Here is a 115,343-nt window from a genome sequence, read left to right on the forward strand (position 1 = left end):
ATTAAACAAGTGGCAGCAGAACATGGTATCAATCAACCGATTTTTGTAGACAGTGACCATAAGTTAACAGAAGCGTTCGAAAATCAATATGTCCCTGCTTATTATGTCTTTGACCGTGAAGGTAAGCTTCGTCATTTCCAAGCAGGCGGAAGCGGCATGAAAATGCTCGAAAAACGTGTAAACCGTGTATTGGATGAATTGGAAAAAACAGAATAATAAACATTGAAAAGCTTCCCGTTGTGAATCAACGGGAAGCTTTTTTTATTTGACTGTAACCTTGCAGCCTATTAATCGTCGGTATTTATAAGTATGCATTTATATAGGCCATAACAATAAGAACAAAAGGGGTGTCTGAAGATGAAAAATTTAAAACGAAGGCTACCAATCCTATTTATTATCTTATTAGTTTGGATTGCTGGTTGCAGTGCTAGCGGCAGTGAAGAAAAAAGTGAAAAAATGTCTCAAAGTAATGATGTGGCTTTGGATAACGCTTCATCTGGAAGAAGTGCCGAGCAAGCAAACTTTTATGCAGGTGAATTGGGAAAGGCGGAAAAAACAACTGAACCTAATAAAATAAAAGTTCAAAATCAAATGGTCATTTATCAAGCGGATCTCGAAATCCGTGTAAAAAAATTTGATAAAACGGTCCAGATTCTTGAAGAAAAAGTAATCAAATATGGTGGCTATATTACTGAGTCCAATGTGTCCAAAGAGGGGAAGGAGCAGGTGAGTGGCAGCATTAGAATAAGAATACCACAAAAAAACTTTCAATCCTTTTTACATGATGCAGAAAGCCAAGCTGCTGAGGTTCTGAATAGAAACATTACGGGGCAGGATGTAACAGAGGAGTATGTTGATCTTGAGTCAAGATTAAAATCAAAAAGGGTAGTGGAAGAACGGTTAACAACATTCATGAAAAGTGCTGTAAAAACAGAAGATTTATTGAAAATTTCGGCTGATCTAGCAGTTGTTCAAGAGGAAATCGAGGCCATTGAAGGAAAGATGAAATTCTTAGAAAATCAAACATCCCTTTCGACGGTTAACATCACTTTATATGAAAAAAGCGTAGTTATTCCAACTATTGATAAAGACAAGTTAAATACTTGGGAAAAAACAAAAAAACAATTTATGAAAAGTATCAATATGTTATTAGTTGGCTTATCAGGTTTAGTTGTTTTCATCATTGGTAATATTCCCGTCTTAGCTATTTTATTTTTACTAGGATTCCTTTCTGTTTTCTTTTATAGAAAGAAGAAAAACAGACCTGAGTAAATAGATGTACCATACTATATATCTTTAATGAAGAATGCTAAAATGATTCCATAGTAGACAATGTTTGAAGCAGAGGGGTTATTCTATGAAAATGAGCTTTGCAGTCATTGGGCTGGGCCGATTCGGTGGAAGTATTTGTCGTACGCTTACCGATGAGGGGATGGAAGTACTGGCAATTGATAAAAATGAGGAACGTGTCAATGAATATGCAATGATTGCTTCCCATGCGGTTGTAGGTGATACAACAGACGAAGCTGTTTTAAAAAGCTTAGGGATCCGTAACTTTGATCATGTAATCGTAGCTATTGGCGAGGATATTCAATCAAGCATACTAACAACCCTTATTCTCAAAGAATTGGGTGTCGTTCGTATTACCGCAAAGGCTCAAAATGATTACCATGAAAAAGTTCTTCGTAAAATTGGAGCAGACAGTGTTGTCCATCCAGAAAGAGATATGGGAAAACGTATAGCAAACAACATGGCCTCTAGCAACGTTGTTGACTATCTTGAACTTTCAGATGAACACAGTATTGTAGAGATTGTTGCGAATGGAAAACTTAGTGGTCATACAATTATGGATTTAGATATTCGGAAGAAATATGGTTTGAATATTGTTGCTATCAAAAGGGGGGAAGAGATTATTGTTTCTCCGCAAGCGAAAGAAACCTTCCACGCTAATGATGTGCTAATTGTAATCGGTACAGACCAAGACATTGATCGGTTCGAGAAAAAAGTATTGGAATAACGAAAAGCTCCAGCGCCTAGGCGCTGGAGCTTTTCTTAAGAGTTACACTTCCATAATGATTGGTAAAATCATTGGTCTGCGTTTTGTTTTTTCGTATAGGAAAGGAGCTAATGTATCCGTAATTTCGTTTTTAATTTCCGACCATTGGCTTGTCTTTCTTTCCATTACCCTATTCAAGTGTTTAGTGATTAGGTTCTGTGCATCATTGATTAAATCACCAGATTCTCGCATATAAACAAATCCTCGCGAAATTAAATCTGGTCCTGATGCGATTTTGAATTCCTTCATATTAATACTTACCACTACAACCACTAAACCTTCTTCTGAGAGGATTCTACGGTCCCGTAAGACGATATTTCCGATGTCGCCTACTCCGCTGCCATCAATATAAACGGAACCAGATGGAATCTTTCCTGCAACCTGTGCAGTATCCTCGGAAAGTGCTAATACCTCACCATTATCCATAATAAAACAGTTTTCTTCTTGTACACCACAATCAACTGCAATCTTGGCATGCATTCTTTGCATACGATATTCACCATGAATTGGCATAAAGAACTTCGGTCTGATTAAGCGAAGCATAAGCTTTTGTTCTTCCTGTCCACCGTGACCAGAGGTATGAATATTGCTAAGTTTTCCGTGAATGACTTCAGCACCTGCTCTGTAGAGCATATTAATGGTTCTGCTCACGCTGATTGTGTTCCCGGGAATAGGTGATGATGAAAATACAACAGTATCTCCAGGAATGATTTGAATTTGTCTATGTGTACCATTTGCAATTCTTGATAGGGCAGCCATCGCTTCGCCCTGACTTCCAGTACAAAGGATGGTAACTTTATCTGCAGGCAATCGATTAATTTGATTTGCTTCAATAAAGGTTTCTTTAGGTGCATTAATATACCCTAACTCAAGTCCAATATTAATGGCAGCCTCCATGCTGCGTCCAAAAACTGCTACTTTCCTTCCATATACCACGGCTGCCTCAACTACTTGCTGCAATCGGTGAATATTTGATGCAAATGTTGCAAATATGATTCGGCCATCCACTTTACGGAAAATATCGTTAATACTGTCGCCAACCCGGCGTTCTGACATCGTAAATTCAGGTATTTCACTATTCGTACTGTCTGATAGTAAACAAAGTACTCCTTCCTTCCCGATTTCGGCCATTTTAGTTAAATTGGCTGGTTCACCGACAGGAGTAAAATCGAATTTAAAATCACCAGTATGGACAATTTGTCCTGGCGGTGTTTTAACAACAATTCCATAAGAATCAGGAATACTATGAGTGGTGCGGAAAAAAGTAACCGATGTTTTGCGGAATTTTATGACATCGTCTTCTTTTATATCAATCAGCTTAGCATTTCTTAATAAGCCGTGTTCTTCAAGTTTATTTTTAATTAACCCAAGAGCCAATTTGCCTCCATAAATCGGAACATTGACTTCACGCAATAAATAGGGAATACCCCCAATGTGATCTTCATGTCCATGAGTAACAAATAAACCTTTTATTTTTTCCTGATTTTTAACCAAATAGGTATAATCCGGAATAACATAATCAATGCCTAATAGCTCGTCCTCTGGAAATTTTATGCCGGCATCGATTAAAATTATTTCATCCTGGAACTGAACTGCATATGTGTTTTTGCCAATTTCGCCTAATCCACCCAGGGCAAAAACTGCAGTTTGATCATTCTTAACAAATTTCATAAATTATCATTTCTCCAATACGTTATAGTCTTCATTTTGTTGTTCATAACTAAGGTGTGCTCCCTTAACTTCTTGAACGGATTCAACATTATAGCCACGGTCAGCAATTTTAGTACGGACGTCTCTTACTGATTCACCTTCAATAAAAAGGGTTTTTGTATTTTCTCTGACAGGTACTTCTCTGATGCTTTCTTGATAATATACTTTAAATATCATTACAATATCGCTCCTAACTTGGGACATAGCTTTTTCTATTATATAAAACATTTTCATCTTTTTCATTTATTTTCTTTGGAAAACATTAGTCTTGTATGAAAAGTATGTAAAAAAGAATCGTTGTTTTTACAATTTACAATAACGAAGGAGCCCTTCGCAAGTTTGAAGGGCCCTAAATAAATTTAGGCAATGGATTTATGCAATAGATTTTTTTCGTAGTAAATCATTCCACTGTTTTAAGAGCTTCTTTCTCAGCTTCTTTAACATAGTGGATCATCTCCTTATCTCTTATTTTATACGAACCTTGTCCAATGTAAAGTAAGCCATGGCAGATTATTGAAGTTTTTTTAAAATAAGAGTATTTTTACTTTATTATATGAAGAAAATGCTAATTCAATCATGGTTAAACATGGAATTACATTGACAAAATAAAATATAGCTAAAAAAGAACCGACCCAGGGGTCAGTTCTTTTATTTTTTTGCAACTTCAATTAGGGCGATTTACCGTTCGATTGCAATGGCACCTTCGATTGGTCTCAATGGATCTTCATGATTAATATAATCATAAAACATAATCCCATTTAAATGATCAATTTCGTGTTGAAAACAAATAGCAGGAAGTCCTTTTAAACGAAGTTTCACTTCTTCACCGTTTAGAGTTGTACCCTTTACTGTGATTCTTGCATATCTTGGGACATAGCCGGGTATCGCTCTATCAACGGACAGGCAGCCTTCTCCTGCGTTCAAATAGGATTTTTCAACAGAATGGCTAATAATTTTTGGGTTAAATAAGGCATAACTATAAAGAGTTCCTGTCTCATCCATAAGATGGACAGCAATCATTCGTTTTAACACATTGATTTGTGGGGCGGCTAAACCGATTCCAGGGCGCAGGCCGTATTGAACAGATATTTCAGGATTTTGGCTATTAATGACATATTCTAATAAATTGCTTAGTATTTGTTTATCCTCTTCAGAGGGCGGCATGGATACTTCTGCAGCCACTTTTCTAAGGGAAGGATGGCCATCTCGTATGATATCTCCCATCGTTAACATGAAACACTCACTCCTGTACTCTAACTAAATTATTAATAATAATTAGTCTATCAGACAATTAATAAAAAGTTAACAATTGATTAATGCCCTCCAAATGCATCCCTTTTATAAACTCGTTATTGTCAAACAAACCAAGTGTCGATATAGTAGAATATGGAATAAGCAGGAGGTTTAAAACATGTCATTTATAAAAAATTCTGGTTTTATTTTATTTATATTGGTTTTGACAGTTATTTTTGCAGGATGTACAAAAGAAAAAACACCTGAAGAAAAAATGTATACCGTGTTAGAAAAAGTCGTAAAGGCGGAAAAGGTATTCGAGGAACAACAGAATCCACTTGTTGAGCTTGAAAAAAAGGAAAAAGGGATATATGACCAAATTATTGAACTTGGCATGAAAGAATATGATCAAATCTTTAAGCTTTCAGATGAAGCCCTTTTATTAGTAAATCAAAGAAAAGAACTTATGGATAAGGAAACAAACAGTATCAAGCTCTCGGAAAAAGAATTTTCAAAATCTGCAAATATAAAGGATAAATTTGAAAATCCAAAGCTAACGAAATTAGCTAATGATCTGTATGAGACAATGATGAAAAGATATGAAGCGCATGATGAGTTATTCACCGAATATAATGAGGCACTTAAAAATGATAAAGCATTATATGAAATGTTTAAAAATAAAAACCTTCCGCTAGATGATCTAGAAGCCCAAGTAAATAAGCTCAATGAAACATATAAAAGGATTTCAAATGCAAATGAAAAATTTAATATGCTAACAGAACAATACAATGATAAAAAGTTGTCATTTTATAAGCAGGCGGGGCTTAATTCGGGTAACTAAATACTATTTGATAAAAATAATCGGCAGATAATGCCGATTTTTTTATATTATAACAACTCGAATAAAATGAAATAAATATATAACAGAAATTGAAATTAAGTGATACAGAAAAAAATAAATGCGTATTTTTAGCAACATGATTGTAGTGGAAAATATAAATATATAGTATTTGACGTGTAAAAACTAATGAGGTAAACTTGTAAATGAGTTCATTAATTGTATCAATGATGTTACATAAAATAGTGGTACAGAATAAAATGATGGTGAGGTAAAAGGAATTTGTTTTATCTTATCTTTTCTGTGAAAAACTATTTATTAGTATGTTTAAGAACTAAGCTAACCAAAATTCTATGTAATATCACGGGTTTACCCAATACAAAGTTAAAATGGATAGGACTGATTATCTGCTTTTATTCTTTAGGTTTTGGGTAATCTAACTTAGTGGATAATATTTTCAAAAATTTAGCTCCTGAATTGAAAGGAAGAGGTGACCTAAATGGTTTCTAAAACTCAAAACGCTAAGCTTGATGCGAAGAAAACACTAGAAGTTGTTGAGGAACAATTTCAAACACTTCAAATTTTAAATGAAGCTGGTGAAGTCGTAAACGAAGCAGCAATGCCTGACCTTACTGATGAACAGCTCCAAGAATTAATGCGTCGCATGGTTTACACGCGAATTCTTGACCAGCGTTCTATTTCTTTAAATCGTCAAGGGAGATTAGGTTTCTATGCTCCAACTGCGGGACAAGAAGCTTCTCAATTAGCTTCACAATTCGCACTTGAAAAAGAAGATTTTATTTTACCTGGATATCGTGATGTTCCGCAAATTGTTTGGCATGGCTTACCATTATCCCAAGCATTTTTATGGTCAAGAGGACATTTTCAAGGTATGCAAATTCCGGACGGAGTAAATGTTCTTCATCCTCAAATTATCATCGGTGCCCAGTATGTACAAACTGCGGGTATTGCTCTTGCTTTTAAAAAGCGTGGAACAAAGGCAGTAGCTATTACTTATACCGGTGATGGAGGAACATCACAAGGGGATTTCTATGAAGGAATGAACTTTGCCGGCGCCTATAAAGCTCCAGCCATCTTCATTGCTCAAAATAACCGATTCGCTATATCAACTCCTGTTGAAAAGCAATCAGCTGCCAAAACTCTCGCTCAAAAAGCTGTTGCAGCTGGAATTCCAGGAATTCAAGTTGATGGTATGGATCCACTTGCTGTTTATGCTGCTGTACGTGAAGCACGCGAACGAGCAATTAATGGTGAAGGTCCAACATTCATTGAAACTTTAACATACAGATATGGTCCACATACTATGGCGGGTGATGATCCAACTCGTTATCGTACAGCAGACCTTGACAATGAATGGGAAAAGAAAGATCCATTAGTTCGTTTCCGTAAATTCCTTGAAAACAAAGGTCTTTGGTCAGAAGAAAAAGAAAATGAAGTAATCGAACAAGCGAAAGAAGACATTAAAGAAGCAATTAAATTAGCTGATGCTGCACCTAAACAAAAGGTAACTGATTTAATGTCTATTATGTATGAAGAAATGCCTCAAAACTTAAAAGAACAATATGAAATATATAAAGAAAAGGAGTCGAAGTAAGCCATGGCTCAAATGACAATGATTCAAGCAATTACAGATGCTTTACGTTCGGAATTACGCAACGATCCAAATGTGTTAGTATTCGGTGAGGACGTTGGTGTAAACGGTGGTGTATTCCGTGCAACCGAAGGGTTGCAACAGGAATTTGGCGAAGATCGTGTATTTGACACTCCACTCGCTGAATCTGGAATCGGCGGCTTAGCAGTAGGTCTAAGTTTGCAAGGATTCCGCCCAGTTCCAGAAATTCAATTTTTTGGTTTCGTATTTGAGGTCATGGATTCCATTGCTGGTCAGTTAGCCCGCCAACGTTATCGTTCAGGTGGAAAGTTTAGTGCGCCTGTAACGTTTCGCTCGCCATTTGGTGGAGGGGTACATACTCCTGATATGCACGCTGACAGTTTAGAAGGACTTATGGCTCAGACACCTGGAGTTAAGGTTGTTATTCCGTCCACTCCTTATGACGCTAAGGGGCTGCTCATTTCATCTATCCGTGACAATGATACAGTTGTTTTCCTTGAGCATATGAAGTTATACCGTTCTTTCCGTCAAGAAGTTCCTGAAGAGTCATATACAATTCCACTAGGAAAAGCGGAAGTAAAACGTGAAGGTACAGACGTTTCAATTGTTACCTACGGCGCAATGGTACATGAGTCATTAAAAGCTGCAGAAGAATTAGAAAAAGAAGGCTTTTCTGCGGAAGTAATTGATTTACGGACTGTAAGCCCGATTGATATTGAGACAATTATTGCATCTGTTGAAAAAACAGGTCGTGCAATTGTTGTTCAAGAAGCACAAAAACAAGCTGGTATTGCAGCACATGTTGTTGCTGAAATAAATGATCGTGCAATTTTAAGCCTAGAAGCACCAGTCTTACGTGTGGCTGCACCAGATACCGTTTTTCCATTCCCACAAGCAGAAGCTGTTTGGCTTCCGAATTATAAAGATGTAATTGCAACAGCTAAAAAGGTTTTAACCTTTTAAATAACTTATTTAATTGTACGCTATTATTTATATAGTTACATTGCTCAAAAAAACATGTAATTTAGGAGGATGAATCCTAGTGTCATTTCAATTTAAAATGCCTGACATCGGTGAAGGTATACATGAAGGCGAAATTGTTAAATGGTTCGTAAAACCAGGTGACAAAGTTCAAGAAGATGATGTACTTTGCGAGATTCAAAATGATAAAGCTGTAGTAGAAATCCCTTCCCCTGTTGAAGGAACAGTAGTTGATGTATTAGTTGGCGAAGGTACTGTCGCAACAGTTGGACAAGTTTTGGTAACCTTTGATGCCCCTGGTTACGAAAACCTTCAATTTAAAGGTGATGAACATGCTGATGAACCAAAACAAGAAGAAAAACCAGCAGTAACAGCTCCTGCACCAGAGGTTAAACAAGATGCAGCACCTCAACCAGCGGCTGTTGCAGTGGCACCGCAAGCTGATGTTGATCCAAATCGTCGCATTGTTGCTATGCCATCTGTTCGTAAGTATGCTCGTGAGAAGGGAATTAATATCCAATTAGTTCCTGGAACAGGAAATCTTGGACGCATTCTTAAGAGTGATATCGATTCCTTTGTAAGCGGTGGAACAGCACCTGCACCACAAGCTGCAACTGATGCTGCAGCAGCAACGGAAACTGCTAAAGTGGAGGCACCACAAGCGGCTGCGGCAGCTATTCCTCAAGGAGAATATCCTGAAACTCGCGAGAAAATGAGTGGTATTCGGAAGGCGATTGCTAAAGCTATGGTAAATTCCAAGCATACAGCACCGCATGTAACACTTATGGACGAAATAGATGTAACTAAACTTGTGACACACCGTAAGAAATTTAAAGAAGTAGCGGCTGCCAAAGGCATTAAGCTAACATTCTTACCATATATCGTTAAAGCGTTGACAAGCGCATTACGTGAATTCCCAGCCTTAAACACATCTCTAGATGATGCAACAAGTGAAATTATTCATAAACATTATTATAATATTGGAATTGCAGCTGACACGGAAAAAGGCTTGCTTGTCCCAGTTGTAAAAGATGCAGATCGTAAGTCAGTTTTCTCAATTTCTAATGAGATTAATGAATTAGCAGTAAAAGCGCGTGACGGAAAGCTTGCTCCTAACGAAATGAAGGGTGCTTCATGTACGATTTCCAATATTGGTTCAGCTGGCGGTCAATGGTTTACTCCAGTAATTAATCACCCAGAAGTTGCCATCTTGGGTATTGGCCGAATTGCAGAAAAGCCAATCGTTAGAAATGGTGAAATTGTTGCCGCACCAGTATTAGCTTTATCTTTAAGCTTTGACCATCGCATGATTGATGGAGCAACAGCACAAAATGCATTAAATCATATTAAACGTTTATTGAACGATCCAGAACTATTGTTAATGGAGGCGTAATATCATGGTCGTTGGAGATTTCCCAATTGAAACAGATACTATAGTCATCGGAGCAGGCCCAGGGGGATATGTTGCCGCAATTCGTGCAGCACAATTGGGACAAAAGGTGACAATTGTTGAAAAAGAATATGTAGGCGGCGTTTGTTTAAATGTCGGTTGTATTCCTTCGAAAGCGTTGATTTCGGCAGGACACCGTTACGAAACAGCCATGCATTCAGATACTTTTGGAATTACCGCAGAAAATGTAAAAGTGGATTTTACAAAAGTTCAAGAATTTAAGGCAGGCATCGTTAAAAAGTTAACAGGTGGTGTCGAAGGTTTATTAAAAGGTAATAAAGTAAACATTGCTCGTGGTGAGGCCTATTTTGTCGATGCCAATACATTGCGTGTTATAAATGAAGATTCAGCACAGACTTATACCTTTAAAAATGCAATTATTGCAACTGGCTCTCGTCCAATCGAGCTACCAGCCTTTAAATATTCAAAACGTGTTCTGAATTCTACAGGGGCACTTAACTTAAATGAAATCCCTGAAAAAATCGTTGTTATCGGCGGTGGAGTAATCGGGATTGAACTAGGTGGTGCTTATGCAAACTTTGGCAGCCAGGTTACCATTTTAGAAGGTGCGGAAGAAATACTTGGTCTTGGCGTTTTTGATAAGCAAATGGCTGCTCTTGTAAAGAAGAGCATGAAGAAAAAAGGTGCAGAATTCTTTACAAAGGCATTTGCTAAGGGTGTTGAAGAAACTGAAAACGGCGTTGTCGTAACGTTCGAAACAAAAGGCGAAGAAAAGAAAATCGAAGCAGATTATGTCTTTGTAATGGTTGGAAGACGCCCTAACACTGATGAAATGGGATTAGAACAAGTGGGTGTTAAGTTATCTGACCGCGGATTGATTGAAATTGACAAACAATGCCGCACGAACCTAAGCAATATCTATGCTATTGGTGATGTTGTTGCTGGTCCTCAATTGGCACATAAAGCATCATATGAAGCGAAAATTGCTGCTGAGGCAATTGCTGGACACACGTCTGAAATTGATTATTTAGGTATTCCTGCTGTTGTCTTCTCTGACCCTGAATTAGCATCAGTTGGCTATACAGAAACACAAGCAAAAGAAGAAGGAATTGCTGTGAATGCAGCTAAATTCCCATTTGCTGCTAATGGTCGTGCGCTATCATTAGACAGTGGTGATGGATTCTTGAAACTAATTACTCGGAAAGAAGATGGACTTGTAATTGGGGCACAGATTGCCGGAACAAGCGCGTCAGATATGATCGCAGAATTAGGCCTAGCAATTGAAGCGGGAATGACTGCAGAAGATCTTGCTATGACTATTCATGCACATCCAACACTTGGAGAAATAACAATGGAAGCGGCGGAAGTTGCATTAGGAAGCCCAATCCACATTATGAAATAAATTAGAAAGAATAAAAGTCCTTTTCGCAAATTAGCGGAAAGGACTTTTTTCATTTATAATGGATCGTTTTAAAAAAGAAGCGTAAAAATATCCCTGTTATCATAAAAACAAAATATAACTCTCGTTTTTAGAACATATACTTAAAAGAACTAACATTCTAATATCAATTTTGAATGTATTAAGAGTGGTGATAAATATGAGGGTCTATGTTGCAGTGATACTACAATTTATCATTTGGAGCGGTTATACATTTATTGAATGGTTGTCAAAGCATGACCAGCTTATATATAAAGTCATCATGTTTTTTGTGTTTTTTTATCTAGCCTTTTTAATTGGAAATCATGTAACCAAATCAGCGCGTAAAACGCTTTTTATCACTACTTTAAGCCTTGTAATATACACTTCGATTCATTATACCATGGAAATGTTTACGCACTAAAAAAAGCCCCTCAAGGAGCTTTTTTTTATTTTCGTGGATAATAATACATGATTCGCTCATTGAATAGATGGAGTTCCCCTTGCAGTTTTTTCGCAAGGTATTTACAAAATTCATTGGCTTTTCCTTTATCACCGTAAGTAGATTGATCAGGTAAAGTGACTTGTATGTATGTTTGTTCTAGTTCCTGACCCTCCTCAGTACGAATCGTTTCCTGATCAACTCCAACTAAAATGGCGTAGTAGCGTTCATCATTTGAGTGTAAATAGAACCATTTACCTTTGGCCTCTGTTGTTTCTTTCATTTCATATGGGAAGGCTGACTCTCCGTATTCCCATCCTATTTGGTTGCCTGTTTTTGTCGTATTTTTTTTATACTCGTGAAATAATTCCTTTACTTCCTCTATTGTTACCTTTTGTTTAGCAGATGAAGGCACTAGTTTAATGTATGCGTTACCAGCCATCATCATTCCCCCCCATTAGTACGTTAGTATTAACCCTCTCTATTCTAGCACTGAATAAAATCTTATGACAACTGCCGCATTAAATAAATGTACAAGTTTCTTGTTTCTTATTTAAATTTGAATTATAATAATATTCTAAAGATTCATTCTTATAAAAAGGAGGAACTTATGGGAATTTTTGAGAAGCTCTATGATGAGCATGAAAATGCAAAAGTTAGGTTTATTGGATTTACCACGGAAAGTACACGTTATGATTTCGGGATTATTTATACCAGCATGTTTTTTGGAAAGCCGTTAGTTGTCTGCATGCAAACAGGCCGCTCCACTCTCCTTGACCCCAAAGATATTGAAGATATTGATTACCTTCAAACCATATTCCGTATACCAGACCAACAGCAGGCAGCAGATTTAGCTGACTTCTTCAGAGAAACACTACCTTCCATCCCTTTTGTCACCCAATATGAGTAATGATTCAAAAAAGAAGGCCTATATAGGCCTTCTTTTTTATGAATATTTTTTAATTGTGACATACAATTTAGGCTTGAAATTTTTAATGTGATATATTATTATCTAATTAAGGATAAATAAATACTTGTTTTGGGGTCATTCAATAATGAAAAGGGGATTGAGCAAATGGGTACTTTAGTATGCCAAACATGTAATTCTACTATCGATCATTTTGAAGATGAAAAAGTAACGGTGCTTTATTCTAAGGGCAATTGTTGCGAAGATCATCATACAGAGGAAGATTTATAATAGCTAAATATAAATAAAAACAGGATTCCTAAATGGAATCCTGTATTTTTGTTCTATTTTATTGCTTTATACTCTTTGATTACGAGAAGGGATTTGAGTTCATCATCCTCCGGTCCTTGTACAGGGAGCCCCGCTTCAAGGTTTTTCTGGATGTAATGGAGGTTTTCCTTTGTAATAATTTCACCAGGGATAAAAATTGGGATACCCGGTGGATAAACCATCACAAATTCTGCAATGATTCTTCCTTCTGATTCTTCAAAAGGAATAACTTCTGTTTCCGCATAAAACGCATCTCTAGGTGTTAATGCAAGCACTGGGATTTCAGGAAGTAGAACTTCTACAGGCTCAATTCTATCGGTACTGTGCTGGCATAGGTCCGCTAATTCCTTGAGAGCATTTACTAGTAAGTCAGCTTCGGTTTCTGTGTCTCCAAGTGTGATAATACAAAGAATGTTATATAAATCGGAAAGTTCCACTTCAATATTATGTTTTTCTCTTAGCCACTTTTCTACATCATACCCAGTTAATCCTAATTCTTTCACAGAAATAATTAATTTAGTTGGATCGTAATCAAAGGTAGCTTTTGACCCTAAGATTTCTTCACCAATACAATGGAGATTTTCGATCTCATTAACACTTTTTCGAATCGATTGTGCTACTTTAATGGTATTATCAATTAATTCCCTTCCCTTAGTAGCTAATTGCTTACGTGCGACATCAAGTGAAGCAAGCAATAAATACGAAGTAGAGGTGGTAGTTAGCATACTTAATATGGATTGGACATGTTTGGCAGAAACAAGGCCTTCCTTCACATTTAGAATCGAACTTTGGGTCATCGAACCGCCTAGCTTATGAACGCTAGTAGCTGCCATATCTGCACCAGCCTGCATCGCTGAGAGTGGAAGTTCTTCATGAAAATGAATATGAACACCATGGGCTTCATCAACAAGGACAGGAATTTCATATGAGTGTGCAATTTCAACAATCTTTTTTAAATCTCCGGAAATACCAAAATAAGTTGGGTTGATAACTAATACCGCTTTCGCATCTGGATGCTGTTTAAGAGCTCTTGCCACGGCATCAGGGGTGATTCCATGAGATATACCTAGTTCCTTATCAATTTCGGGTTGGATAAACACTGGAATAGCTCCAGAGAAAACAATGGCAGACATGATTGATTTATGGACATTCCTCGGAACGATAATTTTATCATCAGGTCCACAAACAGCCATGATCATCGCAATAATTGCTCCGCTTGTGCCTTGCACAGAAAAAAATGTTCGGTCCGCACCAAAGGCTTCTGCTGCTAAATCTTGCGCTTGCTTGATAATCCCTTTTGGCTGATGCAAGTCGTCTAGCGGCCCGATATTTATTAGGTCAATAGACAGGGCATTATCCCCGATAAAGTTACGAAATTCAGGGTCAATCCCAGCCCCTTTTTTATGACCTGGAATATGGAATTGTATTGGGTTCTTTTTTGCATGTTCTAATAAACCGCTAAATAACGGTGTTTGATTTTGAGACAATTTATAACCACACCTCTTTGTAAAAAATACTCTAATTATGTCGAATTTCAATAATAAACAAAAGGAATTATAGCATTATTCCCATTCATTGCAAAGAAATATATGTTATTACTTACTCGGTTTACGATAGTTTCCCTTTAATACAGGAAAATTACCCTGAAGTAACGAAATAACAAGTAGAAAGTTTTTAGGAGGATTTCTAATGGAATGGAAAACACGAGTTACTCAATTATTAAACATACGATATCCGATTATTCAGGGGGGGCTAGCTTATTTAGCCTATTCTGAGTTAGCGGCAGCCGTTTCAAACGCGGGTGGTCTTGGGCAGATTACAGCCATGTCCTTAGCTGAGCCTGAACAGCTTCGAGAGGAAATACGTAAAGTAAAACAGCTAACAAACAATCCTTTTGGGGTTAACTTTGCAATTGGGCAGCATGGCAGACCATTTTCCGATTTTCTCCAAGTGGCTATTGATGAAAAGGTCCCGGTTGTTTCAATGACAGGAGGAAATCCTGCTCCCATATTTGAACAAATAAAAGGCACACAGATAAAAACACTTGTCCTTGTTGCGGCCAGAAGACAGGCAGTGAAAGCAGAAGAACTTGGCGCAGACGCTGTTATGGTTGTGGGGCAGGAAGGAGGGGGTCATCTTGGCCGTGATGATGTAGGAACAATGGTTCTGGTGCCTCAAGTTGTAGATGCTGTTTCTATACCAGTTATTGCTTCGGGTGGAATAGGTGATGGCCGAGGACTAATGGCAGCCCTTAGTTTAGGTGCAGAGGGAATTGAAATGGGTACAAGATTCATTGCAACAAAGGAGTGTGTTCATGCCAACGAACTATATAAGAAGACCTTAGTGGAAGGCAATGAATCTGGAACAGTGGTGATTAAAAGAACACTCGGTGCTCCAGCAAGGGCCCTTGCAAACAGTTGGACAGAAAAAATTCTGGACATTGAAAAAAACAATGGGGGGTACGATGAATTAAAAGATTACATTAGTGGAAAAGCAAACCAACGCTATATTTACGATGGTGTACCTGATGATGGCTTTGCATGGGCAGGTCAAGTGATGGGTTTAATTAAAGATGTCCCTACAGTTGAAGCATTGTTTAATCGAATGATTCATGATGCTGAACAAATTCGTGCAAAATGGGGAAAATAAGTATATGATTCTGTTTAGTTGAAATTAGTTAGAAGGTGAAATTATGGAATACCAATATCCTATTGATCATCATTGGAGTACAGAGGAAATTGTGGATGTGATTGCATTTTTTGAAACAATTGAAAAGGCTTATGAACAGGGAATTGACCGCGATGAAGTATTGAAGGCGTATCGCCGCTTTAAAGAAATCGTTCCCAGCAAAGCCGAAGAAAAGACAATTTGTAATGAATTTGAAGAAATGAGTGGCTACTCGTCTTATCGAACCATAAAAAAAGTAAAAGATGCAGCCTCCGGTGATAGGATAAAAATGAAATAATATGAACAGGCTCCTGGACTCTTTGTGCAGGAGCTGTTTTTCTTCTTACTTTCTATTTTGTGAAATTCGATATAGAGTGGCTACTTTCTCAAAAACACCCTCAATTTGTTGAATTAACTGATCGGAACCTAATTGAATGACTCGCTCTCTGTCAATTGTAAAACCACATAATAATTCCGCTTTTTTTACGTTTTGAAGGCGGTCAAAAAGCGATCGAAGTTCTTCCTTGGATAAATGACTGTGTGCAATGGTTTCTGGTTTTGTATGATCCACAGACCAAACAAAGTCCTTTGGTGTATCTTTATAAATTTTTGCTAATTTTTTTGAAAATCTTTCAGCAATTAATTCTTTTTGAGGTGCTTCATAAATAACGGCAAACCATATAAACAGATGGGTGTTCCACATGCCGATTTGAAAATGAGGAAGCATTTTATAACCTCGAGGATTATTTGAAAATGCGACCCACGTATCTTTAGGTGGATTAATGGTCCTTCTTGCATGTTTAGCTACATGTACGAACATTTCATCATCTGTTAGTGAAGAAATGAATGGGGAAAAGTGACTTCCTAATTCTTCTAATTTGGGACGGACTGTTTCCTTCAGTGCTTCCATTCTTGCCTCTAAACCATCTATTAAAAAAACATCAAAATCTTCGTTAGTAAATCCTTTAAAACCCATAAATTTAAACCTCCAACTAAACATTTGTCCTTTATTGTAGCATACCAATTAGCTGACAAGTAGTTAGATGCTTTCTGGGTTAGAGCACATATTTGTTGCAACATATCTCCCTGACTCATATTATACAGTAAAAAAATAATCTGAAAAATTAGTTAAATCCAGGAAGGGGAGGAGAAACGTGAAACAATTAATGAATACCTCACTTAAAAAAGCAAGCGAAAAGGAAAGGACAGCAGTTTTAAGATTGGAAATGGATTATGAATTAGCTACATTATTCGAAGCGATTGAAGAAAAGAATGAGAAAAAAATGAAAGACTGCAAACAAAAATTAGAAAAAATCCGCCAAGAATTATTACGATTAAAAGCACTTTGATAAATTAATGATGTTTTTTATCCAAGGAGAAATAAAGCAGGATGGAGAGAAATAGAATATATTCTGAGCTTATCTAAAACGAACTCCAGCAAAAATGAAGGGGGTTCGTTTATTATTGTCCTTTTTGATGTGGTACGTGTACCTCTTAAAAGTTGATGTGTTCCAACAATTTGATTAAGCTAAAGGTACATTATTTAATTTATCATGCATCATACTACATACATTGAAAACTTGACAGGAATTTAGATTTATTTGGAGGAGTGTTATGAACTGGGATCAAATTTATTCTCATGCAAAGGAATGGGTTAATGAAGCAGGAGCTAGAATTAGATTATCTTTTGATGAAACGTTGAATATTCAAACGAAGTCAAATGCTAATGATTTGGTAACGAATATGGATAAAGAAATTGAACAATTTTTTATAAGTAAAATCAGAGCGGTTTATCCCAATCATAAAATATTGGGCGAAGAAGGGTTTGGAGATACACTCGAAAGTCTTGACGGTGTGGTTTGGATGATTGATCCAATCGATGGAACGATGAATTTTATTCATCAACAAAGAAATTTTGCTATTTCTCTTGGTATTTATGAGAATGGGATTGGTAAAATTGGGCTCATTTACGATGTGGTCCATGACGAACTGTATCATGCCAAAAGGGGAAATGGAGCCTATTTAAATGAAAAGCCTCTCGTTCCTCTAAAGGATACAACTGTTAAGGAATCCATCATTGCTCTAAATGCAACATGGGTAATGGAAAATCACCGTATTGATCATAATTTAATGATTCCTCTAGTGAGAGATGCACGGGGAACAAGATCATATGGTTCAGCAGCCCTTGAAATGGTGTTTGTTGCGACAGGAAGGGTTGACGCGTACCTCTCGATGCGCTTATCACCTTGGGATGTTGCGGCAGGAGCAATAATTATAGAAGAACTTGGCGGGTTGGTTACAAATCTAAGGGGAGAAAAACTGAATTTCCTTGTACAGGATTCATTATTTACAGCAAATCGAGGATTACACCAATCAATCTTAAAGGACTACTTAAAAGAGGGAAGATGGTAAAAAGAAGAAGCCGTTGTAGGCTTCTTCTTTTATAATTCTCCATTTTCCCGCATTTTTCTTTTTGTTTTAAAGCCCATCCCCATAATTACGATAATTGCAATGATACAACCCATTGCACCTATTATGCTTTTTTCGCTAATTGCAATGCCAATCCCCATTATACTTGCGGCTGCAAGGATAGCATAAACGAGTAATGAACACTTCACGTTTTTCATTTTTTGATACCCCTTTTTTCAGTTCAAAAATTGAGTGCTTTTGTATATTTTTTATTCTACAATAAAATGGTTAGGGGTTTCCACTTTATTTGTGGTATAATGTTTTAGTTGTGAATGGGAAACTATAAATAGACTTATTTTTAGAATATAGGAGTGGAATTTTTTGAATATAAGAAATGATATACGTAATATTGCTATCATTGCCCACGTTGACCACGGGAAAACAACGTTGGTGGATCAATTGTTGAAACAATCTGGAACATTTCGTTCTAACGAGCATGTTGAAGAACGTGCCATGGATTCTAATGATTTAGAAAGAGAGCGTGGAATCACCATCCTCGCGAAGAACACGGCTATTCAATACAAAGATACTCGTATCAATATTTTGGATACTCCAGGACACGCTGATTTTGGCGGAGAAGTTGAACGAATCATGAAAATGGTTGATGGTGTATTGCTTGTAGTTGATGCCTATGAAGGTTGTATGCCACAAACACGTTTTGTTCTAAAAAAAGCATTAGAGCAGAAGTTAACTCCAATTGTTGTTGTGAATAAAATTGACCGTGACTTTGCGCGACCTGCAGAAGTAATTGATGAAGTAATCGATTTGTTTATCGAACTAGAAGCAACTGAAGACCAGTTGGAATTCCCGGTTATTTACGCTTCAGCGATAAATGGTACAGCAAGTACTAATCCAGAGAAGCAAGATGAAAATATGCAATCCTTGTATGATGCAATCGTAGAATATATACCTGCCCCAGTTGACAATCGAGAAGAACCATTGCAATTCCAAGTTGCTCTTCTTGATTATAATGATTATGTCGGCAGAATCGGAATCGGGCGTGTTTTCCGCGGTACGATGCAGGTTGGTCAACAAGTAGCATTAATGAAGTTAGATGGTTCTGTTAAGCAATTCCGTGTAACGAAGATTTTTGGTTTCTTTGGATTAAAACGTCAAGAAATTCAGGAAGCAGTAGCTGGTGACTTGATTGCTGTATCAGGAATGGAAGATATCAATGTTGGTGAAACGGTATGTCCTGTAGAACATCAGGAAGCACTTCCAATCCTTCGAATTGATGAGCCTACATTACAAATGACGTTTGTTGTAAATAACAGTCCATTCGCCGGAAGAGAAGGAAAGTATTTAACTTCAAGAAAGATTGAAGAAAGATTGCGCGCTCAATTGCAAACAGACGTAAGTTTACGTGTTGATAACACAGATTCACCAGATGCTTGGATTGTTTCAGGTCGTGGTGAACTTCATTTATCAATTCTTATTGAAAACATGCGTCGTGAAGGTTATGAACTTCAAGTTTCAAAACCTGAAGTTATCGTTAAAGAAATTGATGGTGTTCGCTGTGAACCAGTTGAAAGAGTTCAAATTGATGTACCAGAAGAGCATACGGGTTCAGTTATGGAATCAATTGGTGCCCGTAAAGGCGAAATGATAGATATGATTAACAATGGTTCAGGTCAAGTACGCTTAATCTTTAACGTACCGGCACGTGGATTAATTGGTTACACAACCGAGTTCTTAACAATGACTCGCGGGTATGGAATTATTAATCATACCTTTGACAGCTATCAGCCAATGTTACCTGGTCAAGTCGGCGGAAGACATCAAGGTGTACTTGTGTCAATGGAATCAGGAAAAGCATCGACATATGGTATCATGCAAGTAGAGGACCGTGGAACTATTTTCGTGGAGCCAGGTACGGAAATCTACGAAGGCATGATTGTCGGCGAAAACACACGTGAAAATGACATCACGGTTAATATAACAAAAATGAAACAGGCGACAAATGTTCGTTCAGCGAACAAAGATCAAACTTCTGTTATTAAAAAACCGCGTATCATGACATTAGAAGAGTCATTAGAATATTTAAATGAAGATGAATATTGTGAGGTTACTCCAGAATCAATTCGTCTTCGTAAGAAAATTCTTGATAAAAATGAACGTGAAAGAGCTGCTAAAAAGAAAAAATATGCTGAACAGAGTTAAGTAAAAGGAGTGCAAGAAGATGGAAGGATTCTCTCCTAGTCTTAGATTTTTCATTGAACTAACAGATGTAAAAACCGCTGTGTGGTTACAGTATATATATATTGTAATTTTAGCGGCCATTGTCTATAAGTTAGGCTTTGCAAAAAAATTGCCTCTTTTGAAAAACATCGTGATTTATACATGCTTGTTAATTGGATGCTTTGTTATGCTGATTTTTTCATACGCATTGCCTATTGCGGAGGGACTCGCAGGTGCGGCTGTGTTATTAATTATGTATAAAATACGCTTACATCAAACGAAAAAGCATCAGGCTGAAGCGAAATAACGGGGGTTTAGTTAAATGAAATCCGTTCAGGATACACTATATAATTGGCTTACAATTAAGGTTGTATGTGACGCACGGCCTGATGACACAGCAGCTCGAGATACATTACATCTTTTTGAAGAAATGTTAGTTGATCTTAACCTCTCCAATATAGAGGTAACAACAGATGTTGTCATGTATTATGTTTCCTATCAACAAGGGGATGAAACGAAAAAAATTCGTTTTCCACGGGAATTGATTGAGGTCATGCTGCAACAGATTAATCAAGAACCAGAAAAGTATGAGAACTACCCATTTGAAGAATAAATAAAAAACCATCATGCTCATTCCACTATGGAATGTCTTGATGGTTTTTTTGTAATATTTTACACAAGCTTTTCCGTTTTTTTTCACCAGTCGTCTTCCTCCGATTTCGTACGATATAAACGGAAATTTCCTGTTTCAAATCTGGCATTTGTTTTTTTAGTGATTCTTGTATTACATTCATTACACATATATGTATGGATGGGACGATTACGAAGTCGTTTGGCTACAAACGATTCATCCTCAATTGCTTCAATTTTATCACAAATTACACATTTAACTCTCATAAGACACCTCTTTAACTATTTCTAATAACCGATGATTCTCCTCTAGTATATCATGGCAGAAAGATTGTAAGTAATCAATTGGTTAAATTTGATGAAAGAATGGGATAGTAGTAATATGAGGATATCTGTTTTTTTTATAACAGGGCAAAGGACAAATTTAAGGGGATGCAGAAAAATGGCAAATCAAGTAGAACCAATGCTAATTAAGCCTTTATATGATGAGCTTCAAAAAGAGCGATTCGTGACATTGGCAACAGTTGATTATGAAACAGGGGGTCCTAATGTTAGCTCTATTTCCTGGGTGCTTGCAAAGGATGAAAGCACCATCTATTTTGCAGTAGATAATCGCTCTAGGATCATCGAAAATATTCATAAAAACAATCAAGTGGTTATTAATTTGATTGCGAACGAATCTACATATGCTATTCACGGGGACGCTCAGGTAAAAGAGGAAAGACTGCAGGATGTTCCACTAAAACTTGCTCTAATCCAGGTGAAAATTACTGCTGTAAGGGATGTAATGTTTTATGGTTCTAAAATAGTCACAGAGGTTCAATATGATAAAACCTATGATAAAAATGCTGCCCAGAAGTTAGACAATCAAGTGATGGATGCAATAAGAAAAGCTTAGGAATTACCCTAAGCTTTTTTTTATTTATAATGATTAGATTGGTCTTCTTGTTCTTTTTCCAGCTTCTTTTGATCGTTAGAGTTTAGCTTCTTATCTGGTTTTTCAGGAGCATTTTTAGGGCTTGGAGTAATTATGTCTCCAGGTATCTCCGGCATTAATCGACCGGCTACATCGGCAAGTTCCTCCATAATCCCTTGGATTGGCCTGCCCTTATTTATATCTTCTTGAATCTCTCGCAAACGCTGTGTCGTATCGGCATCGGCTACGACTACTGACTTGGCACCATACGGATCCTTTTTTAAACTTTCAGCCACGGAATACTTAATGGACCCTACTTGTGAACGGTCAATTTTTGCGTTTACATCAATACCGACAATTGCATATCTTCCTAAAACGACAGCAGTTGCATCTTTAACATTTGGAATGCTTGTTGCAAGTTTTACCAATCGTTTCGAGATTTCTTGCCCTGTTTTTCGATCAACATTTTCAATATAGCTGTTTTTTACTTTAACGGCTGAATCGTTCACATTGTTTGAGAGCTCCTTATTTGTACTGCAGCCAGCAATGATGAGCAAGAACGCAGTTATGATTAAGGTTTTCTTCATTTCTTATTCCACCTCCGCAATGCTTTATAAATAATTGAGATTAAGTCATAATCACTCATCTGAATTGAATGTCTCACTAACATTTATTGTGCGGAAATCCTTCTATCTTTATTCCAATAAACATATATTTTACCAAAGTCCAATCTAGCAGAAGGGTTGTTTGCAAGTTGCAATCCAAACAACAAGTAAAGCAGGAGGCGTTGCTTTGAGTAAGATATACGTGTTAGATACGAATGTCTTGTTACAAGACCCGTATTCCCTCTTCTCCTTTGAAGATAATGAAGTTGTAATTCCTGCAGTGGTTCTTGAAGAAGTGGACTCAAAGAAAAGGTACATGGATGAAGTAGGGAGAAATGCAAGACAAGTATCAAGACTAATTGATGGCTTTAGGGCTTCAGGAAAACTGCATGAAAAAATTCCTCTTGAAAACGGAGGGACAATCAGAATTGAGCTGAATCACCGTACCTTCCATGAGCTTCAGGATATATTTGTTGAAAAAACAAATGATAATCGAATTCTAGCTGTGGCTAAAAATTTATTTTTAGAAGAAAAAACCAAAGAAAATGGAAAGCCAGTTATTCTAGTTAGTAAGGATGCTCTTGTCAGGGTTAAAGCAGATGCAATTGGATTAGATGCCGAAGATTTTTTAAATGATCGAGTAGTTGAAATCGATCATATCTACACTGGCTTTTTTGAAGTGTTTCTTCCCATCGAATTATTGGGTCGATTTTATGAAAAAGGTGAACTGAATCTCTCTGAGATAGCGAATCACCCATTTTATCCGAATCAATTCTTAGTAATGAAAGATGCATTGGGCAGTTCTGCATCTGCCATAGGAATGGTAGATAAAACCAGTAAAAAGGTAAAAAAATTAGCTTTAAACCAAGAGCATGTTTGGGGCATCCATTCTAGGAATGTTCAGCAGACAATGGCAATTGAATTGTTATTACGAAAAGATATTCATTTAGTTACATTAACTGGGAAAGCAGGAACAGGGAAAACGCTGTTAGCACTAGCTTCTGGTTTAATGCAAACGGAAGATTTCCGGGAATATAAAAAACTTTTAGTGGCAAGACCAATTGTCCCGGTAGGTAAGGACTTAGGGTTTTTACCGGGTGAAAAACAAGAGAAGCTTCGACCATGGATGCAGCCAATTTTTGATAATCTAGAATTTCTATTCAACACCAAAAAGCCAGGTGAACTTGATGCCATTTTAGCGGGACTAGGATCAATTGAGGTGGAGGCATTAACGTATATTCGTGGCAGAAGTTTACCGAAGCAATTCATCATCATAGATGAAGCACAAAATTTAACGAAGCATGAAGTGAAAACGATCCTTACGCGTGTTGGAGAAGGAAGTAAAATTGTGTTAATGGGAGACCCTGAACAGATTGATCATCCCTATCTTGATGCATATAACAACGGATTAACTTATGTTGTAGAAAAATTTAAGGATCAGTCTATTTCAGGACATGTTAAATTAATGAAAGGGGAAAGGTCGGGATTAGCTCTTTTGGCTGCAGATTTACTCTAAATTTATTTAAAAAGTAAAACGGGCGCCAAAGGCACCCGTCTTATTTTATGGTAAAACTCTTGACGTTTTTAATTGGACTTGTGAGATTTGAGCCATCGCCAAAATAGACATGGATTGGACCGTCTGCTGTAAGTGGCTTTCCATTATTGGAAAATCCCAAGATAAAATCATTGGCCGTTTCAAGAGGGTATTCATATTCACTGTCAATACAATGTATAACAAATGTATGTGCATCACTAGCAGGTTCTGAATTTTGTAGAAAGGGTTTTAATGGTATACCAAAGGTCCCCGTCAATACCTTTTCTTTTTCAAATTTCTTTTCAGTTTTCAATGTAGGCGGGTAAATCGCACCCTCAACAATTTCACGGTCCCAATGTTTGGATATGGCTTTCGTATACTCTTCCAATGATTTAGAATTCTCTAGTTTTGTTGTAAAATAGGTGGTTAAATCAACTCGTCGGTCGTCAAAAATCCACACACCTGGATCAAGTGTGATTGTATACTTCACGTTTCCTGAAATGATAATGATATTTTCCATCGTTTATTCCCCCTAAACCTTTGCATAATTAGTATAACTTGTTTTTTGCAAAATGTCATAATAGTACAATCAGGTTTCGCGACAAGATAAATCATCTTTGAAGAACAATAGTCTCAACTTGCTACTTTATTTAATCTACTTCATAGTTCTTGCAATTTTCCGTTGTAAACGGTAAAATTTATAGATAAGTTGAATTATCGCTCTGAAATGGGGGGATTTATGTTGGCCTCTGAAATGATCGTGAATCACCAAGAAAAAGCATTTGCCTTACTACAGGCTGACGCTGAAAAAATATTAAGGCTAATCAAAGTGCAAATGGACAATCTCACAATGCCTCAATGCCCTCTTTATGAAGAGGTGCTGGATACACAAATGTTTGGCCTATCAAGAGAGATAGATTTTGCTGTTCGATTAGGTTTAATAGATAGTAAAGATGGTAAAGCAATCCTCGATACATTAGAAAAAGAGCTATCAGTGCTTCATGATGCTTCGTTAAGGAAATAGTTGCATAGGAACTCAAACAATTACTGTTCATTGTTTGGGTTTTTTTGTTAATTATGAGCAGATGATTTCATTTATTTTTGGGACTATTCCAATATTAATTTGTTGTAACAAATTAACTTTTCCTCAAGAAATAATGTTTATTTTCTATTATAATAAAATGATATAAATCAATATTGAAAATGAGGACCAATAAATGCTAAAAAAAATATTGAAATCATATGACTATACGTTAATTATTGCTACTTTCCTTTTGTGCGCCTTTGGACTTGTTATGATATACAGTGCCAGTATGGCTTCCGCAGTTCAAAGGTATGGTTATCCACCTGATTACTTTTATCAAAAACAAAAAGTATGGCTGATGATTTTTACTCTAATCTTCCTTTTCGCAGCAATTCTTCCATATAAGATCATGATGTTCAAAAAAGTTCTGGTATTAATTGTGCTAGCTTCTCTTTTATCTCTGTTAGGTTTATTTGTATTTGGGGTAGAAAAAAATAATGCGCAAAGCTGGTACCCAATTGGGAGTTTCTTATTTCAACCATCGGAGTTTGTTAAGTTAGCAGCTATCATTTATTTGGCAGCCGTCTATGCGAAAAAGCAAGCCTATATCAATCAATTTAACAAAGGTGTTCTCCCACCTTTAGTTTATCTTTTTATTATATGTGCACTTATTATCTTTCAACCTGACTTTGGTACTGCAGCGATTATTATAGCCATCGCAAGTACGATGATTTTTTGTTCCGGGTTGAGTTTTAAAAGTATCGGCAAATTAGTTATTATAGTGCTAATAGTTCTTCTGCCGCTTGTTTTGGTCTCCTGGGGGAAGTTTTTTTCTGACGAACAACAAAGTCGTTTTGCTGTATTAGATAATCCATTTGATGATAAGTACGTAAATAATGAAGGTTTTCACTTAGCTAACTCCTATATAGCAATTGGTTCGGGCGGGATTAATGGATTAGGCCTAGGGAAGAGTATTCAAAAACTTGGCTATCTTCCAGAATCCCATACAGATTTCATCATGGCGGTAATTGCCGAAGAATTAGGGATTTGGGGTGTAGGGTTCGTTATTATTCTCCTCTTTTATATTGTATTGAGAGGGATATATGTCGGATTACAATGTAAAGACCCTTTTGGAAGTCTCCTTGCTTTTGGTATTTCCAGCATGATTGGGATCCAGACGTTTATCAATCTAGCTGGAGTATCTGGGCTAATTCCTCTAACTGGTGTACCACTGCCATTTATAAGCTATGGGGGATCCTCTCTCTTAATGCTTGCAGCGGCAACAGGAATACTTGTTAATGTTGCTATGTTCAATAAATATGAAAAGAAATATAAAAATAACCAGGAACAAATGGATAATCGGGTTAAACAAAAAGATGGTAAGGTTTCTTATATTTAGTCAAAACGCGAAGAACATTTTTGCTCTTCGCGTTTTTAAAAATACATAGAATAGAAGGTGCTTTTTGTGACTAGACAAATTAATAAAGTATTGGTCGCCAACCGAGGAGAAATTGCTATAAGGGTTTTTCGTGCATGTACAGAACTGAATATTCGAACTGTTGCAATTTATTCTAAAGAGGATTCCGGAGCCTACCATCGTTACAAAGCTGATGAGGCTTATCTCGTAGGGGAAGGAAAAAAACCAATTGATGCTTATTTAGACATTGATGGCATCATTGCAATCGCCAAAAAAAGCGGTGCGAATGCCATTCATCCAGGGTATGGTTTTTTGTCTGAAAATATTCATTTTGCTAAGCGTTGTGAAGAAGAAGGAATTATCTTTATTGGACCTCAGATAACACAATTAGATATGTTCGGGGATAAGGTCAAAGCAAGGCATCAGGCAGAGCTTGCTGGAATACCAGTCATTCCAGGAAGCCCAGGTCCGGTTAAAGATGTATCTGAGGTAGAAGATTTTGTGGAAGAACACAAGCTGCCAATTATCATTAAGGCCTCTCTTGGCGGAGGCGGACGCGGAATGAGAATTGTAAAACACTTAGATGAAATCCGTGAAGCATTTGAAAGAGCAAAGTCAGAAGCAAAAGCTGCTTTTGGTAATGACGAAGTATATCTTGAAAAATTAATTGAAAATCCAAAGCATATAGAAGTTCAAATTATTGGTGATAAGCAGGGGAATATAGTTCACCTTTTTGACCGCGATTGTTCCGTCCAAAGGCGCCATCAAAAGGTTGTTGAGGTTGCTCCTAGCGTATCCATATCAAATGAGTTAAGAAAAAGAATATGCGACGCTGCCGTAAAATTGATGAAAAATATCAATTACTTGAATGCAGGTACCGTAGAGTTTCTAGTTTCAGGAAATGATTTTTATTTTATTGAAGTAAATCCGAGGGTTCAAGTAGAACATACAGTCACAGAAATGGTAACGGGTGTAGATATCGTCCAAACGCAAATATTGATTGCGGAGGGTCATGAAATACATGGTCCGATAGTCGGTATACCATTACAAGAAAAAATCCAAATTAACGGATTTGCGATTCAGTCAAGGGTAACAACTGAAGACCCGCTAAATAATTTCATGCCTGATACAGGAAAAATAATGGCCTATCGTTCAGGCGGGGGGTTTGGGGTACGTCTAGATGCAGGAAATGGCTTTCAAGGTGCTGTCATTACACCATATTATGACTCTTTATTAGTAAAACTATCAACTTGGGCGTTGACCTTCGAGCAAGCAGCCTCAAAAATGGTTCGCAATTTGCAGGAATTCAGGATTAGAGGGATAAAAACAAATATCCCGTTCTTAGAAAATGTCGTGAAGCATGAAAAGTTTAGGAATGGCGAATATGATACCTCATTTATTGATACGACTCCGGAATTGTTTATTTTCCCGTTTCGTAAAGACCGTGGGACAAAAATGTTATCTTACATTGGCACAGTCACTGTAAATGGTTTCCCGGGTATTGAGAAGAAGAAAAGACCAGTATTTTCGAAGCCAAGAATTCCTCATTTACCTTATGATTTGTCTTATCAAGAGGGAACTAAGCAAATCCTTGACAAGTTCGGTGCAGAGGGCCTTGTCGAGTGGGTAAAGAATCAAAAAGAAGTCTTATTAACGGATACAACCTTTCGTGATGCACATCAGTCACTTTTAGCTACCCGTATGCGTACGACTGATATTCTTCATATCGCTGAGCCTTCTGCAAAACTCTTGCCAGATTTATTTTCTTTTGAAATGTGGGGCGGCGCAACTTTTGATGTGGCATACCGCTTCTTAAAAGAAGATCCATGGGACCGATTAGTATCACTTCGTAAGAAAATTCCCAATGTATTATTCCAAATGTTGATACGTGGAGCGAACGCAGTAGGATACAAAAATTATCCTGATAATCTGATCCGTGAATTTGTGGATCAATCTGCTTCAGGTGGAATTGATGTTTTTCGAATTTTCGATAGTTTAAACTGGGTAAAGGGAATGGAAGTTGCCATCGATGCGGTTCGTCAAACTGGTAAAATTGCTGAAGCATCAATTTGTTATACAGGGGACATTTTAGATCAGACAAGGACGAAATACAATCTTCAATATTATAAACACTTGGCAAAAGAGTTGGAACTTCAAGGGGCCCATATACTAGGAATTAAGGATATGGCTGGATTATTAAAGCCTGAGGCAGCGTACAGACTTATTTCTGAGCTAAAAGAAACAGTTGATATTCCTATCCATCTTCATACCCATGATACGAGCGGAAATGGTCTTTATACGTATGCCCGGGCAATAGAGGGAGGAGTCGATATTGTTGATACGGCATTAGGAACAATGGCAGGCCTAACATCGCAGCCTAGTGCTAATTCATTATTTTATGCTCTTGAAGGGACATCAAGGAAACCAAAAGTAAACATCAATGCAATGGAAAAATTGTCTTACTATTGGGAGGATGTTCGAAAATATTATCAAGATTTTGAAAGTGGAATGATCTCCCCTCATACTGAAATATATCAACATGAGATGCCGGGGGGGCAATATAGTAACCTCCAACAACAAGCCAGAGCGGTTAGCCTCGGTGACCGTTGGGATGAAGTAAAAGAAATGTATTCACGCGTAAATCATATGTTTGGGGATATTGTCAAAGTGACCCCTTCATCAAAGGTCGTTGGCGATATGGCATTATTTATGGTTCAAAATGATTTAACGGAGGAAGATGTGCTAATAAAGGGAGATTCGCTGGATTTCCCAGATTCAGTTGTTGAACTATTTGAAGGATCGCTTGGTCAGCCATATGGTGGTTTTCCAGAAGGGTTGCAACAAGTAATCTTAAAAGGAAAAAAACCATTGGAAGCTCGCCCAGGTGAATTGCTTAATTCAGTGGACTTAAAGAAAATTAAGGAGAAATTGTTTAAAGAATTAGGAAGACAAGTGACGGATTTTGAGATTATTTCTTATGCTTTATATCCTAAGGTATTTATGGATTACATGAAAATAGATGAACAATATGGCAATATCTCAGTACTTGATACCCCGACATTCCTATATGGAATGCGACTGGGTGAAGAAATTGAAGTAGAAATTGAAACAGGGAAAACACTGATTGTTAAACTCGTCTCTATCGGTCATCCTCAAGCAGATGGTACGAGGGTAGTTTACTTTGAATTAAATGGTCAGCCGCGTGAAGTATCCATAAAGGATGAAAGTATTAAATCTACGGTAGTTTCTAGGTTAAAGGCTGATCCGAAAAATGAAAATCAAATAGCTGCGACAATGCCGGGAACCGTGGTTAAGGTGATTGTCGAAAAAGGTGAAAAAGTAGAACGCGGTGATCATTTAATGATTACCGAAGCGATGAAAATGGAAACAACAGTTCAAGCACCGTTTTCAGGATTTGTTAAGGATATTTATGTTTCAAGCGGTGATGCAATATTAACGGGTGACCTTTTACTTGACTTAACGAAAAACTAAAAAAAGTTGCTAGGGACCTTATTCCCTAGCAACTTTTTTTAATGAAAATTTCTCTTTGACCTAGAATATAACAAAAGGAAATAACTTAAAACCCCAAACAAGCAGGTAATAAAGAATGCATGCAAAAGGGCAATATAGAGATTTAAACTAGTGAAAATAATCAAAGCCCCAGCAATTACTTGTAAGGTAACAAGGATGAAGGAAATAATCCATCCCCAATAAAGAACTCTTTGCTCTTTATAATTACGGACTGTCAAAATAAGGATATAGGTAATCCAGATAAAGATCAAACCAGCTGCTGCCCGGTGACCCATTTGCACCCATTCGTACAAGTTAGAGGGGAAAGCTGGGGAGTCATTTAAACATAAAGGCCAGTCTCGACAAACAAGGCTAGACTTAGTATGACGCACAAGTGCACCAGTGTAGATAACAAGATAACTATAAATGGAAACACCGACAATATGAAACCCCATTCGCTTATCAATATAAAGCTTTTCCGCATTAAATTTCTTATCAACTTCAAAAATTAAAAGTGTTAACAACAACACCGATGAAAAGGAGATAAGAGAAATACCGAAATGTAAGGCTAGGACAAAACTTGATTGTCCCCATTTTACTGCAGCTGCCCCGATTAATGCTTGTAAAAGTAAAAAGAAAAAGGAAAGGAATGAAAGAAATTTTGTTTCTCTTATATGCCCTATCGCCTTCCATGACCAAACCGATAGAATGAGAACCATAATTCCACCTACTCCAGAAACAAGCCTGTGGGCAAGTTCAATAGCTAATTCTGGTGTTATTGCCAACGGAAGGAATTTGCCATGACAAAGTGGCCAAGATCTCCCGCAGCCCATTCCAGAACCGGTCTTTGTCACTAATGCACCGCCAATTAGAATAAAAATCATTCCGATGGTAGTGGCAACCGCTAACCACTTCAAAGATAGTCGCAAAAAAGTCACCTCTTAAAAAGTTCAATAATTTGTCATTGGATAAACCTGACAGTATAATAAATGGAAAAGGACAAGATTTTTAAATTCCCTATTAATAATACCGAATAATGTCGAAAATGAACAGAAATTAAGTAGAGATTATTAAATAACTTTTATTAATAAAAAAGGTCCTGAATAATAAATGATTAACACTATTATTATAGTGGAAACAGTTGAAACTTTACTTTTAGTCTGTTAGTAATAGGTAAGGGTATATAATATAGAATGTTTATTTTGTAAAAATAAGAGGTTTTAACCGTAAAATTCATACTTCAGTCATTAAATAATGAATCCTGTCATAATTTTGTATTAAATTATTCAAAAAAAGTTCACAAAAATATCGGAAAGTGTGATTTAATATACAGAGAAAGTGTTTTAAAAATCACTATTCTTTTTTGATAATTATTATTCAAGTCGAAAAAAATTAATTGATTTTTTCTGCTGAGCATTCCTGTTTATTACAAATGAGGGCATAAATAATGAAGTATCAATATTACGTGCTTAAATGATGAATGTTTTGTTATTTAGGTTTAGGAGGAGAAACAAATGTCTAACTCTAAGGCTTACGGAGATGCTGCTATTGATAATGGCGCTGCGGGCCTGAATACCAATTTACAAACCTCAGCTTGGAAAGACCTTATGGCCCTTATAAAAATAGGGATTGTAAATTCCAACCTTATTACTACTTTTACAGGTTTATGGTTAGCACTACATTTTACAGGGCAAAGTTTTCTAAATAATTTAGATATTATCTTTTTTACAGTAGTGGGTTCTTCTTTAATTATTGCTGGGTCCTGTGCAATCAATAATTATGTTGATCGCGATATTGATCATTTAATGGAAAGAACGAAAGCGCGACCAACTGTAACGGGGAAAATAGGGCCGGTAAAAGTTCTTTCATTAGGTATTTTACTCATTGGACTGGGAACACTGTCTTTATTCTTTACTACGATGACTGCAACAGTAATTGGACTGCTTGGAGTTTTTAGCTATGTTTTCCTCTATACCCTGTGGTCGAAGAGGCAATTGGTGTCCAATACAATTATCGGGAGCATTTCAGGAGCCGTACCTCCGCTTATTGGGTGGGCAGCGGTTGATGCAAATCTTGATATTATGGCATGGTCATTGTTTGTATTAATGTTTGTTTGGCAGCCACCGCATTTTTATGCATTGGCGATGAGAAGAGTTAAAGAATATAAAGCTGCTGGTATCCCAATGCTACCGGTAGTGAAGGGGTTTAAAACCACCAAAATTCACATCGTACTCTGGGTTGCTGCACTTCAACCAATTCCGTTTTTTCTAACCAAGTTAGGAATCCCATTTCTAGTACTTGCTATCCTATTAAATATCGGATGGCTCGCATTAGGGATTTATGGATATAGAATCAAAGATGACATAAAGTGGGCAAAACTAATGTTTGTTTACTCTTTGCAATACTTAACTATTATTTTTGTAGCAATGGTTATCGTTACATTGATTTAGTTTTGAAATTGATTGTTTCTGGATGAAATTGAAGGGAACAGTCATCCTACATACTTCTTTGATCCACCAAATGTTTTATAATTTATTAGTGAAAGAGGGGTTTGATTAAGCTATGAAAAGGCTTGCAAAATGGCGTTTGATTTCGTTATTTTCGATTTTAGCGCTTGTACTCTCCGGATGTGGCGAACCGTACCTTTCCACGTTAAAGCCTGCCGGTGAAGTTGCGAAAACGCAATATGATTTAATGAAGTTAAGTACTTTAATCATGGTTGGGGTTATTATTATTGTTGCGATCATTTTCATTTTGATCTTGGTTCGTTTTAAACGAAAGGATGACAGAATCCCAAAACAAGTAGAAGGAAGTCACAAATTAGAAATTATTTGGACTGTTGTGCCGATTCTTTTACTATTGATTCTTGCCGTTCCGACTGTAGCTGCAACCTTTAAACTTGCAGATGTATCACCAATGGACAAGAAAAATACAAAAGCGCTTGTTATTAATGTGCGCTCTCATTTATACTGGTGGGATTTCGAATATCCTGGACAGAAGATTGTAACAAGTCAGGATTTAGTTGTACCTACGAATGAAAAAGTGTACTTTAATTTAAAGTCTACCGATGTTAAACATTCATTTTGGATTCCAGCTGTTGGTGGAAAACTTGATACCAACACTGAAAATATCAATAAATTTTGGTTAGAGTTTGATGATAAACAAGCAAACGAAGCCGGAAATCTTTTCTATGGGAAATGTGCAGAACTTTGTGGACCATCCCATGCATTGATGGACTTTAAAGTAAAAGCAATCAGCAGAGACAAATTTGATGCTTGGGTTGCTTCCATGCAAAATGTTAAGGCACCACAAAAAGCTCAAAGTGCTGTTGCTGCAGAAGGTCAAGAAATTTTTAATAAAAGCTGTATCGGCTGTCATGCCGTAACACCATCAAATAAAATGCCTGAGACTGCACGTCTTGCACCGAATTTATCAGATTTTGGTAATCGTACTCGTGTAGCAGGTGTTTTAGATCATAATAAAGAAGAGTTGAAAAATTGGATCCGTAACCCGGAAACATACAAACCAGGTAACATGATGACAGGAAAATACCCTGAAATGTCTGAAGAACAGCTTGATTCGTTAGCAGAATATTTAATGGGCTTAAAGGTTCAGTAATAAAAGGGGAATTGGTTGAAAGGGAGGTAAAATTGTGAGTACCTATGCTCAAAAAAAGGGATTTGGGGCAACTTTATGGGACTTTTTAACAACAGTTGACCATAAAAAAATCGCTATCCTATATCTCATTGCAGGTGGATTTTTCTTCTTAGTGGGCGGACTTGAGGCAATATTTATCCGCATCCAACTTGCAGTGCCGAATAATGACTTTGTTAGTGCCGGATTATTTAATGAAATTATAACAATGCATGGAACAACAATGATTTTCCTTGCTGCAATGCCGCTTGTATTTGCATTTATGAATGCGGTAATGCCATTACAAATTGGAGCACGCGACGTTGCGTTTCCATTTGTAAATGCTTTAGGATTTTGGTTATTCTTCTTTGGAGGAATATTTCTAAACCTTTCATGGTTCTTAGGTGGAGCTCCTGATGCAGGTTGGACATCTTATGCGTCACTTGCACTTCACTCAAAAGGTCATGGTGTAGACTTTTATATCTTAGGTTTACAGATATCTGGTATTGGAACCTTGATTGGTGGTATTAACTTCCTTGTTACCATCATTAACATGCGTGCTCCAGGTATGACATATATGAGAATGCCTTTGTTTACTTGGACTACATTTGTTACTTCTGCACTGATTTTGTTCGCATTTCCTCCATTAACAGTTGGTTTAGTTCTAATGATGTTTGACCGATTGTTTGGTGCGAATTTCTTTGATGTTACATTAGGTGGAAATACCGTAATTTGGGAACATCTATTCTGGATATTCGGTCACCCAGAAGTATATATATTAATACTTCCGGCATTCGGGATTTTTTCGGAGATTTTCCCAATTTTCTCAAGAAAGCGTTTATTCGGATACTCTTCCATGGTTTTTGCAACTGTATTAATTGGTTTCCTAGGCTTCATGGTATGGGCTCACCATATGTTTACAACTGGTTTAGGACCTGTAGCTAATGCCATTTTCGCAGTAGCTACTATGGCAATTGGTGTACCGACAGGAATTAAAATATTTAACTGGCTTTTAACAATGTGGGGAGGAAGTGTAAAATTTACCACTCCTATGCATTGGGCGATGGCGTTTATTCCATCATTTCTTGCTGGTGGGGTAACAGGGGTAATGCTTGCCTCCGCAGCAGCAGACTATCAATACCATGATACCTATTTCGTTGTTGCGCACTTCCATTACGTTATTGTTGGTGGTGTAGTATTTGCAGTCTTTGCAGGCACACATCTTTATTGGCCAAAAATGTTTGGAACAATGTTGAGTGAAGCTTTAGGTAAAATTACTTTCTGGTTGTTCTTTATCGGGTTCCATTTAACATTCTTTATTCAACATTTCTTAGGTTTATGGGGAATGCCGCGACGCGTATTCACATACCTTCCTGGTCAAGGATTTGACAGTGCCAATATGGTTAGTTCTATAGGAGCTGCGTTTATGGGCTTAGGTGTTATTGTAATGTTATATAACATCATCATAACATCTGTGAAAAATGTTAAAGTTGGTAATGATCCATGGGGAGATGGAAGAACACTAGAATGGGCAATCCCTTCACCACCACCGTTCTATAATTTTAAGCAACTTCCACTTGTTCGTGGGTTGGATGCGTATTGGTTAGAAAAAATGGATGGTAAAAAAGGAATGACTCCTGCTGAGCCGCTTGGTGACATTCATATGCCTAATTCATCTTTCTTACCGTTTATGATGGCTTTAGGATTATTCATTGCTGCTTTTGGTGCAATGTATCATGTTAATGATAAGGCTTGGGCTTTACCAGTAATGATTATTGGATTATTAGTAACGTTTGGTTCCATGTTCTTACGTTCAGTAAAAGATGATCATGGATTCCATATTCACAAAGAGGACTTAATGGATGACGATGATAAGGGGGTTAAGGCATAATGCACGCTGATGAAAAATTTACTTATGAAACATGGCCTGCTGCGCCGGAAAAATCAACCCTTGAATCAAAAAATAAATTTTTAGGTTTTTGGTTTTTCCTAGGGGGAGAGACAGTTCTTTTTGCCTCCCTCTTTGCCACATACCTTGCATTAAAGGATAAAGTTCCAAGTTCAAGTCATCCTTTAGCAAAGGATCTATTTGAATTACCGTTAACATTTGTTGCGACAATGCTCCTCTTAACCAGCTCATTAACAAGTGTATACGCAATGTATCATATGAAGAACTTTGCCTTCAAAAAAATGATGGTCTGGCTTGGTCTTACTGCTCTGTTAGGTGCAGGGTTCTTAGGACTAGAGGTTTACGAATTTACCCATTATGTCCATGAAGGGCATACATTTACAAGCAGTGCTTTCGGATCTGCCTTCTATACACTAGTTGGTTTCCACGGGGGCCACGTTGCTTTTGGTTTACTTTGGTGTTTAACATTGATGTTTAGAAATTCTAAACGTGGCTTAGACCTCTACAACGCTCCAAAATTCTATGTGTTTAGTTTATACTGGCATTTTATCGATGTTGTTTGGGTATTTATCTTTACAGTAGTATATTTAATGGGAATGGTGGGATAAACTGATGGCTAATCAACAATTAAATTCAGGTAACCCAAGAGTAGACATTGAATATCGTCGCAGGAAAAATGCAGAAGAAATGAGATATCAGTTAGTTTCTTTTGCCTTAATGATTTTCTTAACATTAATTGCTTTTGCAGCTGTATATATTAAAGGGTTTACTTCGTGGTTTACTGTACCGTTTATTATTCTATTAGCAGTTGTTCAAGTTATTTTCCAACTATATTATTTCATGCATATGAGCCATAAAGGGCATGAAGCTCCATCACTCTTTTTATACTCAGGTGTGTTGGTTGGAGCTATAACTATACTTGCCTTTTCTACAATTATTTGGTGGTAATATGTTCAAAAAAAGAAAATCGGCTAATAGCCGATTTTCTTTTTTAAGAGCAAAATTATGGAAGGTTACATTTCTTTGCTTATCGTTTTGACCAAGGGTATAATAGAGTCAATAATTCTTTTAATTCAAAAAGAGGTGATTTGGGTGCTTACTTTAGATATATTTGGTTTTAAAGCACTTTGGAGCCCGTACTTTTTACTAATCTTAATCGTAGTTACTGCAGGATATTTTGTACTTACAACAAAATATAGAAACTGGTTTCCAGATAGTGAGCCCTTAACGAAAACACAAGGTAGTTTGTTTCTATTATCAATCATCCTACTTTATGCCATTAAGGGATCACCAATCGATTTATTAGCTCACCTTATGTTTTGGGTTCATATGATTCAAATGGCTGCTTTAGTATTGGTGGTACCACCTATATTAATTATAAGTATTCCAAATTGGGTGTGGAGGAAATTTTTTAGCATTAGCATAGTCAATTCTGTCTTTAGGGTTTTAACAAAGCCACTAATTGCATTGATCGTTTTTAATGGCTTATTTTCCTTTTATCACGTACCAATTATTTTCGACCATGTCATGCAAAATGGTTGGCTGCATGCTATTTATTCTATCCTATTATTTGTTGTTGCAACTTTCATGTGGTGGCCTTTACTTAATCAATTGCCAGAGCATGAGACATTAAGTGGACTAAAAAAGGTTGGTTATATTTTTGCAGATGGTATACTGTTAACACCTGCTTGTGCCTTAATTATCTTTGCAGATACACCAATGTATGCGACCTATTCTGATCCTCAAGTTTGGGGGCAAGTAATGAGTTTATGTGTCGGTTCTGCGAACTTTGATAGCTTGAATTTAAGTGGTCCCGAGCTTTTTAGTTCGATGTCATTACTTCATGATCAGCAGCTTGGCGGCGTATTAATGAAAATTATTCAAGAAATCATATATGGAGTCATTCTTGGCCATGTTTTCTTTGAATGGTATCGTAAAGATCAAGCTGATACCGAACAAGAAACGAAGCAGCAGCTAAATCCTTTGCTCATAAAATAATCTCCCATACTCTTGGGAGATTTTTTATTAATGAGAGGATATTTTTATGTTAATCCGTTGAATTGTTAGGGGAGTTGAACTACTATTATTGTAGAATAAAAGAAAAGAGAGGGCATGGAATGAACTCCTTACCGATTTTACCTACTATCAGTACTACATTTATTGTATTAAGTGCTATTACCGTTGCCATTGGTTGGTGGCAAATAGCACAAAGGAAGATTGAATCTCACAAAAAAACTATGTTGTTGGCTGCTATTTTTGCTGTGATATTTTTTATCATTTATGCTTCACGGACAATCTTTATTGGGAACACGTCGTTCGGTGGGCCAGAAAATATTAAAATTTATTACACCATATTTTTAATCTTTCATATAACACTTGCGACAACAGGAGCTGGGTTCGGTATTGCCTCAATCTTGACCGGATACAAAAACAAGCTTTCTATCCATCGTAAACTCGGCCCGATTACTAGTCTCATTTGGTTTTTCACTGCGATCACAGGAGTTGCCGTATACCTACTGCTTTATGTATTTTATCAAGGCGGAGAGACAACTTCGATGATTAAAGCAATCCTAGGACTGTAAAATAAGGTCCTTGCAACTTCAAAATAAAAAAGACGCATGACTCCCATGCGTCTTTTTTACTTTTATTTTATAGAGCAAATTTACTTACTTCGGCTTTAACAGCATCAAGAATTTTTTTACATTGATTTACAAGTGAGGTAGGGAAATTTTCACCTTCACCATACTCCACACCATGCGGATAATAATGTTTACCTAAAAGCGGGGTCATTAATTGAATAGTTGCTTTATCAGCACCAATATCACCTTCTATCGCATGTCCGCGAACGCGCAGGTAAAATACCCCTTCTTTTAATTCAAACTTGCGGTCATATGTAACACGTTCGTAGTCCCATTGCCCCTCGCGCACTAAACCGTGATCTAACATGACTTCATCTAGTCGGTTTAAGTCAGCCTTTAACTTTTCAATCTCAGTATTCTCGAATTTCATAAATTATCCCTCCTAAAAACGATACCATTACCCCAATGTTTCTTTTATCAGTAAAGCATTTATAATTCAATTTTAATAATAGTTGAAAATCAAGCAACTTGCAATGAATAGATTCGAGCGAATAAAACATTATTGGTTGGAAAACCTAGAATAATGATAAGAGGTAATAATTATATCATGGGGGTAAGAAAATGGAAAATATCAGGGATATTATGTCGGAAGACGTTGAAAGTTGTACATTATTGGATAATGTATATGAAGTCGCTTTAAAAATGAAAGAGTTAAATGTAGGTGCTATCCCGATTCTTGACCAGGACAAGCTTGTGGGTATGATAACAGACCGTGATATTGTCGTAAGAGGTGTTGCAGAAAAACATCCTGGGTCTACAAAGGTAGAAGATATTATGAGTAATCAACTGATTACCGTCACACCTGATTCTACAAGCAAGGAAGCAGCAAAATTAATGGCAGAACATCAAATCCGCCGATTGCCTGTGGTAGAAGGAGATAAATTAGTTGGAATTGTTTCACTAGGTGATTTCGCCATCCGAGAATTAACTGATGATCAGGCAAAAGTGGCCTTAACCGAAATATCTGAACAAAACTTTAATAGTGCACAACACTAAGAATTATTATTTGAAAAAAATAGTCTAATCATAATTAAACAGGTACTCATTGTACCTGTTTTCTTTTAATCAGTTCATATATCTGATATTTATGATAATGACTATTATTATTCAAGTCATAAATGATATAATAATTTTATCTATACATATAATGATAGAAAAAGTTCCAGAGAGGGTGAAAGCCTCTGCGTATATTGTCAAAAATTTTAATCATTTCAGCGGTTTTCTTAACCATCGGTTTTTATGTTAGTATAAACGAAAATAATGAAAGTACAATTTTAATTAAAGAAAATAATACTTCAGAAATAAAAGAACAAAACATAACACAAAGCCCAGTGAATAAACCTAGTAAAAAAATTATCTCAGAAAAACCAAATGAAGGTTTGGCTTTATTAATTGGGAAAAATGAAGAGGATTTGGAAAAGGACCTCGGTAGACCTTCACGGATTGATGAATCAATGTATGGTTATCAGTGGTATATTTATAATCAAAACCCTAAAGGCTATTTACAAGTGGGTGTAGAAAATAAGCGTATTGTTTCGATTTTTGCCATTGGTCAGAATTTAGATGTAGCACCATTTGAAATCGGACAACCAGTCGAGGAAATTTTTAATACTCACTATATTGATACGAATATTAATCTCGAATTCAACGGAAATTCTTATCGCTTTGAACTAAATGATACGGATCTAAATCTTCGGCCGATGGTGCAATTGGGTGATATTTTTGTTCAACTATATATTGATAAGTTTACCGGAAATCTCTCAAGTGTTCGTTTCTTAGATGCACCTACACTAATCAAACAGCGTCCCTATGAACTTGTTTATAATGGTGTCCTAATTCAGGCACCTGAGCCTAGCGAGGAAATGCAGCGTGAAATTGAAGAAGACACCGAACAAGAGATATTTGACATAACCAATGTTTTAAGAGCAAGAAATAAATTAAAGATTTTAGAGTGGGACGAAAATACGGCTAATGCAGCGTTTCAACACAGTAAGGACATGTCAGAAAACAATGACTTCTCGCATACCTCTAAGAAATTTGGAGACCTTGCCAAGAGATTAAAAACAGCTGAAGTAGTGTATAAGTCTGCTGGTGAGAATATCGCGGCAAATTATACCGATGGTCCTGCTGTGGTGGAAGGTTGGCTCAATAGTAAAGGTCATCGTGAGGCACTTTTAAATAAGGACTATTCACATCTTGGAGTCGGAGTATTTGAAAAATACTATACACAAAATTTTATTCAAAAAACTGAACAATAAAAAAGGTGACGACAAGGTCACCTTTTTTCGCTTATATATTCGTTAAATAAAAATTTGTTATGCTCCCACTTACCATATACTCTTATGACTTCTCCTACTTTAAAGGAAACTTTCTGAAAGTCTTTTGTGAGGGGCGTAATCTTTTGGACTGTAATTAATTTTGTTTCTGTTTGCAGTCTTAATGACTGAACATGAATGTAACGGTGATAATAAAACCGTTGCTTCTCCTCTATGATGCTTTTAATTTCTCCAGTTAAGATTGCTTCATGCTGGACGTTACCAGCATTAGCCCACTTAGAATCATTCTCCTTCATCTCTTTTTTTGTAAGCCAATAAAAGTAAAGGCAAATAATTGGAATAACAATGGCGGTGACCATTATGAATCCAACTCCTCCGGTCATTATTTGCTAATGATAAAGAATGTACCGGTTGCATAGGCCATTTTTTTGCCGTCACTCCGGTAGGCTTCCCCTGAAATAACCATTGTTTTGCTGCCCTTATGGACTATTTCCGCTTTACAACGAAGTGTTTCTCCAATACCAGGCGCTATGTAATGGATATTTAATTGATTGGTAACAGCCCCAAATCCTTTTGGCAAATAATAATTAGCCAAACTACCCATCGCAGTGTCAAGAACGGTAGCGGTTATCCCTCCATGGATGATATCTAAATTATTATTAAGAAAAGGGTGAATGGGAATGGTAATTTCGCAAGTATTCTCTTCGAATTTCCTGTCCATTTGAAGAATCCCGTCAATATAGGTACTGCGGTTTTGATTAATTTTTTGTTTAAGTCCATTTAAAAGGTAGGTAAGTGAACTGAGATCTGCTTCTGAACCATTTTCGATACATGTTTCTAATAATTGTCGTAATTCATCTTTCATTTGAGATACCTCTTTCAATTCTTATTCTTCTGACATCTTATCATTTACAGAAAAAATATTAAATATATTTATCCTGCGAGGTTCTTTCACATTTTGAATGAACTTTCATATTGTATTATTGGCAGTAATATGGGTTGAGGTGAGAAAAATGACACAAAAACAATTACACCCTACCGTTATACAATTTAAAGAATTTGTTAAAAACAATCCTAAACTTGTCCAGGAAGTACGGAGGGGGAAGGCAACCTGGCAGGAGTTATATGAAGAGTGGTATTTGTTAGGGGAAGAGGATACTCGCTGGGAAACGATTGGATCTAGTGATGAATCTGCTGCTGAAGAAGTAAGCTCAGAATCAAAAAGTGATTGGATGTCGACAATTATGGGGATGGTTAAGAAAATGGATCCGAATCAGATGCAACACCATATCAATAACTTAAGTCAGGCCCTCGGAGCGGTCCAAGGTGTACTTTCACAATTTCAAGGAAACAATGCAGCGGGAGGGCCAGCAAAACCACAAGAAGGACCAAAACATCCCTTTTTGTTTAGAAAAGACTGATAGGAAGGGGCTTTAATTCATGCGAAGAGATGTCCTTGAATATATTGAAAGTCAGAAGGATTTAAAGCAGTTTATCCGCGAACAACCCATTTGGTATCGAAAGCTATCAAGAAATCCATATGATTTACAAGCACTTGAAATTGAGTCGTTACACTATTATAAAAAGACCATTCCGGACCAAGTGAACAAATTTACAAATAGTGTGCAGATGGCGTCCATGATGTATCATATGTTTCAAGCTATGAAAAATCAAAATTAACCAAAATCCACATGTTTTATTTGTGGATTTTTTGTTTGTATTTTCGGATTAAGACTAAAAAATGAAATGGAGGCGAACAATACAAGCAAAAGAAGGAGTGGATCAAATTGAAAAAGCAGTTACCGCGCGTAGTACTTATTATCTTATTGATTGGAATTCTTTCTGGATTTAATAATGTCATACCAAGAGCTGAAATGCCATCGCTATATGTGAACCACCAAGTCAAAGGGGAAACAGTATTAATTAATTGTATTGTTTCAGGAATTAGTTTTCGAGAAACTGACCATTCAAAGAAAAAGTTGGGTAAGCTCGTTATTTGGATTGATGGTAAGAAAAAATCAGAAGTTAATGCGGCAGCATTTATCATTAAAGGGCTATCCCCGGGCAGCCATAGGGTTAAACTTGAAGTTGTCGATTTAAACAATCAACCGTATGGAATGGAAAAAGAATTTATGGTAAATATCACTAGATAAACTGTATTTTTCGCATTACTAACACTTTCATGTTAAAATATCTGTGGAGGTGGGCGTAATCGTGCTTGCTACATTAGAAAGAGTCGAATTATTGGAACAAGCTGAGCAACTAGCAAAAATGGTTTTAGAATCTGAAATAGCAGAACAATATCAAATTTGTTTATATAAATTGCAAAACAATAGGGAATCACAGCGTAAAATAAATCGTTTTGTTAGTCTAAAGGAATTATATGATGAGGTTCAACGCTTTGGAAAATACCATCCTGATTATAAAAAGGTAATGACCCAAATCCGCGAAAGTAAAAGAGAAATGGATTTGGATCCACTAGTAGCGGAATTTAAATTGGCAGAAAATGACCTACAAGATCTTCTAGATGCAATAAGCATCATCGTAGGAGGCGCTGTCTCAGAACATATAAAAGTCCCAACTGGCAACCAGTTTTTCGAAACAAATTCCAACCATAGCAGCGGTTGTGGCGGTGGAGGAAGTTGTGGGTGTGGATGAGAAAATCAGCTAATGTTAGCTGGTTTTTTTCGTTAGATTACAGTGAATATTTTTTTACTTCCATTTAATATTGATAAGAATTAAAGTTTGAATTGAAATGAAGCGTTTTAATATGCTAGACTTAGTTAAAATGATGGTTCTGTTGAAGGGGAAATAGTATGTTTGTTCAAAGACAAGGATTGGTGGTTTGGCTTTACTCTTTAAAACAAGCTAAAATGCTTAGACGCTTCGGAAATGTACATTATGTTTCAAAAAAGCTGAAATATGTTGTACTGTATTGTAATCAACAAGAAGTAGATGAGATTATGGAAAAGTTGAATTCTTTTTCGTTTGTAAAAAAAGTAGAACCTTCATATAAACCATTCTTAAGAATGGAGTATGAAAATTCAGCTCCAGATAAAGCAAAAGAATATGATTATAAAATGGGTATTTAAAAAGGTGAGGGAATATAGTCCCTCACCTTTTCTTATTGTCCAGCTCCAGCGCCCTAGCGGCTAGTGTCCTTCGCTCTCCGCCCTACGATAAGTCAACATCGAATCGCCTACGGCTCTTCGTGTTTCCTTTATCTCAGTTGGAGTGCTCCAGGCCAAACGCCGCTGTACAGGGCGCTTGCGCTTTTCTTATTGAAGTGGAAGTAAATAATGATTGAGCCTGAGAATACCAATTAAGTATTGGTAATATAGTTCCTTTTCGTAAAATGTGGAAGATGGCTTTACCGATAGTTCGTGCATTTGTTTATTGTACGCAGCAGCGGTTTGGGCAAAAAGGTCATACCTTTTATTAGGACAATAATTTGGATTCGGTATGCCCTCACGACAAATATAAAGAGGTTGGAACTTTCCTGGGTCAGTAGGTTTTAAAATAACGACCAAGGAAGTCAGTTCCTTACCCTCAATCTTTGTGTGAAGTGCAAGCAGATGTTGAAGACGGTGCTGATTGGCATTTATAAGTTCTAGTAATTCATATAAATCTGAATATCCCTCACCTAATTCAATAAAACGCTGGATCAATTAAAACGCTCCTTTATAATGGATCAATTCTTCAATACTTTATCACTTATAACGGATTTTTTGAATAAAAAGCAAAAAAAAAACCTGCAGAACTTTCTGCAGGGTCCTTCTACATCCTCATAAAGGATAGAAGGCAAAGGGAGAGGAGAAACCGGAGGAAGAACTTATGGGGAAACGTAAGTCTTCTCCGCGGTTGGCAACAACATCCTCGAATTGATGTTGTTAATTACATTATTACCACAACCCAAAAGCTTATACGTGTTTTATGATAAAATTTCGAGATATAACAATCTTTGTTGTACTTCAATAAAATAAATAAGATATCATCCACAGAAATTGTCTAGTTTTTATAAAATATGGTAGGATGTATTAAGAAATTATTTCTGAAAAAAATGTGGTGATAGGTAAGTGAGAGTGGTTTCAGGCAGTTGTAAAGGAAGACCTCTAAAAGCAGTTCCAGGGAATACGACAAGGCCGACTACAGATAAGGTCAAAGAAGCTTTATTTAATATGATTGGTCCTTATTTTGATGGCGGGATTGGTTTGGACCTATTTGCTGGGAGCGGTGGATTAGGATTAGAAGCACTTAGCAGAGGATTAGAAAAAGTTATTTTCATTGACCGTGAGTCCAGGGCCATTCAAGTAATTCATGAAAATATAAAAGCTTGTAAATTTGAGGATCAAGCAGAGGTTTATCGCAATGATGCCGATAGAGCATTAAAGGCTCTCATAAAAAGGGATATTTGCTTTGATTACATATTTTTAGATCCGCCATACAAAAAACAACAACTAGTCAGTTTAATGGAAAAAATGGATAAACAGGATATAGTAAAATCCAATGGAATCGTTGTCTGTGAACACAGCTTTGATGTTGAATTACCGAAGGCAGTAGGACGATTTAGCCAAATAAAACATGAGAAGTATGGGATAATTGCGGTAACCATTTATATTCGAACAGATATTGAGTAAGGGGGAATCAATTTGACGAAAATAGCCGTTTGTCCAGGAAGTTTTGATCCAATTACATTTGGCCATTTAGATATTATTAGAAGAGGTGCCAAAGTATTTGATACCGTTTATGTGAGCGTTTTAAACAATTCATCTAAAAATCCGTTATTCACTGTTGAAGAGCGAATAAATCTAATCAAGGCTGTAACAAAAGATCTTCCAAATGTTAAAGTAGATGTCCATTCAGGCTTGCTTGTTGATTATGCAAAGGCTGTTAATGCTAATGCTATAATCCGTGGATTGCGGGCAGTTTCGGACTTTGAGTACGAAATGCAAATTACTTCGATGAATAGAGTGCTGAATGATGATATTGAAACCTTTTTTATCATGACGAATAATCAATTTTCCTTCTTAAGTTCAAGTATTGTAAAAGAAGTAGCAAAGTATAATGGGGATATTTCCACACTGGTTCCTCCAATTGTAGAAAAAGAATTGCAGAAGAAATTCAAGTCATAAATAAAAAAGAGCTAACTAGCTCTTTTTTTAATGTTTTTTTATACGGGAAAATAAAATAAGCACATACAATAACAGGGAGAGAATGGTGATAACCGGCCCAACTACAATCATCTTATGATAAAGGTAGTCTGCCCATGATCCATCCTCGAAAAAACTAACTGGCAAGGCATTTGAAGGCTGTTCATTCCCATTAAAGCGCAAATAAACAGGCTTCCACAGGATCAATGCAAACAAACTTGCGAAAATACCTTGAAGAATTCTCGCCATAAAAAATGGTTTAAATCTGATATCTGTTTGTGCCAGAATACTTGCAACTTGGGCTTGGACACTAAAACCACTAAAGGCTAAGATAAAGCTGGTAATCATCGCTTTTTGTAAAAGTGTTGCATCTGGATTTTGACTAGTTAGTTGACTGCCTAAAGTAATCTCAAATAAACCTGAAATAAACGGAATACTTAACATTTCTGGGAAGGACAGCGCAGATAGCAGCACCTCAACAGATTTTGCTAATGTGGCCGTGATATGTAAATGATAAAGTATTTTGTTTATCACAGAGAAGAGAATGATAAACCCGCCAACCATTAATAAGGTTTGTATGGATGAATTAACGGCATCCCCAAGTAGTTTTCCAATTGGTCGATTATCTTTTAATCTCGTTTGATGCAAAGCTGATAAAGCGGAACGGATTTTGAACTTCTTCCTTTTCGTTGTGATTTCTTCGGGTGATTCATTTCCATAAAAGCGCATGATTAACCCAACACAAATATTTCCTAAATAATGAGATAGTGCAAGGATAACCCCTAAATGTGGATTATAGAAAAATCCTACCGAAACAGCCCCAAAAATAAATAATGGATTCGATGAATTTGTGAAAGAAACAAGTCTCTCAGCTTCAATTCGTGTTAACTGGCCTTCTTCTCTTAATCTTGCCGTGAACTTTGCTCCAGAAGGAAATCCGGATGCCATACCCATTGCCCAAACAAATCCGCCTACACCAGGAACTTTAAAAAGGGGTCTCATTAACGGTTCCAATAATACACCAATAAATTTTACAACTCCGAAGCCAATTAACATTTCAGAAACAATAAAAAATGGTAACAAAGATGGAAAAACAATTTCCCACCACATATTTAGGCCGCGAATGGATGCATCTAAGGACTCTTGCGGATAAAATATTAGAGAGACTGCTAGAATGGTGACGGATATGGATAAAAATAGTGTTTTTAATTTCGACCGAAACAATGAAGGGGCCTCCTCCCGAGGGAATCGTTGAACTGTGCAATCAATTAAATGAATGGTAAAATAAAGAAACATTCCATCCTGACTTGTCCTCATATAACTCAAATATACTCATAGAACGTTTATTTAGACCATAAGATTGAACGAGATTTCACTTTTACAAGGAAGGGATTCGTTAAGTCCGTCTAATAAGAAATATTATTTTGGTTAGGTATTGATTGGAGGTCTACAATTTATGGAGCACCCTAAAATAGGCTTGGCGCTTGGTTCAGGAGGTGCACGCGGGTTTGCTCATTTAGGTGTCATTAAGGCCTTGATAGACGCTGGAATACCGATTCATCTGATTGCAGGAAGCAGCATGGGAGCACTAGTTGCTAGTTTTTACGGTGCTGGTATTGATATGGATCGGTTATATAAACTGTCCACTGCCTTTAAGAGGAAGTACTTTTTAGACTTTACAGTTCCAAAAATGGGCTTTATTTCAGGTAAAAAGGTAAAAGAATTTATTAAGGTATTTACCCACGGAAAAAATATTGAGGAACTCTCGATTCCAATTGGAATCGTCGCTACTGATTTATTGACGGGGGAAAAGGTGGTATTTAAAACGGGTTCTGTTGCAGATGCTGTTCGGGCAAGCATTTCGATACCCGGAATTTTTGTGCCCGAAAAATATAATGGCAGAATCCTTGTAGATGGTGGCGTATCTGATCGTGTTCCTGTTTCTGTCGCTAAAGAGATGGGAGCAGATATCGTTATCGCAGTAGATGTTTCCAGGGTAAAGCGTAATGCCGAGATTACCTCTATTTTTGATGTCATCATGCAGAGTATAGATATTATGCAAGCAGAAATAATTAACAATCGGGAAATTGCTGCAAGTGTAATGATTCGTCCCCCTGTCGAAATTTATAGTTCACGAGCCTTCACAAATATTGAGGAGATTATTAATATAGGTGAGGCAGAAGCAAAAAAACACTTAACGCAAATAAAAACCGTGATTGAACAGTGGAAGGGGTAAAAATTGCGATGCGCAAAAAAATATATATAGGGTCTGCACTAGTTATTACGATTATTTTTGTTTGGGGAATGTTTTATTCATTGCCATATTATGTCTCCAAACCGGGAATGGCTAAGGAACTGGGACCAATCATCACTGTTGAAGGCGGCGATAAGGACGAAGGGAATTTTATGCTTACGACGGTTAGAATGGGTAGAGCTAATATATTTTCTTATATAGAAGCAAAGGTGAGAAAATATGAGGAGCTCTATCCACTTGAGATGATATTAAATAAAAAAGAAACCGAGGAAGAATACAATGTACGACAGCTCCATCTTATGGCGGGTTCGAAATTAAATGCAATAGAGGTAGCCTATCGAAAAGCGGGGTTGCCTGTTAAATACAAATATAAGGGGATTTATGTGGTCCAAGTGATTCCTGATATGCCTGCATACGGGAAACTTTTAGCGGGTGATCGAATTTTTAAAGTGGATGGGAAGCAATTGCCTTCCTCTGAAAATTTTATTGATTACGTGAGTAGTAAACATGCGGGTGACAAGGTAGAATTAACCTATTTACGAAATAAAAGTACAAAGACTGTCACATTAAAACTTCAGGCTTTTAAAGAAAATCCTCAAAAGGTTGGAATTGGGATTTCGCTCGTTGATGATAAAGAAATAATGGTTGATCCAAAAGTTAAGGTAAAGACGGATGAAATTGGCGGACCTTCCGCAGGATTCATGTTTTCATTAGAAATCTATAACCAGTTGACAGACGGTGACTTGACAAAAGGGTATCAGATAGCAGGTACAGGGACCATTGAAGTGGATGGGACGGTTGGTCCTATAGGGGGAATTGAACAAAAAATTGTTGCAGCGGACAAGGCAGGCGCAGAAATCTTTTTAGCCCCTAATGAAAAAGGAATAAAGAATTCCAATTACCGGGATGCAGTAAAGACCGCCCGTGAGATAAAAACTAATATGAAAATTGTTCCTATTGATACTTTTGACGAAGCTGTTAGCTATTTAGAAAATCTAAAGGAAAAATAAAAAAGATGGTGCGCATGCATCATCTTTTTGCATTATTTAATATAAATTGGCGGCTGCTGATATTCTTGATGGATCATTTTATTTTTTAAATGGTTAGGGAGCCCAAGTGAATAAACCCTTGCTGCTTTAATATCTAGGTTAATCTCTTTTCCTTTATAAGAAGAAAGTTTCGATATTAGGGGGAGATTGAGATGAGACTTGTTTTTATTTAGATAATCCTTGCCCCTTGTGGTCATACCGAGAAGTCTTAAATAAGAGGCTTTTTCTGAAATCATTGCCATGTCCTCTTTTTTCGAATTAGTTAAAATATGAACACATAACCTTTGAAGCCTTGTCCAAGTATAACGTTTCGTTTTAATTTTCTGCATAAACTCAAGAAAAGTATCAGACTCTCGTGCTGTAGAGAGAAGTCTGTTTTCAATCCCTTCTTCCATCTCATATAGTTCTCTCAGTTCTTCTGGGCTCGCATGAATTAAACGAAATTGAAGGTAACTCCAATAGTTTTCCCATTGGTGAAATACTTGATATGATTGTAAATATTCTTTTAGCAATTGTTTGGTCGGATTTGGTACATATTGGTCAATAGCAGATTTTCCATCGCCGCCAGCAAAGATGGCTTTCCTGATACTGGTTGCACTTGCTATCGTTGCAGAGGTAAAATCTTGATCATGGTAGTTAGCATTTTTTCGAGGAATCGTCATTGGGATGACACTCGACTTTTGTTGTTTTATAGCTTTTATGTATTCGAGTCCAAGAATATTATTTGGCTTAGCTAAATCCAAATATTTATCCGAATCTGGCAATTGCCCAAAAGCAAGGGATAAAGCTTTCGGATAACTGACACCAGTGTCTAGGTACTGTTTTATGTTTTCATTAAATGGATGATGCTTCTCTTCTAAGTATTCAATTGTTTGAAGGAAATCCGATATGTCTCCGCTTTCACTCCCGAAACAGAGGCAATGAGTGCCCACTGCATCCAACATTGACACCGCACCATTTGCAAAGGTTTCCGCTTTCTGAGTTGCGAAGCAATATGGTAGTTCAAAAACAATATCTACACCATTAAGCAATGCCATTTTTGTCCGCTGCCATTTGGAGACAAGTGCAGGTTCCCCGCGCTGTAAAAAATTACCGCTCATTACTGCAATGACAACATCAGCTTCTGCTGCTTCCTTAGATGCCTGTAAATGATAGGCATGCCCATTGTGAAAAGGGTTGTATTCCACGATTAATCCAACTGCTCTCATTCATACTCTCCTTATAACCTGAAATTCTCGTGTGCTTCCGCTTTTCTTACCATTATAGCAATATTTTAAGGAAACCAATCAAATTATATGGTAAGATATTAAAGATGTTTGCAAAAGGCGTATCTGGTTAAACTAGTATAGAAAACAGATAGGTGCATTTTGCTCTTTTAATCATCTGACGGGGTGTAAAGAAAAAACATTGACAAAAAATTTATCGAAGGCTATAATTACCTTTGTTGCCTTGGGGTGATTCAATTGAAATGGACATTAAGTCAATTACAAAAATATCGAAACAAGGAATTTATTATTGATGAGATAGTTCGTGTGGATGAGGTCAAGCAAGATGATCCAACCATCCGGGAAGTTTCTCCGATGCATATTACAGGTCGGGGAGATATCGATTCAACAAAAGTAACATTCCATTTAAAAATCGAAGGTTACTTAATACTTCCATGTTCTCGTACTTTAGTGGATGTTAAACTTCCAATTAATGTCGAAACAACTGAAACGTTTCTCTTACAAGGTTCAGTTTATGAAACTGAAGAGGAAGCATATCAAGTGAAAGGTGAAGTGATTGATGTTATGCCAATCCTTCGAGAGATTCTTTTACTTGAGGTACCAATGCAAGTTTTTTGCGAAGATGTTAATCGTGAAGATGCTGCTCCACAATCTGGCAAGGATTGGGAAGTTGTACATGGAGAAGATCAATCTAAAAAAATTGATCCGAGACTTGCAGGTCTCGCAAAGTTTTTCGATGAAAACAATTCTTCTTCGTAAATTAAATCGACAAATCTAAGAAGCAAAGTGAAGACCCAGCATTCCTGGCCTTCATTACTTTCTTAATACTCTTTAAGGAGGTGGGAAGAATGGCTGTACCTTTTAGAAGGACTTCTAAAACTGCAAAAAGAAAACGTCGTACTCATTTTAAATTAAACGTACCTGGTATGGTAAGCTGCCCAAACTGTGGTGAAATGAAACTTTCACACCGTGTATGTAAAGCTTGCGGAACATACAAAGGAAAAGATGTAGTGAACGACTAATTTTAAGGTAAGATATAAAGCACAAGGGATTATTTCCCTTGTGCTTTTGTCGTTTCTTTGATTTATACATACTCATTTTTGCGAAAATAATAATGAAGGGGCGTGTTGTAGGTTGTCGTACAAGATTGAAAAACGTGATATGGGTTATTTGGTATTTACTATTACTAGAAGTGAAAAAAGAAATGCTATTAATTTTGACGTCATGGAAGGATTGGCTGAAGCGATAAAAAGATCTTTTCACCCTGATATAAAGGCGCTTGTTATTACTGGAGAAGATGATCGTGCTTTTTGTTCAGGTGGAGACTTATCTGTTTTTCATTCCCTTCGCACGAAGGAAGAGGCTTATGGGATGCTCTCAAAAATGGCAAATATCCTTTATTCGCTGCTTACTTTGCCTATTCCGACTGTTGCTCTCATTAATGGAACAGCAATTGGCGGCGGTTGTGAACTTGCAGCTGCCTGCGATTATCGCTTAGCAAGAGAAGGTATATTGGCAGGGTTTGTCCAAGGGAAGCAAGCGATAACAACGGGATGGGGCGGCGGTTCAATTTTAGCAGAAAAGCTGCCTGCTTCCATTGCAATGAAGCTTTTAATGGAAGCAGAACTCCAAACTGCCTCATATTTAATGGAAATTGGGTTTATTAACTCACTATATACTGATCACTCTCTTCAGGCTTGTGAAACATTCCTTGGACAGATGATATCTAACGATGTAAGTGTACTAAAATCCTATAAAAGGATTTGGATTAGAAAGTGGGAAGAAACCAAACTGCGTGAAAGAATAGAGGAAGAGATTAGAAATTGTGCGATTCTTTGGGAAAGCGATATCCATCATGAATATGTAAATGCGTTTATACGAAAAAACAATGAATAAAGATGAAAAACACAGGGCTTGATTAAGTCTATCTTTTCTAGTAGATGCATATGTATTATAAAAACACTAGGAGGGATGATTTGATGTCACCGACTCGACAAGATGCATGGTCCCAAGATGAAGACTTGTTGCTTGCTGAGGTTGTGTTACGACACATCCGGGAAGGCGGGACGCAACTGCAAGCATTCGAAGAAGTAGGGAGGCAGCTTACACGGACTTCAGCGGCCTGTGGCTTTCGTTGGAACTCGTTTGTTAGAAAACAGTATAAATCGGGCATCGAGCTAGCTAAAAATCAGCGTAAAGAGTTGAAAAAACAGCCAGTACCGAATGAAGAAGAAACATATGAAGAACCAGTTAACGTAGAAGCTGTTCCTTCAGTTCCTACACCAACAGGAAATGAGCAGGGAAGCACGATTACATTTACGGCGGTGATTCATTTTTTAGAGGGACTCCAACAAAAAGCACAAGCCTCATCCAACAATGAAGCGGAACGGAAGAAATCGAATGAAAAAATCAAAGAGTTGGAAAAAAAGGCATACTATTTGGCTGCAGAAAACGAAAGATTATCTAAAAATTTAAAAGCAATCGAAGAGGATTATCGTTCATTAATTGAAATTATGGAAAGAGCTCGGAAAATGGTAGTTCTTCAGGATGAGGACCGACAACAAAAAGTAAAATTTCAAATGGACAAAAATGGTAATCTTGAAAGAGTAGAAAAGTAGAAAAAGCGGACCCAATGTCCGCTTTTTCATTTGTATTAATTATGTTGTTGTGCCTCTACGCCTGAAGGGTACCAAACCAATGGATTTTCGCCACGGTCACGCTCCGTATCGTAATCTACATTCGCAAAGCCCATCTTTTCCCAAAAATCTCTTGATTGTACTCTTGGATTCGTCTTAATCGGGAGACCAAAGCTTTTCGCAAATTCGACAAGCGCCTTGCCATAACCCTTACCTTGATAATCGGGCAATACCTCAAGTTTCCATAACTCTAAGTAATTTTGCGGTGGATAGAAATAGCGGTCAAACTTTGCATCAATTTGGTATAAACTCATTCGAGCTACTAATTTGTCTCCAAAATAAATTCCGTAAAAAGGTGAGTCACTATTATTATCAACCATATTTGCTTCAAGATCTTCAAGCATTGATAATTCTTGAATCCCATATTCTTTAAATTTTTTAAACTCTTCTAGTGTTTTAAAATTTACCTTGAGTCTTTCCACTTTTACTGCCATAGTCAACCTCCTAAATATGATTACTCATAATCTTGTATATATTCGTTTGCTCTTGAATAACATGAAATGAAATAATTTTAGCATTTTTCAATTGAATCACTTTCATTATATAACAAAAACTCAAAAAATTCTTCACATAAACTTGGAAAGCGTTTTCAAAATTTTGCAGGAAATTTAGAGAATCGTGTAGAAACATATAAATGGTGGAATAAAAGGGGTACGAAAGGGGAAAAATTGTGCAAAAAATTTTAATTGCTAATCGAGGAGAAATTGCCCTTCGGATTATTCGAACCTGTCAGGAGATGGGGATTGAAACAATTGCTATTTATTCCGAAGCTGATAAGGATATGCCCTTTGTAAAAGCAGCAACGATGGCTTTCTGTGTTGGGGAACCCCCTGTAAACAAATCCTATTTACAAGTTGATAAAATTTTAGAAATAGCAAAACGAGAGAAAGTAGATGCAATTCACCCAGGTTACGGCTTTTTATCTGAAAATGCTGCATTTGCTAAACGAGCAATGGAGGAAGGCATTATCTTTATCGGCCCGAACCCGGCAACAATTGAATTAATGGGTGATAAAATTATTTCGCGTCGAACGATGGAAAAAGCGGGCGTCCCGGTCGTTCCAGGCAGTGGCTACGGTTTAAAAACCAGTGAGGAAGCAATTGCTCTTGCAGATACAATCGGCTTCCCTGTCATGCTGAAGGCAAGCGGCGGCGGCGGCGGGATTGGAATGGTATATTGTGAAGATGAGCAAGCGCTCGTTAAGTCTTTTGCTCAGACAAAAGCAAGAGCAATGACCTATTTTGGCTCTGACGAAGTCTTTATCGAGAAATATATCAAAGATGCAAGACACGTCGAAGTCCAGGTGTTTGGAGACAGCCATGGAAATATCGTTCACCTGTTTGAAAGAAATTGTTCTATTCAAAGAAGACATCAAAAAGTAATTGAGGAATCTCCGTCACCTAATTTATCGGACCATTCTCGAAACAAGATGTTTCAAACAGCCTTACAGGCGGCTAGTGCTGTTAATTATACAAATGCAGGGACAATTGAATTTATTGTTGATGAGAAGGAAAATTTTTATTTTCTAGAAATGAACACCCGCCTCCAGGTTGAACATCCGGTGACTGAAATGATAACTGGTCTCGATTTAGTGAAATGGCAAATCCTCATCTCTCGTGGTGAACGGTTACCATTGCTCCAAGATGAAATCACTTTGTCAGGTCACGCCATTGAATTTAGGCTTTATGCTGAAGACCCTGTTCGCTTTTTCCCGTCGCCAGGTAAAATCAGCATGCTTGATTGGAAGCATTCAGCGGGAGTGAGAATTGATTCAGGTTATGATGAAGGAGGAACGGTTACACCGTTCTATGATCCAATGGTTGCGAAAATTATTATTCACAATGAAACACGTGAAAAAGCATTAGAAGAAGCGGTTCGCTTCTTTAAAGACCTGAAAATCGAAGGAATTAATACAAATGCACCACTTTTTCATAATGTACTAACAGATTATGACTTTCAAAAGGGGAAGTACAACACAAGCTTTTTAACAAAAAAATTAGTGAACTAAGGGGAGAATGAAGATGAAAGAAATAACAGCAAGCATGGCAGGTACAGTTTTAAATATATTTGCAGCAAAAGGGAATCAAGTTCAACTTGGTCAGGAAGTCGTGATGCTTGAATCTATGAAAATGGAAATTCCGATTGAAAGCAATTCAGAAGGTTTAGTAATAGATGTAAAAGTAAACATTGGTGATTTCGTTAATGAAGGCGACGTATTAATCGTCCTAGAATAAAAGTTTTGAGGGGTGAAAATTATGGCTGTAACCAATACATTGAATGAGCAATTAAATGAGAACCGTAAAATAATTGAAGCTGGTGGACATCCAAAATATCATGAGAAGGCAAAAGAGCAAAAAAAGTTGTTTGTTCGTGAACGTCTTGCCTTATTGTTCGATGAAGGTAAATACGAAGAAGATGGTAAATTTGCCAATTTTCAAGCTGGTGATCTTCCTGCAGATGGTGTTGTCACGGCGATTGGAAAAATAAATGGTCAAACGGTTTGTGTCATGGCAAATGATTCAACCATCAAGGCAGGTTCATGGGGAGCAAGAACTGTTGAAAAGATTATTCGTATTCAAGAAGTTGCCGAAAAACTAAAGGTTCCATTATTCTACCTTGTAGATTCAGCAGGGGCTAGAATAACAGATCAATTAGAGATGTTTCCAAATCGCCGCGGGGCAGGAAGAATCTTCTACAATCAAGTGAAACTATCTGGGATGATTCCACAGGTATGTATTTTGTTTGGCCCTTCCGCAGCTGGTGGTGCATACATTCCTGCCTTTTGTGATATCGTCATCATGGTCGACCAAAATGCTTCTATGTATTTGGGGTCACCAAGGATGGCTGAAAAGGTAATCGGTGAAAAGGTAACTCTTGAGGAAATGGGCGGTGCAAGAATGCATTGTTCAGTCTCAGGCTGTGGGGATATTCTCGCTTATAGCGAAGAGGAAGCAATTGAATCAGCAAAAAAATATATCAGCTACTTCCCAGCAAGCTTTAAAGAAAAACCAAAGATGACACCTGGTGTAGAAGCGAAACAAGGCCGCGAACTGGAAGCGATTATCCCAGAAAACCAAAACGCTCCGTTTGATATGTATGAATGTATTGATAGACTTGTGGACAATGCAAGTTTTTATGAAATTAAAAAATTGTTTGCCCCTGAATTGATAACGGGGTTAGCAAGAATCGATGGTAGACCGATTGGAATTATTGCTAATCAGCCGAAAGTGAAAGGCGGTGTTTTATTTGTAGATTCCGCAGATAAAGCAGCGAAATTCATTCAACTCTGCGATGCCTTTCATATTCCACTTTTATTTTTGGCAGATGTACCTGGTTTCATGATTGGAACTAAGGTGGAGCGTGCGGGCATTATCCGTCATGGGGCCAAGTTAATTGCAGCGATGAGTTCAGCCACGGTTCCGAAAATTTCTGTCATTGTTCGAAAAGCCTATGGTGCTGGTCTATATGCTATGGCTGGCCCAGCTTTTGAGCCGGATTGCTGTATCGCTTTACCAACCGCACAAATTGCTGTTATGGGTCCAGAAGCAGCAGTCAATGCTGTTTATTCGAACAAAATTAATCAAATTGAAGACCCGAAAGAAAAAATAGCTTTTGTCCAAGAAAAGCATAAGGAATACAAAGAACATATCGACATTTATAAGTTAGCATCAGAATTAATTGTTGATGAAATTGTCGCACCAACAGAATTACGAAATGTTCTGATTCAACGCTTTGCCTATTATGAAACTAAGGAATTAAATTTTAGCACACGTAAGCATCCGGTATACCCCGTCTAACTTTATTAGCCCTATTCGGTGTTTGTCGAATAGGGTTTAATTTTTTTTCAAATTCTTAGTAACAAACTATCGGCAGCTTCTGATAGAATATGGGTAAAGACGACTAAAAAAGAGGGGTTACCATGAGGGTTGGAATTATTGGGGCTGGGTCAATTGGCCTGTTATTCGCAGCATATTTTAGTAGAATATTAGATGTTACGATATACACTAGAACCCCAGAACAAGCAACAGAGATAAATAAATATGGAATTGTGCTGAAGAAAAAAGGAGAACAAACGATATCCCCAATGAAGGCTTTGCCAATAAACGAATGGAAGGGAAATGAGGATCTTACCATCATTTCCGTTAAGCAATATCAACTTCAGCCAATTATTGAAAGAATTAATCAGTTGCCCATTCTTCCTAACAATCTCTTATTTTTACAGAATGGTATGGGCCATTTAAAACAGCTTGAAACCATCCCGCTCACTAATATTTTTGTTGGTTCAGTTGAGCACGGTGCTCTGAAAGAAAATTCAAATACCGTTTCCCATAATGGTGAAGCTGTAACAAAAGTTGCCGTATTTAAAGGGGACCCATCACTTTTGTTTGAATGCATCTCTTTAGCGCCATTGGAATTTCCACTTGTTTTTAAAGAGGATTATTTTACAATGCTGCTGAGTAAACTAGTTGTCAATGCCGTTATTAATCCATTAACTGCCATCCTCGAGGTGGAAAATGGCAAATTAATAAATAATGAATACTATTTTCAGGTCCTAAAAAATTTATATTCCGAGGTATCTTCGATTTTAAATATAGAAAATACAGAAGAACAGTTGCGGCAAATTATTACTATCTGTAAAAATACTTCTGCTAACCGTTCCTCCATGCTTAAAGATTTAGAAGCGCACAGAATGACAGAAGTGGATTCAATATTGGGGTATATTTTAGAAGAGGCTGAACATAAAGGTTTGAAAGCTCCACAAGTGGCGAACCTATATTATTTAATTAAAGGGAAAGAAATGATAAAGGAGGAATACGTTTGATTACTTTTCTATCCTATTTCATCTCTATTTTCTTTGCCATCCCATTTTTAGGATTTCTATTTGTTTTTATGGTAATGAAACTCGTGACAAAAAACACTCGAAAGGCAGTTCATATGTCACTAGATTCTACAACATTTTTATTTATTATATCCGTTCATTTTTTAATTGTTACTATATGGGAAAAATCATATTTTTGGTTAATAATATTAATAATGATTTTAATTGCGATGATTTTTGTGTTGGTTCATTGGAAAGTAAAAGAAGAAATTATTTTAAAAAAAGTGATAAAGGGTTTTTGGCGTTTTAATTTTCTCCTTTTTCTTCTTGCTTACCTCACCTTAACATTTTATGGATTAATTCATCGAGCATTGATTTTTACTTTTACCAACTGAAATATAAGCCAAAGTTTTTTTCAAATTTGGTTGGTAGTGGTATACTCTTAACAGAATGAATTTGGGTGATCAGAAAGGAAGTACATGAATGGAGATTTTAAATCTCTCTTTACCAGCAACCAATCGGTTTGCTTCGAATTATTTGGAACAATCTCCAGAAATCCAGCCTTTTTTTCATTACCGGTTTAATGATGGGACCGATGATGCCAAACGAGTTGCTGAACTTAGTAACCGATCATTTCCTCGCTTAGAGGTTGCTGAACATATTGAGAGCTTTTTGAAGCGGTTTCCATCGTCTGAAGCTGTTATAAAGTCAATCGATAAACTTAAATCAAATAATAGCCTCGTCGTTATTGGGGGACAACAGGCAGGTATTTTAACCGGCCCGCTATATTCAATACATAAGGTAATTTCTATTATTAAATTGGCGGAGCAAAAAGAGGCGCAGTTGGGCGTACCAGTGGTTCCTGTATTTTGGATTGCTGGAGAAGACCATGATTTCCAAGAGGTTAATCATGTGTTTGTACCAGTGAACCAAAAGGTTGATAAATGGACATATCCAGAAAGAGTCCTGCAAAAGAAAATGGTTTCTGATATTCAGTTAAACAAAGAAGTTTGCCTTTCATGGGTACAAAACTTAATAGAGAATTTCGGTGAGACAGAATACACCAAAACACTATTAGCTTTTGCTGAAAAACAAGTATCTATCTCAACCAACTTTGTCGATTTTTTTGCAAATATTATTATGGAATTGTTCAAGGATTATGGGTTATTAATCGTTGACTCTGGTAACAATGAGTTTCGGAAGGTGCAGAAAGAATTTTTTAAAGAGCAAATCCTTAACCATGAAATGATTACATATAAGTTACTGGAACAACAAAGGCGAATTGACGAAAAGGGTTTTCCGGTAACGATTGATGCAAGTGAAAAGAATGCGAACCTTTTCTACTATGACCAGAAAATGAATGATCGGATTTTACTTGAATATGATCGCGATAGTGATTGTTTTGTGGGGAAAAATGGGGCGCTCACCCTTTCAAGAGAACAATTAGTAGACCTTGCTGAGAAGAATCCAGCAGCTTTAAGTAATAATGTGGTGACTCGTCCGTTAATGCAGGAATGGCTCTTCCCATCTATTGCTTTCATTGCGGGGCCGGGAGAAATTTCTTACTGGGCAGAACTAAAACTAGTATTTGAACATTTTCAAATCAAGATGCCTCCCATTGTTCCTCGTTTGAACATTACGATCCTTGATCGATCTGTTGAAACAGACGTTTCTGAATTACATTTAAATTTAACTGAAATATTAAGCAATGGTACGGAAAAAGAGAGGAATCAATTTCTAGAAGAAATAAAAGATAAAGAAGTGGTTTCGCTATTTTCGCTTGCGAAAGAACAATTAGTAAATCAGTACCGATTAATAGAAGGTAAGACAGCTGAGTTGGACCGCGGCCTATTACCATTGTTAAAGAAAAATGAAATGTACTTACTTAAAGAACTCGGGTTTATGGAATCTAAATTATATGAGGCAGGAAAGTTGAAACACGACAATATCCTTAAAAAATATGACCGTGTGGATTTGGCTTTAAGACCAGACGGCTTTCCTCAAGAACGGGTTTGGAATATCTTTTATTACCTAAATCAATATGGGTTGAATTTTATTCATGATTTAATGTTAGGTACATTTGAATTTGATGGCCGGCATAAAGTAATGAAAATGTAGAAAACTTCACAGCTTTGAAGTTCAGACTGTCGACAAATCCGAAGGATTTCGGATTTTAAATCGACAGTCTTTTTTGTTTGGCTAATTTAACTCGTCTGTTGATTTCTGTTCCAGGCGGCTTCGCTTTCCGCGGGCGGTTCGGGGAGCCTCCTCGCCGCTTTCAGCGCCTGCGGGGTCTCCCCTGTCCCGTACTCCCGCAGGAGTCTTCGCCGCCTTCCACTCCAATAAACAGGTGTATTTAATAAAGATCTGCAATACTATAAAGAATAAAAATATTTGGTGAATTCAGTGTTAATTCAAAAATTTCTAGCCAAATCTGGAATTGCTAACATCGTATTAAAGATAGAAATTTCTTTCAGAATACTAGTGAAATGGTTCTCCTTATTGCATCCTCCCCAAATTAAAAAAGATGGCAACCTATTTAGCAAGAGTAGCTAAAGTGTGTGGCAATGATTAGGTTGATTTGCCTCCCTGTTGATTGGAGCGGAGGGCACTCGACTCCTGCGGGATAGAGAGGTCACGGGAGACCCCGCAGGCGCCAAAGCGCCGAGGAGGCTCCCGGACCTCCCCGCGGAAAGCGAGTGGCCGGAGCGGAAATCAACAGGCCATTTTGCATAGACAATCTTGAGAACCTTACTCGATAATCTGAACTTCACAGCTGTGAAGTTTTTTTTTTTGAGAAATTTCTGGATAAAAAAGGATTTCAGGGTTATTGAGAAGAATAGTTTAAAAAAGGTGGTGGAAAGTGGGGGAATGTGGTACATTTTTAATAGAAAGTGGGGGTCATGGGTATGTTCATGGGTGAATACCATCACAGCATTGATAATAAAGGCCGACTGATCGTGCCCTCCAAATTCCGCGATGATCTTGGTGAAATGTTTATCATTACACGTGGATTGGATCAATGTTTGTTTGGTTACCCGATATCAGAGTGGGGGCTGATTGAAGAGAAATTAAAAGGCTTACCTCTGACAAAAAAAGATGCCCGGGCTTTTACTAGATTCTTCTTTTCAGGTGCAACAGAGAGTGAACTTGATAAACAAGGAAGAATTAATATCCCTGCACCACTTTTGCAATATGCAAAGTTGGAAAAAGAATGTGTAATTTTAGGTGTTTCCAATCGAATTGAAATTTGGAGCAAACAGATTTGGGAAGACTATTTTACCGAGTCAGAAGAATCTTTTGCAGAAATTGCAGAAAATATGATTGGCTTTGATATATAATGGATAAATTATGTTAATATATTTTCTGTTATATATTGTTCGATTGGAAAAGGTGGTTACTACATGTTTGAACATACAACTGTGTTGTTAAAAGAAGCTGTTGATGGCTTAAATATTAAGCCTGATGGAATTTATGTTGATTGTACTTTGGGTGGAGCGGGGCATAGTTCACTTATTCTTTCAAAACTTGGAGCCCGCGGTAAACTATTTGCATTTGACCAAGATGATACTGCAATTGCACACGCAAAAGAGAAGTTGGCTGAATATGGGGATCGTTTAGAAATCATTAAAAGCAATTTCTTGTATTTGAAAGAAGAACTTGAAAATCGAGGAATTGTTAAAGTGGATGGAGTACTTTACGACCTTGGAGTTTCCTCTCCGCAATTGGATACTCCTGAAAGAGGTTTTAGCTATCATCATGATGCACCACTTGATATGAGAATGGATAATGAAGCCGATATTTCTGCCTACGATGTAGTTAATCATTGGGCCTATGAAGACTTGGTGCGCATCTTTTTTCGATATGGTGAGGAGAAATTCTCTAAACAAATAGCTCGTAAAATAGAAGCAGCAAGGATGGTAAAACCAATTGAAACGACGTCAGAATTAGTTGAACTGATTAAGGACGCGATTCCGGCCCCTGCAAGAAGAAAAGGTGGACATCCAGCTAAGCGAGTTTTTCAAGCAGTTAGAATTGCTGTGAATGATGAATTAGCGGTGTTCGAACAGTCAATAAATCAAGCGATTGACTTGTTAAACCCTGAGGGAAGAATAAGCGTTATAACCTTTCACTCTCTTGAGGACAGGATTTGCAAAGCAGCCTTTAAGAAAGCAAGTGAAACTCCTAATTTACCTCCTGGTTTACCAATTATTCCTGATGAGTATAAACCGATATTAAAGTTAATTTCGCGGAAGCCAATCCTTCCATCTGATGAAGAATTAGAGCAAAATAATCGCGCTAGATCTGCTAAACTTAGAGTTGCCGAAAAGCTATAAGGAAAAATTCGGAAATTCAAAACTAGATTTAAAAATAGATAATAAGCTGGAGGGGAAGAGTTTGAGTAATCTTGCCAGGAAGAATGTAGAACAGCAACACACGGAGCAGAAAGTCCAACAAAAGAGACAAGTCATTATAAAAAAATCCTGGCTCACTCCAGGGGAAAAAATTATTGGAATAGCCTTTGCTGGATTTGTATGTTTTGGTGCCGTTCATATTATTTCAAATCAAGCAAAAATTTACGATGTTAATAAAGATATACAGATTATGGAAACAAAGGTAGAGGAACAACAGAAAGTAAATAGTGATTTGCAGGTTCAAGTAAGTGAATTAAGTGCATACGATCGAATTTATAAGAAGGCCAAGGAAATGGGCCTAATAAAAAACGAAAATAACGTCAAGGTAGTGCATTAGAAATGAACAAGAAACAGCCATATATGAATGCAGGAGCAACCCTTTTATTTGGATTTTTTGGTTTGCTCTTTTTTGTTTTACTCTTCAGATATTTTTCAATTCAAATCACAGGTGAAGTTGATGGGCAGCCTCTTGCTGCAAAAGCTCAAGAAAAATATAGCAGGGAAGGGAATTTGATAGCCTTAAGGGGCGATATCTTAGACCGGAATGGCGAAGTGATTGCTGAAGATACAAATGCCTATACGTTAATTGCTATATTAGATAAAAAGATGACAACAAATTCAAAAAAGCCCCAGCACGTAAAAGATCCGGCGAAAACGGCAAAAGAATTGGCAAAATATCTAAAAATGGATGAATTAGAGATTTATAGCATCTTAACAAAAGGAATAAAAAATCATAAATTTCAGGTTGAATTCGGCAAGGCAGGCAGAGATATTACCCACGAAACAAAGATTAAGATTGAAAAACTTAAACTTCCCGGGATTACATTTATCCGTGATTCCAAACGCTTCTATCCTAATGGTGTATTTGCTTCCCACTTAGTGGGTTATGCTGACCGGATTGAACAAAAGGACAAAAGTATTAAGTCAGTGGGTAAAATGGGCATTGAAAAAAGTCTAAATGATGAATTAACGGGGACAAATGGGAAGGTTAATTTTGAAAGTGATTTGTGGGGTTATATACTACCTGATGGAAAAGAAAAGATTACTCCTGCTAAAAATGGAAATGATGTTTATTTAACCATCGACCAAAAAATTCAAACATTCTTAGAAGATGCAATGAACAAAACAGCAAAGGAATATAAACCGGAAAAAATCATTGCGATTGTGGCGGATCCGAAAACTGGTGAAATATTAGCAATGGGACAACGGCCTTCTTTTGATCCAAAAACAAAAGAAGGAATTGAAGATGGCTGGCATAATGAAGCGATAGAAACTTCATTCGAACCTGGTTCGACCATGAAAATTTTTACGCTTGCCGCAGCCGTCCAGGAAAAGGTGTTCAATCCTAACGAAATCTATCAATCTGGTTCATATCAAGTAACTAAAAGGGATAAAGCAATTCATGATCATAATTACTCGGGATGGGGTCCGATCACCTATCTTGAAGGGGTACAGCGTTCATCAAACGTTGCTTTTGCAAAAATAGCTAAAGAGAAGCTTGGTTTTGAAAAGTTTCGAGAATATTTAACAAAGTTTGGCTTTGATAAGCCCACAGGAATTGACCTTCCCAACGAAACATCTGGGAAAATCCAATTTACCTATCCGATTGAAAAAATTACTACAGCTTACGGGCAGGGCACAGCAATAACACCCATACAGCAAATTCAAGCAGCAACAGCCATTGCAAATGGTGGGAAAATGATAAAACCGCATGTGGTTAAAAAAATTGTCAATCATGATACAGGTGAGGTCATTAAATCATCGTCCTCTCAAGTTGTTTCAACACCAATCACAAAAGAAACGGCCAAGGAGGTTCGAGATATCCTTGAAACGGTTGTTACCTCACCTAAGGGTACTGGCGGCCGGTATAAAATTGATGGATACAGTGTCGCCGGAAAGACGGGAACAGCTAATATTCCTGGACCGAATGGCGGGTATTTACAAGGTGCTAATAACTATATGTTCTCATTTTTAGGAATGGCACCAAAGGATGATCCGGAATTAATTGTTTATGTTGCTGTTCAGCAACCTGAATTAGAGGGGCTTGAAACTGGTCAAGGTGCGATACCTGTTTCGGCTATTTTTAACCCAGTCATGAAAAACAGCCTACATTACTTAAACATTAAGCCTTCTCAACTTGAAGAGGCACAATTGAATAAACTAGAAGATTTTAAGGGAAAATCGGTTGCTGAAACCGTAGCTGATTTAAAAGGAAAAGGAATTGAACCTGTTGTAATTGGCAAAGGATCAGAAGTTGTCAGGCATCTACCAGAGTCTGGGACAACAGTTTTACAGGGTGAGAAGGTAATCATACAAACAAATGGTGAAATAAATGCCCCTGATATGACAGGTTGGTCGCTTAGAGATGTAATGAAAGTAGCAAATATTGCCGGATTGAAGTTAAATTCAAAGGGCAAAGGGTTTGTAACCCAGCAAAATATTAAACCGAAAACACATGTTCAAAAAGGAGATTTTTTAATCGTAGACTTAAAGACTCCTGAAGAGCAGTGGAATCAGGAAAATAATGAAAAAACAAATCCCCAAGGTCAAACAGAGGAAAATACAGAAGAACAAGTCCAGGATTAATAGAAAATCCCGCTGTCTTAGCGGGATTTTTCCTATCTAATGCCCAAAACCTGCGTTCTAAGAAAAAAAGTACAAGCATATACATGAACGATAGAAAAAGGAGGGTCGTTCAAACTATGCGTGTTTCAAATGTTACTGTCCGTAAACGATTAATGATTGCACTATTCATTGGTATTCTCACCTTCTTAATAATTGATATCCGGCTTGGATACGTCCAATTTGTCCTTGGTGATTGGTTGACCAATGGGGCAAGGGACTCTTGGAGCAGAAATATCCCTTTTGAACCTGAACGAGGAGAAATTGTTGACCGAAATGGGATTCCTTTAGCAACAAATATTAGTGCGCCAACTGTTTATGTTATGCCAAGACAAGTAAAAGATCCGGCAGCAACAGCAGAGAAGCTGGCCTCCGTGTTAAATATGCCAAAAGACAAAGCCTATCGAGAAATTACAAAAAGTGCTTCTTCCGTTCGGATTAAGGAAGGAAGAAAAATTTCCCATGAAAAGGCAAAGGAAATCAGAGCCCTCGGTCTTGATGGCGTCTATATTGGGGAAGACTCTAAGCGCCATTATCCAAATGGAAGTTATCTTTCCCATGTGCTTGGATTCACTGGGGTGGATAACCAAGGTTTGATGGGACTTGAGCAGTACTATGATAAAGAGTTAAGCGGTGAACGTGGAGCAGTTAAATTTTATGCGGATGCTAAAGGAAAAAGAATGAATAGCATGGCTGATGATTATGAGCACCCTGTAAACGGCCTTGAATTGAAGCTGACAATCGATTCAAAAATCCAAACGATAGTAGAAAGAGAGTTAGATATTGCGGACGCAAAATATAACCCGGACGGGATTGTTGCCATTGCAATGAATCCGAATAATGGAGAAATATTAGCCATGTCGAGCAGACCAACTTTTGATCCGGCTAATTTTCAAAATGTTCCTCAAGAGGTATATAATCGCAATCTCCCTGTATGGTCAACGTACGAACCAGGGTCAACATTTAAAATTATTACCCTTGCAGCAGCATTGAATGAAGGAAAAGTGAATTTAGAAAAAGAGCATTTCCATGATTCAGGGTCGGTTCAGGTAGCGGGAGCTAGGTTAAAGTGTTGGAAACGAGGCGGTCACGGCGATCAGTCCTTTTTAGAAGTTGTGCAAAATTCCTGCAACCCTGGGTTTGTCGAATTAGGACAAAGACTTGGGAAAGAAAAATTGTTTAAATATGTGAAGGATTTTGGTTTTGGTCAGAAGACCGGTATTGATTTACAAGGCGAAGGAACGGGGATTTTATTCAATTTAGATCGTGTAGGGCCAGTTGAACAGGCAACGACAGCCTTTGGACAAGGAGTATCAGTAACACCTATCCAGCAGGTTACGGCTGTATCTGCAGCCATTAATGGCGGGATATTATATAAGCCGTATATTGCAAAAGAGCTCGTAGATCCAATTACAAACGAAGTGGTAATGAGAAATTCCCCGGTTGAAAAACGCCGGGTAATTACGGAAGAAACTTCAAAAGAAATCCGTCATGCTCTTGAGAGTGTAGTTGCACAGGGGTCAGGAGGAAAGGCGTTTGTTGATGGTTATCGTGTCGGTGGAAAAACCGGAACTGCCCAGAAAGCGAAAAACGGGAGATATTTAGAAAATAACTTTATCGTTTCCTTTGTTGGATTTGCTCCCGCAGATGATCCACAAATTGTTGTCTATGTGGCAGTCGATAATCCAAAAGGAGTTACAGCCTTCGGTGGTACAGTCAGTGCTCCAATTGTTGGTAATATAATGAAGGATAGTTTGAGCCAGATGGGAATTAAACCTCGAAAGGGTCAAATTGAGAAGGAACTGAAATGGCCCGATACACCGTTATTAAAATTACCGGATTTCACAGGATTAACAAAAATGGAGCTAATGGATCAACTGATAAATCTAAAAATTGATGCTAGTGGTGAGGGGGATGTAGTTGTAAGGCAATCTCCCGAAGCAGGTGCCAAAGTTAAAGAAGGGTCAAAAATTAGGCTTTATTTTGGTCAAGAAGATTAATGCAACTAAGAATTCATAAAAGTAGAGGCGGTCGGAATGATTTCCGCCGCCTAATTTTTTCATTAAGCTTTGATTACTAAATAGCAAAATGAAATGTTTTAATGTAAAATAAGATGGAACTTTCTTAAGAGGAATTTCCAAGGTGAAAATTAGTCATATGTATGTACGGTTATGAGAGGATTTGAGAGAAATGAATCTACAAAAGCTGCTTAAGAATTTGCATCTTCTAGTTCCTTATCTAGGTGAGGATCCAGAGATAACTTCGATTGAGAACGATAATCGGAAGGTGCAAAACGGGAGCTTATTTATTTGTATTAAGGGATACACAGTAGACGGTCATGATTTTGCTGAATCTGCTGTGCAAAGCGGGGCAGCAGCTGTATTAGCTGAGCGTCCGTTATCACTAGATGTACCTGTCATTCTTGTTAAAGATACAACGAGAGCAATGGCAGTGCTAGCTGATGCTTTTTATGAGCAGCCAACGAAAAACCTGCACTTAATAGGAATTACCGGAACAAACGGGAAAACAACCACCAGCCATTTAATTGAGAAAATATTCGCCGATGCCAATCAAAAAACAGGTCTAATTGGCACTATGTATACTAAAATAGCTGACAAGACGATTGAAACTAAAAACACAACCCCGGAAAGTTTAACACTTCAAAAAACCTTTAAACAAATGGTTGAAGCAGGTGTTGATATAGCAGTAATGGAGGTTTCCTCACATGCGTTAGATCTTGGAAGGGTACATGGCTGCGATTATGATGTGGCTGTGTTTACAAACCTTACGCAGGACCACTTGGATTATCATAAAACAATGGATGAATATAAGCGTGCTAAAAGTTTATTATTTGCCCAGCTGGGTAATACCTTTAATCAGAAAAAACCTAAATTTGCTGTATTAAATGCAGACGACCCTGCTTCTGAGATGTATCGAAGGTCGACTGCTGCACATGTTATTACATATGGAATCGACAATAAAGCTGATCTTCAAGCGAAGAACATTCAAATGACTTCTTCAGGTACGCAGTTTGAGCTTGTAGTCCAATCGGAAAAATATCCGATTAAAATGCAATTAATAGGTAAATTCAGTGTTTATAATGTTTTAGCAAGTATTGGGGCTTCCGTTGTGTCCGGCATTGATATTAAGGCAGTTATCCAGTCGATCGAAGCTGTAAAGGGCGTATCAGGCAGATTTGAGCTTGTAAATGCAGGACAGGATTTTACAGTTATTGTTGATTACGCCCACACACCAGACAGTCTTGAAAATGTATTAAAAACGGTTCAGCATTTTGCTAAGAAGAAGGTTTTCGTTATTGTTGGCTGTGGTGGTGACCGTGATCGTACGAAGAGACCATTGATGGCTCAAATAGCCTGCCAATGGGCCACAGATCCCATCTTAACTTCGGATAACCCTAGAAGTGAAGACCCATTAGCAATATTGAGGGACATGGAAGCAGGAGTGCAAGGTTCAGCATACCGAATGATCCCTGACCGCAAAGAAGCGATTCAAACTGCTATACGAGAGGCATCAGCGGGTGATGTAATCTTAATCGCCGGCAAAGGCCATGAAACCTATCAAATTATTGGCAATGTTGTTCACGATTTTGACGATCGGTTAGTTGCTCGGGAAGCAATTGAGGGGAGTTAGCTATGTATTTAGCTTTAAAAGACTTGGTAAGTCTATTTGAGAAAAGTCGTGGGGTCAAAGATAACCTGTTATTTTTGACAGTTTGCGACCAAGCTCATTCAGCACAGCCAAAAGGATTATTTATATCATTAACTAAAGACGCAGGGGAACTTTCTGATGCAATTTCTAACGGAGCAATAGCCGCGATTTGGGATCAAGGACACGAACTTCCAAGCTATATACCGAACCAGTTTCCACTATTCTTTACACCAGACCCTGCAGAGGCAATCGTAACTATCTTAAGTCGTTATATTGAAAAATTAAATGGAGAAACAGATAAAATTATGGAGATAACTAACTTTAAATTTACAAATAAAAAACTTCTTAATAAAAATAAAGAAACATATGATATAGCTGTGATGTTAAACGAAATTACATGCAAAAACGACGCTGAAAGGAGGGAATAAAATGCTCGAGCAAGTTATTTTCTTCACAATAATTATGGGATTTCTTATCTCGGTATTACTTTCTCCAGTGTTTATTCCCTTCTTAAGAAGGTTGAAATTTGGACAAAGCATTCGTGAGGAGGGGCCAAAATCCCATCAAATAAAATCAGGCACACCCACCATGGGTGGTGTAATGATTTTGTTTTCGATTGTTATTACAACACTTGTAATGACAGGTAAGTTTTCTGCACCGACTGTTAAAACTTATTTGCTACTTCTCGTTACACTTGGATTTGGATTGCTTGGGTTTTTAGACGATTTTATCAAAGTTGCTCTTAAAAGGAATTTAGGATTAACTTCTAAACAAAAGCTGGCAGGTCAAATCATTATTTCAGTAATTTTTTATCTTATTTATAAACAACAAGGTTTTTCTACCGAAATAAGCATTCCCTTTACGGATTCCACATTGGATTTAGGGTGGTTTTTCATTTTCTTCATCATATTCTGGTTGGTCGGCTTCTCCAATGCTGTTAATTTAACAGATGGATTGGATGGTTTGGTGTCAGGCACCGCAGCAATTGCATTTGGTGCATTTGCTGTTCTTGCGTGGAATCAATCACAACTGGAAATTGCGATATTTTCTGTTGCGGTGGTAGGCGCTGTACTAGGATTCTTGGTATTTAATGCCCATCCGGCTAAGGTTTTTATGGGAGATACAGGTTCACTGGCACTCGGAGGTGCAATTGCAACGATTGCTATTCTTACGAAGCTTGAAATTTTACTTATTATCATTGGTGGAGTATTTGTTATTGAAACGTTATCGGTTATTTTGCAGGTTATTTCCTTCAAAACGACGGGTAAACGAATTTTCCGTATGAGCCCATTACATCATCATTATGAATTAGTTGGCTGGTCGGAATGGCGGGTAGTCGTCACTTTTTGGAGCGTTGGATTAATTCTTGCGATACTAGGAATCTATATTGAGGTGTGGTTATAATTGAAACAGATTAAATCTTTCAGTCATAAAAAAATTCTTGTCCTAGGTTTGGCGAAAAGCGGGGTAACAGCTGCCGCCCTATTACATAAGCTTGGTGCATTTGTCACAGTTAATGATAAAAAGCCATTTTCGGAAAATCCAGAGGCTCAGGGATTATTAGAACAAGGGATTAAAGTAATTTGTGGTGATCACCCTATTGAGTTGCTTGATGAAGGATTCGAGTTAATTGTCAAGAATCCCGGTATTCCATATAACAACCCTATGATTGTAGGCGCTATAGAAAAAGGGATTCCTGTAATTACTGAGGTTGAACTTGCTTATGAAATATCTGAAGCCCCGTTTATTGGGATCACAGGGACCAATGGGAAAACCACAACGACAACATTAGTTTATGAGATGCTAAATGAGGGGCAGAAGCACCCGTTAATCGCAGGAAATATTGGTACAGTGGCATCAGGGGTAGCCGAGGAAGCGACGGCAGAAAATACGATTGTCATTGAATTATCATCTTTTCAGTTAATGGGAATTGACATGTTTAAACCTAAGATTGCCATTCTTACGAACCTTTATGATGCCCATTTAGATTATCATGGGACAAAACAGGAATATATTGCTGCAAAGGCAAACATTACAAAAAATCAATCTGAAGTTGACTATCTTATTGTTAATGCCGATCAGGAAGAAACATTAGAAGTTGCACGCCACTCTAAGGCCAGAATTATTCCTTTTTCGACGAAGAAGAAGCTGTCTGAAGGTGCGTACCTATCTGATGGCTGGATTATGTTTAATCATGATAAAGTAATGGAAATTGAGAATATAGCTTTACCAGGCAATCACAACCTTGAAAATATCTTATCTGCTATGGCTGCAGCAAAGCTTTCAGGTGTAGAAAATAGTGCTATCCAGCAGGTTCTACGAACGTTTACTGGTGTCAGGCACCGTCTGCAATACGTAACAGAAGTGAACGGAAGAAAGTTTTACAATGATTCGAAAGCAACGAATATTTTGGCGACGATTAATGCCTTGGCTGCTTTTGAAGCCCCGGTTGTTCTTCTTGCAGGTGGCTTGGATCGCGGAAATGAATTTGATGAACTACTTCCTTATTTAAAACATGTAAAAGCAATGATAACCTTTGGGCAAACTGCACCTAAGATGGAACGCATAGGGAAGGAAGCGGGAATAAAACTAATCAAGCGTGTCGATAATGTTGACAAGGCAGTGCCTGAGGCTTATCGATACTCTGAATCAGGTGACGTGATATTATTATCTCCAGCATGTGCGAGCTGGGATCAATATAAAACTTTTGAGGTCAGGGGAGACATTTTTATCGATTCGGTGCATAAGCTTAAGTAAGGGCTTGTCTTAGTCGAAAAGTACACTTTCACATGTGTACTTGACGCTAAGGCAGTATTAGAGGTTCTGCTAAGCCCTAAAACTAGCAGTTGAGGTGTATGGTGGTGCCGACAAAGAGAACAACTCCTGATTTTATTTTAATGATTGTAACATTCACGCTTCTGGCAATAGGACTTATCATGGTTTACAGTGCAAGTGCTATTTGGGCTGAATATAAATTTAATGATTCCTTTTTCTTTGCAAAAAGGCAGACTCTTTTTGCCGGAGTTGGAGTGGCTGCCATGTTTTTCATCATGAACATTAATTATTGGACATGGCGGACCTGGTCCAAGACCTTTCTACTGGTTTGTTTTGTGTTACTTATCCTTGTGTTAATACCTGGGATTGGAAATGAAAGAAATGGTTCTCGTAGTTGGATTGGTGTTGGAGCCTTTTCAATCCAGCCTTCGGAATTTATGAAATTGGCAATGATTGCTTTTTTGGCTAAGTATCTTTCCGAGCGGCAGAAGTTAATTACTTCATTTAAGAAAGGTCTTATTCCTTCATTAGGTCTTGCCTTTCTAGCCTTTTCAATGATTATGCTTCAACCTGATTTAGGCACAGGAACTGTGATGATGGGAACCTGTGTTGTGATGATTTTTATTGCTGGTGCTCGTGTAAGTCATTTTGCCTTTCTGGGACTGTTGGGAGTTGCTGGATTTATTGGTCTAATTGCCTCCGCTCCGTACCGTATTAAACGGATTACATCTTTTTTGGATCCCTGGTCGGATCCGCTTGTAACGGGATTTCAAATTATCCAATCACTCTATGCGATTGGTCCTGGCGGATTGTTTGGGCTCGGACTTGGCGAGAGCAGGCAGAAGTTCTTCTACCTTCCTGAACCTCAGACAGACTTTATCTTTGCGATTCTTTCTGAAGAACTAGGCTTTATTGGTGGTTCATTTATATTACTTTTGTTTGCACTGTTGTTATGGAGAGGGATACGAATCGCATTAGGTGCACCGGATTTATATGGCAGCTTTCTAGCTGTAGGAATCATCGCCATGGTAGCGATTCAGGTTATGATTAATATTGGTGTTGTTACAGGTCTAATGCCTGTTACAGGCATTACCTTGCCATTTTTAAGCTATGGAGGTTCTAGTTTGACCTTGATGTTAATGGCGATTGGTGTTCTCCTTAATATCAGCAGGTATTCGAGATTATGAACCTTCACCCTGTTTAGCGGCAGGGTTCTTTTTATTTTAGGATGTGTTAATTTACAATTAGATAACATTCTTTTTTCATTTGCGTTATTTCGATTGTTTTTATAGTAAGATAGTGTAGGCGTTAGGTGTTAAATAGTTAATGAGGTGGAAAAAATGAAAATAGTAGTTAGTGGCGGAGGGACTGGCGGGCATATCTATCCTGCTCTCGCACTCATTCGTGAAATACAAAAACAGAACAAAGAGGCACAATTTTTATACATAGGAACTACTAATGGCTTGGAAAGCAAAATAGTTCCGAGAGAGAATATTGATTTTAAAGCGATTCATATTACAGGTTTTAAAAGAAAACTATCCTTTGAAAATGTAAAAACGGTACTCCGCTTCCTAAAAGGGGTGAAAGACAGTAAAAAAATGTTAAAGGAATTCAGACCAGACATTGTTATCGGAACAGGCGGGTATGTTTGCGGACCTGTAGTGTACGCTGCATCAAAGTTGGGCATCCCTACGATCATTCACGAACAAAATAGTGTTCCTGGGTTAACTAATAAATTTTTAAGCAGATATGTAAATAAGATTGCCATTTGTTTTGACGAGGCAAAAGAGTATTTTCCAGTACAGAAAACAGTATTTACGGGGAATCCTCGTGCATCTGAAGTAATTGGCAAGGACGGGATTCAAGGTCGTCTTGCTGCTGGACTTAGTGCAACCATGCCAGTGGTTTTAATCTTCGGTGGTAGTCGTGGTGCGAGGCCGATAAATGAGGCAGTCGTGAAGGCATTTGCTGATTTGGCTGAGAAACCATATCAAGTCCTTTATATTACGGGAGACGTCCATTATGAGGATGTCAAAAAGGAAGTTGAATTAATTGGAAACCCTAAAAATGTAGTGATTAAACCGTTTATTCATAATATGCCAGAAGTACTTGCCGGGGTAGATTTAGTGGTTTCGAGAGCAGGAGCTACGACACTTGCAGAAATAACCTCACTTGGTATCCCAAGCATCTTAGTCCCAAGTCCCTATGTAACAAATAATCATCAAGAGAAAAACGCTAGGTCGTTAAGTGATCACGGGGCTGCAGAATTAGTATTAGAAAAGGATCTAAATAATAATAGTCTTGTGAACCATATCGATCGTATTCTTTTAAATAAAGATAAATTAAAAGAAATGAAGGTAAAGGCTAAAAAAATGGGTGTTCCAGATTCTGCTTTCAGATTGTATTCGTTAATGCAAGAACTGATAAAAACAAATCGAAAGTAGCCCAAAAAATTTTTTAGCATAAACTGAAATAAATGCATCTAGGAAAGTTAGGGTGATAAAAATGGACGGAATCTTAAACGAGTTACAAACTTTATATATTGGCAAGGTTAAGGAAAATGAACCTTTAGCCAATCATACAACGATGAAAATAGGGGGCCCTGCAGACCTTTTTATTGAACCGTCTTCAGTTGAAAATTTAAAAACCGTCATGAATGTGATTGAAAAACATGATTTGCCATGGCGTGCGATTGGCCGTGGGTCGAACCTGTTAGTGTCGGATAAGGGGATTGAAGGGGTAGTTATCAAGCTTAGTTCTGGAATGGATCACCTTGAGATTAACGATACAAGTATTACTGTTGGTGGTGGCCACTCCCTCGTCAGCTTATCAACACTAATAAGTAAAAAAGGGCTTGCGGGTCTGGAGTTTGCTAGTGGAATCCCTGGCTCAGTTGGTGGGGCAGTTTATATGAATGCAGGTGCACATGGTTCGGATATTAGTAAAATCTTAACCAAAGCACATATTTTATTTGATGATGGAAAAATGGAATGGCTCTCAAATCAAGAAATGGGGTTCTCCTATAGGACTTCAATCCTGCAAAAAACTCGTCCAGGAATTGTTGTGGAAGCTGTTTTTGATCTTGTGAAAGGTGATCGAGCAGCCATTGTCGCTCAAATGCAAAAAAACAAAGATTATCGGAAAGAGACCCAGCCATGGAATTTTCCGTGTGCTGGAAGTATTTTTAGAAATCCACTCCCAAATTACGCCGGGAAATTAATTGAAACCGCTGGGTTAAAGGGATTTAGTATTGGCGGTGCAAAGATTTCGGAAATGCATGGGAATTTTATTGTAAATGCTGGAGGTGCCACTGCAGAGGATGTGCTGGCATTAATTCAACATGTCAAGGATACCATCTTTAGCTTATATGAAGTAAAAATGGAAACCGAGGTTGAAATAATCGGTAGAAAGTAAGAAAAATGGAAGGATTTATACTTGATTTCCAAAGAAATTATCCTTACTTTTCTTGTAAGAAATGTCGTCCGAATGACAAATATTGTGTTATAATTACTGATAATATTATAGGTGCAACCTCGAAAAAGTTAGAGACGGCATGGTTTTTCGTGCCGTTGTTTCTCTTTTCAAGGTAACACTATCGAATGTTGGACAGGCTTAGTCTACTTATTTTAGAGCAGCTGCTTTTTATGTGGAGGAATTTTAAATGGAAAAAGGTAAAATTGTAGCTCTCGAGGACCGTATTCCTAAGCTAAAGGAGCAAAGACGAAGAAAAGCAAACAGACGCCTTGTACTCCTGTTAATTCTGTTTTTTACAATGATAGTAGTTATCGCCTATTCACAATCACCTTTAAGCCATGTAAAGACGATAACGATAAAAGGAAATGGTGTGTATTCTGATACGGAATTGATCAGTCAGAGCGGCCTTTCGAATAATACGAATATTTGGAAAATCAAAACGGATGAAACGGCATCGAGAATAAAGCGTCTATCTGAGATAAAGACAGTTACCATCAAGACTCATTGGCCAAATACAGTGGTCATCCAAGTAAAAGAACATAAAAGAATTGCTTATCTAAAAAAAGCAAATAAATTTTTACCAATTATGGAGAATGGGAAAATATTGAACGAAAAAGCAGCAAAGAAAATTCCTGTAAATTCTCCAATTTTATTCGAGTTTAAAGAAGGTGCAGCCCTCAATCAAATGGTAAAAGAGTTAGAAAAACTTCCTAGTGAAATATCAAACTCTATCTCTGAAATCCATTATACTCCGAAAAAAACTGATCAATATCATATTTCCTTATTTATGAATGATGGATTTGAGGTGAGTGCCACATTAAGAAGTTTCTCGGAAAAAATGGTACATTATCCCTCAATTATCTCTCAAATTGATCCCAACAAAAAGGGAATCATTGACCTAGAAGTAGGAACGTATTTTAAGGCTTTTGACACCGAAGTGGAGGAAAAAGAAGTTGAGCAAGATAAGGGTGAAGGGTAAGCATGTTGTTTTGTCCCTGGTCTGCCTTGTATTAGGATTTTTGATTGCCTTTTCCTATCATTTAACACAAATGGAAATGAACAAAGGGAACCCCAATGTTTCTGATGGACAGTGGGAACAGACCCTTGCACTTCGAAACCAATTAATTAGCGAAGAAAAAAGTAATCGTGAACTGCAAAAGGAATTAAATCAAAAACAAGACTTGGTTCTTAAAAATGAGAAAGATCTTTCTAAAGAAGCAGAGGTTTATGAGAATCTCGCTGAAGATGCTGAGAAATATCGAATGTTCTTGGGGAAAGTGAAGGTTAAAGGTAAAGGAGTCAAGATTACACTGACGGATGGTGCTTACGACCCGAAAGAGGATAATATCAATAATTATCTTGTCCATGAACATCATGTATTTAAAGTCGTAAACGAGCTTTATATATCTGGGGCAGCAGCAGTTGCCATAAATGGACAAAGGCTGACAAGCCATTCTTATATTATTTGTAATGGACCAGTTATTACTGTTGATGGAATTGAGCATCCAGCCCCCTTCATAATTTCAGCAATCGGAGATCCTGAAGTTCTCTCTTCATCCATAAATCTTATAGGAGGGGTGAAAGATCAGTTAGTAAACGATAATATTGTTTTTACTTTGGAAAAAGATGATGAAATTGTTCTAGATCCCATCCTAGGAAGTTAGTCTTGAGTAATGTCCACGATATGATAATTTAAAAGGTTAGGTGAAAAAAGTGGACAAGAAAAAAATAAATTTAAGTTTTACTTTGATTGCAGTCTTAGTAGGATTCATGATTGCTATCCAGTTTCAAACAGTAAAAAAGCCTGTTGAACGTGATACTCGTGATATATGGCAACTTCGTGATGCAATATTAAAAGAAAAAGAACTTCAATCCAACTTATTAAGTGAAATTCGGTCAAATGAAGAAAAACTGGCAGCCTATGAATCTAAACGAAAACAAAGCAAGGAACAAGCCTTAAGTGATACATTAACGGAATTAAAGCTTGAAGCAGGACTGTCTGAAATTACTGTTCCTGGTATTAAATTAAAGATTGAACCAGTAATCGAAGAAATTGAAACTGGTACACCTGTTAATAGAGTTATTCCACCTGAACTTTTAACAAGATTGCTAAACGAATTGAATATGTACGAAGCGAAATATGTAGCAATTGATGGGAAGAGAATTATTAATACCACTGTAATTCGCGATATCAATATGGAAACAAAAATTGATGGGCATACGATTGAAAGGTTGCCAATAGAAGTTGTTGTAGGTGTAGATGATAACTCTACAGCTGAAAAATTATATAATCGGATGAAAGTATCAAAAGCAACGGAAGAATTCTTTATTGAAAATCTAAGACTTTCGATTTCAAAACCAATTCCGAACTTAACGGTACCAGCCTACGATGATTCCATACGCATCCGCTACATGGAACCGACAAAAGAAGGAGGCGATTCTTAATGTGGCTTCCATTTATAGGATTAATAATTGGAATTATTCTTGGGCTATTAACAGAAATACGTATTCCTGAAGAATATTCCAATTATTTGTCGATTGCTGTCTTAGCGGCATTCGACACTCTTTTCGGTGGGATCAGGGCATACCTGCAAAATATATATGATGAAAAAGTGTTTGTATCAGGGTTCTTTTTTAATATTATACTTGCTGCAAGTTTAGCTTTTCTCGGTGTTAATCTTGGTGTAGACTTATATTTAGCGGCAGTTTTCGCGTTTGGTGTCAGATTGTTTCAGAATATTGCCGTAATAAGGCGAATATTATTGACAAAATGGTCAACGAACAAAGAAAAAGTAGAAAAAAATTGAATTTTTTTAAAGGGAATCATTTAGTTGTGACGAATAATTTTATATGATATGTATACTGAACTTTTATTGAACAAAAAAAATATAGTTGTTGTTCAACTTAAGGAAATCTAAAGGAGGTGCCAAAGAATGAACAGCAATGAAATATATGTTAGTCTTGACATCGGTACATCCAGTGTGAAAGTAATCATTGGTGAAATGGTCAATGACTCGGGTAAAGACTCATTAAATATAATTGGTGTTGGAAATGTGAAATCCGAAGGATTACGCAAAGGTTCAATTGTTGATATGGACGACACCGTTCATTCGATTAGAAGGGCGATAGAGCAGGCAGAAAGAATGATTGGGATGGAAATCAGGGATGTGGTGGTTGGCATTTCAGGTAACAATGTCATGCTTCAACATTGTCATGGTATTGTAGCTGTTTCCAGCCAAAATAGAGAGATTACGAATGAAGACGTCATTCGTGTCATTGAAGCATCACACGTTGGTTCGATACCGCCTGAAAGAGAAAACATCGGAGTTATCCGAAAACAATTTATCCTTGATGGTAAAGATGAAATTAACGACCCCCGCGGTATGATAGGGGTTCGTTTGGAAATGGATGGTACACTTATTACTGGCTCCAAATCGATTATCATTAATACCCTTCGATGTGTTGAACGTGCCGGTCTAGAAATAGTGGATATTGTTCTACAGCCGTTGGCAGCAGGTGATTATGCACTTTCAAAAGATGAGAAAAACCTCGGTGTCGCTCTCATCGATCTTGGTGGCGGATCAACTACGATAGCTGTTTTCGAGGAAGGTTTTATTTCACAAACAAGTGTTATTCCGATTGGCGGAGACTATATTACAAAAGATATTTCTGTAGGCCTACGGACCTCGACAGAAGATGCAGAAAAAATAAAAATAAAACATGGACATGCATTCTATGACGAAGCGTCAGAAGATGAAGTGTTCAGTGTACCAATCATTGGCAGTGATCAGCATCAACAATTTAATCAGCTAGAAATTTCTGATGTTATTGAAGCGAGAATGGAAGAGATTTTTGAACTAGTACTGCATGAAATGAAACGCTTAGGATATAGTGACCTACCGGGTGGTTATGTATTAACTGGTGGAATTGCAAATATGCAAGGTGTCCTAGAGCTTGCTCAAGTAATTCTTCAAAATCGAGTCCGCATTGCCGTGCCTGATTATATTGGTGTTAGAGAACCTCAATATACCACAGCGGTTGGTTTAATTAAGTATGCTTACAAGAATGCAAGATTACCAGGTGGACACGTTGGTTCTTCAACCATTTCTGAACCTGCCGAAAAGAGAGCACCTAAACAACATCAACAACCTAAACAACAAAAAGTAGAAAAACATCCGGAAGAAAAGATGTCATCAAAAGTAAAAAAATTCCTTGGTTACTTTTTCGAGTAGGCTAATCGAAAAGAAATCGACGAATTAGGAGGATTGTCATGTTAGAATTTGATACAAATTTAGATTCTCTTGCAACTATAAAAGTAATCGGTGTTGGCGGCGGCGGCAATAACGCGGTAAATCGAATGATTGAACATGGCGTTCAAGGAGTAGAATTTATCGCTGTAAATACTGATGCTCAAGCACTAAATCTTTCCAAAGCAGAAGTTAAGATGCAAATTGGTGCTAAACTGACCCGTGGACTAGGAGCAGGTGCTAATCCAGATGTTGGAAAGAAAGCTGCTGAAGAAAGTAAAGAACAATTGGAAGCAGCATTAAGTGGCGCGGACATGGTATTTGTTACTGCAGGAATGGGCGGAGGTACAGGTACAGGTGCAGCACCAGTTATTGCCCAAATTGCTCGTGATTTAGGTGCATTAACTGTTGGTGTAGTTACACGTCCGTTCACATTTGAAGGTAAAAAGCGGTCAGGCCAAGCTTCAGGTGGAATTGGTGCGATGAAAGATGCGGTCGATACACTTATCGTGATTCCTAACGATCGTCTACTAGAAATCGTTGATAAAAGTACGCCAATGCTGGAAGCATTCCGTGAAGCAGATAATGTACTTCGTCAGGGTGTACAAGGTATTTCAGATTTAATTGCTGTACCTGGTCTTATTAACTTGGACTTTGCTGATGTTAAAACAATCATGTCTAATAAGGGTTCTGCCTTAATGGGTATTGGTGTATCTGCTGGTGAAAACCGTGCCGCAGAAGCTGCAAAGAAAGCGATTAGTTCTCCACTATTAGAAACATCCATTGATGGGGCACAAGGTGTATTAATGAACATTACAGGCGGTACAAACTTAAGTCTTTATGAAGTACAAGAAGCTGCCGATATCGTAGCAACCGCTTCTGATCAGGAAGTAAATATGATTTTTGGTTCTGTTATCAATGAAACTCTTAAAGATGAAATTATTGTTACTGTCATTGCAACAGGATTTAAAGAAGAAACCATCCAGCCAAAAGCTACCCGTCCTACTTTTGGACAGGCTAAGCCACAGATGGGTAATGTTAAAAGAGAACAGCCAAAACGCGAAGAGGTTCAGCAAGAGCCTGTCCGCCATACACAAGTTTCCCAAGAAGAAACATTAGATATTCCAACTTTCTTACGGAACCGCAATCGTAGAAGGTAAAAAAGTGAATAATTATACAAAAGACACGGCCTGTTTTGGGTCGTGTCTTTTGTATGTTTTAAATAAAAATGTATGACAAAATCCATCTGACAAAATACGTTGTGAATAGTGGAAATTTCTGTTTTTTTGATTACACAAAGTGACACACTTCAGCCATACAAGTACGTTATACTTTTTCGTAAACAGAAAGGAAAAGCTGATAAATTTATAGAGAGGAAGCTGGTAACTATTTATTTAGATGTGATCTGGGCTCTAAATTTATTATTTGATAGTCTGCTTCTATATTTAACAGCTATTTTTCTAAAAAGAGAAATTAAAATAGGGAGACTAGCTGCTGGAGGATTTATTGGTTCATTGATAATTTTATTATCATTTACGCCATTAAATGTCTATACAAGCCATCCCATATCAAAATTCATATGTTCAATCCTAATGGTGTTAATAACTTTTGGCTATAAGCGGATGACTTTTTTCTTTAAGGCGTTAATGACACTTTATGTGTCCACCTTTTTAATTGGCGGGGCATTAATGGGGACCCATTATTTTATACAGTATGATTCTGAATTAACCACCAAGGTCCTCGTATCCAGTACAAAAGGGTTTGGCGATCCGATAAGCTGGTTATTCGTTCTAATTGGATTTCCCGTCGCTTGGCACTTCTCAAGAAAAAATGTTGAAAGCATGGAGATGACAAAAATTCAATTTGATCAAATTGTTAAAGTCAGAGTCAATATAAATAACGAAACCCTTACCTTTAAAGGATTAGTGGATAGCGGGAATCAACTTTATGATCCATTATCAAAGCTTCCAGTGATGTTTGTTTCCATTAAGAACCAACTAGAAACGATTTCAGAATCAATAAGAAAACTTGCCGATGACCCAGAATTACTTATCAATGGCAGTGGAGACCTTCCAGATGAATGGCAAAATAGGGTCAGGATTATACCTACTCGTGTGATTGGACAAGAGCATCAACTTATTATTGCTGTAAAACCAGAAAACATTTTTATTGAACATAAAGATACTCAATATTTATGTGAAAAAGGTCTTGTTTCCTTTACAACAAAGCAACTCTCAAGCGAAGATGCATTTCAATGTATTGTTCATCCGAAGATGCTCACAGGTCCTAAGCAGCAAATGAAAACCATTAAGGTGAGTTAGTATTACTATACTCAGAAAAACATATTTTAGAAGGAGGAACACACATGAAAAAATGGAGGCTTCGCCTATCCTATTACTGGTATAAACTATTAATGAAATTGGGTTTGAAAACAGATGAAGTTTATTATATTGGTGGTAGTGAGGCCTTACCGCCTCCTTTAAGCAAAGATGAAGAAGAGATGCTGCTGAAAAAATTACCTGGTGGTGATAAAGCGGCGAGGTCAATATTAATTGAACGAAATCTTCGTCTGGTTGTTTACATTGCTAGAAAATTCGAGAATACCGGGATTAATATCGAAGATTTAATTAGTATCGGAACCATTGGATTAATTAAAGCCGTCAATACTTTTAATCCTGAGAAAAAGATAAAACTTGCTACATATGCCTCAAGATGTATCGAAAATGAGATTCTCATGTACTTAAGGCGCAATAATAAAATCAGGTCAGAAGTATCTTTTGATGAACCCTTAAACATTGATTGGGATGGGAATGAACTATTATTATCTGACGTTCTAGGAACGGATGATGATATTATTACGAAGGACTTAGAAGCCAATGTGGACCGCAAGCTCCTGACAAAAGCACTTCATCAACTGACTGACCGTGAAAAACAAATTATGGAACTCCGATTTGGCCTTACAAATGGAGAAGAAAAAACTCAAAAAGACGTAGCTGACATGCTAGGAATATCCCAATCGTATATTTCTCGCTTAGAAAAAAGAATTATAAAAAGGTTACGAAAAGAATTTAATAAAATGGTGTAGAGAAGAAAAAAATTTTTCCATTAAAAAACCTAAGAATTTCTTGGCTAAATTGCATTTTTCGACAAATATGCACTTGTCCACCATCGTGGATAAGTGCATATTTTTCCTTCTCAAGGAGATACTGTTTTTTGTACAGCAACTCCTGTGAGGAGGGAAAAGGATTGACTCGAAATAAAGTTGAAATTTGCGGTGTGGACACAGCAAAACTTCCTGTCTTAAAAAACGAAGAAATGAGAATACTCTTCAAGCAAATGCAAGAGGGCGATATTTATGCCAGAGAAAAGCTCGTCAACGGTAATTTACGACTCGTATTAAGTGTCATTCAACGTTTTAACAATAGAGGCGAGTTTGTTGACGACTTGTTTCAAGTTGGCTGTATTGGGCTGATGAAATCTATCGATAACTTTGATTTGGGCCAAAACGTGAAGTTTTCAACCTATGCGGTTCCGATGATTATTGGTGAAATTCGAAGGTACTTGCGTGACAATAATCCAATTCGCGTTTCTAGATCCTTGAGGGATATTGCCTATAAAGCCCTTCAGGTAAGAGAGCGATTGATGAGCGAAACTTCAAGGGAACCGACCGCGGAAGAAATTGCGAAGGTCTTAGAAGTTCCACATGAAGAAATCGTTTTCGCCCTTGATGCCATTCAGGACCCAGTGTCCCTTTTCGAGCCAATTTATAATGATGGCGGCGACCCAATTTATGTAATGGACCAATTAAGCGATGAAAAAAATAAAGATATCCATTGGATTGAAGAAATTGCATTAAAAGAAGGAATGCGTAGGCTAAATGATCGAGAAAAGTTAATTTTACGAAAACGATTCTTTCAAGGTAAAACACAAATGGAGGTCGCAGATGAAATTGGGATTTCCCAAGCACAGGTTTCTCGGTTAGAAAAAGCTGCGATAAGACAAATGAATAAAAATATCCAAAGTTAGGCTGCCCTAGGGCAGCTTTTTTTTATTCCTTTTACTAATGGTTATTTTCGCAAAGAATATTGTTTTTCGTAAAAGTCCATCTACAAGTAAAACAATTGGGTTCGTGGCATCTTTTCGTGAAAACTTTTGCGAAAATTGCCTACAAACTTAAGTTCTTGACCCTTATTAAGTTCCAAAAGCAACAAAGTTTACGAAAAGAGCCTTACTAAAAGTCTTAGAGTAAACATATATTTTATAGAAATAAAACCGGGAGTGAGAAAAGATGGTAAAAATTTCTGAGTTTCAAATAAAAGATGTGGTTAATGTAGCAGATGGAAAAAGGCTTGGAAATATTGGTGATATTGAGATAAATTTAACAACAGGAAAGATTGAAGCAGTCGTGATTAGCGGCAGCGGAAGAGTACTTGGCTTTTTTGGTAAAGATGACGACATAGTTATTCCTTGGAAGAATATTTTAAAAATAGGTCAAGATGTAATTTTGGTCAGATATAAAGGCAGTGTAGAAAATATAACGGAAGAAGCAGAAGTTTAACTCTTGTTTATGCGGTGACCAATTTTTCTTTTCATGGTAAACTATAGAAAAAACATAAGAGGTATGAAAATGGAACCCTTTGTTTTAAAAAATCAATCCTTTTTAACTATTGAAAATTGGGTAAACAAATATCCAGGTTTAGTTGCAGGAATAACAACTAATAATGGCGGGGTAAGCAAGGGGGATTACAAATCCCTTAACCTTGGTTTTCACGTTGGTGATAATCAACGCGATGTTTGTTCCAACCGAGAAAAAGTTTCAGACTTGCTCACATTTCCACTAAAGACCTGGGTCGGAGCTGAACAAACACATGGAATTCATCTTAAAAAAATTTCTAAGCTTGACCGTGGCAAAGGCTCCAATTCCTATGAAAATGCAATTAAAGATACAGATGGTTTTTATACGAATGAGGAGGGCGTCTTGTTAACACTCTGCTATGCCGACTGTGTCCCTCTTTTTTTTATTGCACCTGAATCGAAAATGATTGGAGTTGCCCATGCTGGCTGGAAAGGGACCGTAGGCCAAATTGCAAGGGAAATGATTATTGCGTGGAAAAGAGAGGGAATTAACCCAGAACAGATTCTAGTTACAATTGGCCCATCCATTTGTGAAAAATGTTATATTGTTGATAAGTATGTGATAAACTTGGTCGAAAATACACTAGAAGATGTCGAAATTTTACCCTATAATTTAATTAAAGACGGCCAATATTCCTTAGATTTACGTGAAGTAAATAGACAAATACTAATGAAGTCTGGTGTACCAGATACCAATATCCAGTTGACTAACTATTGTTCTAGTTGTGATAAAGAGTTTTTTTCCCACCGTCGTGACCAAGGGAAAACAGGAAGAATGTTAACTTTTATGGGCTGGAAGGAGACTATGGAACGTTTATGAGGGTAGCAGAAAAATACGAGATAATAAAACAACAAATCAATGAGGCCTGCCTTCGAGTCAAGCGAAACCCTGAAGAAGTCAGGGTGATAGCGGTTACGAAGTATGTTAGTACTGAGAGAGCAAATGAAGCACTACAAGCAGGTATAATAAATTTAGGCGAGAATCGAGATGAGGGACTTCTACGTAAGTGGGAAGAACTTAAGGACAAGCCTGTTTGGCATTACATCGGTTCACTTCAGACACGTAAAGTAAAAAATATCGTTAATATCGTTGAGTATATCCATTCTTTGGACAGAATTTCTCTTGCAGAAGAAATTAATAAACGGGCAGAACATAAGGTAAAATGTTTGGTACAAGTCAATGTCTCTGGAGAAGAATCAAAGCATGGCTTACATGCAGAAGAAGTGCTAACTTTTATTGAATCACTTCGAAACTTTGAACAAATCAGTGTTGAAGGTTTAATGACAATGGCTCCACTTACTGATGATGAATCTCAAATACGTGAATGTTTTCATAAATTAAGAGAACTTCGTAAACAAGTCCAAGCCTTAAATTTGGATTATGCTCCTTGCACAGAACTTTCGATGGGCATGTCCAATGATTTTGAAATTGCTATTGAAGAAGGGGCTACAATGGTAAGAATAGGCACTGCGCTTGTTGGTGAAGATGGTTAGGAGAGAAAATCATGACAATTAAATCAAAATTAAAAACATTTTTCTTTTTGGATGATGAATATGATGATAACAAAGCTGATTATCAAGAAGTAGTTGAACCACTACCTGTAAAACAAAAGCAACAACCAATGGTAAAGAACCAAAACGTTGTCAGCTTGCAAACCGTGCAAAAATCTACCAATTCTACAAAGTCATCTAAAGTAATTTTAGTTGAGCCTCGCTCTTATTCTGAGTCAGCTGAAATTGCCGATCATTTAAAAAACCGCCGCGCAGTAGTCGTAAACCTGCAGCGAATTGATAGTGACCAGGGTAGACAAATTGTCGATTTCCTAAGTGGTGCAGTTTATGCAATTGGTGGAGACATTCAAAAGATTGGTTTTAGTATATTCTTATGTACACCTGATAATGTTGAGGTGTCAGGAAATATATCAGAACTTATTCCTGACTTTGAAAATCAAAATACGAGGTGGTAATGCTTAATGGCACTTGTTTTTAGTTTATTACAGAAGCTAATACAACTTTATTCGTATGCCTTAATTATATATATTTTAATGTCTTGGTTTCCAAACGCTAGAGGGACATCTATCGGACAATTCTTTGCGAAAATTTGTGAACCATATTTAGAGCCATTTAGACGAATCATTCCACCGATTGGTATGATGGACATCTCTCCAATCGTTGCCTTTCTTGTTCTTAATTTTGCTCAAAGTGGATTATCAAGTGTCTATCGTTTTCTTGTTGCTTAAGAATATTGAATCCAGGTTGTGTTTTGAAAAATGAATATCTATCAGCACTTTCGTCCAGAAGAACGAGAATTTATTGATCAGGTGTTAAATTGGAAGAATTATGTTGAGACCCAATATACATCTAAATTAACAGATTTCCTTGATCCAAGAGAGCAGCATATTCTAAAAATGCTAATTGGTGAACATGGTGAGATAAAATATATGCTTTTTGGCGGCAGCACGGATGTAGAACGAAAAAGAGCCCTAATTTTCCCAGATTATCTAACTTCGATTAATCATGATGAATTTCAAATAAGCCTTTTCGACATCCATTATCCAACCAAGTTTGTTACTATCGAACACCGACAGATATTGGGAACGCTTATGTCCTTAGGTCTGAAGCGGGGGAAGTTTGGGGATATCATCATTATGGATGGGAAATGCCAATTTTTTGCTGCTAAGGATATTAGCGACTATATATTAAATAACGTTGAAACAATTGGCAGGGCAGGCGTAAAACTAACTGAAACGGATATAGAAAATGCACTTCCCACCAATGAAAAATTGGTGGAAAGTGATTTAACGATATCTTCTCTGCGGCTTGATACCGTTATTTCAGGAATTTATCATGTGTCACGGCAGAAATCACAACTTTTTATTCAACAAGGACTTGTGAAGGTGAATTGGACATTAATTGAAAATCCCTCATTTGAATGCGGTGTGGGTGACATGATTTCTGTTAGAGGAAGTGGCCGAGCAAAAATTCTTGCCATTGAAGGGAAAACAAAAAAAGAAAAATGGAGACTAAATGTCGGAAAACAAAAATAACTACAAAAATAAAGAAGGAAATTCGAAGAATGATGTCGAATTCTTGCATATACATATAGAATTAGAGATTGTATGGAGGTGGCATTAATGCCGTTAACACCGTTGGATATTCACAATAAGGAGTTTAATAAGGGTTTTAGAGGTTATGATGAGGATGAAGTAAACGAGTTTCTCGATCAGGTTATCAAGGATTATGAATTAGTACTTAGAGAGAAAAAAGAATTAGAAGAACGCTTGAACGATATGAATGAACGACTTGGTCACTTTGTTACGATTGAAGAAACTTTAAATAAATCAATCATCATTGCGCAAGAAGCAGGTGAAGATGTTAAACGGAATGCGCAAAAGGAAGCGAAGTTGATTATTAAGGAAGCGGAAAAAAATGCGGATCGGATTGTCAATGAATCCCTTTCAAAAGCAAGGAAGATTGCTCTCGAAATCGAGGATTTAAAAAAGCAGTCTAAAGTATTCCGCACACGTTTTAAGATGTTGATTGAGGCCCAGCTTGATATGTTGAATACCGATGATTGGGATCATTTATTAGAATATGAGGTAGATGCAACAGAACTAAAAGTTCATGAAGAAGAAGATTCATTAGCTTGACGAAAAGCGTTTTTATAGCATATAATTTCTTAACAGTTATAAAGAATGGTCAATGACGATGATAGGGACAGTATAATTTTTCTATGACTTTTTTAGCGAGCCGGGGGCGGTGGAAGCCTGGTAAAGTTGAAAAATTGAAGATCACCCTTGAGTTCCATAGCCCAACCTCCTTATTTAGGATAGTAGGCTTAGGCGTGTAATTCACGTTACGAATGCTAAAGAGGATAGACGATTTGATTCGATCTATCTATCAGGGTGGTACCGCGGGAATAAAACCTTCTCGTCCCTATTTTGGGATGAGAGGGTTTTTTTATTTGTCTATTGGCTATTCTGTTAAATGAAGAGGATTACAGGAGGAAGAAAAAATGGAGTATAAAAATACGTTATTAATGCCACAAACTGAATTTCCGATGCGTGGCAATCTTCCACAAAGAGAGCCTGAGATTCAGGCGAAATGGGAAGAATTAAATATTTACAAAAAAGTTCAGGAACGAACCAAAGGACGTCCGATGTTTGTATTGCATGATGGTCCTCCATATGCCAATGGTGACATCCATATGGGGCATGCCCTTAATAAAATTTTAAAAGATATGATTGTCCGCTATAAGTCAATGAGCGGTTTCCATGCACCATACGTACCAGGCTGGGATACACATGGTCTTCCAATTGAGCAAGCGTTAACGAATAAAGGTGTGAAACGTAAAGAAATGACGGTCGCAGAATTCCGTCAACTTTGTACAAAATATGCTCTCGAACAAATTGATAATCAACGTGAACAATTTAAACGTCTTGGTGTGCGCGGTGACTGGGAAAATCCTTATATTACCCTAAAGCCGGCTTATGAAGCACAACAAATTAAAGTCTTTGGTGAAATGGCTAAGAAAGGTTATATTTATAAAGGACTCAAGCCTGTCTATTGGTCACCATCCAGTGAATCAGCACTTGCTGAAGCTGAGATTGAATACCAGGACAAAAAATCCGCATCCATTTATGTGGGCTTTAAGGTGAAGGATGGGAAAAATGTTCTAGATACAGACACCCAAATTATTATCTGGACAACAACTCCATGGACAATTCCGGCGAATTTAGGTATTTCCGTTCATCCGGATCTAACATATGTTGTGGTTGCAGCAAATGGGAACAAATATCTAGTTGCTGAGGCTCTTCTCGAATCTGTTTCGAAGGAAATTGGCTGGGAAGAAGTAACGGTTGTTAAAAAGGTAAAAGGAAATGATTTAGAGCATATTTTAGCTGTCCACCCTCTTTATGGTCGCGAATCATTGGTGATGTTAGGAGAACATGTAACAACAGATGCAGGTACTGGCTGTGTCCATACAGCACCTGGTCACGGGGAAGATGACTTTTATGTTGGCCAAAAATATGGTTTAGATGTCCTATGCCCTGTCGATGATAAAGGTGTGATGACGAGTGAAGCGCCAGGTTTTGAAGGATTATTTTATGATAAAGCAAATAAACCAATCACACAAGCATTAGAAGATGCAGGTGCATTGCTCAAACTTTCGTTTATTACTCATTCCTATCCGCACGATTGGAGAACGAAAAAACCGGTAATCTACCGAGCAACAGCACAATGGTTTGCATCTATTAAAGATTTCCGTAATGAATTACTAGATGCAGTGAAGGAAACAAAATGGATTCCAGCTTGGGGTGAGACGCGATTATTTAATATGGTTCGTGACCGAGGGGACTGGTGTATTTCTCGTCAACGTGTCTGGGGAGTACCAATTCCTGTTTTCTACGCAGAAACTGGTGAAGAAATCATTACAGATGAAACAATTAATCATGTTTCAGATTTATTCCGTGAATTTGGTTCGAATGTATGGTTTGAGCGTGAGGCAAAAGAATTACTACCTGCTGGCTTTACTCATCCAGGAAGTCCAAACGGTATTTTTACTAAGGAAACAGATATCATGGATGTTTGGTTTGATTCAGGTTCTTCCCATCAAGCTGTTTTACTAGAAAGAGATGATTTAGTTCGACCAGCTGATCTTTATCTTGAAGGTTCGGACCAGTATCGCGGCTGGTTTAACTCGTCATTATCTACTGCTGTAGCCGTGACAGGTGAAGCACCATACAAAGGTGTATTAAGCCACGGGTTTGCACTTGATGGTGAAGGCAGGAAGATGAGTAAGTCCATCGGAAATGTGGTTGTCCCTGCAAAAGTAATGAATCAGTTAGGTGCAGATATTTTACGCCTTTGGGTTGCTTCTGTTGATTATCAAGCAGATGTTCGTGTTTCAGACGCAATCTTGAAGCAGGTCGCAGAGGTTTATCGTAAAATTCGTAACACCTTCCGTTTCTTATTAGGAAATTTAGCTGATTTTACTCCAGCAAAAAAAGTGGCATATGAAGATCTACGCGAAGTCGACCAATTTATGCTCGTTAAATTAAATAAGTTGATTAAAAATGTTCGCAATGCCTATGAAAACTATGAATTCGCAGGTATCTATCATGCGATTAATAATTTCTGCACCCTTGATTTAAGTTCATTTTATTTGGATTTTGCGAAAGATGTTCTTTATATTGAGGCTACAGATAATCATGAACGACGTGCAATCCAGACAGTGTTATATGAATCATTGCTTGCTTTAACAAAATTAGTTTCACCGATCCTTTCACACACTGCGGATGAAGTGTGGAATTTCATCCCAGATGCAACTGAAGAAAGTGTTCAGTTAACAGATCTTCCTGAGTATCAGGAACTAAAAAATGCTCAGGCTTTAGAGGAAAAGTGGACTGAATTCATGAATCTTCGTGATGATGTGTTAAAGGCTCTTGAGGAAGCACGTAATCAAAAAGTGATTGGGAAGTCGTTAACTGCCAAGGTTACGCTTTATGTCAACGAAAAATCAAAAGCGTTATTAGACTCGATTGAAGAAAATATGAAACAGCTCTTTATTATCTCAGGCTTTGAAGTGGCAGGAACCTACGAGGAAGCCCCTGAAAATGCAGTTAAATTAGAAACTGCAGCCATTGTCATTACAAAAGCAGAAGGTGAAACATGTGAGCGTTGCTGGATTGTAACACCGGAAGTAGGTCAAGATCCAGAACATCCAACACTTTGCCCGCGTTGTGCTGAGGTAGTAAAAGCTAACTATACTCTTAATTAATCATGAAAGCCCTATGCAGATGCATAGGGCTTTTAAATTTTTCCTTCTCCGTTAATTGTTGTAGTTGTTGTCAAATGTTTTTCCGAGTCGGTTATTGGATGGCGGAAATAATAAGACAAATGAAACACGGAGGTAACAACTATGAATGCCACGCAGGAACAGCTGTTTTTGGAACTCCGTCATACGAAAGTAGAAATTGAATATTCCTTAAAGAACAAACCAAAGCAGGATTGGTTTACGTGCGTCTTAGAAGAGGAGTTATCAGATATTAATACAGCAATTCAAAAACTCGAAAATGGAAACTTTGGGCAATGCGAAATCTCTGGAGAATTTTTGCCTAATGAATTATTAAAGATGATTCCTACCTTAAAGTCAGTAAAGGATTCAGAGTATTTAATGCATTATTACAAAAAACCGATTTACTAATCATTTTCATCAAGTTACATTTTCGTTTAGCGAAAAAGTATGCTAAAATGCTTAAGAAGTATGATAAGTGAAAGCGTCTAGACTGAGGAGTCTAGGTTGATGTGGAGGTATTTCTTAGTGTTTTATTACTTAATCGCACTTTTTGTTATTTTATTAGATCAAATTACGAAATGGCTTATTGTAAGCAACATGTATCTAGGAGAAAGTATTCCAATCATTGATAATATTTTCTATATTACTTCTCATCGAAATCGTGGTGCGGCGTGGGGAATATTACAAGGACAAATGTGGCTCTTTTACGTCATTACGATAATTGTTATCGTCGGCATTATGTATTATCTGTACAAGGCTGCAAAAGGTAAATGGATGCTTGGTGTATCTTTGGCATTGATGCTTGGAGGAGCGATTGGAAACTTTATTGACCGTGTCATTCGCAAGGAAGTTGTTGATTTCATTCATACGTATGTTTTTGGCTATAATTTCCCTGTCTTTAACATCGCGGATTCAGCATTAGTAATCGGGGTCATCTTGTTAATGATTCAAATGTTATTAGATGAGAGAGAAACAAAGGAGAAATCATATGGAGAAAATGGAACACATCATTCTTGAGGATCAAAAAGGAGATCGAATTGATAAAGTGATCGCTGGTCTAGATGAAGAATGGTCAAGAACACAAGTGCAGCAATGGATTAAAGAAGGAAATATAACGGTGAACGGACAACAGATTAAAACAAATTATAAATGTAACGTGGACGATCAAATAGAAATTACGATTCCAGATCCTGAAGAGTTAGATGTGGTCCCAGAAGATCTTAATTTAGAAATTTACTATGAAGATAGTGATGTTCTGGTGGTAAATAAACCGAGGGGTATGGTCGTTCATCCCGCACCCGGTCATATGACTGGAACATTGGTCAATGGATTAATGTTTCATTGTAAGGATTTATCAGGGATTAACGGGGTGTTAAGGCCTGGTATAGTTCATCGAATCGATAAGGATACTTCCGGTCTATTAATGGTGGCTAAAAATGATTTGGCTCACGAAAGTCTTGTCAATCAGTTAGTAGCCAAAACGGTTACTCGTAAATATAAAGCGATTGTCCATGGAGTCATTCCTCATGATTTTGGAACTGTTGATGCTCCGCTTGGCAGGGATACAAAAGACCGGCAAAGCATGAACGTCGTTGATCATGGCAAACATGCGGTCACACACTTCCATGTGCTTGAACGCTTTAAAGATTTTACATTTGTGGAATGTCAATTAGAAACAGGCAGAACACACCAAATTCGTGTTCATATGAAATATATTGGCTACCCGCTCGCTGGAGATCCAAAATATGGACCGAAAAAGACACTCGATATTAACGGACAAGCATTACATGCAGGTGTGCTTGGTTTTAACCACCCAAGAACAAGCGAATATTTAGAATTTGAAGCACCACTTCCAGAAGATATCGAGTTATTACTTACCAAACTTCGAAATAATCGTTGACACAATCGTCTATTTAAAGTAAGATAACTATAGCTTAATAAGCCTTTAAAACAGTCCCGTGAGGCTGAGAAGGAAACGGTTAAGATATGGAGTAACTATGCCCATATCTGTAAATTAACTAGTTAACCTCTCGCCAAATGGTGAGAGGTTTTTTATTTTTACAAAAGAAGAAGGTGTAGTATGAACCAAAAAGCTGTTGTCCTTGATGAACAAGCCATTGGCAGGGGCCTGACTAGAATCGCCCACCAAATTATTGAAAAAAACAAAGGTATAGATGATTGTGTTTTGGTTGGTATTCGTACGAGGGGCATTTATCTGGCCAATCGACTTGCAGCCAAAATTGAAGAGATTGAGGGAAAAGCAATAGCTGTTGGTGAGTTAGATATTACCCTTTATCGAGACGATTTAACAAAGAAAACAGATAATCAAGAACCACTAGTTAAAGGCTCAGATATTCCAGTGGGTATCAATAATAAAAAAGTGATTCTTGTTGATGATGTATTATATACAGGCCGAACAGTCAGAGCCGGACTCGATGCCTTAATGGATATAGGAAGACCTTCTGTCATTCAACTTGCAGTTTTAGTAGACAGAGGGCACCGGGAACTTCCAATCAGAGCAGATTATGTAGGGAAAAATATTCCAACCTCAAGTGAAGAAAAAATAGTTGTTGAACTAGCTGAAGTGGATCAGGTCGATCAAGTAAGTATTTTTGAAAAATAAATAGCAACCCTTTTAAAAGTAGTCCTGTGAGGCTGACAAAGGGGAATATGCCGGAAGAATCTTTATTTAGGCATGTCCATACCCTCTTTGTACCTTCACGGACAAAGAGGTTTTTTTTATGAAAAAAATAAGATACTAAAGAAAAGCAATATAGAAAAATGGGGGAATTCACAATGAACAATAAACCTATCCTAGACGTAAAAGAGATTCCTAAACCCTTTCAATGGATCACATTAAGTTTACAGCACTTATTCGCCATGTTTGGAGCCACAATATTGGTACCTTACCTTGTTGGATTAAGCCCGGCGATTGCACTTATATCAAGTGGACTTGGCACATTAGCATTTTTATTAATAACTAAATTCCAAGTTCCAGCTTACTTAGGCTCATCCTTTGCCTTTATCGCACCTGTGATTGCCGCTAAAGCAGCTGGGGGACCTGGCGGCGCCATGGTCGGTACATTCCTTGCAGGACTTGTTTACGGACTGGTTTCACTTATCATCAGCAAGGCAGGTCATCGCTGGATCATGAATCTTCTCCCGCCAATTGTTGTCGGACCAGTTATTATTGTTATCGGATTAGCCCTATCCGGAACTGCAGTGAATATGGCGATGAATAATCCTGTGAGTGGAAAATACAGTATGCTTCATTTCTCTGTAGCCCTTGTCACGCTAATAGCAACGATTATCTTTTCGATATATGCAAAAAAAATGTTAAGTATGATTCCTATCTTAGCGGGGATTATTGTCGGATATATCTACGCACTAGTGGTTGGAGTGGTCGATTTTAAACCAGTAATAGAGGCTAAGTGGTTTGAAATGCCGGAATTTATCATTCCGTTTGTAAGCTATAAAGTGAAATTTACTTGGGATTTAGTCTTGTTAATGGTACCAGTTGCGATTGTTACCCTATCAGAGCACATCGGACACCAGTTGGTGCTAAGTAAGGTAGTGGGTAAAGATTATATTAAAGAACCTGGCTTACATCGTTCGATCCTTGGAGATGGAACGGCAACGATAATTTCTGCTCTGATTGGCGGCCCGCCAAAAACAACTTATGGTGAAAACATCGGCGTCCTTGCCATTACTCGAATTTATAGTGTGTATGTCATTGCTGGTGCTGCAATCTTCGCCATCATCTTTGGCTTTATTGGAAAAATAACTGCTTTGATCAGCACCATTCCAACACCGGTTATGGGTGGCGTTTCAATCCTGCTTTTTGGAATCATTGCTTCTTCTGGTTTACGAATGCTAGTGGATAGCAAAATTGATTTTGGTAACAAGCGTAACCTTGTCATTTCATCTGTCATCTTGGTAGTTGGTATCGGTGGAGCAGTAATAAAAGTATCAGAATCATTACAAATCCAGGGGATGGCTCTAGCAGCCATTTGCGGGGTTTTGTTAAACCTCATCCTTCCTGGAAGAGAAACTGCAAATGAAAATATGCTTGAGGAGATTGAATCCTCTGATAACCGGAAAACTGCATAATTAATTTTCAACTCTTTAAATAAATCCAGTGAGGTTTAAAAGGGTGTATGCTTAATACCATGATTTTGACTCATGGATTATGTTGTCATACATACACCCTGAACTTTCTGGTCAGGGTGTTTTTTTATTCAAAATGAGGGAGGCGGATGATTGATGTTAAGTCACTTACTAACCACGAACGAATTAAAGGTGGATGAGATTTATCAAATCTTAACAGATGCTCATAACTTTAAAAACGGAATGAAATGGTCTCCGGACAGGCAAATGTTTACTGCCAATCTATTTTTTGAACCGAGCACAAGAACCAAGAGCAGCTTTGAAGTGGCCCAAAGGAGATTAGGATTAGAAGTAATCCCGTTTGAAGTCCTTACTTCAAGTGTCCAAAAAGGCGAAACACTTTACGATACGGTAAAAACATTAGAATCAATTGGTGTCCAATCAATTGTCATTCGTCACGAACAAGATCGCTATTTTGATGAATTGATTGGTAAGGTAAACATTCCAATCATAAATGGAGGAGATGGGTGCGGGCATCATCCGACACAATCACTTCTTGATCTAATGACCATCCAGCAAGAGTTCGATCAATTCACAGGTTTAAAAATTGCCATTATCGGCGACATTCGCCATAGCCGGGTAGCACGTTCCAATGCCGATGTTTTAACAAGGCTGGGAGCAGAAGTGATTTTTTCGGGACCAAAAGAGTGGTTCGATACTAGGAGTACAGATATATCAAGGTATAGGCCGATTGATATGGCCATCCAAGAAGCCGATGTAGTAATGCTTCTTCGAGTACAGCATGAACGGCATCAACAAAAAAGCAGCTTTACGGCAAATGAATATCACAAGCAATATGGTCTGACGCTTGAAAGAGAAAAGATGATGAAGCAGGGTAGCATTATCATGCATCCTGCACCTGTTAATAGGAATGTAGAAATAGCTGATAGCCTTGTAGAGTGCAAGCGATCAAGGATATTTAAACAAATGGAAAACGGTGTGTACGTCAGAATGGCAGCCATTAAAAGATCAATCGAAAGCCTTGAAGGAGGAAACCAAAATGAAATTACTTATTCAGAACGCGTGCTACATAGCATCTAATAGAGAAAAGAAACAAGCTGATATATTAATTGAAGAAGGAATAATAACTAAGATTGAAACACAAATTGACGCAATTGTGGATCGCACAGTGAACGCGGAAGGTAAATTAGTTTCACCTGGATTTATCGACCTACATGTCCACCTTCGTGAACCAGGCGGAGAAAAAAAGGAAACCATCGCAACCGGAACACAAGCCGCAGCAAGAGGCGGATTTACCACTATTGCCAACATGCCAAACACAAGACCGGTGCCTGACACCATTAATAACATGGAGGACTTGCAAAAACGAATTAAGGATACAGCGAAAGTTAGAGTGTTGCCGTATGCGTCCATCACAATCCGCCAGTTGGGTCAGGAGTTAACTGATTTTGAGGGCTTGAAAGCTACAGGTGCATTTGCCTTTACGGATGATGGGGTTGGCGTGCAGTCAGCTGCAATGATGCTTGAAGCGATGCGTAAAGCTGCTGCACTAGATATGGCCATTGTTGCACACTGTGAGGAAAATACATTAATCAATAAGGGCTCAGTCCATGATGGTTCATTTGCTAGAAAACATGGATTGAATGGAATTCCATCTATATGTGAATCCGTCCAAATTGCAAGGGATGTACTCTTAGCCGAAGCAGCAGACTGTCATTATCATGTCTGCCATATCAGCACAAAGGAATCTGTCCGGGTAGTTAGAGATGCTAAACGGGCAGGAATAAAAGTTACAGCAGAGGTAACTCCGCATCACTTATTGTTATCTGAAGATGATATCCCAGGCTTGGATGCTAACTTCAAAATGAATCCGCCACTTCGTGCTGTAGAAGACCGTAAAGCCTTAATAGAAGGGCTCTTAGACGGAACCATTGATTTCATTGCAACTGATCATGCTCCACATACGGCAGAAGAAAAAGCGGAGGGAATGACACTTGCACCTTTTGGTATTGTTGGGCTGGAAACAGCATTCCCGCTTCTCTACACACACTTAGTCTTAAAAAAAATCATGACACTTGAAGAATTAATTAAATATCTAACAGTCAAACCAGCCGAAGCATTTGCACTTCCGTACGGGAAAATCGAAGTGGGGGCACCGGCAGACTTAGTACTCTTGAACTTAGAGGAAGAACGTGAAATTAATACAGAAGAATTCTTATCAAAAGGAAAGAATACACCATTTAGCGGTTGGAAATGTAAGGGATGGCCTGAGATGACAATCGCTGGAGGAGAAATCGCTTGGGAAAAAGGGAGTGTCTTAGTATGAAAAAACAACTTATATTAGAAGATGGGACCATTTTTATCGGTAAAGGCTTTGGAAGTGATACGGAAACAATTGGTGAAGTTGTTTTTAATACAGGGATGACAGGCTATCAAGAGATTATATCCGACCCTTCTTATTGCGGACAGATTGTTACATTAACCTATCCACTAATCGGAAATTACGGAATTAACCGAGACGATTTCGAATCAATCAATCCGGCAATAAAGGGTTTAATTGTGAAAGAAGCAGCGGACTTTCCTTCCAACTGGAGAAACGAATACACATTAGATGAATATTTTGACATGAAAAAAATCCCAGGGATCGCTGGAATCGATACACGAAAATTAACTCGGATTATCCGTCAATACGGGACTCTGAAAGGTGCAATCTGCAGCATTGAAAAAGATCCGAATGAGATCTTAACTCAGTTACGAAAAGCACCGCTTTCAACAAATCAAGTCAAACAAGTTTCCACAAAAAATGCTTATCCAAGCCCAGGTAGAGGCAAGAGAGTAGTCTTAGTTGATTTTGGAATGAAGCACGGAATCTTAAGGGAACTAAACCATCGGGATTGTGATGTGGTTGTTGTCCCTTATCATACAACAGCTGACGAAATCCTCCAGTTACGTCCGGACGGAATTATGCTTTCTAATGGACCTGGGGATCCAAAAGACGTTCCAGAAGCAATTGATATGCTAAAAGGTGTATTAGGCAGAGTACCATTGTTTGGAATTTGTCTTGGTCATCAGTTATTTGCCCTAGCATGTGGAGCTAATACGGAAAAAATGAAGTTCGGTCATCGCGGTTCCAACCATCCAGTCAAAGACCTCTCGACAGGAAAGGTTGCGATTACCTCGCAAAATCATGGCTATACAGTAGAGGAAGACTCTATTAAGAATACAAGATTAGAAATTACTCACATCGCAGTAAATGACGGAACAGTCGAAGGACTGAAACACCTGGATTACCCAGCATTTACAGTTCAGTATCATCCCGAAGCATCTCCAGGACCAGAAGACGCAAACGGCTTATTCAATCAATTTCTTGACTTGATGGAAAAGAACAAACAGGAGGTTACAGCAAATGCCTAAACGTACAGATATCAACTCCATTTTAGTAATCGGTTCAGGACCCATTGTCATTGGGCAGGCTGCAGAGTTTGACTATGCCGGTGCCCAAGCATGTATCGCTCTAAAAGAAGAAGGCTACCGTGTGATTCTAGTTAACTCCAATCCGGCTACCATCATGACGGATACAGAGATGGCAGATGCTGTTTATATCGAACCCTTGACTGTGGAATTCGTCAGCAGAATCATTCGCAAAGAACGTCCAGATGCACTGCTTGCGACACTTGGAGGACAGACAGGTCTTAACCTAGCTGTTGATTTAACAAAATCCGGTGTTCTAGCTGAATGCGAAGTAGAAATTCTTGGCACGAAACTTTCAGCGATTAACCAAGCAGAGGATCGCGACCTTTTCCGCAGCCTAATGAATGAATTAAACGAACCAGTTCCAGATAGTGAAATCATTCATGAATTAGCAGAAGCAAAAGCATTTGTTGAAAAAATTGGCTTCCCTGTGATTGTCCGTCCAGCCTTTACACTAGGTGGAACAGGTGGCGGAATTTGCCATAACGACGAGGAATTAGAAGAAATCGTTACTAGCGGCTTAAAGCACAGCCCTGTAAATCAATGTTTACTAGAAAAAAGTATCGCAGGCTTCAAGGAAATAGAATATGAGGTAATGCGTGATGCAAACGACAATGCCATTGTGGTTTGTAACATGGAAAACATCGATCCTGTAGGCGTACACACAGGAGATTCCATTGTTGTGGCACCGAGCCAAACATTAAGTGACCGTGAGTACCAGCTGCTTCGCAATGTTTCATTAAAAATTATTCGTGCCTTAGGTATAGAAGGAGGCTGTAACGTCCAGCTTGCTCTAGATCCTTATAGCTTTAATTACTATATTATTGAAGTAAATCCACGTGTTAGCCGTTCTTCGGCATTAGCGTCAAAAGCAACCGGTTATCCAATAGCTAAGCTTGCAGCTAAAATCGCCGTCGGCTTAACACTTGATGAAATGTTAAATCCGGTAACAGGAAAAACCTATGCAAGCTTTGAACCGGCACTAGATTATATCGTAACCAAAATCCCTAGATGGCCGTTTGACAAGTTTGAATCAGGTAACCGTTCTCTAGGGACACAAATGAAAGCAACGGGAGAGATTATGGCGATTGGCCGTACATTTGAAGAATCTCTATTAAAAGCAATTCGATCCCTTGAGGCAGGTGTTTATCATTTCGAATTAAACGATGCCGTAGAAATAAATGATGAACTACTCGAGAAACGGATTCGCAAAGCCGGAGACGAACGCCTCTTTTATATCGCAGAAGGATTAAAACGTGGATTAACCATAGAGACGATTCATGAATGGAGTAAAATCGACTTATTCTTCTTAAAGAAGATGGAAGGAATTGTCGAACTGGAAAAAGAAATTGTTGCAAATCCATTTGAAACGGAAATCTTAATTGAAGCAAAACAAAAAGGCTTTACTGATAATAAAATCGCCCAGCTATGGAATACATCTGAACAAGAAATTAATAATACTAGAAAAGAACTCGGAATTATCCCGGTTTATAAAATGGTTGATACTTGTGCAGCTGAATTTGAATCAGCAACACCATACTACTATGGCACATATGAAGAAGAAAACGAGTCAATTGTTACAGCGAAAAATAGTGTTATTGTACTTGGTTCCGGTCCAATCCGCATCGGCCAGGGTATTGAATTTGATTATGCGACCGTACACTCTGTTAAAGCCATTAAAGAAGCAGGCTATGAAGCGATTATCATTAATAATAATCCGGAAACAGTATCAACGGATTTCAGTATTTCTGATAAGCTATACTTCGAACCACTTACGATCGAAGATGTGATGAGTATTATTGACTTAGAGAAACCAATAGGGGTAGTCGTCCAGTTTGGGGGACAAACCGCAATCAACTTAGCTGCTAAACTTGAAGAAAACGGCGTGAAAATTCTTGGAACAAGCTTAGAAGACTTAGACCGTGCTGAAAATCGTGATAAATTTGAACAAGCGCTTGTGCAGTTAAACATCCCACAGCCATTAGGGAAAACAGCTATGTCAGTGGAACAGGCACTTGTGATTGCCACCGAAATCGGTTATCCGGTCCTTGTCCGTCCTTCCTATGTACTAGGTGGAAGAGCAATGGAAATTGTTTATCATGAAGAAGAACTTCTTTACTATATGAAAAACGCTGTTAAAGTGAATCCAGAGCATCCAGTCTTGATTGACCGATATTTAACAGGAAAAGAAATTGAAGTTGATGCCATCTGCGACGGCACTAATGTCTTAATCCCAGGTATCATGGAACATATCGAACGAGCTGGAGTCCACTCAGGTGACTCGATTGCAGTTTACCCTTCGCAAACTTTAAGTGAACAAGTGAAACAAACACTTGTAGAGTATACAGAGAAATTAGCGAAAGGGTTAAATATTATTGGATTACTAAACATTCAATATGTTCTTGCAGGAGACGAAGTGTTTGTTCTAGAGGTGAACCCAAGATCAAGCCGTACCGTTCCTTTCTTAAGTAAAATTACGAATATTCCAATGGCCAAAATTGCAACAAAAGCGATTCTAGGAGTATCGATTCTAGACCAAGGCTACATCCCAGGTCTTGTCACTGAAAAAGAAGGAGTATATGTCAAAGTTCCTGTATTCTCTTTCGCCAAACTGAAGAGTGTCGATATCACGCTTGGGCCAGAAATGAAGTCAACTGGAGAAGTCATGGGTAAGGATGTAACATTGGAAAAAGCTTTATACAAAGGATTAGTTGCATCAGGCATGAAAATTCAGCCATTTGGCACTGTATTGTTTACAGTTTCCGATAAAGATAAAGAAGAAGCATTAAAGCTTGCGAAGCGTTTCTCTGCAATCGGCTATCGTTTAATGGCAACAAGCGGTACAGCAGCTGTTCTAGAATCTGCAGGCCTAAGAGTAAAAGTGGTTGGAAAAATTGGTTCAGAAGGAAAAACGCTGTTAGATGTAATCCATAATGGAGAAGCTCAGTTCATTATCAATACACTAACAAAGGGCAAACAGCCTGAACGTGACGGGTTTAGAATTCGCCGGGAAGCAGTTGAAAATGGAGTCCCATGCTTAACCTCACTTGACACGGCTGATGCGATCTTAAAAGTAATTGAATCAATGAACTTTTCAGCAGAACCAATGGCAGCAATGAAAAAGGAGGCCGTGTTTGCATGATCCAAAAAGAGTTATGCAAAGTAATCAGCCAAAAGGAAATTGCCACAGATATCTATGAGCTGACCATTGAAGGAGAGTTGGTTACTCAAATAACGGAGCCAGGTCAATTTGTCCATATTAAAGTATCAAATGGGCTGGATCCATTGTTACGAAGACCAATTAGTATTTCCTCGTACGATTATGAACAGAAAAGTTTAACAATGATTTATCGTAAAGATGGAAGAGGAACTTCCATGCTAGCAGAATTACGACCAGGGATGCATGTCGACATCCTTGGTCCACTAGGCAATGGTTTTCCTGTTGAAGAAGTCAGTATGGGAAATACTGCCTTACTTGTCGGCGGTGGAATTGGCGTTCCCCCACTATATGAACTGTCAAATCAGTTAGTCGCAAAAGGTGTTAAAGTCATCCATGTGCTCGGCTTCCAGACTGCATCAGCTGTCTTTTATGAAGAGGAGTTTTTGAAAAATGGGGAAACCTATGTAGCGACTGTGGATGGTTCATATGGGAGCAAGGGCTTTGTGACGGATGTGATGAAAGAATTGCAGTTTGATTGTATTTATACATGCGGACCTACTCCTATGTTAAGAGCAATTGAGCAGAATTATCAAGATAAGAAAGTTTTCTTATCGCTTGAAGAGCGGATGGGCTGCGGCATCGGTGCCTGCTTTGCTTGTGTATGTAAAAAGAAGGATGACCCGACAGGAGTTTCTTATAAAAAAGTCTGCAGTGATGGTCCTGTATTCCGAGCTGGGGAGGTATTGATATGAGTCGCTTAAACATTGAATTACCAGGATTAAACTTAAAAAACCCAATCATGCCTGCATCCGGCTGCTTTGGGTTCGGCAGAGAATACAGTCAATTCTATGATCTGAGTGTTCTCGGCGCGATTATGATTAAAGCTACTACTGTAGAACCAAGGTTCGGAAACGCAACACCACGTGTCGCCGAAACCTCAGCAGGCATGTTAAATGCAATTGGCCTGCAAAATCCAGGTCTAGAAAAAGTCCTTGGCGAAGAGCTTCCATTTTTATCTCAGTACGATGTACCAATTATTGCAAATGTAGCTGGATCGCTTGAAGAGGATTACGTGGAGGTAGCCCGTCAAATTTCTAAGGCTCCCAATGTTCATGCACTTGAACTGAATATCTCCTGCCCAAACGTAAAAACAGGCGGGATTGCTTTTGGAACCATTCCTGAAACAGCGAAACAATTAACCCGTAAGGTTAAAGAGGTATCAGAGGTACCAGTATATGTGAAGCTCTCGCCCAATGTAACAAACATTGTCGAAATGGCAAAGGCCGTTGAAGATGGTGGTGCGGATGGGTTGACCATGATTAATACCCTTATTGGGATGAGACTTGATTTAAAAACAGGCAAACCGATTCTTGCCAATCGAACCGGTGGATTGTCGGGCCCAGCAATAAAGCCAGTGGCGATTCGGATGATTCACGAAGTAAGCCAGGTGGTTGGGATTCCAATTATCGGTATGGGCGGAGTTGAGACAGCTAGTGATGTCATTGAGTATTTTTATGCAGGTGCGAGTGCAGTCGCAGTCGGAACGGCCAATTTCGTTGACCCGTTTGTTTGTCCGACAATCATTGAGGAACTGCCTGAACTGCTTGGAAAATTAGGATTCGAACACATCAGTGAATGTACAGGAAGGAGCTGGAAGGAACATGGACAACTCGCTTATCATCGCGCTTGATTTTCCCGGCATGAACGAAGTTAATCAATTTCTAAAGCCGTTTGCTGGCAAAGAGCTTTTTGTAAAAGTAGGGATGGAGCTGTTCTACCAGGAAGGCCCCTCGATTATTCATCAATTAAAAGAACAAGGTCATCGAATATTCCTGGATTTAAAACTTCATGACATTCCAAACACTGTGAAGAGTGCAATGAAGGGTCTTGCCCGCTTAGAGTGTGATTTGGTTAATGTTCATGCAGCCGGTGGAATGGAAATGATGCAGGCCGCACTGGAAGGTCTTGAAGCAGGTACTCCTGCAGGACGGAAACGACCTAACTGTATCGCAGTAACACAATTAACAAGTACATCTGAGGAACAAATGCAAAAAGAACAGCTTATTCCGGTCTCCTTAAAGGAATCGGTGCTTCACTATGCCTCCATAACGAAGCAAGCAGGCTTAGATGGAGTTGTTTGCTCTGCATGGGAAGCAGCTTTGATAAAAGAAAAGGCCGGACAATCCTTTCTGACGGTATGCCCGGGGATTCGGATGGCATCTGATCAGGTAGGAGACCAAAAACGGGTCACAACTCCTGAATCAGCACGTGCAATGGGAGTAAGCGCAATTGTCGTAGGCCGCTCGATTACCCGTTCACAAGACCCACTAACAAGTTATCAACAATGGATGGAAGCATGGAAGGGAGTAACCCAATGAAAAAAATAATTGCAGAAAAATTACTAGAAATCAACGCAGTTGCTTTGAAGCCCGAGGAGCCGTTTACATGGGCATCGGGACTTCGTTCCCCAATCTATTGTGATAATCGCCTGACACTATCATACCCTGAGGTTAGAAAAGCAATTGCTGCTGGGCTGCAGCAGCTGATTCAAGAAAATTTTCCGGGAACTGAAGTTATTGCTGGTACAGCAACCGCAGGTATCCCTCATGCCGCATGGGTCAGCGACCTAATGGAGCTTCCTATGTGCTATGTTCGTTCGAAAGCAAAGGGACACGGTAAAGGGAATCAAATTGAAGGAAAAGCTGAGGCTGGCCAAAAGGTAGTCGTTGTAGAAGATTTAATCTCAACTGGAGGCAGTGTAATCACAGCTGTTCAAGCATTAAAGGAAGCAGGCTGTGACGTACTTGGTGTGGTTTCCATTTTTACATATGGCCTTGAAAAGGGAAGAGAACTGCTTCAGGAAAACGAGATTAAAAGTAAATCACTGACTGATTATGAAACATTAATAGAAGTAGCGATTTCTAAGGGTATCGTTACTGAAGATGATCAGAAAAGTCTCCTGTTATGGAGTAAAAACCCTGCTGAATGGAGCAATAAGTTCTTGGAAACACAGATTCGCTGATAAATAGGAAAAGAGGGCGTCCAATACCTTGCGGATGCCCTCTTTCCTTTCTATTTCTTCAATTTAAGTACCAATTCCTCATCTGGCGTGACATATACTGTTTGTTGATTATCATAAATCACAAACCCTGGCTTTGCCCCACTTGGTTTTTTTACAAATCGGACCTTTGTAAAATCAACAGGGACGGAGCTGGAATTACGTGCCTTACTGAAATATGAGGCTATAACGGCAGCTTCCCGAATCGTTTCATTAGAAGGTTCTTTGCTGCGAATCACCACGTGTGAGCCAGGGATATCCTTTGTATGAAGCCAAATCTCATCCCTTGCTGCCAACTTATTTGTTAAATAATCATTTTGCTTATTATTTTTGCCAACGATAATATCTGTACCATCGCTAGATAAAAAATGATCTAATACTGGCTTGGCATTCTGTGCCTTCTTCAATTTCTTCTTTTGCCTTTCACGAATATAGCCCCCCTCCACTAGTTCTTCACGAATCTCTTGAATATCCTTAGGGGAGGCAGCTTGTACCTGCTGCAATAAATTATCAAAGTAGGTAACTTCAACTTGGGCTTTCTCGATTTGCACAATAACAATTTCAACTGCATTTTTTGCCTTCTGGTATTTTGAAAAATACTTTTGGGCATTTTCAGATGGTGTTTTCCGTGGGTCTAGTGGAATGATAATCGTCCCGCCTGATTCATCATAATAATCGAGCACTTCAATTTCACGCATCCCTTTATTGGCTGCATATAAATTGGCTGTTAAAAGTTCCCCGTAGCGTTGAAATTGTTCGGCACGCTCAGCTTCTTTTAATGTAACTTTCAGTTTGTCAATTTTCTTTTCATTCTTTTCTTTTTCATTATGAATAAATCGTTCGATATCATTGCCTTGCTGCTTTACCCTATCTCTTTCGGCTTTGCCAAAATAAAAACGGTCAAGCATTTCACTTAGAGTGGGATATGTTTTTATTTCTCCTTTTAGATGCTCAAGTGGAAATAAGTAAAATGCGTCCTTACCGCCTGCCGAGATAATGGAAGGGAAAATATCGCCTGATTCAACTTTTTTAACCATACTTAAAAACGTTCCCGGGACAGTAGCACGATTAGCAAGGCCGCTTTGGAATATTACTTCCTTAGCAAATAGGGGTGAAATTCCAGCAAATTGTTCAACTAATTGGCGGTCAATCTTCCCTGCATTGTAATCAATTTTTCTTAATAAATCGTCTTGACCACAATGAAATGGATTTTGCTTATGCTGTTCTGGTGGAAAAACATAAGGCTGTCCTGGCATAATTGCCCTGTGGCTATTCACCGCAAAGGAGACATGCTTGATGCTGTCAAGAATGATATTACGTGATTTATCAACGAGCACGATATTGCTATGTCTACCCATAATTTCAATAATTAATTGTTTGTAGCTAATATCCCCGATCTCATTCCGGCCCTTTATTTCTAGAACAATCATTCGATCGGTTTCTTTTTGATATATATCCTCTAAAATATAACCCTCAATATGTTTCCTGAGCAGCATACAAAACATTGGCGGCTCACTTGGATTATCATACGCCTCTTCCGTGAATTGCACTCGTGCATAGCTTGGGTGCGCCGATAATAGCAGTTTTTGATTTACCCCATTGGCGCGAATGGTGAGAATCATTTCATTTTTATAGGGCTGATGAACTTTATTAATCCTTCCGCCCTTTAAAGAACGGACAAGTTCATCAACCATTGCTTTTGTAAATAAACCATCAAATGACATGGAAAACATCCTTTACTACATTCATATGAATTAATTATAGCTTACTAAAAAAAGACTGTCTTATTTTAACTTATTATCTGATTTAACTTTCACTATATCATAGCATTTTTTGGGACGACCCTGAATAAGCTTTCTTTAGAGTATGTATTTATAGGTATTTAAAGGGGGAAGTGAGATGGTCGGATGAAATTCCATGAAATGAAGATAGATCAAGTAGAAAAGGCCCTAGAAACCGACTTTTCTTCTGGATTATCGCAGGAAGAAGTAAAAAAACGGGTGAAGCTGCACGGTCTAAATGAATTGGACGAAGGAGAAAAGCAATCAGCTTTACTCTTATTTTTTAGTCAATTTAAGGATTTTATGGTCTTAGTTCTACTTGCTGCTACACTGATATCTGGGTTGCTTGGCGAATACATTGATGCCATTGCGATTATCGCCATCGTCATTATTAATGGCTTTCTAGGCTTCTTTCAAGAAAGAAGAGCAGAGAGATCACTCCAGGCTTTAAAGGAATTATCTGCTCCACAAGTTTCAGCACTTCGGGATGGCCAGTGGATGAAGATTCCTTCGAAAGAAATTGTTATTGGGGATATTTTGAAGTTTACTAGCGGGGACCGGATCGGTGCGGATGTGAGGGTAATTGAATCTAAAAGTTTAGAGATTGAAGAATCGGCCCTTACAGGTGAGTCTGTTCCTGTTTCTAAACATATCGAGTCATTAGCTAATCCTAATCCAGGTATCGGTGATATGGAGAATATTGCCTTTATGGGTACGATGATTACGAGGGGAAGCGGGGTTGGAGTCGTCATTGCCACTGGGATGAAAACAGCAATGGGTCAAATTGCTGATTTACTCCAAAATGCTGAGACACAGGATACGCCGTTACAGCGGCGCTTAGAACAATTGGGGAAAATTTTAATCACTGTCGCATTGTTGTTAACTGTTCTGGTTGTAGTGGTTGGTGTTTTAAGGGGTCACGACATCTATGAGATGTTTTTAGCTGGTGTTTCCCTTGCTGTTGCCGCCATTCCGGAAGGGCTCCCAGCGATTGTCACAGTGGCATTATCCCTCGGTGTCCAAAAAATGATTAAGAAAAATGCGATTGTTAGGAAGCTTCCAGCAGTTGAAACACTTGGCTGTGCATCGGTCATCTGTTCAGATAAAACGGGAACCATGACACAAAACAAAATGACTGTTACCCACCTATGGAGCGGGGGGCAGACCTGGACCGTAGACGGGGTCGGCTATCAACCCCAAGGTAATTTTTATAGAAATGAACGAAATATTAATCCTAAAGATGAAAAAGCACTGCAGCAAATGCTGATTTTTGGGATGTTATGTAATCATTCAGATTTAGTTGTCAGGGATGATAACTATTTTCTTGATGGCGATCCAACGGAAGGAGCACTTTTAGTAAGCGCCATGAAAGCAGGCTTTGATCGTCCTAAATTATTAGATGAATTTACAATTATCAAAGAATTCCCATTTGATTCCGCTCGTAAAATGATGAGTGTGCATGTAAAAGACAAGCAGGGACGGAATTTCATTGTCACCAAAGGGGCACCAGATGTCCTATTGGGAATTAGTGAATCTGTCCTTTGGGACGAGAGAACTCAATTTTTAAATAAAGAAACACAGTTCAAAGTACAAGAGGCAATAAACGGCCTTGCGTCACAGGCTCTTCGAACGATTGCGATTGCCTTTAAACCAATCCAGGCTAACACCGTCATATTAAGTGAGCATGAGGCAGAGAAGAATTTAACCCTAATTGGTATCCAGGGAATGATAGACCCGCCAAGACCTGAAGTGAAAAAAGCGGTCAAGGAATGTAAGGAAGCAGGCATTAAAACAGTTATGATTACCGGTGACCATGTAATCACAGCCAAAGCAATTGCCTCCCAACTTGGAATCATAACCAATAAGAGTAAGGTCATTGATGGAACTGCCCTATCACAAATGTCTGTCGAAGAATTGGAAGGTGTCGTTGATGATGTTTCCGTTTTTGCCAGGGTATCACCAGAGCATAAACTGAAAATTGTCAAAGCATTACAGAATCGCGGCCATATTGTTGCGATGACGGGTGACGGAGTAAATGATGCTCCAGCCATTAAAGCAGCTGATATTGGAGTGGCGATGGGAATTACTGGTACAGATGTTGCCAAAGAAGCATCTGCACTAGTTCTGTTGGATGATAACTTCGCGACAATTAAGGCAGCGATTGTTGAAGGTAGAAATATATACGAAAACATTCGGAAATTTGTCCGCTACTTACTGGCTTCCAATGTTGGCGAAATCTTAGTGATGTTGTTTGCAATGGTTTTAGCGCTCCCGCTTCCGCTGATTCCTATCCAAATTCTATGGGTTAATTTGGTAACAGATGGTTTGCCAGCGATGGCACTTGGACTCGACCGACCGGAAGAAAATGTGATGAAACGTAAGCCGCGCAGCCCAGATGAAGGTGTTTTTTCGCGCGGGTTAGGCTGGAAAGTTGTATCGCGAGGTTTTTTAATAGGGATCGTAACATTATTGTCCTTCATGGTTGTCTATCATAACGACCCAACACAGTTGCAATATGCACAAACTGTAGCCTTTGCAACACTCGTAATGGCACAGCTCATTCATGTATTTGATTGCCGCAGTGAAAAATCAGTCCTGTCCAGAAATCCTTTTGGAAATCAATATCTTGTTTGGGCGGTGATATCGTCACTAGTATTAATGCTGGTTGTTATCTATTATCAGCCGTTACAACCAGTTTTCCATACGCTTCCGATTGCAGCGAAGGATTGGTTACTGATTGTTGGGTTATCATCGATTCCAACTTTTTTACTAGCTGGGTCATTTTTGTTAAGAAAAACAAAATAAAGTGTGTTATAATCCAAAAGGTAATAGAATCCACTCTATTACCTTTTGTCTTTTTTGAAAAATTTAGGGAGCAGATCAATTTTTCAGGAGATTGGATGTGCACAGAATGGTAACTAGTATGACGGGATTCGGAAGAGCTAAGGCAGAGTCAGATTTTTTCTCTGTTAATGTGGAAATAAAAACTGTGAACCACCGTTTTTGTGAAATGAATATCCGCATGCCCAGGCAGCTATTAAAAATAGAAGATCGTTTGAAAAAGAAACTAAGTCAATATATCCGTCGTGGCAGAGTTGAGGTTTATGTCAGCTTAGAGGGTGAAGGTAGCGTAACCCGAAAAGTCCATGTTGACTGGAAACTCCTTGATGAGTATTCGCAAATCATCAAGCAGGTACGTGAAAAGTATAATGTTGAAGGAATAGTCACACTTCAGGATTTGCTTAGTAGAAGTGAACTCTTACATATTGAAGAAAGTGAAATCGGCAATGATGAGCTTGAAAGGCTAGTGCTAGAAGCTACAGAAGAAGCTGCCAATTTATTAAGGCAAATGCGATTGGCAGAAGGAGAAGAATTAAAAAAGGATTTGCTCGCTATCTTGTCACAATTAGAAATAAATGTGCTGGAACTTCAAAAATTCGCTCCACTCGTTGTTCAATCATATAAAGAGCGCTTAACAAAAAGGATGGAAGAATTCGTTAATGGGCAATTGGATGAAACGAGGATATTAACGGAAGTTGCCGTTTTTGCTGATAAAGCAGATATAAGTGAAGAAGTTACCCGTTTAAAAAGCCATATTCAACAGTTCTTGCATACCCTGCAAAGTATGGAACCAATTGGAAGAAAGTTGGACTTTATCGTTCAAGAAATGAACAGAGAAGCAAATACGATTGGATCAAAAGCAAATGACTCCAACATTGCTAAACAGGTGGTTGATATTAAAAGTTTGCTCGAGAAGTTGAAGGAACAGGTTCAAAATATCGAGTGAACCTTGTTTAGAAATGGTTTGAGACGGTCAAAATATATTATTAATGATTGGATGAAGACCATGTCGATTAAATTAATTAATATTGGATTTGGCAATATCGTTTCTGCCAATCGAATTATTTCAATTGTCAGCCCTGAATCTGCTCCAATAAAAAGAATTATTCAAGATGCCCGCGACCGAGGTGCATTAATTGACGCCACATACGGTAGACGGACACGAGCAGTAATTGTTATGGATAGTGACCATGTTATTCTATCAGCCGTTCAACCAGAAACGGTTGCACACCGTTTAGCAGATCGTGATGAAATAATTGATGAAGGGTAGGATTTTTGAAAATGCAGGAAAAAGGATTGTTAATCGTACTTTCTGGGCCATCTGGGGTTGGAAAAGGAACGGTACGGAAAGAGATTTTTTCACATCCGGATACAGCTTTTGAGTATTCTATTTCGATGACAACCCGCTCACCTCGAGAAGGGGAGATTGATGGAGTAGATTACTTTTTTAAGTCAAGGGAAGAGTTTGAACATTTAATCAAGCAGGGAAAGCTGTTAGAGTATGCCGAATTTGTCGGCAATTATTATGGTACCCCCGTGGATTATGTTCGTGAAACTTTAGATGCCGGAAAAGACGTCTTTTTAGAAATCGAAGTAAAAGGTGCCCGTCAGGTTCGTGAAAAGTTTCCTGAAGGTTTATTTATATTCCTTATGCCGCCAAGTTTATCCGAATTAAAGAACCGGATTGTTACAAGGGGAACAGAAACTGATGACATTATCCAAAACCGGATGTTGTCGGCCCGAGAAGAAATTGAAATGATGGAATTATATGATTATGTCGTTGAAAATGACCAAGTGGAGCGTGCTTGTGAACGAGTGAAAGCTATTGTCACTGCCGAACATTGCCGCAGAGAACGTGTAGAACATCGCTATAAAAAATTGCTGGAGGTTGAATAAGATGTTATATCCTTCTATTGATTCGTTGCTTGAAAAAATTGATTCTAAATACTCACTAGTGTCCGTAGCTGCAAAACGTGCGCGGGTAATGTCCCAAGTAAGGGATGAAAGATTACCAAAATATGTTTCCCATAAGCATGTGGGTAAAGCACTTGAGGAAATTTATAGCGGTGAATTAACGTACCGGATTTCTAAAAAGGCAGATGCACTTGCTGAATAATAAATAATTATATGATTAGAAATCAGTAGAGAAGGCGTGACAAAAGGGAGAAACCTTACGTGTCAGCCTTTTTTATTTTGGTGATTCTATATATAGTGGATTTTGTCGAATAATAGTAGGTAAAAGATGAAAAATTGCATTCATTCTTGCATAATAAAAGAAAGACTAATGGACTAAGGAGCGGGGGAAGCGATGATGATGAAAGATAAAAAAATATTATTATGTGTGACAGGTGGAATAGCTGTCTATAAAGCAGCAGCACTAACAAGTAAGCTTGTTCAGACTGGAGCACAAGTAAAAGTAATTTTAAGTGAATCAGCTCAAAAGTTTGTTACCACATTAACCTTTCAGGCATTATCACGCAATGAAGTGCATGTTGATACTTTTGATGAAATCAATCCGCGTGTCATTGCACATATTGATTTAGCAGATTGGGCTGATTTAATTCTAGTTGCTCCTGCTACGGCAAATACAATTGGGAAAATTGCGAGCGGAATCGCTGATAATATGATAACAACAACATTGCTCGCAGCCACCTCACCTGTTTGGATTGCCCCTGCTATGAATGTACATATGTATGATCATCCTGCTGTGAAAAAAAACCTATCACTCTTAGCGGAATATGGTTATCAATTCATTGAACCTAGTGAAGGATATCTTGCCTGTGGCTATGTTGGAAAGGGCCGCTTAGAAGAACCAGAAAAAATTGTGGATCTCATCCGGGAATTTTTTATCAACCAAAATCACCAACTCTTAAAAGGAAAAACTGTTGTGGTAACAGCAGGTCCAACACGTGAAAAGATTGATCCTGTTCGTTTTATTTCTAATCATTCGACTGGGAAAATGGGGTATGCGTTGGCTGAAGAGGCAAAAAGGCAAGGAGCTCATGTGGTATTAGTTTCAGGTCCGGTCAATCTTTCAGCTTCTTTAGGAATCGATGTGGTGAAAGTGGAAAGCGCAGAGGAAATGTACAAGGCTGTTTTGGAATATTATTCAAAAGCGGATGTTGTCATAAAAACAGCAGCCGTTGCTGATTATCGTCCGAAAATCACCCATGAACACAAGGTAAAAAAGCAAGCAGGTGACTCGAGTATTGAATTGGAAAGAACAAAAGATATCCTGATGGAGCTGGGAAAGAGAAAGAGGAACCAAGTGTTGGTTGGCTTTGCTGCTGAAACAGATAATGTGGAAGAATACGCCAGAAAAAAATTAACTACCAAAAATGCTGATATAATTGTCGCCAACAATGTGAAAGCGGAAGGGGCAGGGTTTGGGACGGACACGAATATTGTGACCCTGTATAAACGCTCAGGAAACGCAATCGATTTACCACTTATGTCAAAAAGTAATGTAGCAAAAATGATTATTGAAGAAATTACTTCCCTTTTGAAGGATATGGATGAAAATGGAAATAGCTAGTGTGATTGTGGATGTACCGACAAAGCAAACGGACCGGGCCTTCGATTATTTGATTCCAGAGCAGTGGAGCGAAGTCATCCAGCCTGGAATGAGAGTAATCGTCCCATTCGGTCCTAGAAAGATCCAAGGATTTGTCACTTCGTTAAAATCACATTCTGAATTTAAAAAGTTAAGAGAGATTATCGAACCAATGGAGCTCGAGCCTGTTTTAAACAAAGAATTATTAGAACTTGGCGATTGGCTGACCGAACATACACTTTGTTTTAAAATATTTGCCTATCAGGTGATGCTACCTGCGGCATTAAAAGCAAAGTATGAAAAAAAAGTGCAACTGGCTGTGGGGGTACAACTGGCTGATTTATCAGAACCCCTTCAAGCTCTTTTTGAAAATAAAGTAATGGTTGATTGGGAAGACGCATTAAAAAATGGAATGGTTCCCTTATTACAAAAAGAGGCAACGAAAGGAAAACTGGAAGTTACATACATTGTTAAGGAAAAGGTCAAAAAGAAACAACTTAAGTTTGTTCGTCCATTAGCTTCTGTTGCTGAATTAAAAGAGGCCCTTGAGAGCTTCCCCAAGAAAGCTGAAAAACAAAAACAAGTATTAAGTTATTTTGTCGATCATTTTGATCCTGTCGAATTAAGACAATTGGTCGCTGAAATAAAAACGACATCCTCAACCATTAAAGCGCTTGTGGAAAAAAAGCTCCTAATTGAGTATGACATGGAGGTATATCGAGATCCATTTGAAGATAAGACGTTTAAAAGAACAAAGCCATTGCCATTAACCAATTCCCAACAAACCGCGATTGCGCCAATTCTAAACTCAATTGAATCCAATCGACATGAGGTATTTTTGCTGTACGGGGTAACGGGTAGTGGGAAGACAGAAATCTACCTCCAATCCATCCAAGAGGTGATTGAAAGAGGGCAGGAGGCGATTGTGCTTGTACCGGAAATTTCGCTTACCCCTCAAATGGTTAATCGCTTTAAAGGAAGATTCGGGGATTTAGTGGCTGTTTTGCACAGTGGTTTATCTGCAGGAGAAAAATATGACGAGTGGCGCAAGATTCAACGCAAGGAAGTAAAAGTAGCAGTTGGGGCTAGATCAGCAATTTTTGCACCATTTGAGAATTTAGGCATCATTATCATTGATGAGGAACACGAAACAAGCTATAAGCAGGAGGAAATGCCTCGCTATCATGCCAGGGATGTAGCCATCGAAAGGGCAAAAAACTATAACTGCCCAGTAGTACTTGGAAGTGCAACTCCATCGCTCGAATCATTTGCTAGAGCTCAAAAGAAGGTATATCAACTTTTATCACTTCCTACTCGGATGAATAATCAATCCCTGCCTTCAGTGGAGATCATTGACATGCGCGAAGAACTTCGTAATGGAAATCGTTCGATGTTTTCAAGCAAGCTATTTGAGATGCTAAAGGACCGAATCGAAAAAAAACAGCAATCTGTTTTATTTTTAAATAAACGTGGACATTCCTCATTTGTGATGTGCCGGGATTGTGGGTACGTGATGAATTGTCCTAATTGTGATATATCGCTAACCTACCACCGTGTTCATGAACAAATGAAATGTCATTATTGTGGATATGAAAGTCATGTGCCGACGCAATGTCCTGAGTGCTCCAGTGAGTATATCCGCTATTTTGGGACCGGTACACAAAAGGTGGAAGATGAGTTGGGAAAAATTCTTCCAGAAGCTAGGGTTATTCGTATGGATGTGGATACAACAGGACGAAAGGGGTCCCACGAACGATTATTAACCGATTTTCAAAATGGGAAAGCAGATATTCTCCTCGGGACACAAATGATTGCTAAAGGCTTGGATTTCCCCAATATCACCTTAGTTGGAGTGCTTTCGGCTGATACTATGCTTCATTTACCAGATTTTCGTGCCTCTGAAAAAACCTTTCAATTATTAACCCAAGTAAGTGGGAGGGCAGGACGTCACCAGTTGCCAGGAGAGGTAATTATTCAAACCTACACTCCTGAACACTATAGTGTTGAGCTTGCCGGGACACAGAATTATGATCTCTTTTATCAACAAGAAATGATGATGCGAAAAACACATCATTATCCACCATTTTTTTATCTATCATTGATCACTGTCAGTCATGAACAGTTAATGACAGTTGTCACAGCTACAGAGAAAATTGTTAATTATGTCCGCTCCCAGGTTTCAAATGATGCCGTCGTTTTAGGGCCAGCTGCCTCGCCAATTCCTAGGATTAATAATAGATATCGCTATCAATGTCTGATAAAATACAAGCGGGAACCGAACTTGACAAAAATGTTAAAAACCATTTTGGATCAATACCAAACAGATACAAAGAGTGGCTTACTGGTAACAATAGATGTGAATCCATTTATTTTAATGTAACCACCTCATTACCTGAGGCTGTAAAGGTTAATATTTCGCTTTTTTGGTGAAAATGTAAGCAATAAAAAAATTAAGCTGTGTTATTTTAGCCATGTTGATTGGAGCGGAAGGCGCGAGACTCCTGCGGGAGGACGGGGCAGGAGAGACCCCACAGGCGCATAGCGCCGAGGAGGCTCACCGGACCGCCCGCGGAAAGCGAAGTGCCTGGAGCGCAAATCAACATATATTTATAGCGTAGCATTTTATGGGGGAAATGAATTGCCAATCCTTAAAGTAGTAAATTACCCAGCTGAGATACTTGAACAAACTTGCAAGACAGTAGTGAAGTTTGATAGAAAGCTGGCCAAAGTACTTGATAATATGTATGACACGATGATTGAATATGATGGAGTAGGGCTTGCTGCACCGCAAATTGGATTAGACCAACGCATCGCAATTGTTGATATCGATGATGAATTAGGGACAATTGAAATGATAAACCCAGTAATCTTAAAAACATCTGGAGAACAAACTGGTCCAGAAGGTTGTCTAAGTTTCCCTGGATTGTTTGGTGAAGTGACAAGACCCAATTTTGTTAAGATTGAGGCATTTGATCGTAAAGGAAGAAAATATACATTAGAAGCAGAGGGCTTTCTCGCAAGAGCGATCCAACATGAAATCGATCACCTTGATGGGATTTTATTTACAACAAAGGTGACAAGATATCTAGAGGAAGATGAGTTAAAAGGAGTAGAAGCTGAATGACCAAAATTGTTTTTATGGGTACTCCGGATTTT

At 38.0% G+C, this 115,343-nt stretch carries 120 protein-coding genes and 1 other annotated feature (2 of these 121 cut by a window edge); of the genes, 101 read left to right on the top strand and 19 right to left on the bottom strand.

The features are described from left to right. From BR30_RS0118635 to BR30_RS0118645, 3 genes are all read left to right on the top strand, one after another. Positions 1-216 carry the final stretch of a TlpA family protein disulfide reductase gene (locus BR30_RS0118635; RefSeq protein ID WP_026566299.1) on the top strand. 240 nt of this gene lie to the left of the window's left edge, so the window shows 216 of its 456 coding nt (coding positions 241-456); its start codon lies beyond the left edge, outside the window; it ends in the stop codon at positions 214-216. A 141-nt stretch (positions 217-357) separates the two neighbouring features. Beyond that, positions 358-1,272 (top strand): DUF4349 domain-containing protein, encoded by a 915-nt coding sequence (locus BR30_RS0118640; protein ID WP_035445736.1) that lies wholly within the window; start codon positions 358-360, stop codon positions 1,270-1,272. 85 nt (positions 1,273-1,357) lie between these two features. Continuing rightward, the gene (locus BR30_RS0118645; RefSeq protein ID WP_026566301.1) at positions 1,358-2,017 is read left to right on the top strand and encodes a potassium channel family protein; all 660 of its coding nucleotides are present in this window, start codon (positions 1,358-1,360) and stop codon (positions 2,015-2,017) included. Positions 2,018-2,059: 42 nt separating this feature from the next. On the opposite strand, the gene rnjA is transcribed toward BR30_RS0118645, so the two are convergent. From rnjA to def (BR30_RS0118660), 3 genes are all read right to left on the bottom strand, one after another. Further along, positions 2,060-3,727, bottom strand: a complete 1,668-nt coding sequence (rnjA, locus tag BR30_RS0118650) for a ribonuclease J1 (protein WP_026566302.1) — start codon at positions 3,725-3,727, stop codon at positions 2,060-2,062. A 6-nt stretch (positions 3,728-3,733) separates the two neighbouring features. Next, positions 3,734-3,943, bottom strand: coding sequence for a DNA-dependent RNA polymerase subunit epsilon (locus tag BR30_RS0118655; protein ID WP_026566303.1), 210 nt, complete (start codon positions 3,941-3,943; stop codon positions 3,734-3,736). Between the two features lie 501 nt (positions 3,944-4,444). Continuing rightward, the gene (gene def / locus BR30_RS0118660) at positions 4,445-4,999 is read right to left on the bottom strand and encodes a peptide deformylase (protein WP_026566304.1); all 555 of its coding nucleotides are present in this window, start codon (positions 4,997-4,999) and stop codon (positions 4,445-4,447) included. Positions 5,000-5,177: 178 nt separating this feature from the next. Here def (BR30_RS0118660) and BR30_RS0118665 point away from each other — a divergent pair, with 178 nt between their 5' ends. The 5 genes from BR30_RS0118665 to lpdA all read left to right on the top strand — a co-directional run bounded on the left by BR30_RS0118665 (position 5,178) and on the right by lpdA (position 11,264). Continuing rightward, a complete protein-coding gene (locus BR30_RS0118665) occupies positions 5,178-5,840 on the top strand; it encodes a YkyA family protein (protein ID WP_026566305.1) in 663 nt (220 codons plus the stop codon). Positions 5,841-6,336: 496 nt separating this feature from the next. After that, on the top strand, positions 6,337-7,452 hold the full coding sequence (gene pdhA / locus BR30_RS0118670) for a pyruvate dehydrogenase (acetyl-transferring) E1 component subunit alpha (protein ID WP_026566306.1): 1,116 nt from the start codon (positions 6,337-6,339) through the stop codon (positions 7,450-7,452). 3 nt (positions 7,453-7,455) lie between these two features. After that, on the top strand, positions 7,456-8,433 hold the full coding sequence (locus BR30_RS0118675; RefSeq protein ID WP_026566307.1) for an alpha-ketoacid dehydrogenase subunit beta: 978 nt from the start codon (positions 7,456-7,458) through the stop codon (positions 8,431-8,433). Positions 8,434-8,512: 79 nt separating this feature from the next. Further along, positions 8,513-9,844: a dihydrolipoamide acetyltransferase family protein gene (locus tag BR30_RS0118680; protein WP_026566308.1), complete on the top strand. Its 1,332-nt coding sequence runs from the start codon at positions 8,513-8,515 to the stop codon at positions 9,842-9,844. Between the two features lie 4 nt (positions 9,845-9,848). Then, on the top strand, positions 9,849-11,264 hold the full coding sequence (gene lpdA, locus BR30_RS0118685) for a dihydrolipoyl dehydrogenase (RefSeq protein WP_026566309.1): 1,416 nt from the start codon (positions 9,849-9,851) through the stop codon (positions 11,262-11,264). Positions 11,265-11,728: 464 nt separating this feature from the next. On the opposite strand, the gene BR30_RS0118695 is transcribed toward lpdA, so the two are convergent. Next, complete coding sequence (locus BR30_RS0118695) at positions 11,729-12,163, bottom strand: DUF1885 family protein (RefSeq protein ID WP_026566311.1); 435 nt, start codon at positions 12,161-12,163, stop codon at positions 11,729-11,731. A gap of 168 nt (positions 12,164-12,331) precedes the next feature. Here BR30_RS0118695 and BR30_RS0118700 point away from each other — a divergent pair, with 168 nt between their 5' ends. Beyond that, the gene (locus BR30_RS0118700) at positions 12,332-12,631 is read left to right on the top strand and encodes a DUF3055 domain-containing protein (RefSeq protein WP_026566312.1); all 300 of its coding nucleotides are present in this window, start codon (positions 12,332-12,334) and stop codon (positions 12,629-12,631) included. A 165-nt stretch (positions 12,632-12,796) separates the two neighbouring features. After that, positions 12,797-12,919, top strand: coding sequence for a GapA-binding peptide SR1P (locus BR30_RS0118705; protein ID WP_026566313.1), 123 nt, complete (start codon positions 12,797-12,799; stop codon positions 12,917-12,919). A gap of 53 nt (positions 12,920-12,972) precedes the next feature. Here BR30_RS0118705 and BR30_RS0118710 read toward each other — a convergent pair whose 3' ends face one another. After that, a complete protein-coding gene (locus BR30_RS0118710) occupies positions 12,973-14,445 on the bottom strand; it encodes an aminotransferase class I/II-fold pyridoxal phosphate-dependent enzyme (protein ID WP_026566314.1) in 1,473 nt (490 codons plus the stop codon). A 202-nt stretch (positions 14,446-14,647) separates the two neighbouring features. On the opposite strand from BR30_RS0118710, the gene BR30_RS0118715 reads away from it, so the two are divergent. Next, positions 14,648-15,607, top strand: a complete 960-nt coding sequence (locus BR30_RS0118715) for an NAD(P)H-dependent flavin oxidoreductase (protein WP_026566315.1) — start codon at positions 14,648-14,650, stop codon at positions 15,605-15,607. Positions 15,608-15,650: 43 nt separating this feature from the next. Further along, positions 15,651-15,923, top strand: a complete 273-nt coding sequence (locus BR30_RS0118720) for a UPF0223 family protein (protein ID WP_026566316.1) — start codon at positions 15,651-15,653, stop codon at positions 15,921-15,923. 45 nt (positions 15,924-15,968) lie between these two features. Here the strand turns inward: BR30_RS0118720 and BR30_RS0118725 are convergent, their stop codons facing one another. Next, positions 15,969-16,601: a YktB family protein gene (locus tag BR30_RS0118725; protein WP_026566317.1), complete on the bottom strand. Its 633-nt coding sequence runs from the start codon at positions 16,599-16,601 to the stop codon at positions 15,969-15,971. Positions 16,602-16,779: 178 nt separating this feature from the next. On the opposite strand from BR30_RS0118725, the gene BR30_RS0118730 reads away from it, so the two are divergent. Further along, positions 16,780-16,974: a hypothetical protein gene (locus tag BR30_RS0118730; protein ID WP_026566318.1), complete on the top strand. Its 195-nt coding sequence runs from the start codon at positions 16,780-16,782 to the stop codon at positions 16,972-16,974. Positions 16,975-17,239: 265 nt separating this feature from the next. Continuing rightward, complete coding sequence (locus BR30_RS0118735; protein WP_026566319.1) at positions 17,240-18,037, top strand: inositol monophosphatase family protein; 798 nt, start codon at positions 17,240-17,242, stop codon at positions 18,035-18,037. 29 nt (positions 18,038-18,066) lie between these two features. Here the strand turns inward: BR30_RS0118735 and BR30_RS0118740 are convergent, their stop codons facing one another. Beyond that, positions 18,067-18,252 carry a YlaF family protein gene (locus BR30_RS0118740; RefSeq protein WP_026566320.1) on the bottom strand — a complete coding sequence of 62 codons (186 nt, stop codon included), beginning with the start codon at positions 18,250-18,252 and terminating at the stop codon, positions 18,067-18,069. Between the two features lie 163 nt (positions 18,253-18,415). Here BR30_RS0118740 and typA point away from each other — a divergent pair, with 163 nt between their 5' ends. The 3 genes from typA to BR30_RS0118755 are packed head-to-tail and all read left to right on the top strand — an operon-like array spanning position 18,416 to position 20,885. After that, positions 18,416-20,254: a translational GTPase TypA gene (typA, locus tag BR30_RS0118745; protein WP_026566321.1), complete on the top strand. Its 1,839-nt coding sequence runs from the start codon at positions 18,416-18,418 to the stop codon at positions 20,252-20,254. A gap of 19 nt (positions 20,255-20,273) precedes the next feature. After that, positions 20,274-20,579 (top strand): YlaH-like family protein, encoded by a 306-nt coding sequence (locus tag BR30_RS0118750; RefSeq protein ID WP_026566322.1) that lies wholly within the window; start codon positions 20,274-20,276, stop codon positions 20,577-20,579. A gap of 15 nt (positions 20,580-20,594) precedes the next feature. Beyond that, positions 20,595-20,885, top strand: a complete 291-nt coding sequence (locus tag BR30_RS0118755; RefSeq protein ID WP_026566323.1) for a hypothetical protein — start codon at positions 20,595-20,597, stop codon at positions 20,883-20,885. Between the two features lie 83 nt (positions 20,886-20,968). Here the strand turns inward: BR30_RS0118755 and BR30_RS0118760 are convergent, their stop codons facing one another. Next, the gene (locus BR30_RS0118760) at positions 20,969-21,169 is read right to left on the bottom strand and encodes a YlaI family protein (protein WP_026566324.1); all 201 of its coding nucleotides are present in this window, start codon (positions 21,167-21,169) and stop codon (positions 20,969-20,971) included. Between the two features lie 175 nt (positions 21,170-21,344). On the opposite strand from BR30_RS0118760, the gene BR30_RS0118765 reads away from it, so the two are divergent. Further along, positions 21,345-21,800 (top strand): pyridoxamine 5'-phosphate oxidase family protein, encoded by a 456-nt coding sequence (locus BR30_RS0118765; protein WP_026566325.1) that lies wholly within the window; start codon positions 21,345-21,347, stop codon positions 21,798-21,800. Between the two features lie 20 nt (positions 21,801-21,820). Here BR30_RS0118765 and BR30_RS0118770 read toward each other — a convergent pair whose 3' ends face one another. Further along, positions 21,821-22,405: a YhcN/YlaJ family sporulation lipoprotein gene (locus BR30_RS0118770; RefSeq protein WP_026566326.1), complete on the bottom strand. Its 585-nt coding sequence runs from the start codon at positions 22,403-22,405 to the stop codon at positions 21,821-21,823. 205 nt (positions 22,406-22,610) lie between these two features. Here BR30_RS0118770 and BR30_RS0118775 point away from each other — a divergent pair, with 205 nt between their 5' ends. After that, positions 22,611-23,939, top strand: coding sequence for a PhoH family protein (locus BR30_RS0118775; RefSeq protein WP_026566327.1), 1,329 nt, complete (start codon positions 22,611-22,613; stop codon positions 23,937-23,939). A gap of 40 nt (positions 23,940-23,979) precedes the next feature. Here BR30_RS0118775 and BR30_RS0118780 read toward each other — a convergent pair whose 3' ends face one another. Further along, positions 23,980-24,477: a molybdopterin-binding protein gene (locus BR30_RS0118780; protein WP_026566328.1), complete on the bottom strand. Its 498-nt coding sequence runs from the start codon at positions 24,475-24,477 to the stop codon at positions 23,980-23,982. 222 nt (positions 24,478-24,699) lie between these two features. Here BR30_RS0118780 and BR30_RS0118785 point away from each other — a divergent pair, with 222 nt between their 5' ends. The 3 genes from BR30_RS0118785 (at position 24,700) to pyc (ending at position 29,890) form a co-directional block, all read left to right on the top strand. Next, positions 24,700-24,981, top strand: a complete 282-nt coding sequence (locus BR30_RS0118785; protein ID WP_026566329.1) for an Fpa/YlaN family protein — start codon at positions 24,700-24,702, stop codon at positions 24,979-24,981. 193 nt (positions 24,982-25,174) lie between these two features. Next, the gene (locus BR30_RS0118790) at positions 25,175-26,380 is read left to right on the top strand and encodes an FtsW/RodA/SpoVE family cell cycle protein (protein ID WP_026566330.1); all 1,206 of its coding nucleotides are present in this window, start codon (positions 25,175-25,177) and stop codon (positions 26,378-26,380) included. Between the two features lie 66 nt (positions 26,381-26,446). Beyond that, positions 26,447-29,890, top strand: coding sequence for a pyruvate carboxylase (gene pyc / locus BR30_RS0118795; RefSeq protein WP_026566331.1), 3,444 nt, complete (start codon positions 26,447-26,449; stop codon positions 29,888-29,890). Positions 29,891-29,928: 38 nt separating this feature from the next. Here pyc and BR30_RS33955 read toward each other — a convergent pair whose 3' ends face one another. Beyond that, positions 29,929-30,837: a COX15/CtaA family protein gene (locus tag BR30_RS33955; protein ID WP_035445738.1), complete on the bottom strand. Its 909-nt coding sequence runs from the start codon at positions 30,835-30,837 to the stop codon at positions 29,929-29,931. A gap of 585 nt (positions 30,838-31,422) precedes the next feature. Between BR30_RS33955 and cyoE the strand changes: the two genes are divergently transcribed. From cyoE to BR30_RS0118835, 7 genes are all read left to right on the top strand, one after another. After that, entirely contained in the window at positions 31,423-32,358 is a 936-nt protein-coding gene (gene cyoE, locus BR30_RS0118805) for a heme o synthase (RefSeq protein ID WP_026566332.1), read from the top strand. Positions 32,359-32,470: 112 nt separating this feature from the next. Next, positions 32,471-33,526: a cytochrome c oxidase subunit II gene (gene coxB, locus BR30_RS0118810; RefSeq protein ID WP_026566333.1), complete on the top strand. Its 1,056-nt coding sequence runs from the start codon at positions 32,471-32,473 to the stop codon at positions 33,524-33,526. A gap of 34 nt (positions 33,527-33,560) precedes the next feature. Next, positions 33,561-35,432 carry a cytochrome c oxidase subunit I gene (gene ctaD / locus BR30_RS0118815; RefSeq protein ID WP_026566334.1) on the top strand — a complete coding sequence of 624 codons (1,872 nt, stop codon included), beginning with the start codon at positions 33,561-33,563 and terminating at the stop codon, positions 35,430-35,432. Then, positions 35,432-36,058, top strand: a complete 627-nt coding sequence (locus BR30_RS0118820; RefSeq protein ID WP_026566335.1) for a cytochrome (ubi)quinol oxidase subunit III — start codon at positions 35,432-35,434, stop codon at positions 36,056-36,058. Before ctaD ends, BR30_RS0118820 begins: the two co-directional genes overlap by 1 nt. Positions 36,059-36,062: 4 nt before the next feature. Beyond that, positions 36,063-36,398 (top strand): cytochrome c oxidase subunit IVB, encoded by a 336-nt coding sequence (gene ctaF / locus BR30_RS0118825; RefSeq protein ID WP_026566336.1) that lies wholly within the window; start codon positions 36,063-36,065, stop codon positions 36,396-36,398. A gap of 144 nt (positions 36,399-36,542) precedes the next feature. After that, positions 36,543-37,448, top strand: a complete 906-nt coding sequence (gene ctaG, locus BR30_RS0118830) for a cytochrome c oxidase assembly factor CtaG (protein ID WP_026566337.1) — start codon at positions 36,543-36,545, stop codon at positions 37,446-37,448. Between the two features lie 119 nt (positions 37,449-37,567). Beyond that, complete coding sequence (locus BR30_RS0118835) at positions 37,568-38,032, top strand: DUF420 domain-containing protein (RefSeq protein WP_026566338.1); 465 nt, start codon at positions 37,568-37,570, stop codon at positions 38,030-38,032. A 67-nt stretch (positions 38,033-38,099) separates the two neighbouring features. On the opposite strand, the gene BR30_RS0118840 is transcribed toward BR30_RS0118835, so the two are convergent. After that, entirely contained in the window at positions 38,100-38,459 is a 360-nt protein-coding gene (locus BR30_RS0118840; RefSeq protein WP_026566339.1) for a YugN family protein, read from the bottom strand. Positions 38,460-38,650: 191 nt separating this feature from the next. Between BR30_RS0118840 and BR30_RS0118845 the strand changes: the two genes are divergently transcribed. Then, on the top strand, positions 38,651-39,085 hold the full coding sequence (locus BR30_RS0118845) for a CBS domain-containing protein (protein WP_026566340.1): 435 nt from the start codon (positions 38,651-38,653) through the stop codon (positions 39,083-39,085). 194 nt (positions 39,086-39,279) lie between these two features. Continuing rightward, the gene (locus BR30_RS0118850; protein ID WP_231507750.1) at positions 39,280-40,347 is read left to right on the top strand and encodes a CAP domain-containing protein; all 1,068 of its coding nucleotides are present in this window, start codon (positions 39,280-39,282) and stop codon (positions 40,345-40,347) included. Positions 40,348-40,364: 17 nt separating this feature from the next. Here BR30_RS0118850 and BR30_RS0118855 read toward each other — a convergent pair whose 3' ends face one another. Then, positions 40,365-40,724 (bottom strand): hypothetical protein, encoded by a 360-nt coding sequence (locus tag BR30_RS0118855; RefSeq protein ID WP_026566342.1) that lies wholly within the window; start codon positions 40,722-40,724, stop codon positions 40,365-40,367. A 23-nt stretch (positions 40,725-40,747) separates the two neighbouring features. Further along, complete coding sequence (locus BR30_RS0118860; RefSeq protein WP_026566343.1) at positions 40,748-41,230, bottom strand: PaaI family thioesterase; 483 nt, start codon at positions 41,228-41,230, stop codon at positions 40,748-40,750. A 148-nt stretch (positions 41,231-41,378) separates the two neighbouring features. Between BR30_RS0118860 and BR30_RS0118865 the strand changes: the two genes are divergently transcribed. From BR30_RS0118865 to BR30_RS0118885, 5 genes are all read left to right on the top strand, one after another. Then, positions 41,379-41,786 carry a YlbD family protein gene (locus BR30_RS0118865; RefSeq protein WP_026566344.1) on the top strand — a complete coding sequence of 136 codons (408 nt, stop codon included), beginning with the start codon at positions 41,379-41,381 and terminating at the stop codon, positions 41,784-41,786. Positions 41,787-41,805: 19 nt separating this feature from the next. Further along, positions 41,806-42,045: a YlbE-like family protein gene (locus BR30_RS0118870; RefSeq protein WP_026566345.1), complete on the top strand. Its 240-nt coding sequence runs from the start codon at positions 41,806-41,808 to the stop codon at positions 42,043-42,045. A 107-nt stretch (positions 42,046-42,152) separates the two neighbouring features. Beyond that, positions 42,153-42,518: a hypothetical protein gene (locus tag BR30_RS33960; protein ID WP_051633680.1), complete on the top strand. Its 366-nt coding sequence runs from the start codon at positions 42,153-42,155 to the stop codon at positions 42,516-42,518. A gap of 61 nt (positions 42,519-42,579) precedes the next feature. After that, positions 42,580-43,023: a YlbF/YmcA family competence regulator gene (locus tag BR30_RS0118880; protein ID WP_026566346.1), complete on the top strand. Its 444-nt coding sequence runs from the start codon at positions 42,580-42,582 to the stop codon at positions 43,021-43,023. Between the two features lie 158 nt (positions 43,024-43,181). Beyond that, a complete protein-coding gene (locus tag BR30_RS0118885) occupies positions 43,182-43,457 on the top strand; it encodes a YlbG family protein (RefSeq protein ID WP_026566347.1) in 276 nt (91 codons plus the stop codon). 186 nt (positions 43,458-43,643) lie between these two features. On the opposite strand, the gene BR30_RS0118890 is transcribed toward BR30_RS0118885, so the two are convergent. Beyond that, positions 43,644-44,033, bottom strand: coding sequence for a DUF7147 family protein (locus BR30_RS0118890; RefSeq protein ID WP_026566348.1), 390 nt, complete (start codon positions 44,031-44,033; stop codon positions 43,644-43,646). 408 nt (positions 44,034-44,441) lie between these two features. On the opposite strand from BR30_RS0118890, the gene rsmD reads away from it, so the two are divergent. Both rsmD and coaD read left to right on the top strand, forming a co-directional pair. Beyond that, positions 44,442-45,002 carry a 16S rRNA (guanine(966)-N(2))-methyltransferase RsmD gene (rsmD, locus tag BR30_RS0118895; RefSeq protein WP_026566349.1) on the top strand — a complete coding sequence of 187 codons (561 nt, stop codon included), beginning with the start codon at positions 44,442-44,444 and terminating at the stop codon, positions 45,000-45,002. A 12-nt stretch (positions 45,003-45,014) separates the two neighbouring features. Beyond that, positions 45,015-45,497 carry a pantetheine-phosphate adenylyltransferase gene (gene coaD, locus BR30_RS0118900; protein WP_026566350.1) on the top strand — a complete coding sequence of 161 codons (483 nt, stop codon included), beginning with the start codon at positions 45,015-45,017 and terminating at the stop codon, positions 45,495-45,497. Positions 45,498-45,524: 27 nt separating this feature from the next. Here the strand turns inward: coaD and ylbJ are convergent, their stop codons facing one another. Further along, positions 45,525-46,739, bottom strand: a complete 1,215-nt coding sequence (gene ylbJ / locus BR30_RS0118905) for a sporulation integral membrane protein YlbJ (protein WP_026566351.1) — start codon at positions 46,737-46,739, stop codon at positions 45,525-45,527. A 232-nt stretch (positions 46,740-46,971) separates the two neighbouring features. Here ylbJ and BR30_RS0118910 point away from each other — a divergent pair, with 232 nt between their 5' ends. Both BR30_RS0118910 and BR30_RS0118915 read left to right on the top strand, forming a co-directional pair. Next, positions 46,972-47,751, top strand: a complete 780-nt coding sequence (locus BR30_RS0118910) for a patatin-like phospholipase family protein (protein ID WP_026566352.1) — start codon at positions 46,972-46,974, stop codon at positions 47,749-47,751. Between the two features lie 8 nt (positions 47,752-47,759). Then, the gene (locus tag BR30_RS0118915; RefSeq protein ID WP_026566353.1) at positions 47,760-48,779 is read left to right on the top strand and encodes a SepM family pheromone-processing serine protease; all 1,020 of its coding nucleotides are present in this window, start codon (positions 47,760-47,762) and stop codon (positions 48,777-48,779) included. A gap of 32 nt (positions 48,780-48,811) precedes the next feature. Here the strand turns inward: BR30_RS0118915 and BR30_RS0118920 are convergent, their stop codons facing one another. After that, entirely contained in the window at positions 48,812-50,026 is a 1,215-nt protein-coding gene (locus tag BR30_RS0118920; protein ID WP_026566354.1) for a nucleotidyltransferase, read from the bottom strand. A gap of 255 nt (positions 50,027-50,281) precedes the next feature. On the opposite strand from BR30_RS0118920, the gene BR30_RS0118925 reads away from it, so the two are divergent. From BR30_RS0118925 to BR30_RS0118940, 4 genes are all read left to right on the top strand, one after another. Next, a complete protein-coding gene (locus tag BR30_RS0118925; protein WP_026566355.1) occupies positions 50,282-50,803 on the top strand; it encodes a YceD family protein in 522 nt (173 codons plus the stop codon). Between the two features lie 89 nt (positions 50,804-50,892). Then, positions 50,893-51,066 (top strand): 50S ribosomal protein L32, encoded by a 174-nt coding sequence (gene rpmF / locus BR30_RS0118930; RefSeq protein WP_026566356.1) that lies wholly within the window; start codon positions 50,893-50,895, stop codon positions 51,064-51,066. Positions 51,067-51,178: 112 nt separating this feature from the next. After that, positions 51,179-51,940, top strand: coding sequence for an enoyl-CoA hydratase/isomerase family protein (locus BR30_RS0118935; RefSeq protein WP_026566357.1), 762 nt, complete (start codon positions 51,179-51,181; stop codon positions 51,938-51,940). An 83-nt stretch (positions 51,941-52,023) separates the two neighbouring features. Next, positions 52,024-52,662 (top strand): RsfA family transcriptional regulator, encoded by a 639-nt coding sequence (locus tag BR30_RS0118940; RefSeq protein WP_026566358.1) that lies wholly within the window; start codon positions 52,024-52,026, stop codon positions 52,660-52,662. Positions 52,663-52,697: 35 nt separating this feature from the next. Here BR30_RS0118940 and BR30_RS0118945 read toward each other — a convergent pair whose 3' ends face one another. Continuing rightward, positions 52,698-53,174 carry an N-acetyltransferase gene (locus tag BR30_RS0118945; protein WP_026566359.1) on the bottom strand — a complete coding sequence of 159 codons (477 nt, stop codon included), beginning with the start codon at positions 53,172-53,174 and terminating at the stop codon, positions 52,698-52,700. A 236-nt stretch (positions 53,175-53,410) separates the two neighbouring features. Between BR30_RS0118945 and BR30_RS0118950 the strand changes: the two genes are divergently transcribed. From BR30_RS0118950 to pyrE, 48 genes are all read left to right on the top strand, one after another. Next, positions 53,411-54,748, top strand: coding sequence for an acetyl-CoA carboxylase biotin carboxylase subunit (locus BR30_RS0118950; RefSeq protein ID WP_026566360.1), 1,338 nt, complete (start codon positions 53,411-53,413; stop codon positions 54,746-54,748). A 13-nt stretch (positions 54,749-54,761) separates the two neighbouring features. Then, positions 54,762-54,974 (top strand): biotin/lipoyl-containing protein, encoded by a 213-nt coding sequence (locus BR30_RS0118955; RefSeq protein WP_026566361.1) that lies wholly within the window; start codon positions 54,762-54,764, stop codon positions 54,972-54,974. A 21-nt stretch (positions 54,975-54,995) separates the two neighbouring features. Continuing rightward, entirely contained in the window at positions 54,996-56,537 is a 1,542-nt protein-coding gene (locus BR30_RS0118960) for an acyl-CoA carboxylase subunit beta (protein ID WP_026566362.1), read from the top strand. Positions 56,538-56,659: 122 nt separating this feature from the next. Beyond that, positions 56,660-57,562 (top strand): 2-dehydropantoate 2-reductase, encoded by a 903-nt coding sequence (locus BR30_RS0118965; RefSeq protein WP_026566363.1) that lies wholly within the window; start codon positions 56,660-56,662, stop codon positions 57,560-57,562. Continuing rightward, positions 57,559-57,954 (top strand): DUF3397 family protein, encoded by a 396-nt coding sequence (locus tag BR30_RS0118970; protein WP_026566364.1) that lies wholly within the window; start codon positions 57,559-57,561, stop codon positions 57,952-57,954. Before BR30_RS0118965 ends, BR30_RS0118970 begins: the two co-directional genes overlap by 4 nt. Positions 57,955-58,042: 88 nt before the next feature. Continuing rightward, the gene (gene bshC, locus BR30_RS0118975; protein WP_026566365.1) at positions 58,043-59,677 is read left to right on the top strand and encodes a bacillithiol biosynthesis cysteine-adding enzyme BshC; all 1,635 of its coding nucleotides are present in this window, start codon (positions 58,043-58,045) and stop codon (positions 59,675-59,677) included. A 791-nt stretch (positions 59,678-60,468) separates the two neighbouring features. Further along, the gene (gene mraZ / locus BR30_RS0118980; protein ID WP_026566366.1) at positions 60,469-60,900 is read left to right on the top strand and encodes a division/cell wall cluster transcriptional repressor MraZ; all 432 of its coding nucleotides are present in this window, start codon (positions 60,469-60,471) and stop codon (positions 60,898-60,900) included. Between the two features lie 63 nt (positions 60,901-60,963). Next, positions 60,964-61,896: a 16S rRNA (cytosine(1402)-N(4))-methyltransferase RsmH gene (gene rsmH / locus BR30_RS0118985; protein ID WP_026566367.1), complete on the top strand. Its 933-nt coding sequence runs from the start codon at positions 60,964-60,966 to the stop codon at positions 61,894-61,896. A 61-nt stretch (positions 61,897-61,957) separates the two neighbouring features. Further along, entirely contained in the window at positions 61,958-62,311 is a 354-nt protein-coding gene (gene ftsL, locus BR30_RS0118990) for a cell division protein FtsL (RefSeq protein ID WP_026566368.1), read from the top strand. Between the two features lie 2 nt (positions 62,312-62,313). Then, entirely contained in the window at positions 62,314-64,560 is a 2,247-nt protein-coding gene (locus tag BR30_RS0118995; protein ID WP_026566369.1) for a penicillin-binding protein, read from the top strand. 116 nt (positions 64,561-64,676) lie between these two features. Continuing rightward, positions 64,677-66,596, top strand: a complete 1,920-nt coding sequence (locus BR30_RS0119000; protein ID WP_026566370.1) for a stage V sporulation protein D — start codon at positions 64,677-64,679, stop codon at positions 66,594-66,596. 190 nt (positions 66,597-66,786) lie between these two features. After that, positions 66,787-68,247, top strand: coding sequence for a UDP-N-acetylmuramoyl-L-alanyl-D-glutamate--2,6-diaminopimelate ligase (locus tag BR30_RS0119005; protein ID WP_026566371.1), 1,461 nt, complete (start codon positions 66,787-66,789; stop codon positions 68,245-68,247). 2 nt (positions 68,248-68,249) lie between these two features. Beyond that, on the top strand, positions 68,250-68,693 hold the full coding sequence (locus BR30_RS33965; protein WP_051633681.1) for a hypothetical protein: 444 nt from the start codon (positions 68,250-68,252) through the stop codon (positions 68,691-68,693). A 1-nt stretch (position 68,694) separates the two neighbouring features. Next, positions 68,695-69,669 (top strand): phospho-N-acetylmuramoyl-pentapeptide-transferase, encoded by a 975-nt coding sequence (gene mraY / locus BR30_RS0119015; RefSeq protein WP_026566372.1) that lies wholly within the window; start codon positions 68,695-68,697, stop codon positions 69,667-69,669. Then, positions 69,670-71,022 (top strand): UDP-N-acetylmuramoyl-L-alanine--D-glutamate ligase, encoded by a 1,353-nt coding sequence (murD, locus tag BR30_RS0119020; RefSeq protein ID WP_026566373.1) that lies wholly within the window; start codon positions 69,670-69,672, stop codon positions 71,020-71,022. A 104-nt stretch (positions 71,023-71,126) separates the two neighbouring features. Then, positions 71,127-72,227 carry a stage V sporulation protein E gene (spoVE, locus tag BR30_RS0119025; protein ID WP_026566374.1) on the top strand — a complete coding sequence of 367 codons (1,101 nt, stop codon included), beginning with the start codon at positions 71,127-71,129 and terminating at the stop codon, positions 72,225-72,227. Between the two features lie 153 nt (positions 72,228-72,380). Continuing rightward, positions 72,381-73,484, top strand: coding sequence for an undecaprenyldiphospho-muramoylpentapeptide beta-N-acetylglucosaminyltransferase (gene murG, locus BR30_RS0119030; RefSeq protein ID WP_026566375.1), 1,104 nt, complete (start codon positions 72,381-72,383; stop codon positions 73,482-73,484). 61 nt (positions 73,485-73,545) lie between these two features. Then, positions 73,546-74,454, top strand: coding sequence for a UDP-N-acetylmuramate dehydrogenase (gene murB, locus BR30_RS0119035; protein WP_026566376.1), 909 nt, complete (start codon positions 73,546-73,548; stop codon positions 74,452-74,454). A 247-nt stretch (positions 74,455-74,701) separates the two neighbouring features. Next, entirely contained in the window at positions 74,702-75,493 is a 792-nt protein-coding gene (locus tag BR30_RS0119040; protein WP_026566377.1) for a cell division protein FtsQ/DivIB, read from the top strand. Next, a complete protein-coding gene (locus BR30_RS0119045) occupies positions 75,468-76,178 on the top strand; it encodes a DUF881 domain-containing protein (protein ID WP_026566378.1) in 711 nt (236 codons plus the stop codon). The genes BR30_RS0119040 and BR30_RS0119045 overlap by 26 nt, the downstream gene beginning before the upstream one ends. 49 nt (positions 76,179-76,227) lie before the next feature. Then, positions 76,228-76,959: a DUF881 domain-containing protein gene (locus tag BR30_RS0119050; RefSeq protein ID WP_026566379.1), complete on the top strand. Its 732-nt coding sequence runs from the start codon at positions 76,228-76,230 to the stop codon at positions 76,957-76,959. Further along, positions 76,959-77,321 (top strand): small basic family protein, encoded by a 363-nt coding sequence (locus BR30_RS0119055; protein WP_026566380.1) that lies wholly within the window; start codon positions 76,959-76,961, stop codon positions 77,319-77,321. Before BR30_RS0119050 ends, BR30_RS0119055 begins: the two co-directional genes overlap by 1 nt. A 126-nt stretch (positions 77,322-77,447) precedes the next feature. Then, on the top strand, positions 77,448-78,746 hold the full coding sequence (gene ftsA / locus BR30_RS0119060) for a cell division protein FtsA (RefSeq protein ID WP_026566381.1): 1,299 nt from the start codon (positions 77,448-77,450) through the stop codon (positions 78,744-78,746). 38 nt (positions 78,747-78,784) lie between these two features. After that, positions 78,785-79,921 carry a cell division protein FtsZ gene (gene ftsZ / locus BR30_RS0119065; protein ID WP_026566382.1) on the top strand — a complete coding sequence of 379 codons (1,137 nt, stop codon included), beginning with the start codon at positions 78,785-78,787 and terminating at the stop codon, positions 79,919-79,921. A gap of 228 nt (positions 79,922-80,149) precedes the next feature. Then, positions 80,150-81,082, top strand: a complete 933-nt coding sequence (gene spoIIGA, locus BR30_RS0119070; protein ID WP_331280810.1) for a sigma-E processing peptidase SpoIIGA — start codon at positions 80,150-80,152, stop codon at positions 81,080-81,082. A gap of 44 nt (positions 81,083-81,126) precedes the next feature. Beyond that, positions 81,127-81,846, top strand: a complete 720-nt coding sequence (sigE, locus tag BR30_RS0119075; protein ID WP_026566384.1) for an RNA polymerase sporulation sigma factor SigE — start codon at positions 81,127-81,129, stop codon at positions 81,844-81,846. 161 nt (positions 81,847-82,007) lie between these two features. Beyond that, positions 82,008-82,787: an RNA polymerase sporulation sigma factor SigG gene (gene sigG / locus BR30_RS0119080; RefSeq protein WP_026566385.1), complete on the top strand. Its 780-nt coding sequence runs from the start codon at positions 82,008-82,010 to the stop codon at positions 82,785-82,787. Positions 82,788-83,049: 262 nt separating this feature from the next. Then, positions 83,050-83,319 (top strand): YlmC/YmxH family sporulation protein, encoded by a 270-nt coding sequence (locus tag BR30_RS0119085; protein WP_026566386.1) that lies wholly within the window; start codon positions 83,050-83,052, stop codon positions 83,317-83,319. A gap of 69 nt (positions 83,320-83,388) precedes the next feature. Next, entirely contained in the window at positions 83,389-84,216 is an 828-nt protein-coding gene (gene pgeF, locus BR30_RS0119090; RefSeq protein ID WP_026566387.1) for a peptidoglycan editing factor PgeF, read from the top strand. After that, a complete protein-coding gene (locus tag BR30_RS0119095; RefSeq protein ID WP_026566388.1) occupies positions 84,213-84,890 on the top strand; it encodes a YggS family pyridoxal phosphate-dependent enzyme in 678 nt (225 codons plus the stop codon). The genes pgeF and BR30_RS0119095 overlap by 4 nt, the downstream gene beginning before the upstream one ends. A gap of 11 nt (positions 84,891-84,901) precedes the next feature. After that, on the top strand, positions 84,902-85,363 hold the full coding sequence (locus BR30_RS0119100; protein WP_026566389.1) for a cell division protein SepF: 462 nt from the start codon (positions 84,902-84,904) through the stop codon (positions 85,361-85,363). Positions 85,364-85,369: 6 nt separating this feature from the next. Next, positions 85,370-85,636, top strand: coding sequence for a YggT family protein (locus tag BR30_RS0119105; protein WP_026566390.1), 267 nt, complete (start codon positions 85,370-85,372; stop codon positions 85,634-85,636). A 30-nt stretch (positions 85,637-85,666) separates the two neighbouring features. Continuing rightward, a complete protein-coding gene (locus BR30_RS0119110; RefSeq protein ID WP_026566391.1) occupies positions 85,667-86,443 on the top strand; it encodes a YlmH family RNA-binding protein in 777 nt (258 codons plus the stop codon). An 87-nt stretch (positions 86,444-86,530) separates the two neighbouring features. Beyond that, positions 86,531-87,046, top strand: coding sequence for a DivIVA domain-containing protein (locus tag BR30_RS0119120; protein WP_026566392.1), 516 nt, complete (start codon positions 86,531-86,533; stop codon positions 87,044-87,046). 49 nt (positions 87,047-87,095) lie between these two features. After that, positions 87,096-87,337 (top strand) — a binding site (T-box leader). Positions 87,338-87,411: 74 nt separating this feature from the next. After that, positions 87,412-90,177 (top strand): isoleucine--tRNA ligase, encoded by a 2,766-nt coding sequence (gene ileS, locus BR30_RS0119125; protein WP_026566393.1) that lies wholly within the window; start codon positions 87,412-87,414, stop codon positions 90,175-90,177. 141 nt (positions 90,178-90,318) lie between these two features. Next, positions 90,319-90,603, top strand: coding sequence for a hypothetical protein (locus BR30_RS0119130; RefSeq protein ID WP_026566394.1), 285 nt, complete (start codon positions 90,319-90,321; stop codon positions 90,601-90,603). 99 nt (positions 90,604-90,702) lie between these two features. Further along, entirely contained in the window at positions 90,703-91,212 is a 510-nt protein-coding gene (gene lspA, locus BR30_RS0119135; RefSeq protein ID WP_269320622.1) for a signal peptidase II, read from the top strand. After that, a complete protein-coding gene (locus tag BR30_RS0119140; protein ID WP_026566396.1) occupies positions 91,184-92,095 on the top strand; it encodes an RluA family pseudouridine synthase in 912 nt (303 codons plus the stop codon). The genes lspA and BR30_RS0119140 overlap by 29 nt, the downstream gene beginning before the upstream one ends. Before the next feature lie 180 nt (positions 92,096-92,275). After that, a complete protein-coding gene (pyrR, locus tag BR30_RS0119145; protein WP_026566397.1) occupies positions 92,276-92,818 on the top strand; it encodes a bifunctional pyr operon transcriptional regulator/uracil phosphoribosyltransferase PyrR in 543 nt (180 codons plus the stop codon). Between the two features lie 173 nt (positions 92,819-92,991). Next, positions 92,992-94,305 carry a solute carrier family 23 protein gene (locus tag BR30_RS0119150; RefSeq protein ID WP_026566398.1) on the top strand — a complete coding sequence of 438 codons (1,314 nt, stop codon included), beginning with the start codon at positions 92,992-92,994 and terminating at the stop codon, positions 94,303-94,305. Positions 94,306-94,458: 153 nt separating this feature from the next. After that, the gene (locus tag BR30_RS0119155) at positions 94,459-95,403 is read left to right on the top strand and encodes an aspartate carbamoyltransferase catalytic subunit (protein ID WP_026566399.1); all 945 of its coding nucleotides are present in this window, start codon (positions 94,459-94,461) and stop codon (positions 95,401-95,403) included. Continuing rightward, the gene (locus tag BR30_RS0119160) at positions 95,363-96,649 is read left to right on the top strand and encodes a dihydroorotase (RefSeq protein WP_026566400.1); all 1,287 of its coding nucleotides are present in this window, start codon (positions 95,363-95,365) and stop codon (positions 96,647-96,649) included. The genes BR30_RS0119155 and BR30_RS0119160 overlap by 41 nt, the downstream gene beginning before the upstream one ends. After that, positions 96,646-97,737 carry a carbamoyl phosphate synthase small subunit gene (locus tag BR30_RS0119165; protein ID WP_026566401.1) on the top strand — a complete coding sequence of 364 codons (1,092 nt, stop codon included), beginning with the start codon at positions 96,646-96,648 and terminating at the stop codon, positions 97,735-97,737. The genes BR30_RS0119160 and BR30_RS0119165 overlap by 4 nt, the downstream gene beginning before the upstream one ends. Further along, the gene (carB, locus tag BR30_RS0119170; RefSeq protein ID WP_026566402.1) at positions 97,730-100,936 is read left to right on the top strand and encodes a carbamoyl-phosphate synthase large subunit; all 3,207 of its coding nucleotides are present in this window, start codon (positions 97,730-97,732) and stop codon (positions 100,934-100,936) included. Before BR30_RS0119165 ends, carB begins: the two co-directional genes overlap by 8 nt. After that, positions 100,933-101,706: a dihydroorotate dehydrogenase electron transfer subunit gene (locus BR30_RS0119175; protein WP_026566403.1), complete on the top strand. Its 774-nt coding sequence runs from the start codon at positions 100,933-100,935 to the stop codon at positions 101,704-101,706. Before carB ends, BR30_RS0119175 begins: the two co-directional genes overlap by 4 nt. Beyond that, positions 101,703-102,644, top strand: coding sequence for a dihydroorotate dehydrogenase (locus tag BR30_RS0119180; protein ID WP_026566404.1), 942 nt, complete (start codon positions 101,703-101,705; stop codon positions 102,642-102,644). Before BR30_RS0119175 ends, BR30_RS0119180 begins: the two co-directional genes overlap by 4 nt. Next, positions 102,616-103,332, top strand: a complete 717-nt coding sequence (pyrF, locus tag BR30_RS0119185) for an orotidine-5'-phosphate decarboxylase (RefSeq protein WP_026566405.1) — start codon at positions 102,616-102,618, stop codon at positions 103,330-103,332. Before BR30_RS0119180 ends, pyrF begins: the two co-directional genes overlap by 29 nt. Then, positions 103,329-103,976 (top strand): orotate phosphoribosyltransferase, encoded by a 648-nt coding sequence (gene pyrE, locus BR30_RS0119190; RefSeq protein WP_026566406.1) that lies wholly within the window; start codon positions 103,329-103,331, stop codon positions 103,974-103,976. Before pyrF ends, pyrE begins: the two co-directional genes overlap by 4 nt. 50 nt (positions 103,977-104,026) lie before the next feature. Here pyrE and BR30_RS0119195 read toward each other — a convergent pair whose 3' ends face one another. After that, on the bottom strand, positions 104,027-105,736 hold the full coding sequence (locus BR30_RS0119195) for an Rqc2 family fibronectin-binding protein (RefSeq protein ID WP_026566407.1): 1,710 nt from the start codon (positions 105,734-105,736) through the stop codon (positions 104,027-104,029). 183 nt (positions 105,737-105,919) lie between these two features. Here BR30_RS0119195 and BR30_RS0119200 point away from each other — a divergent pair, with 183 nt between their 5' ends. The 9 genes from BR30_RS0119200 to fmt form a co-directional block, all read left to right on the top strand. Beyond that, a complete protein-coding gene (locus BR30_RS0119200; protein ID WP_026566408.1) occupies positions 105,920-108,598 on the top strand; it encodes a calcium-translocating P-type ATPase, SERCA-type in 2,679 nt (892 codons plus the stop codon). A 106-nt stretch (positions 108,599-108,704) separates the two neighbouring features. After that, positions 108,705-109,580, top strand: a complete 876-nt coding sequence (locus BR30_RS0119205) for a YicC/YloC family endoribonuclease (protein ID WP_026566409.1) — start codon at positions 108,705-108,707, stop codon at positions 109,578-109,580. A gap of 60 nt (positions 109,581-109,640) precedes the next feature. Continuing rightward, complete coding sequence (remA, locus tag BR30_RS0119210; RefSeq protein ID WP_026566410.1) at positions 109,641-109,904, top strand: extracellular matrix/biofilm regulator RemA; 264 nt, start codon at positions 109,641-109,643, stop codon at positions 109,902-109,904. Between the two features lie 11 nt (positions 109,905-109,915). After that, the gene (gene gmk / locus BR30_RS0119215) at positions 109,916-110,530 is read left to right on the top strand and encodes a guanylate kinase (protein WP_026566411.1); all 615 of its coding nucleotides are present in this window, start codon (positions 109,916-109,918) and stop codon (positions 110,528-110,530) included. Position 110,531: 1 nt separating this feature from the next. After that, a complete protein-coding gene (gene rpoZ, locus BR30_RS0119220; RefSeq protein WP_026566412.1) occupies positions 110,532-110,750 on the top strand; it encodes a DNA-directed RNA polymerase subunit omega in 219 nt (72 codons plus the stop codon). A 195-nt stretch (positions 110,751-110,945) separates the two neighbouring features. Beyond that, positions 110,946-112,169 (top strand): bifunctional phosphopantothenoylcysteine decarboxylase/phosphopantothenate--cysteine ligase CoaBC, encoded by a 1,224-nt coding sequence (coaBC, locus tag BR30_RS0119225; RefSeq protein WP_026566413.1) that lies wholly within the window; start codon positions 110,946-110,948, stop codon positions 112,167-112,169. Then, the gene (priA, locus tag BR30_RS0119230; RefSeq protein ID WP_026566414.1) at positions 112,156-114,567 is read left to right on the top strand and encodes a primosomal protein N'; all 2,412 of its coding nucleotides are present in this window, start codon (positions 112,156-112,158) and stop codon (positions 114,565-114,567) included. The genes coaBC and priA overlap by 14 nt, the downstream gene beginning before the upstream one ends. A gap of 258 nt (positions 114,568-114,825) precedes the next feature. Beyond that, positions 114,826-115,311, top strand: coding sequence for a peptide deformylase (def, locus tag BR30_RS0119235; RefSeq protein ID WP_026566415.1), 486 nt, complete (start codon positions 114,826-114,828; stop codon positions 115,309-115,311). Further along, positions 115,308-115,343, top strand: the 5' portion of a protein-coding gene (gene fmt / locus BR30_RS0119240; RefSeq protein WP_026566416.1) for a methionyl-tRNA formyltransferase. The gene runs 903 nt beyond the window's last position; 36 of the gene's 939 nt are visible here — the first part of the coding sequence; the start codon lies at positions 115,308-115,310; its stop codon lies beyond the right edge, outside the window. The genes def (BR30_RS0119235) and fmt overlap by 4 nt, the downstream gene beginning before the upstream one ends.

This window comes from Bacillus sp. UNC41MFS5 (assembly GCF_000686805.1).

Excerpts from the sequence above, each read along its gene's own strand:
- BR30_RS0118640 (WP_035445736.1), top strand. The coding sequence starts at position 358 with ATGAAAAATTTAAAACGAAGGCTACCAATCCTATTTATTATCTTATTA.
- BR30_RS0118645 (WP_026566301.1), top strand. The coding sequence starts at position 1,358 with ATGAAAATGAGCTTTGCAGTCATTGGGCTGGGCCGATTCGGTGGAAGT.
- rnjA (WP_026566302.1), bottom strand. The coding sequence starts at position 3,727 with ATGAAATTTGTTAAGAATGATCAAACTGCAGTTTTTGCCCTGGGTGGA.
- BR30_RS0118655 (WP_026566303.1), bottom strand. The coding sequence starts at position 3,943 with ATGATATTTAAAGTATATTATCAAGAAAGCATCAGAGAAGTACCTGTC.
- def (WP_026566304.1), bottom strand. The coding sequence starts at position 4,999 with ATGTTAACGATGGGAGATATCATACGAGATGGCCATCCTTCCCTTAGA.
- BR30_RS0118665 (WP_026566305.1), top strand. The coding sequence starts at position 5,178 with ATGTCATTTATAAAAAATTCTGGTTTTATTTTATTTATATTGGTTTTG.
- pdhA (WP_026566306.1), top strand. The coding sequence starts at position 6,337 with ATGGTTTCTAAAACTCAAAACGCTAAGCTTGATGCGAAGAAAACACTA.
- BR30_RS0118675 (WP_026566307.1), top strand. The coding sequence starts at position 7,456 with ATGGCTCAAATGACAATGATTCAAGCAATTACAGATGCTTTACGTTCG.
- lpdA (WP_026566309.1), top strand. The coding sequence starts at position 9,849 with ATGGTCGTTGGAGATTTCCCAATTGAAACAGATACTATAGTCATCGGA.
- BR30_RS0118695 (WP_026566311.1), bottom strand. The coding sequence starts at position 12,163 with ATGGCTGGTAACGCATACATTAAACTAGTGCCTTCATCTGCTAAACAA.
- BR30_RS0118700 (WP_026566312.1), top strand. The coding sequence starts at position 12,332 with ATGGGAATTTTTGAGAAGCTCTATGATGAGCATGAAAATGCAAAAGTT.
- BR30_RS0118705 (WP_026566313.1), top strand. The coding sequence starts at position 12,797 with ATGGGTACTTTAGTATGCCAAACATGTAATTCTACTATCGATCATTTT.
- BR30_RS0118715 (WP_026566315.1), top strand. The coding sequence starts at position 14,648 with ATGGAATGGAAAACACGAGTTACTCAATTATTAAACATACGATATCCG.
- BR30_RS0118720 (WP_026566316.1), top strand. The coding sequence starts at position 15,651 with ATGGAATACCAATATCCTATTGATCATCATTGGAGTACAGAGGAAATT.
- BR30_RS0118725 (WP_026566317.1), bottom strand. The coding sequence starts at position 16,601 with ATGGGTTTTAAAGGATTTACTAACGAAGATTTTGATGTTTTTTTAATA.
- BR30_RS0118735 (WP_026566319.1), top strand. The coding sequence starts at position 17,240 with ATGAACTGGGATCAAATTTATTCTCATGCAAAGGAATGGGTTAATGAA.
- BR30_RS0118740 (WP_026566320.1), bottom strand. The coding sequence starts at position 18,252 with ATGAAAAACGTGAAGTGTTCATTACTCGTTTATGCTATCCTTGCAGCC.
- BR30_RS0118750 (WP_026566322.1), top strand. The coding sequence starts at position 20,274 with ATGGAAGGATTCTCTCCTAGTCTTAGATTTTTCATTGAACTAACAGAT.
- BR30_RS0118755 (WP_026566323.1), top strand. The coding sequence starts at position 20,595 with ATGAAATCCGTTCAGGATACACTATATAATTGGCTTACAATTAAGGTT.
- BR30_RS0118760 (WP_026566324.1), bottom strand. The coding sequence starts at position 21,169 with ATGAGAGTTAAATGTGTAATTTGTGATAAAATTGAAGCAATTGAGGAT.
- BR30_RS0118765 (WP_026566325.1), top strand. The coding sequence starts at position 21,345 with ATGGCAAATCAAGTAGAACCAATGCTAATTAAGCCTTTATATGATGAG.
- BR30_RS0118770 (WP_026566326.1), bottom strand. The coding sequence starts at position 22,405 with ATGAAGAAAACCTTAATCATAACTGCGTTCTTGCTCATCATTGCTGGC.
- BR30_RS0118780 (WP_026566328.1), bottom strand. The coding sequence starts at position 24,477 with ATGGAAAATATCATTATCATTTCAGGAAACGTGAAGTATACAATCACA.
- BR30_RS0118790 (WP_026566330.1), top strand. The coding sequence starts at position 25,175 with ATGCTAAAAAAAATATTGAAATCATATGACTATACGTTAATTATTGCT.
- cyoE (WP_026566332.1), top strand. The coding sequence starts at position 31,423 with ATGTCTAACTCTAAGGCTTACGGAGATGCTGCTATTGATAATGGCGCT.
- coxB (WP_026566333.1), top strand. The coding sequence starts at position 32,471 with ATGAAAAGGCTTGCAAAATGGCGTTTGATTTCGTTATTTTCGATTTTA.
- BR30_RS0118820 (WP_026566335.1), top strand. The coding sequence starts at position 35,432 with ATGCACGCTGATGAAAAATTTACTTATGAAACATGGCCTGCTGCGCCG.
- ctaF (WP_026566336.1), top strand. The coding sequence starts at position 36,063 with ATGGCTAATCAACAATTAAATTCAGGTAACCCAAGAGTAGACATTGAA.
- BR30_RS0118835 (WP_026566338.1), top strand. The coding sequence starts at position 37,568 with ATGAACTCCTTACCGATTTTACCTACTATCAGTACTACATTTATTGTA.
- BR30_RS0118840 (WP_026566339.1), bottom strand. The coding sequence starts at position 38,459 with ATGAAATTCGAGAATACTGAGATTGAAAAGTTAAAGGCTGACTTAAAC.
- BR30_RS0118845 (WP_026566340.1), top strand. The coding sequence starts at position 38,651 with ATGGAAAATATCAGGGATATTATGTCGGAAGACGTTGAAAGTTGTACA.
- BR30_RS0118855 (WP_026566342.1), bottom strand. The coding sequence starts at position 40,724 with ATGGTCACCGCCATTGTTATTCCAATTATTTGCCTTTACTTTTATTGG.
- BR30_RS0118860 (WP_026566343.1), bottom strand. The coding sequence starts at position 41,230 with ATGAAAGATGAATTACGACAATTATTAGAAACATGTATCGAAAATGGT.
- BR30_RS0118865 (WP_026566344.1), top strand. The coding sequence starts at position 41,379 with ATGACACAAAAACAATTACACCCTACCGTTATACAATTTAAAGAATTT.
- BR30_RS0118870 (WP_026566345.1), top strand. The coding sequence starts at position 41,806 with ATGCGAAGAGATGTCCTTGAATATATTGAAAGTCAGAAGGATTTAAAG.
- BR30_RS0118885 (WP_026566347.1), top strand. The coding sequence starts at position 43,182 with ATGTTTGTTCAAAGACAAGGATTGGTGGTTTGGCTTTACTCTTTAAAA.
- BR30_RS0118910 (WP_026566352.1), top strand. The coding sequence starts at position 46,972 with ATGGAGCACCCTAAAATAGGCTTGGCGCTTGGTTCAGGAGGTGCACGC.
- BR30_RS0118915 (WP_026566353.1), top strand. The coding sequence starts at position 47,760 with ATGCGCAAAAAAATATATATAGGGTCTGCACTAGTTATTACGATTATT.
- BR30_RS0118920 (WP_026566354.1), bottom strand. The coding sequence starts at position 50,026 with ATGAGAGCAGTTGGATTAATCGTGGAATACAACCCTTTTCACAATGGG.
- rpmF (WP_026566356.1), top strand. The coding sequence starts at position 50,893 with ATGGCTGTACCTTTTAGAAGGACTTCTAAAACTGCAAAAAGAAAACGT.
- BR30_RS0118940 (WP_026566358.1), top strand. The coding sequence starts at position 52,024 with ATGTCACCGACTCGACAAGATGCATGGTCCCAAGATGAAGACTTGTTG.
- BR30_RS0118945 (WP_026566359.1), bottom strand. The coding sequence starts at position 53,174 with ATGGCAGTAAAAGTGGAAAGACTCAAGGTAAATTTTAAAACACTAGAA.
- BR30_RS0118955 (WP_026566361.1), top strand. The coding sequence starts at position 54,762 with ATGAAAGAAATAACAGCAAGCATGGCAGGTACAGTTTTAAATATATTT.
- BR30_RS0118960 (WP_026566362.1), top strand. The coding sequence starts at position 54,996 with ATGGCTGTAACCAATACATTGAATGAGCAATTAAATGAGAACCGTAAA.
- BR30_RS0118965 (WP_026566363.1), top strand. The coding sequence starts at position 56,660 with ATGAGGGTTGGAATTATTGGGGCTGGGTCAATTGGCCTGTTATTCGCA.
- bshC (WP_026566365.1), top strand. The coding sequence starts at position 58,043 with ATGGAGATTTTAAATCTCTCTTTACCAGCAACCAATCGGTTTGCTTCG.
- mraZ (WP_026566366.1), top strand. The coding sequence starts at position 60,469 with ATGTTCATGGGTGAATACCATCACAGCATTGATAATAAAGGCCGACTG.
- rsmH (WP_026566367.1), top strand. The coding sequence starts at position 60,964 with ATGTTTGAACATACAACTGTGTTGTTAAAAGAAGCTGTTGATGGCTTA.
- BR30_RS0118995 (WP_026566369.1), top strand. The coding sequence starts at position 62,314 with ATGAACAAGAAACAGCCATATATGAATGCAGGAGCAACCCTTTTATTT.
- BR30_RS0119000 (WP_026566370.1), top strand. The coding sequence starts at position 64,677 with ATGCGTGTTTCAAATGTTACTGTCCGTAAACGATTAATGATTGCACTA.
- BR30_RS0119005 (WP_026566371.1), top strand. The coding sequence starts at position 66,787 with ATGAATCTACAAAAGCTGCTTAAGAATTTGCATCTTCTAGTTCCTTAT.
- BR30_RS33965 (WP_051633681.1), top strand. The coding sequence starts at position 68,250 with ATGTATTTAGCTTTAAAAGACTTGGTAAGTCTATTTGAGAAAAGTCGT.
- mraY (WP_026566372.1), top strand. The coding sequence starts at position 68,695 with ATGCTCGAGCAAGTTATTTTCTTCACAATAATTATGGGATTTCTTATC.
- murG (WP_026566375.1), top strand. The coding sequence starts at position 72,381 with ATGAAAATAGTAGTTAGTGGCGGAGGGACTGGCGGGCATATCTATCCT.
- murB (WP_026566376.1), top strand. The coding sequence starts at position 73,546 with ATGGACGGAATCTTAAACGAGTTACAAACTTTATATATTGGCAAGGTT.
- BR30_RS0119040 (WP_026566377.1), top strand. The coding sequence starts at position 74,702 with ATGGAAAAAGGTAAAATTGTAGCTCTCGAGGACCGTATTCCTAAGCTA.
- BR30_RS0119055 (WP_026566380.1), top strand. The coding sequence starts at position 76,959 with ATGTGGCTTCCATTTATAGGATTAATAATTGGAATTATTCTTGGGCTA.
- ftsA (WP_026566381.1), top strand. The coding sequence starts at position 77,448 with ATGAACAGCAATGAAATATATGTTAGTCTTGACATCGGTACATCCAGT.
- ftsZ (WP_026566382.1), top strand. The coding sequence starts at position 78,785 with ATGTTAGAATTTGATACAAATTTAGATTCTCTTGCAACTATAAAAGTA.
- sigE (WP_026566384.1), top strand. The coding sequence starts at position 81,127 with ATGAAAAAATGGAGGCTTCGCCTATCCTATTACTGGTATAAACTATTA.
- BR30_RS0119085 (WP_026566386.1), top strand. The coding sequence starts at position 83,050 with ATGGTAAAAATTTCTGAGTTTCAAATAAAAGATGTGGTTAATGTAGCA.
- pgeF (WP_026566387.1), top strand. The coding sequence starts at position 83,389 with ATGGAACCCTTTGTTTTAAAAAATCAATCCTTTTTAACTATTGAAAAT.
- BR30_RS0119095 (WP_026566388.1), top strand. The coding sequence starts at position 84,213 with ATGAGGGTAGCAGAAAAATACGAGATAATAAAACAACAAATCAATGAG.
- BR30_RS0119100 (WP_026566389.1), top strand. The coding sequence starts at position 84,902 with ATGACAATTAAATCAAAATTAAAAACATTTTTCTTTTTGGATGATGAA.
- BR30_RS0119105 (WP_026566390.1), top strand. The coding sequence starts at position 85,370 with ATGGCACTTGTTTTTAGTTTATTACAGAAGCTAATACAACTTTATTCG.
- BR30_RS0119110 (WP_026566391.1), top strand. The coding sequence starts at position 85,667 with ATGAATATCTATCAGCACTTTCGTCCAGAAGAACGAGAATTTATTGAT.
- BR30_RS0119120 (WP_026566392.1), top strand. The coding sequence starts at position 86,531 with ATGCCGTTAACACCGTTGGATATTCACAATAAGGAGTTTAATAAGGGT.
- ileS (WP_026566393.1), top strand. The coding sequence starts at position 87,412 with ATGGAGTATAAAAATACGTTATTAATGCCACAAACTGAATTTCCGATG.
- BR30_RS0119130 (WP_026566394.1), top strand. The coding sequence starts at position 90,319 with ATGAATGCCACGCAGGAACAGCTGTTTTTGGAACTCCGTCATACGAAA.
- lspA (WP_269320622.1), top strand. The coding sequence starts at position 90,703 with ATGTGGAGGTATTTCTTAGTGTTTTATTACTTAATCGCACTTTTTGTT.
- BR30_RS0119140 (WP_026566396.1), top strand. The coding sequence starts at position 91,184 with ATGGAGAAAATGGAACACATCATTCTTGAGGATCAAAAAGGAGATCGA.
- pyrR (WP_026566397.1), top strand. The coding sequence starts at position 92,276 with ATGAACCAAAAAGCTGTTGTCCTTGATGAACAAGCCATTGGCAGGGGC.
- BR30_RS0119150 (WP_026566398.1), top strand. The coding sequence starts at position 92,992 with ATGAACAATAAACCTATCCTAGACGTAAAAGAGATTCCTAAACCCTTT.
- BR30_RS0119155 (WP_026566399.1), top strand. The coding sequence starts at position 94,459 with ATGTTAAGTCACTTACTAACCACGAACGAATTAAAGGTGGATGAGATT.
- BR30_RS0119160 (WP_026566400.1), top strand. The coding sequence starts at position 95,363 with ATGAAATTACTTATTCAGAACGCGTGCTACATAGCATCTAATAGAGAA.
- BR30_RS0119165 (WP_026566401.1), top strand. The coding sequence starts at position 96,646 with ATGAAAAAACAACTTATATTAGAAGATGGGACCATTTTTATCGGTAAA.
- carB (WP_026566402.1), top strand. The coding sequence starts at position 97,730 with ATGCCTAAACGTACAGATATCAACTCCATTTTAGTAATCGGTTCAGGA.
- BR30_RS0119175 (WP_026566403.1), top strand. The coding sequence starts at position 100,933 with ATGATCCAAAAAGAGTTATGCAAAGTAATCAGCCAAAAGGAAATTGCC.
- BR30_RS0119180 (WP_026566404.1), top strand. The coding sequence starts at position 101,703 with ATGAGTCGCTTAAACATTGAATTACCAGGATTAAACTTAAAAAACCCA.
- pyrF (WP_026566405.1), top strand. The coding sequence starts at position 102,616 with ATGGACAACTCGCTTATCATCGCGCTTGATTTTCCCGGCATGAACGAA.
- pyrE (WP_026566406.1), top strand. The coding sequence starts at position 103,329 with ATGAAAAAAATAATTGCAGAAAAATTACTAGAAATCAACGCAGTTGCT.
- BR30_RS0119195 (WP_026566407.1), bottom strand. The coding sequence starts at position 105,736 with ATGTCATTTGATGGTTTATTTACAAAAGCAATGGTTGATGAACTTGTC.
- BR30_RS0119200 (WP_026566408.1), top strand. The coding sequence starts at position 105,920 with ATGAAATTCCATGAAATGAAGATAGATCAAGTAGAAAAGGCCCTAGAA.
- BR30_RS0119205 (WP_026566409.1), top strand. The coding sequence starts at position 108,705 with ATGGTAACTAGTATGACGGGATTCGGAAGAGCTAAGGCAGAGTCAGAT.
- remA (WP_026566410.1), top strand. The coding sequence starts at position 109,641 with ATGTCGATTAAATTAATTAATATTGGATTTGGCAATATCGTTTCTGCC.
- gmk (WP_026566411.1), top strand. The coding sequence starts at position 109,916 with ATGCAGGAAAAAGGATTGTTAATCGTACTTTCTGGGCCATCTGGGGTT.
- rpoZ (WP_026566412.1), top strand. The coding sequence starts at position 110,532 with ATGTTATATCCTTCTATTGATTCGTTGCTTGAAAAAATTGATTCTAAA.
- coaBC (WP_026566413.1), top strand. The coding sequence starts at position 110,946 with ATGATGAAAGATAAAAAAATATTATTATGTGTGACAGGTGGAATAGCT.
- priA (WP_026566414.1), top strand. The coding sequence starts at position 112,156 with ATGGAAATAGCTAGTGTGATTGTGGATGTACCGACAAAGCAAACGGAC.